The organism is Kluyvera genomosp. 3 (assembly GCF_011765685.1).
Taxonomy (GTDB): domain Bacteria; phylum Pseudomonadota; class Gammaproteobacteria; order Enterobacterales; family Enterobacteriaceae; genus Kluyvera; species Kluyvera georgiana_A.
In genome coordinates, this window is sequence record NZ_CP050321.1 from 2,431,320 (window position 1) to 2,546,662 (window position 115,343).

Annotated in this window: 105 protein-coding genes and 2 riboswitches (2 of these 107 cut by a window edge); of the genes, 52 read left to right on the forward strand and 53 right to left on the reverse strand. The window is 54.6% G+C overall.

Going from position 1 to position 115,343, the window contains the following annotated elements; all coding sequences use genetic code 11:
• Positions 1–273, reverse strand: partial view of an efflux MFS transporter YdeE gene (gene ydeE / locus GY169_RS11355; protein WP_167575793.1) — the 5' end (the start) only. It extends 918 nt beyond the left edge of the window; 273 of the gene's 1,191 nt are visible here — the first part of the coding sequence; the start codon lies at positions 271–273; the stop codon falls past the left edge of the window.
• A gap of 196 nt (positions 274–469) precedes the next feature.
• Here ydeE and eamA point away from each other — a divergent pair, with 196 nt between their 5' ends.
• Positions 470–1,372, forward strand: coding sequence for an O-acetylserine/cysteine exporter (eamA, locus tag GY169_RS11360; RefSeq protein ID WP_167575794.1), 903 nt, complete (start codon positions 470–472; stop codon positions 1,370–1,372).
• A 32-nt stretch (positions 1,373–1,404) separates the two neighbouring features.
• Here eamA and marB read toward each other — a convergent pair whose 3' ends face one another.
• From marB to marR, 3 genes are read right to left on the reverse strand one after another with little or no spacing between them, the layout of a single operon-like run.
• Entirely contained in the window at positions 1,405–1,617 is a 213-nt protein-coding gene (gene marB, locus GY169_RS11365; protein ID WP_163446403.1) for a multiple antibiotic resistance protein MarB, read from the reverse strand.
• Between the two features lie 30 nt (positions 1,618–1,647).
• Positions 1,648–2,031: an MDR efflux pump AcrAB transcriptional activator MarA gene (gene marA, locus GY169_RS11370; RefSeq protein WP_163446402.1), complete on the reverse strand. Its 384-nt coding sequence runs from the start codon at positions 2,029–2,031 to the stop codon at positions 1,648–1,650.
• A gap of 20 nt (positions 2,032–2,051) precedes the next feature.
• Complete coding sequence (gene marR, locus GY169_RS11375) at positions 2,052–2,486, reverse strand: multiple antibiotic resistance transcriptional regulator MarR (RefSeq protein ID WP_064545351.1); 435 nt, start codon at positions 2,484–2,486, stop codon at positions 2,052–2,054.
• Positions 2,487–2,715: 229 nt separating this feature from the next.
• On the opposite strand from marR, the gene GY169_RS11380 reads away from it, so the two are divergent.
• Positions 2,716–3,384: a MarC family NAAT transporter gene (locus tag GY169_RS11380; protein WP_065358073.1), complete on the forward strand. Its 669-nt coding sequence runs from the start codon at positions 2,716–2,718 to the stop codon at positions 3,382–3,384.
• 42 nt (positions 3,385–3,426) lie between these two features.
• Here GY169_RS11380 and GY169_RS11385 read toward each other — a convergent pair whose 3' ends face one another.
• Entirely contained in the window at positions 3,427–4,626 is a 1,200-nt protein-coding gene (locus tag GY169_RS11385; protein WP_167575795.1) for a sugar transporter, read from the reverse strand.
• Between the two features lie 200 nt (positions 4,627–4,826).
• Here GY169_RS11385 and GY169_RS11390 point away from each other — a divergent pair, with 200 nt between their 5' ends.
• Positions 4,827–5,615: a PhzF family phenazine biosynthesis protein gene (locus GY169_RS11390; RefSeq protein WP_167575796.1), complete on the forward strand. Its 789-nt coding sequence runs from the start codon at positions 4,827–4,829 to the stop codon at positions 5,613–5,615.
• A gap of 40 nt (positions 5,616–5,655) precedes the next feature.
• Here GY169_RS11390 and GY169_RS11395 read toward each other — a convergent pair whose 3' ends face one another.
• Positions 5,656–6,600, reverse strand: coding sequence for an L-lactate dehydrogenase (locus GY169_RS11395; RefSeq protein ID WP_163446399.1), 945 nt, complete (start codon positions 6,598–6,600; stop codon positions 5,656–5,658).
• 151 nt (positions 6,601–6,751) lie between these two features.
• Here GY169_RS11395 and GY169_RS11400 point away from each other — a divergent pair, with 151 nt between their 5' ends.
• Positions 6,752–7,231: a GNAT family N-acetyltransferase gene (locus GY169_RS11400; RefSeq protein WP_163446398.1), complete on the forward strand. Its 480-nt coding sequence runs from the start codon at positions 6,752–6,754 to the stop codon at positions 7,229–7,231.
• Here the strand turns inward: GY169_RS11400 and ptrR are convergent.
• Entirely contained in the window at positions 7,185–8,063 is an 879-nt protein-coding gene (gene ptrR, locus GY169_RS11405; protein WP_167575797.1) for a putrescine utilization regulator PtrR, read from the reverse strand. The two genes, GY169_RS11400 and ptrR, sit on opposite strands and share 47 nt — an antisense overlap.
• A 103-nt stretch (positions 8,064–8,166) precedes the next feature.
• On the opposite strand from ptrR, the gene sad reads away from it, so the two are divergent.
• The 8 genes from sad (at position 8,167) to GY169_RS11445 (ending at position 15,894) form a co-directional block, all read left to right on the forward strand.
• Positions 8,167–9,552: a succinate-semialdehyde dehydrogenase gene (sad, locus tag GY169_RS11410; protein WP_167577290.1), complete on the forward strand. Its 1,386-nt coding sequence runs from the start codon at positions 8,167–8,169 to the stop codon at positions 9,550–9,552.
• A gap of 71 nt (positions 9,553–9,623) precedes the next feature.
• A complete protein-coding gene (gene glsB, locus GY169_RS11415) occupies positions 9,624–10,550 on the forward strand; it encodes a glutaminase B (protein ID WP_167575798.1) in 927 nt (308 codons plus the stop codon).
• Positions 10,550–10,915: a DUF4186 domain-containing protein gene (locus GY169_RS11420; protein WP_163446395.1), complete on the forward strand. Its 366-nt coding sequence runs from the start codon at positions 10,550–10,552 to the stop codon at positions 10,913–10,915. Before glsB ends, GY169_RS11420 begins: the two co-directional genes overlap by 1 nt.
• Positions 10,916–11,080: 165 nt before the next feature.
• The gene (locus GY169_RS11425) at positions 11,081–12,073 is read left to right on the forward strand and encodes a sensor domain-containing diguanylate cyclase (RefSeq protein WP_167575799.1); all 993 of its coding nucleotides are present in this window, start codon (positions 11,081–11,083) and stop codon (positions 12,071–12,073) included.
• Positions 12,074–12,161: 88 nt separating this feature from the next.
• Positions 12,162–12,689: a GNAT family N-acetyltransferase gene (locus tag GY169_RS11430; protein WP_167575800.1), complete on the forward strand. Its 528-nt coding sequence runs from the start codon at positions 12,162–12,164 to the stop codon at positions 12,687–12,689.
• Between the two features lie 114 nt (positions 12,690–12,803).
• The gene (locus tag GY169_RS11435; protein WP_167575801.1) at positions 12,804–14,255 is read left to right on the forward strand and encodes a tagaturonate reductase; all 1,452 of its coding nucleotides are present in this window, start codon (positions 12,804–12,806) and stop codon (positions 14,253–14,255) included.
• 273 nt (positions 14,256–14,528) lie between these two features.
• Positions 14,529–15,443, forward strand: coding sequence for a bestrophin family protein (locus GY169_RS11440; RefSeq protein ID WP_167575802.1), 915 nt, complete (start codon positions 14,529–14,531; stop codon positions 15,441–15,443).
• Between the two features lie 10 nt (positions 15,444–15,453).
• A complete protein-coding gene (locus GY169_RS11445; protein ID WP_167575803.1) occupies positions 15,454–15,894 on the forward strand; it encodes a GNAT family N-acetyltransferase in 441 nt (146 codons plus the stop codon).
• Between the two features lie 314 nt (positions 15,895–16,208).
• Here GY169_RS11445 and GY169_RS11450 read toward each other — a convergent pair whose 3' ends face one another.
• Together GY169_RS11450 and GY169_RS11455 are read right to left on the reverse strand one after the other, a co-directional pair.
• Positions 16,209–17,156 carry a GlxA family transcriptional regulator gene (locus tag GY169_RS11450; RefSeq protein WP_167575804.1) on the reverse strand — a complete coding sequence of 316 codons (948 nt, stop codon included), beginning with the start codon at positions 17,154–17,156 and terminating at the stop codon, positions 16,209–16,211.
• A gap of 15 nt (positions 17,157–17,171) precedes the next feature.
• Positions 17,172–17,948, reverse strand: coding sequence for an MBL fold metallo-hydrolase (locus tag GY169_RS11455; RefSeq protein WP_167575805.1), 777 nt, complete (start codon positions 17,946–17,948; stop codon positions 17,172–17,174).
• A gap of 268 nt (positions 17,949–18,216) precedes the next feature.
• Here GY169_RS11455 and GY169_RS11460 point away from each other — a divergent pair, with 268 nt between their 5' ends.
• Positions 18,217–18,567, forward strand: a complete 351-nt coding sequence (locus tag GY169_RS11460) for a PerC family transcriptional regulator (RefSeq protein WP_163446387.1) — start codon at positions 18,217–18,219, stop codon at positions 18,565–18,567.
• On the opposite strand, the gene GY169_RS11465 is transcribed toward GY169_RS11460, so the two are convergent.
• The gene (locus GY169_RS11465; RefSeq protein ID WP_223882163.1) at positions 18,564–19,301 is read right to left on the reverse strand and encodes a helix-turn-helix transcriptional regulator; all 738 of its coding nucleotides are present in this window, start codon (positions 19,299–19,301) and stop codon (positions 18,564–18,566) included. The genes GY169_RS11460 and GY169_RS11465 overlap by 4 nt on opposite strands.
• A gap of 175 nt (positions 19,302–19,476) precedes the next feature.
• On the opposite strand from GY169_RS11465, the gene cfa reads away from it, so the two are divergent.
• Positions 19,477–20,631 carry a cyclopropane fatty acyl phospholipid synthase gene (gene cfa, locus GY169_RS11470; protein WP_167575807.1) on the forward strand — a complete coding sequence of 385 codons (1,155 nt, stop codon included), beginning with the start codon at positions 19,477–19,479 and terminating at the stop codon, positions 20,629–20,631.
• A 49-nt stretch (positions 20,632–20,680) separates the two neighbouring features.
• On the opposite strand, the gene GY169_RS11475 is transcribed toward cfa, so the two are convergent.
• Positions 20,681–21,892, reverse strand: coding sequence for an amino acid permease (locus GY169_RS11475; protein ID WP_167575808.1), 1,212 nt, complete (start codon positions 21,890–21,892; stop codon positions 20,681–20,683).
• Positions 21,893–22,219: 327 nt separating this feature from the next.
• Positions 22,220–23,533, reverse strand: coding sequence for a glycoside hydrolase family 10 protein (locus GY169_RS11480; RefSeq protein ID WP_411908116.1), 1,314 nt, complete (start codon positions 23,531–23,533; stop codon positions 22,220–22,222).
• A gap of 377 nt (positions 23,534–23,910) precedes the next feature.
• On the opposite strand from GY169_RS11480, the gene GY169_RS11485 reads away from it, so the two are divergent.
• Together GY169_RS11485 and GY169_RS11490 are read left to right on the forward strand one after the other, a co-directional pair.
• Entirely contained in the window at positions 23,911–27,117 is a 3,207-nt protein-coding gene (locus tag GY169_RS11485; RefSeq protein WP_167575809.1) for a molybdopterin cofactor-binding domain-containing protein, read from the forward strand.
• Positions 27,118–27,160: 43 nt separating this feature from the next.
• Positions 27,161–27,619: a (2Fe-2S)-binding protein gene (locus tag GY169_RS11490; protein WP_163446383.1), complete on the forward strand. Its 459-nt coding sequence runs from the start codon at positions 27,161–27,163 to the stop codon at positions 27,617–27,619.
• 45 nt (positions 27,620–27,664) lie between these two features.
• Here the strand turns inward: GY169_RS11490 and fdhF are convergent, their stop codons facing one another.
• Positions 27,665–29,818, reverse strand: a complete 2,154-nt coding sequence (fdhF, locus tag GY169_RS11495; protein WP_167577291.1) for a formate dehydrogenase subunit alpha — start codon at positions 29,816–29,818, stop codon at positions 27,665–27,667.
• Positions 29,819–29,961: 143 nt separating this feature from the next.
• Positions 29,962–31,434, reverse strand: a complete 1,473-nt coding sequence (locus GY169_RS11500; protein WP_167575810.1) for a nucleobase:cation symporter-2 family protein — start codon at positions 31,432–31,434, stop codon at positions 29,962–29,964.
• 477 nt (positions 31,435–31,911) lie between these two features.
• On the opposite strand from GY169_RS11500, the gene ygfT reads away from it, so the two are divergent.
• The gene (gene ygfT, locus GY169_RS11505) at positions 31,912–33,852 is read left to right on the forward strand and encodes a formate-dependent uric acid utilization protein YgfT (protein WP_163446381.1); all 1,941 of its coding nucleotides are present in this window, start codon (positions 31,912–31,914) and stop codon (positions 33,850–33,852) included.
• Positions 33,849–34,313, forward strand: a complete 465-nt coding sequence (locus GY169_RS11510; RefSeq protein WP_167575811.1) for a 4Fe-4S dicluster domain-containing protein — start codon at positions 33,849–33,851, stop codon at positions 34,311–34,313. Before ygfT ends, GY169_RS11510 begins: the two co-directional genes overlap by 4 nt.
• 154 nt (positions 34,314–34,467) lie before the next feature.
• On the opposite strand, the gene ssnA is transcribed toward GY169_RS11510, so the two are convergent.
• From ssnA to GY169_RS11525, 3 genes are all read right to left on the reverse strand, one after another.
• Positions 34,468–35,802 carry a putative aminohydrolase SsnA gene (gene ssnA, locus GY169_RS11515; RefSeq protein ID WP_167575812.1) on the reverse strand — a complete coding sequence of 445 codons (1,335 nt, stop codon included), beginning with the start codon at positions 35,800–35,802 and terminating at the stop codon, positions 34,468–34,470.
• On the reverse strand, positions 35,799–38,870 hold the full coding sequence (ygfK, locus tag GY169_RS11520) for a putative selenate reductase subunit YgfK (RefSeq protein WP_167575813.1): 3,072 nt from the start codon (positions 38,868–38,870) through the stop codon (positions 35,799–35,801). Before ygfK ends, ssnA begins: the two co-directional genes overlap by 4 nt.
• A gap of 255 nt (positions 38,871–39,125) precedes the next feature.
• Positions 39,126–39,710, reverse strand: coding sequence for an NTP transferase domain-containing protein (locus GY169_RS11525; RefSeq protein WP_167575814.1), 585 nt, complete (start codon positions 39,708–39,710; stop codon positions 39,126–39,128).
• A gap of 38 nt (positions 39,711–39,748) precedes the next feature.
• On the opposite strand from GY169_RS11525, the gene yqeC reads away from it, so the two are divergent.
• Both yqeC and yqeB read left to right on the forward strand, forming a co-directional pair.
• Positions 39,749–40,507, forward strand: a complete 759-nt coding sequence (yqeC, locus tag GY169_RS11530) for a selenium cofactor biosynthesis protein YqeC (RefSeq protein ID WP_167575815.1) — start codon at positions 39,749–39,751, stop codon at positions 40,505–40,507.
• Between the two features lie 42 nt (positions 40,508–40,549).
• Positions 40,550–42,175 (forward strand): selenium-dependent molybdenum cofactor biosynthesis protein YqeB, encoded by a 1,626-nt coding sequence (yqeB, locus tag GY169_RS11535; RefSeq protein ID WP_167575816.1) that lies wholly within the window; start codon positions 40,550–40,552, stop codon positions 42,173–42,175.
• 49 nt (positions 42,176–42,224) lie between these two features.
• On the opposite strand, the gene arcC is transcribed toward yqeB, so the two are convergent.
• The 5 genes from arcC to ygeW are packed head-to-tail and all read right to left on the reverse strand — an operon-like array spanning position 42,225 to position 48,317.
• Positions 42,225–43,157, reverse strand: a complete 933-nt coding sequence (arcC, locus tag GY169_RS11540; RefSeq protein WP_163446374.1) for a carbamate kinase — start codon at positions 43,155–43,157, stop codon at positions 42,225–42,227.
• A gap of 12 nt (positions 43,158–43,169) precedes the next feature.
• Positions 43,170–44,576, reverse strand: coding sequence for a dihydropyrimidinase (hydA, locus tag GY169_RS11545; RefSeq protein WP_167575817.1), 1,407 nt, complete (start codon positions 44,574–44,576; stop codon positions 43,170–43,172).
• 44 nt (positions 44,577–44,620) lie between these two features.
• A complete protein-coding gene (locus tag GY169_RS11550) occupies positions 44,621–45,838 on the reverse strand; it encodes a YgeY family selenium metabolism-linked hydrolase (RefSeq protein WP_064545433.1) in 1,218 nt (405 codons plus the stop codon).
• A gap of 32 nt (positions 45,839–45,870) precedes the next feature.
• Positions 45,871–47,070 (reverse strand): diaminopropionate ammonia-lyase, encoded by a 1,200-nt coding sequence (gene dpaL / locus GY169_RS11555; protein WP_167575818.1) that lies wholly within the window; start codon positions 47,068–47,070, stop codon positions 45,871–45,873.
• A 59-nt stretch (positions 47,071–47,129) separates the two neighbouring features.
• Entirely contained in the window at positions 47,130–48,317 is a 1,188-nt protein-coding gene (gene ygeW / locus GY169_RS11560; RefSeq protein WP_167575819.1) for a knotted carbamoyltransferase YgeW, read from the reverse strand.
• A 19-nt stretch (positions 48,318–48,336) separates the two neighbouring features.
• On the opposite strand from ygeW, the gene GY169_RS11565 reads away from it, so the two are divergent.
• From GY169_RS11565 to GY169_RS11575, 3 genes are all read left to right on the forward strand, one after another.
• A complete protein-coding gene (locus GY169_RS11565; RefSeq protein WP_167575820.1) occupies positions 48,337–48,630 on the forward strand; it encodes a hypothetical protein in 294 nt (97 codons plus the stop codon).
• Positions 48,631–48,772: 142 nt separating this feature from the next.
• Entirely contained in the window at positions 48,773–50,554 is a 1,782-nt protein-coding gene (locus GY169_RS11570; protein WP_167575821.1) for a sigma-54 interaction domain-containing protein, read from the forward strand.
• Between the two features lie 260 nt (positions 50,555–50,814).
• A complete protein-coding gene (locus GY169_RS11575; protein WP_167575822.1) occupies positions 50,815–52,464 on the forward strand; it encodes an OFA family MFS transporter in 1,650 nt (549 codons plus the stop codon).
• Between the two features lie 77 nt (positions 52,465–52,541).
• Here GY169_RS11575 and GY169_RS11580 read toward each other — a convergent pair whose 3' ends face one another.
• Positions 52,542–52,826: a VF530 family DNA-binding protein gene (locus GY169_RS11580; protein ID WP_163446368.1), complete on the reverse strand. Its 285-nt coding sequence runs from the start codon at positions 52,824–52,826 to the stop codon at positions 52,542–52,544.
• 314 nt (positions 52,827–53,140) lie between these two features.
• Positions 53,141–53,238: riboswitch (guanidine-I (ykkC/yxkD leader) on the forward strand.
• Positions 53,239–53,296: 58 nt separating this feature from the next.
• Between GY169_RS11580 and GY169_RS11585 the strand changes: the two genes are divergently transcribed.
• From GY169_RS11585 to uca, 6 genes are all read left to right on the forward strand, one after another.
• On the forward strand, positions 53,297–54,355 hold the full coding sequence (locus tag GY169_RS11585) for a putative urea ABC transporter substrate-binding protein (RefSeq protein ID WP_167575823.1): 1,059 nt from the start codon (positions 53,297–53,299) through the stop codon (positions 54,353–54,355).
• A 17-nt stretch (positions 54,356–54,372) separates the two neighbouring features.
• Positions 54,373–55,188 carry an ABC transporter permease gene (locus tag GY169_RS11590; protein WP_167575824.1) on the forward strand — a complete coding sequence of 272 codons (816 nt, stop codon included), beginning with the start codon at positions 54,373–54,375 and terminating at the stop codon, positions 55,186–55,188.
• Complete coding sequence (locus GY169_RS11595; protein WP_163446365.1) at positions 55,185–55,961, forward strand: ABC transporter ATP-binding protein; 777 nt, start codon at positions 55,185–55,187, stop codon at positions 55,959–55,961. The genes GY169_RS11590 and GY169_RS11595 overlap by 4 nt, the downstream gene beginning before the upstream one ends.
• A 4-nt stretch (positions 55,962–55,965) precedes the next feature.
• The gene (locus GY169_RS11600; RefSeq protein WP_167575825.1) at positions 55,966–56,682 is read left to right on the forward strand and encodes an urea amidolyase associated protein UAAP1; all 717 of its coding nucleotides are present in this window, start codon (positions 55,966–55,968) and stop codon (positions 56,680–56,682) included.
• An 11-nt stretch (positions 56,683–56,693) separates the two neighbouring features.
• Positions 56,694–57,326, forward strand: coding sequence for an urea amidolyase associated protein UAAP2 (locus GY169_RS11605; protein WP_163446363.1), 633 nt, complete (start codon positions 56,694–56,696; stop codon positions 57,324–57,326).
• Positions 57,327–57,477: 151 nt separating this feature from the next.
• Positions 57,478–61,080 carry an urea carboxylase gene (gene uca, locus GY169_RS11610; RefSeq protein WP_167575826.1) on the forward strand — a complete coding sequence of 1,201 codons (3,603 nt, stop codon included), beginning with the start codon at positions 57,478–57,480 and terminating at the stop codon, positions 61,078–61,080.
• A 97-nt stretch (positions 61,081–61,177) separates the two neighbouring features.
• Here uca and GY169_RS11615 read toward each other — a convergent pair whose 3' ends face one another.
• Genes GY169_RS11615 through galB form a run of 4 tightly spaced genes read right to left on the reverse strand, consistent with a single transcriptional unit; the run spans position 61,178 to position 64,588 of the window.
• Positions 61,178–62,053, reverse strand: coding sequence for an NAD(P)-dependent oxidoreductase (locus GY169_RS11615; RefSeq protein ID WP_167575827.1), 876 nt, complete (start codon positions 62,051–62,053; stop codon positions 61,178–61,180).
• On the reverse strand, positions 62,053–63,135 hold the full coding sequence (locus GY169_RS11620; RefSeq protein WP_167575828.1) for a 4-oxalomesaconate tautomerase: 1,083 nt from the start codon (positions 63,133–63,135) through the stop codon (positions 62,053–62,055). The genes GY169_RS11615 and GY169_RS11620 overlap by 1 nt, the downstream gene beginning before the upstream one ends.
• 2 nt (positions 63,136–63,137) lie before the next feature.
• A complete protein-coding gene (locus tag GY169_RS11625; protein WP_167575829.1) occupies positions 63,138–63,851 on the reverse strand; it encodes a 4-carboxy-4-hydroxy-2-oxoadipate aldolase/oxaloacetate decarboxylase in 714 nt (237 codons plus the stop codon).
• Complete coding sequence (gene galB, locus GY169_RS11630; protein ID WP_167575830.1) at positions 63,848–64,588, reverse strand: 4-oxalmesaconate hydratase; 741 nt, start codon at positions 64,586–64,588, stop codon at positions 63,848–63,850. The genes GY169_RS11625 and galB overlap by 4 nt, the downstream gene beginning before the upstream one ends.
• A 128-nt stretch (positions 64,589–64,716) precedes the next feature.
• Here galB and GY169_RS11635 point away from each other — a divergent pair, with 128 nt between their 5' ends.
• Positions 64,717–65,943: a LysR substrate-binding domain-containing protein gene (locus tag GY169_RS11635; protein WP_167577292.1), complete on the forward strand. Its 1,227-nt coding sequence runs from the start codon at positions 64,717–64,719 to the stop codon at positions 65,941–65,943.
• Here the strand turns inward: GY169_RS11635 and GY169_RS11640 are convergent.
• Together GY169_RS11640 and GY169_RS11645 are read right to left on the reverse strand one after the other, a co-directional pair.
• Positions 65,940–67,202 carry a gallate dioxygenase gene (locus GY169_RS11640; protein WP_163446357.1) on the reverse strand — a complete coding sequence of 421 codons (1,263 nt, stop codon included), beginning with the start codon at positions 67,200–67,202 and terminating at the stop codon, positions 65,940–65,942. The genes GY169_RS11635 and GY169_RS11640 overlap by 4 nt on opposite strands.
• A 13-nt stretch (positions 67,203–67,215) precedes the next feature.
• A complete protein-coding gene (locus tag GY169_RS11645; RefSeq protein ID WP_163446356.1) occupies positions 67,216–68,586 on the reverse strand; it encodes an MFS transporter in 1,371 nt (456 codons plus the stop codon).
• A gap of 482 nt (positions 68,587–69,068) precedes the next feature.
• On the opposite strand from GY169_RS11645, the gene GY169_RS11650 reads away from it, so the two are divergent.
• A complete protein-coding gene (locus GY169_RS11650; protein WP_163445617.1) occupies positions 69,069–69,512 on the forward strand; it encodes a VOC family protein in 444 nt (147 codons plus the stop codon).
• Positions 69,513–69,522: 10 nt separating this feature from the next.
• Here GY169_RS11650 and GY169_RS11655 read toward each other — a convergent pair whose 3' ends face one another.
• The 4 genes from GY169_RS11655 to GY169_RS11670 all read right to left on the reverse strand — a co-directional run bounded on the left by GY169_RS11655 (position 69,523) and on the right by GY169_RS11670 (position 71,181).
• Positions 69,523–69,669, reverse strand: coding sequence for a hypothetical protein (locus GY169_RS11655; RefSeq protein WP_223882164.1), 147 nt, complete (start codon positions 69,667–69,669; stop codon positions 69,523–69,525).
• 93 nt (positions 69,670–69,762) lie between these two features.
• Positions 69,763–70,473 carry an ArsR/SmtB family transcription factor gene (locus GY169_RS11660; protein ID WP_167575831.1) on the reverse strand — a complete coding sequence of 237 codons (711 nt, stop codon included), beginning with the start codon at positions 70,471–70,473 and terminating at the stop codon, positions 69,763–69,765.
• The gene (locus GY169_RS11665) at positions 70,470–70,862 is read right to left on the reverse strand and encodes an amino acid-binding protein (RefSeq protein ID WP_167575832.1); all 393 of its coding nucleotides are present in this window, start codon (positions 70,860–70,862) and stop codon (positions 70,470–70,472) included. The genes GY169_RS11660 and GY169_RS11665 overlap by 4 nt, the downstream gene beginning before the upstream one ends.
• The gene (locus GY169_RS11670; protein WP_167575833.1) at positions 70,855–71,181 is read right to left on the reverse strand and encodes an antibiotic biosynthesis monooxygenase family protein; all 327 of its coding nucleotides are present in this window, start codon (positions 71,179–71,181) and stop codon (positions 70,855–70,857) included. The genes GY169_RS11665 and GY169_RS11670 overlap by 8 nt, the downstream gene beginning before the upstream one ends.
• Positions 71,182–71,343: 162 nt before the next feature.
• Here GY169_RS11670 and GY169_RS11675 point away from each other — a divergent pair, with 162 nt between their 5' ends.
• The gene (locus tag GY169_RS11675; RefSeq protein ID WP_167575834.1) at positions 71,344–71,928 is read left to right on the forward strand and encodes a GDP-mannose pyrophosphatase; all 585 of its coding nucleotides are present in this window, start codon (positions 71,344–71,346) and stop codon (positions 71,926–71,928) included.
• A 4-nt stretch (positions 71,929–71,932) separates the two neighbouring features.
• Here GY169_RS11675 and GY169_RS11680 read toward each other — a convergent pair whose 3' ends face one another.
• Positions 71,933–72,823 (reverse strand): LysR family transcriptional regulator, encoded by an 891-nt coding sequence (locus tag GY169_RS11680; RefSeq protein ID WP_167577293.1) that lies wholly within the window; start codon positions 72,821–72,823, stop codon positions 71,933–71,935.
• Between the two features lie 149 nt (positions 72,824–72,972).
• Here GY169_RS11680 and GY169_RS11685 point away from each other — a divergent pair, with 149 nt between their 5' ends.
• Entirely contained in the window at positions 72,973–73,950 is a 978-nt protein-coding gene (locus GY169_RS11685; RefSeq protein WP_167575835.1) for an NAD(P)H-dependent flavin oxidoreductase, read from the forward strand.
• Between the two features lie 32 nt (positions 73,951–73,982).
• On the opposite strand, the gene GY169_RS11690 is transcribed toward GY169_RS11685, so the two are convergent.
• A complete protein-coding gene (locus tag GY169_RS11690) occupies positions 73,983–74,363 on the reverse strand; it encodes a tautomerase family protein (protein ID WP_167575836.1) in 381 nt (126 codons plus the stop codon).
• A complete protein-coding gene (locus GY169_RS11695; RefSeq protein WP_223804186.1) occupies positions 74,354–74,677 on the reverse strand; it encodes a carboxymuconolactone decarboxylase family protein in 324 nt (107 codons plus the stop codon). Before GY169_RS11695 ends, GY169_RS11690 begins: the two co-directional genes overlap by 10 nt.
• 96 nt (positions 74,678–74,773) lie before the next feature.
• Between GY169_RS11695 and GY169_RS11700 the strand changes: the two genes are divergently transcribed.
• Positions 74,774–75,658, forward strand: coding sequence for a LysR substrate-binding domain-containing protein (locus tag GY169_RS11700; RefSeq protein WP_167575837.1), 885 nt, complete (start codon positions 74,774–74,776; stop codon positions 75,656–75,658).
• A 19-nt stretch (positions 75,659–75,677) separates the two neighbouring features.
• On the opposite strand, the gene GY169_RS11705 is transcribed toward GY169_RS11700, so the two are convergent.
• The 5 genes from GY169_RS11705 to GY169_RS11725 all read right to left on the reverse strand — a co-directional run bounded on the left by GY169_RS11705 (position 75,678) and on the right by GY169_RS11725 (position 80,195).
• On the reverse strand, positions 75,678–76,748 hold the full coding sequence (locus GY169_RS11705) for a protein-tyrosine phosphatase family protein (RefSeq protein ID WP_167575838.1): 1,071 nt from the start codon (positions 76,746–76,748) through the stop codon (positions 75,678–75,680).
• 373 nt (positions 76,749–77,121) lie between these two features.
• Entirely contained in the window at positions 77,122–77,436 is a 315-nt protein-coding gene (locus tag GY169_RS11710; protein WP_163445599.1) for a non-heme iron oxygenase ferredoxin subunit, read from the reverse strand.
• A 10-nt stretch (positions 77,437–77,446) separates the two neighbouring features.
• Positions 77,447–77,923: an aromatic-ring-hydroxylating dioxygenase subunit beta gene (locus GY169_RS11715; protein ID WP_223882090.1), complete on the reverse strand. Its 477-nt coding sequence runs from the start codon at positions 77,921–77,923 to the stop codon at positions 77,447–77,449.
• 1 nt (position 77,924) lies between these two features.
• Entirely contained in the window at positions 77,925–79,184 is a 1,260-nt protein-coding gene (locus GY169_RS11720) for an aromatic ring-hydroxylating dioxygenase subunit alpha (protein ID WP_223882091.1), read from the reverse strand.
• Positions 79,185–79,217: 33 nt separating this feature from the next.
• Positions 79,218–80,195 carry a 2Fe-2S iron-sulfur cluster-binding protein gene (locus GY169_RS11725; RefSeq protein WP_167575839.1) on the reverse strand — a complete coding sequence of 326 codons (978 nt, stop codon included), beginning with the start codon at positions 80,193–80,195 and terminating at the stop codon, positions 79,218–79,220.
• A gap of 115 nt (positions 80,196–80,310) precedes the next feature.
• Here GY169_RS11725 and GY169_RS11730 point away from each other — a divergent pair, with 115 nt between their 5' ends.
• A complete protein-coding gene (locus GY169_RS11730) occupies positions 80,311–81,216 on the forward strand; it encodes a LysR family transcriptional regulator (protein ID WP_163445592.1) in 906 nt (301 codons plus the stop codon).
• Here the strand turns inward: GY169_RS11730 and GY169_RS11735 are convergent.
• Positions 81,206–82,012 (reverse strand): helix-turn-helix transcriptional regulator, encoded by an 807-nt coding sequence (locus GY169_RS11735; protein ID WP_167575840.1) that lies wholly within the window; start codon positions 82,010–82,012, stop codon positions 81,206–81,208. The two genes, GY169_RS11730 and GY169_RS11735, sit on opposite strands and share 11 nt — an antisense overlap.
• A gap of 102 nt (positions 82,013–82,114) precedes the next feature.
• Between GY169_RS11735 and GY169_RS11740 the strand changes: the two genes are divergently transcribed.
• The 3 genes from GY169_RS11740 (at position 82,115) to GY169_RS11750 (ending at position 86,920) form a co-directional block, all read left to right on the forward strand.
• Positions 82,115–82,873 carry a class I SAM-dependent methyltransferase gene (locus tag GY169_RS11740; protein WP_163445588.1) on the forward strand — a complete coding sequence of 253 codons (759 nt, stop codon included), beginning with the start codon at positions 82,115–82,117 and terminating at the stop codon, positions 82,871–82,873.
• Between the two features lie 235 nt (positions 82,874–83,108).
• On the forward strand, positions 83,109–84,803 hold the full coding sequence (locus GY169_RS11745) for an NAD-dependent malic enzyme (RefSeq protein ID WP_163445586.1): 1,695 nt from the start codon (positions 83,109–83,111) through the stop codon (positions 84,801–84,803).
• A 404-nt stretch (positions 84,804–85,207) separates the two neighbouring features.
• Positions 85,208–86,920, forward strand: a complete 1,713-nt coding sequence (locus tag GY169_RS11750) for an ABC-F family ATP-binding cassette domain-containing protein (protein ID WP_167575841.1) — start codon at positions 85,208–85,210, stop codon at positions 86,918–86,920.
• A gap of 64 nt (positions 86,921–86,984) precedes the next feature.
• Here GY169_RS11750 and GY169_RS11755 read toward each other — a convergent pair whose 3' ends face one another.
• Positions 86,985–87,584 (reverse strand): inorganic diphosphatase, encoded by a 600-nt coding sequence (locus GY169_RS11755; RefSeq protein ID WP_167575842.1) that lies wholly within the window; start codon positions 87,582–87,584, stop codon positions 86,985–86,987.
• Positions 87,585–87,801: 217 nt separating this feature from the next.
• On the opposite strand from GY169_RS11755, the gene adhP reads away from it, so the two are divergent.
• A complete protein-coding gene (gene adhP, locus GY169_RS11760; RefSeq protein WP_167575843.1) occupies positions 87,802–88,812 on the forward strand; it encodes an alcohol dehydrogenase AdhP in 1,011 nt (336 codons plus the stop codon).
• A 35-nt stretch (positions 88,813–88,847) separates the two neighbouring features.
• On the opposite strand, the gene araJ is transcribed toward adhP, so the two are convergent.
• Positions 88,848–90,005, reverse strand: a complete 1,158-nt coding sequence (gene araJ / locus GY169_RS11765; protein ID WP_167575844.1) for an MFS transporter AraJ — start codon at positions 90,003–90,005, stop codon at positions 88,848–88,850.
• Between the two features lie 258 nt (positions 90,006–90,263).
• Here araJ and GY169_RS11770 point away from each other — a divergent pair, with 258 nt between their 5' ends.
• Positions 90,264–90,455 carry a hypothetical protein gene (locus GY169_RS11770; RefSeq protein ID WP_167575845.1) on the forward strand — a complete coding sequence of 64 codons (192 nt, stop codon included), beginning with the start codon at positions 90,264–90,266 and terminating at the stop codon, positions 90,453–90,455.
• A complete protein-coding gene (locus GY169_RS11775; protein WP_167575846.1) occupies positions 90,455–90,778 on the forward strand; it encodes a CcdB family protein in 324 nt (107 codons plus the stop codon). The genes GY169_RS11770 and GY169_RS11775 overlap by 1 nt, the downstream gene beginning before the upstream one ends.
• Before the next feature lie 80 nt (positions 90,779–90,858).
• Here GY169_RS11775 and fdnI read toward each other — a convergent pair whose 3' ends face one another.
• The 3 genes from fdnI to fdnG are packed head-to-tail and all read right to left on the reverse strand — an operon-like array spanning position 90,859 to position 95,454.
• On the reverse strand, positions 90,859–91,515 hold the full coding sequence (gene fdnI / locus GY169_RS11780; RefSeq protein ID WP_167575847.1) for a formate dehydrogenase-N subunit gamma: 657 nt from the start codon (positions 91,513–91,515) through the stop codon (positions 90,859–90,861).
• Positions 91,508–92,395 carry a formate dehydrogenase subunit beta gene (gene fdxH / locus GY169_RS11785; RefSeq protein WP_167575848.1) on the reverse strand — a complete coding sequence of 296 codons (888 nt, stop codon included), beginning with the start codon at positions 92,393–92,395 and terminating at the stop codon, positions 91,508–91,510. Before fdxH ends, fdnI begins: the two co-directional genes overlap by 8 nt.
• A gap of 11 nt (positions 92,396–92,406) precedes the next feature.
• A complete protein-coding gene (fdnG, locus tag GY169_RS11790) occupies positions 92,407–95,454 on the reverse strand; it encodes a formate dehydrogenase-N subunit alpha (RefSeq protein ID WP_167575849.1) in 3,048 nt (1,015 codons plus the stop codon).
• Positions 95,455–95,674: 220 nt separating this feature from the next.
• Between fdnG and yddG the strand changes: the two genes are divergently transcribed.
• Positions 95,675–96,553: an aromatic amino acid DMT transporter YddG gene (gene yddG / locus GY169_RS11795; protein ID WP_163445572.1), complete on the forward strand. Its 879-nt coding sequence runs from the start codon at positions 95,675–95,677 to the stop codon at positions 96,551–96,553.
• 5 nt (positions 96,554–96,558) lie between these two features.
• Here the strand turns inward: yddG and GY169_RS11800 are convergent, their stop codons facing one another.
• The 3 genes from GY169_RS11800 to GY169_RS11810 all read right to left on the reverse strand — a co-directional run bounded on the left by GY169_RS11800 (position 96,559) and on the right by GY169_RS11810 (position 99,266).
• The gene (locus GY169_RS11800) at positions 96,559–97,254 is read right to left on the reverse strand and encodes an RES family NAD+ phosphorylase (protein WP_223802611.1); all 696 of its coding nucleotides are present in this window, start codon (positions 97,252–97,254) and stop codon (positions 96,559–96,561) included.
• Entirely contained in the window at positions 97,251–97,652 is a 402-nt protein-coding gene (locus tag GY169_RS11805; RefSeq protein ID WP_064545512.1) for an antitoxin Xre-like helix-turn-helix domain-containing protein, read from the reverse strand. Before GY169_RS11805 ends, GY169_RS11800 begins: the two co-directional genes overlap by 4 nt.
• Positions 97,653–97,775: 123 nt before the next feature.
• Positions 97,776–99,266: an MFS transporter gene (locus tag GY169_RS11810; protein ID WP_167575850.1), complete on the reverse strand. Its 1,491-nt coding sequence runs from the start codon at positions 99,264–99,266 to the stop codon at positions 97,776–97,778.
• Positions 99,267–99,390: 124 nt separating this feature from the next.
• Between GY169_RS11810 and GY169_RS11815 the strand changes: the two genes are divergently transcribed.
• The 7 genes from GY169_RS11815 to GY169_RS11845 all read left to right on the forward strand — a co-directional run bounded on the left by GY169_RS11815 (position 99,391) and on the right by GY169_RS11845 (position 109,679).
• Positions 99,391–99,972 carry a TetR family transcriptional regulator gene (locus tag GY169_RS11815; protein WP_163445568.1) on the forward strand — a complete coding sequence of 194 codons (582 nt, stop codon included), beginning with the start codon at positions 99,391–99,393 and terminating at the stop codon, positions 99,970–99,972.
• 180 nt (positions 99,973–100,152) lie between these two features.
• Positions 100,153–101,538: a NarK family nitrate/nitrite MFS transporter gene (locus GY169_RS11820; protein WP_411908087.1), complete on the forward strand. Its 1,386-nt coding sequence runs from the start codon at positions 100,153–100,155 to the stop codon at positions 101,536–101,538.
• Positions 101,539–101,597: 59 nt separating this feature from the next.
• Complete coding sequence (locus GY169_RS11825) at positions 101,598–105,338, forward strand: nitrate reductase subunit alpha (protein ID WP_167575851.1); 3,741 nt, start codon at positions 101,598–101,600, stop codon at positions 105,336–105,338.
• Entirely contained in the window at positions 105,335–106,861 is a 1,527-nt protein-coding gene (gene narH, locus GY169_RS11830) for a nitrate reductase subunit beta (RefSeq protein ID WP_065357006.1), read from the forward strand. Before GY169_RS11825 ends, narH begins: the two co-directional genes overlap by 4 nt.
• Complete coding sequence (narW, locus tag GY169_RS11835; RefSeq protein ID WP_065357005.1) at positions 106,861–107,556, forward strand: nitrate reductase molybdenum cofactor assembly chaperone; 696 nt, start codon at positions 106,861–106,863, stop codon at positions 107,554–107,556. Before narH ends, narW begins: the two co-directional genes overlap by 1 nt.
• Positions 107,553–108,233 (forward strand): respiratory nitrate reductase subunit gamma, encoded by a 681-nt coding sequence (narI, locus tag GY169_RS11840; protein ID WP_163445563.1) that lies wholly within the window; start codon positions 107,553–107,555, stop codon positions 108,231–108,233. The genes narW and narI overlap by 4 nt, the downstream gene beginning before the upstream one ends.
• Before the next feature lie 194 nt (positions 108,234–108,427).
• Positions 108,428–108,611: riboswitch (M-box (ykoK) riboswitch) on the forward strand.
• A 54-nt stretch (positions 108,612–108,665) separates the two neighbouring features.
• Entirely contained in the window at positions 108,666–109,679 is a 1,014-nt protein-coding gene (locus tag GY169_RS11845) for a magnesium transporter (RefSeq protein ID WP_167575852.1), read from the forward strand.
• 34 nt (positions 109,680–109,713) lie between these two features.
• Here GY169_RS11845 and GY169_RS11850 read toward each other — a convergent pair whose 3' ends face one another.
• From GY169_RS11850 to nhoA, 3 genes are read right to left on the reverse strand one after another with little or no spacing between them, the layout of a single operon-like run.
• Entirely contained in the window at positions 109,714–110,235 is a 522-nt protein-coding gene (locus tag GY169_RS11850) for a shikimate kinase (RefSeq protein ID WP_167575853.1), read from the reverse strand.
• 42 nt (positions 110,236–110,277) lie between these two features.
• Positions 110,278–111,069 (reverse strand): MBL fold metallo-hydrolase, encoded by a 792-nt coding sequence (locus GY169_RS11855; RefSeq protein WP_167575854.1) that lies wholly within the window; start codon positions 111,067–111,069, stop codon positions 110,278–110,280.
• Between the two features lie 58 nt (positions 111,070–111,127).
• Complete coding sequence (nhoA, locus tag GY169_RS11860; RefSeq protein ID WP_167575855.1) at positions 111,128–111,973, reverse strand: N-hydroxyarylamine O-acetyltransferase; 846 nt, start codon at positions 111,971–111,973, stop codon at positions 111,128–111,130.
• Positions 111,974–112,157: 184 nt separating this feature from the next.
• Between nhoA and GY169_RS11865 the strand changes: the two genes are divergently transcribed.
• From GY169_RS11865 to GY169_RS11875, 3 genes are all read left to right on the forward strand, one after another.
• The gene (locus GY169_RS11865) at positions 112,158–112,742 is read left to right on the forward strand and encodes a flavin reductase family protein (protein WP_167577297.1); all 585 of its coding nucleotides are present in this window, start codon (positions 112,158–112,160) and stop codon (positions 112,740–112,742) included.
• 252 nt (positions 112,743–112,994) lie between these two features.
• Positions 112,995–114,077 (forward strand): glycoside hydrolase family 105 protein, encoded by a 1,083-nt coding sequence (locus tag GY169_RS11870; protein ID WP_167575856.1) that lies wholly within the window; start codon positions 112,995–112,997, stop codon positions 114,075–114,077.
• 29 nt (positions 114,078–114,106) lie between these two features.
• Positions 114,107–115,343 carry the start of a hypothetical protein gene (locus GY169_RS11875; RefSeq protein ID WP_167575857.1) on the forward strand. The gene runs 1,247 nt beyond the window's last position, so the window shows 1,237 of its 2,484 coding nt (coding positions 1–1,237); the start codon lies at positions 114,107–114,109; its stop codon lies off the right edge, out of view.

The window sequence follows — 115,343 nt, forward strand, 5'->3', positions numbered from 1 at the left end:
CGGAATGGCGACAAAACCGCAGATAAAAAAGGTGACGGCAATCAGCATGTAGCGTTTTTTATCAAATTTATCGGCCAGAATCCCGAAGCCGAGGCTGAACATGACGCCAACCACCAGCGCAATGGACATGGCATAACCGATGGTATCTACCGTCATGGCGTACTGACGCGTGAGATAAATGGTCATAAAGGGAAGTGTGGCACCGCGTCCGATAGTTAACAGTAACGACGATGCCAGTAGCGCGATCGTAGATCGTCTGGTCGTTGGTTTCATTTTCCTGCCTGATAGATGTCGTTGTATTGTTTTTTGTTATCTCTTTCACAAATATCATGCCATAAGCAGCTTGTATAGCCGTGGTCGTGTTGGGGAGTGCGATTTTGAACTGCCAAAAATAATGATCTATTCCTCGTCTGAATTTTTCGTTACTTTGGTTAGGTTTACATAAATTTAAAAAACGTTGGGGCGAGGCATGACGCGTAAAGATGGGCTACTGGCGCTGTTGGTGGTTGTGGTTTGGGGGCTGAACTTTGTGGTGATCAAAGTCGGCCTGCACGGTATGCCGCCGCTGCTGTTAGCGGGGCTACGCTTTTTATTTGTCGCTTTCCCGGCGCTATTCTTCGTTCCACGTCCGCGGGTTCCGCTACCGCTGCTGCTTGGCTACGCGCTCACCATCAGTTTTGGCCAGTTTGCCTTTCTGTTTTGTGCCATCAACTTCGGCATGCCGGCTGGGCTGGCCTCGCTGGTGCTTCAGGCGCAGGCTTTCTTTACCATCATTCTTGGTGCCTTCGCCTTTGGTGAGCGACTGCAGCGTAAACAGCTGGTGGGGATTTCGCTGGCGGTGTTTGGCGTGCTGGTGCTGATTGAAACCAGTATGAGCGGGCAACACGTTAAGCTGCTGGGCTTTATGCTGACGCTGGCGGCGGCGCTGTGCTGGGCCTGCGGTAATATCTTTAATAAGAAAATCCTGCACCATGATTCGAAACCCGGGGTGATGTCGTTGGTGGTATGGAGTGCGTTGATTCCCATTCTGCCGTTTATGCTGAGCTCGTGGATTTTCGAGGGTCCGCAGTTGATGACCCAAAGCCTGATTCACATCGACCTGACGACCATACTGTCGCTGGCATATCTCTCGTTTATTGCCAGCATTGTGGGTTATGGCATCTGGGGTTCGCTGCTTGGCCGTTATGAAACCTGGCGCGTGGCGCCACTGTCACTGTTGGTGCCGGTGGTGGGGCTCGCCAGTGCAGCGTTGTTGCTGGATGAAACGTTGTCGGCAATGCAGTTGATTGGTGCGCTGTTGATTATGGCCGGACTGTTTATTAACGTCTTTGGTCTACGTTTGCCAGGGATGCGGCGGGCGGTGAAGGGCTAAAAAAAGCCCCGCGATAGCGGGGCAATGAATGTTTAGCGATTATTTTCATTGTAATAAGGTACACCCAGCTCATCAGATTTATCGCTACCGGCACCCATATGATTGAAATCAAACGGTGACTGGCTGCTGGCGGACGGCATCAGCATGGTGTCGTGCGCGGTTCTGTGGGCCGGAAGTTGCTCCGCGTAGCTCTGAGTTGAGGCCATCGCTAGCAGGGCGAAGGCAACGGAAGCGAACAGTTTCATTATTTCCTCGATACGTCTTATTGCAGGCGATTAACAAACACAGTGATTAATAGGGTGGAGATAGCGAGACTCTCCGTGCATATTGGTGACGCGGTACTTGTGCGGCGGCACGTCGAAATAGTTTTTAAACGTTCGCGTCAACGTCTGCTGAGATTCAAAACCGTAGCGTTCGGCCAGATACAGAATCGGCTCATTACCTTCTTTTAATTTCTGGGCGATTTCCGTCAGCTTACGGGTGCGAATATACTGACCTAATGAATGACCGGTCTCTTTTTTAAACATCCGCTGCAGGTGCCATTTGGAGTAACCAGAACGTTCTGACACTTTTTCAAGCGACAGCGGCGATTCCAGGTTCTCTTCGATCCAGTCCAAAATGCTATGAATAGTAATAGCGTCAGTGTTACGTCTGGACATCGTCTTACCTCTTCTTCTGTTTACGGCAATATTTTTTTAAGCAGAAGCTCGAGTGTTGCTACTTCATTTGCCGTTAAGTTTTTTGTTAATTCCTGGTGCAGGTTTTGCCCAACGAGCAGATGGCATTGTTCACAAATGGCTGCGCCTTCCGGCGTCAACTGAATCAATACACCCCGCTTGTCGCTTGGATTGGGTAACCGGGCTATCCAGCCCCGACACAGCAAACGGTCAAGCATGCGGGTGAGCGCGCCCAGATCCACCGACAAGGTTTTTTTCAATTCCACGGGGGTGATACTGCCTTTACAACGAATAGAGCACAGCACTCTAAACTGTGAGGCGGTAATGTCTTCTGGCGATAAATGCTCGTTGAGTAAGCGATCTTTCTTTTGGTTAACCAGGTGAATCAAATGCCCAAGTGGAATCATTTCATTGAAGAGATCGCTTGTGCTGTTCACAATGGTTGCCCTGGCAAGTACTTTAGTTGCGATGGATATTATTTCTCACGCAACCATAAGTCAACTGAATGGGTCGAGCGATGCCACGAATTGCTAAAACGCTTCAGGAAGGCCTAAATAGGATATCCTGTAAAGGAGCACCCCGTAGCAAGAGATGCTGTACAAAAGGGCGGCGACCTGGCGTACAGACCGATTTTTTCCGTAAAACAGACAGGATTTTTAAACGCTTATGAAGGAACTCTTTCAGGCAATTGGGCTGGGTCTGGTGGTGTTGCTACCGCTGGCTAACCCGCTAACCACCGTCGCGCTGTTCCTCGGCCTTTCGGGGAATATGAACAGCGCGGAGCGTAACCGACAGTCGCTGATGGCTTCCGTTTACGTTTTCGCCATCATGATGGTGGCCTACTATGCGGGCCAGGTGGTGATGAATACATTCGGGATATCAATACCTGGCCTTCGTATCGCCGGCGGGCTGATTGTCGCTTTTATTGGTTTTCGCATGCTGTTCCCGCAGCAGAAGGCGCATGACTCACCGGAAGCGCGCAGTAAGTCCGAAGAGCTTCAGGAAGAGCCGACCGCCAATATCGCCTTTGTGCCGCTGGCGATGCCCAGCACCGCGGGCCCAGGTACCATTGCGATGATCATCAGCTCGGCTTCAACGGTGAAGCATGGCGTCAACTTCCCGGAGTGGGTGGTACTGGTCGCGCCGCCGATTATCTTCGCGCTGGTGGGGGTGATTTTATGGGGCTGCCTGCGTAGTTCAGGCGCCATTATGCGTCTGGTGGGCAAGGGCGGCATCGAGGCGATTTCCCGTCTGATGGGCTTCCTGCTGGTGTGCATGGGGGTGCAGTTTATTATTAACGGCGTGCTGGAAATTATTAAAACCTATCCCGCGTAATAGCAGTCAGGCCGGGACTCACTCTCGGCCTGATCTCGCGTGTTAATGCTGATGAGCCTGTTCTTCTAACGATGCCGTTGGCCAACGGCGGAAAATGACCACCGCCCAGATAAACGCCGCCAGCGCAGGCACGGCGCCCACATAGCCGATAGATGACATCGATAAATGGGTGCTAATCTGGCTGCCCAGCAGGGCGCCAGCCCCAATCCCGATATTGAAAATACCAGAGAATAACGACATCGCCACGTCAGTGGCATCCGGTGCCAGCGCCAGAACCTTCACCTGCATACCCAGGCCAATCACCATAATGGCGATTCCCCAGAAGATGCTTAGTACGGCCAGATGTGTCGCATCCTGTGCCGCAGGTAACAGCAGCAGCAGACAAACGAGCAGCAAGCCAATCGCACTGCTGATGAGCCCGGATGCATGCAGGTTCCCCAATTTGCCAAACAGCACACTACCGATAATTCCCGCACCGCCAAGAATCAGCAGCAGCACAGTGGCAAAGTTGCCGCTCAGTCCGGCCACGGTCTGGACAAAGGGTTCAATATAGCTGTAAGCGGTGTAGTGGGCGGTGACCACCACGACGGTCAGCAGGTAGATGCTCATTAGCGCCGGACGGCGGAACAGCACCGGCAGGCTTTTCAGGGAACCGGAATGTTCGCTTGGTAACCGCGGCAGCAGCTTAATCAAGGCCAGCAGCGTTATCAGCGCCCCGACGCCGATGGCGAAGAAGGTGGTGCGCCAGCCGAAGTACTGGCCGACGATGCGGCCGATCGGGATGCCGAAAACCATCGCCAGCGCCGTGCCGGTGGCAATCAGGCTCAGCGCCTGAGCGCGTTTTCCTGCGGGCGCCATACGAATAGCCAGAGAGGCGGTAATCGACCAGAACACCGCGTGGGCGAAGGCGATGCCGATGCGGCTGGCGACCAGCACCGTGAAGTTCCACGCCAGGAACGAGAGCACATGGCTGGCAATAAACAGGACAAAGAGCCCGATCAGCAGCTTGCGGCGCTCCATCTGGCTGGTGAGCAGCATAAACGGCAACGACATGACCGCCACGACCCACGCGTAGATGGTCAACATAATGCCGACCTCGGCGGTTTGCATGCCAAAGCTGTCGGCGATATCTGACAGCAGGCCAACCGGAACGAACTCAGTAGTATTGAAAATAAAGGCCGCGACAGCCAGCGTGACTACCCGAAGCCACGCGATCCGACGAGAGACGGCGTTTGTTGTCATAGATAATGCACCGGGGGCGTTAGATAAATGAAGAGACGTGGGATCTTAAAGCTATTATTGCTGCAAACACAATCATTATGTGATTCAGATCTCATTTTAAGTTTGAGTGACAGTGTCACCGATTGCAGAAAAAAGGGTCTTGTCGTTGTTAAGATTTTGTGTCAGTTTGCGATAACGTGGAGATAATGCAGAGGAAAAATATGCACGAGATTGATTTTTTTATGGTTGATGCCTTTAGCGACCGAGCCTTTGGGGGCAATGCGGCGGCAGTCTGTCTGCTGGAATCATGGCCAGCAGATGACCTGCTGCTTAAAATGGCGCAACAACATAATCAGTCGGAAACCGCGTTTATTGTGAAACAGCCAGGTGGCTTTGCGTTGCGCTGGTTTACCACGCGTCATGAAGTTAACCTTTGCGGTCACGGCACGCTGGCCAGCGCCCATGTGGTGTTTAACTATCTCGACTATCCGGATGAGCGAGTTCATTTTGAGACGCTATCTGGTCGTTTAACCGTGACCCGTCGCGGTGAATGGTTGACGCTGGATTTCCCCATCAGTGTGACCGAAGAAGCGCTGCCGCCAGAAGAGATGCTGCGTGCGCTCGGGATCGGCGAGTATCGCCACGCGCGTAAAGGCCGCGCATGGGTGATTGAACTGGAGAATCGGCAACAGGTTGAAGCTCTGCAACCGGATATCGGCGCGATGATACCGGGCGAACATAAAGTCTCGGTGACGGCGAAAGGCGACGGCGAATACGATTTTGTCAGCCGATTCTTCTCGCCAGGCGAAGCGGTCTGGGAAGATCCGGTGACTGGCTCGGCGCACACGATGTTGATTCCTTACTGGGGTGAAAAGTTGGGGAAAACGCAGATGTTGGCGCGTCAGGTATCCGCCCGTGGCGGCGATGTACGCTGTGAGTGGCGGGGAGAACGGGTCTTCATGAGCGGGAAGGCGAGAACCTATTTGCAGGGTAAGGTGTTTCTGGATTAACCCGGCGTCGCTGTGCTCAGCCGGGTGGACTGACTCAGAACTAGGGTAATAGCGCAATATTCGCTTTAATCACCTCAACCGACCGGGCGAACTTTTCCTGTTCGTCCGCTTCCAGCTGAAGCTCAATAACTTGCTGAACGCCGCTTTGCGCCAGCACGGCAGGCACACCGATAGCGACGCCGTTCACGCCATATTCGCCATCAAGAATGCAGGAGATGGCCAGCGCACGATGGCTACCGGTGAAGACATTGCGACAGATCTCGGCAATGGTTCCCGCAATACCGTACTCGGTACAGCCTTTACCGGCGTAGATCTCAAAACCTAGCTTGCGCACGCTGTCGGCCATCGCCTGGCGGTCAAGTTCGCGGCCGGTACGGTGCCGATAAACCTGTTCGATTGGCGAGCCATAGACTGAAGAGTGCGACCAGACCGGAAACTGGCTGTCGCCGTGCTCGCCGAGAATAAAGGCGTCAATGCTTTGCGCACCGATATCCAGATCCTGCGCCAGCTTGCGGCGAAGACGCGTGGTATCGAGCCACACGCCGGTGCCGATGACCTGACTGCGAGGGAGGCCGGATAGCTGCCAGACTTGCCAGGTAATAATATCGCACGGGTTGGTGGCGATCAGAAAGATGCCGTTGAAGCCGCCTGCCATCATCTGCGGCACGATACTGTGGACGATTTTGGCCGTGCTTTTTAACTCATCCAGACGGGTTTGACCCGGCTTTAATGCGCCGCCGGACACCGTGATCACGGCGATATCCACATCGGCGCAGTCGCTGGCATCGCGACAGGTAATGGTCATCATGCCGGGCATATAGGCGGCGGCATCGCTAAGATCCTGAGCATGCGCTTCTGCGCGGGTCTTGTTCAGGTCGACCAGGATAAGTTCTTCGCAAATATTCTGATTCAGTAGCGCATAAGCAGCTGACGCGCCAACGTTACCGGCGCCGATGATCATGACTTTACGGGCTTTCGTGTTCATAGTTATTCCATTACATGGGCAAAAAACAGGGGATAAAGCTACTCGTTAACAAGTGGTTAGCGCAATACCCGGCCGACAATATAAGTTAATGCTATGAGACGACATGAGGGTGAATGATAGAGTGGGGTGATAGAATAAACAGGAGCCTGCCATGTACACGATCGCTATCACTTCCCCTGCCGACCCGGATGTCAGCGCGTTGATTCACGAGCTGGATAAATATCAGAGCACGCTCTATCCGGCAGAAAGTAACCACCTGATTGACCTTGCGGCGCTGCCGGAAAACCAGATTATCGTCATGCTGATTCGCCAGGGAGAAACCGCTGTCGGCTGCGGCGCCATCGTATTAGCAGACGACGGCTGCGGTGAAATGAAACGGGTATTTATCGACCCGACGCACCGAGGCCAGCGGCTCGGGGAAAAACTCCTGACAGCGCTGGAGACGGTGGCACTGCAACGCGGTTGCACCACGTTGCAGCTGGAAACCGGAATTCATCAGCATGCGGCAATTAACCTGTACACACGCAGTGGCTATCAAATTTGCGCGGCGTTTGCGCCGTATCAACCGGATCCGCTCAGCGTATTTATGACGAAGTCTCTGGTAACGCAGGTTCATCAAGCAGCGCAATAAACGCTTCCAATTGGCGGCTCATCGCGCCGCGCCGCCACACCAGCCAGGTCGTTAGCCAGCGCCATTTCTCGGCCAGCGGCCATGCGGAGACCTGCTGATGCCCGGGCATACTTTCCAGCATGCTACGCGGCATTAATGCCAACCCGGCGCCGGCGATCACGCAGGCCAGCATGCCGTGATAAGACTCCATTTCGTGAATACGCCCTGGCGTGGCCTGATCGCTATGAAACCAGCTCTCAAAATGACGACGATAGGAACAGTTAGCGCGAAACGCGTAAATGCTGGTGCCGTTGACCTCACTGGCGCGGGTAATGGGGGGATGGCCGTGGGCGGCGACAATCATCATCTCTTCCTGATAGACCGGCATGCCGTCGAGTCCAGGATGCATCACCGGACCATCGACAAAAGCGGCGCTCAGTGTACCTTCCAGTACGCCGTCGATCATGGTACCGGATGGGCCGGTGGCCAGATCAAACTGGATCCGCGGGTAGCGGCGGTTATAGGACGCCAGCGTCTGCGGAATGCGCACGGCGGCGGTGCTTTCCAGCGCACCGAGTGCAAACAGCCCTTGAGGCTCATCGCCAGCGACAACCATTCTGGCTTCATCGACCAGCGCGAGAATTTGCTGACTGTAGCGCAGAAAGCTGTGCCCCGCTGGCGACAGGCGCAGACGCTGGTTTTCACGAATGAATAAATCGACGCCAAGGTCGGCTTCCAGCTGGCGAATGCGAGTGGTCAGATTAGACGGCACGCGGTGCACCTTCTGCGCGGCCTGAGTAATGCTGCCGGTTTGGGCGACGGCATTAAACATCTCCAGTTGAGTTAAATCCATGGCTTTCTCATATCGTGAATGGTTCGGTTAATATTATTCAGTTTTCATAAACGGAAGAATAGGTGAGGATGTCACCATGACGCAATCAATCAGAGAGAAAAAGATGACTTCACCTGCAACCCATGCCGTCTCCGTTAACCCGGCCAACGGCGAAACACTCTCCGCGCTGCCGTGGGCGTCCTCTACTGACGTGGATGTGGCGATTAGCCTGGCCGATAACGCTTTCCGTCAGTGGCGCAAAACGTCCGTTGCGCAGCGTGCCGATGCCCTGCGCGCCATTGGCCGCGTGCTGCGCGAGCGGGCTGAAGAGATGGCGCACTGCATCACCCGCGAAATGGGTAAACCCATTAATCAGGCGCGCGGTGAAGTGGCAAAATCGGCCCATCTGTGCGATTGGTATGCCGAACATGGCCCGGCGATGCTGGCGACCGAAGCAACCCAGGTGGAAAACCATCAGGCGGTTATCGAGTACCGTCCGTTGGGACCGGTGCTGGCGGTGATGCCATGGAACTTCCCGCTGTGGCAGGTTCTGCGCGGCGCGGTGCCGATTATGCTGGCGGGTAACAGCTATCTACTCAAGCACGCGCCGAACGTCATGGGCTGTGCGGCGCTGATTGGAGATATTGTCGCGCAAGCGGGCGTTCCGGCAGGCGTCTTTAATTGGGTGAACGCCACTAATGACGGTGTTTCCCAAATCATTAACGATCCACGGATTGCCGCTGTCACTGTTACCGGCAGCGTGCGCGCGGGTAAGGCGATTGGTGCGCAGGCGGGTGCCGCGCTGAAAAAGTGCGTACTGGAACTGGGCGGTTCCGATCCGTTCATCGTACTGAACGATGCGGACATCGATACGGCGGTGCAAGCGGCGGTGATTGGCCGCTATCAGAATACCGGACAGGTCTGTGCGGCGGCTAAGCGTTTTATTCTGGAAGCGAGCATTGCCGAGCAGTTCACCGACAAGTTTGTTGCTGCCGTCGCGGCGCTGAAAATGGGCGACCCGCGGGATGAAGCAAATTATCTCGGCCCAATGGCCCGTTTCGATCTGCGTGATGAGCTGCATGGTCAGGTGATGGCGACGATTAACGAAGGGGCGACTCTCTTACTGGGCGGCGAACTGCCCAGCAGTGAAGGCAACTATTATCCGGCCACCGTGCTGGCCAATGTGGCTCCGACGATGACCGCCTTCCGTCAGGAGATGTTTGGCCCGGTGGCCGCGATCACCGTCGCACGCGATGCCGATCACGCGCTGGTGCTGGCGAACGACAGTGAGTTTGGTCTGTCGGCAACGGTCTTTACCGCGGACCCGATACAGGCGCAGCGTTTTGCCGACGAGCTGGAGTGCGGGGGCGTGTTTATCAACGGCTACAGTGCCAGCGATGCGCGCGTGGCCTTCGGCGGCGTGAAAAAGAGCGGCTTTGGTCGTGAGTTGTCGCATTTTGGCCTGCGCGAATTCTGTAACGTTCAAACGGTATGGAAAGATCGTCGATAAGCGAAACGACGTAGCCCTTACGCTCTGCTATACTCCCTGGCCGAAAATAGCCTGTGGGCAAGGAGTGGTAAGTGGCTACGGTTATCAATAATGCCATGCTGGCGTCGATCCTCGACGACGTCAGGCCGCTGATTGGGCAGGGGAAAGTGGCGGACTATATTCCGGCATTGGCCTGCGTGAGCGGCAAAAAACTGGGGATCGCTATCAGTACCGTCGATGGGCAGCACTTTAGCGCTGGCGACGCCAACGAGCGATTCTCCATTCAATCAATTTCCAAAGTCCTCAGTCTGGTCGTGGCGATGAATCACTATCAGGCCGAGGAGATCTGGTCGCGTGTGGGTAAAGATCCTTCCGGGCAGCCGTTTAACTCTCTTTTACAGCTGGAAATTGAACAGGGTATTCCACGTAACCCGTTTATTAACGCTGGCGCGCTGGTGGTCTGCGATATGCTGCAAGGGCGACTCAGCGCACCGCGCCAGCGGATGCTGGAGATCGTACGTAAGCTGAGCGGCGTGTCGAACATCGGTTATGACGCGCAGGTCGCGCGCTCGGAGTTTGAACATTCGGCGCGGAATGCGGCGATCGCCTGGCTGATGAAATCCTTCGGTAACTTCCATCACGACGTGGCGACCGTGCTGCAAAATTACTTCCATTACTGTGCGCTTGAGATGAACTGCGTAGAGCTGGCGAGGACTTTTCTGTTCCTTGCCAACCAGGGGCAGGCGCTGCATCTCGACACGCCGGTGATCACCCCCATGCAGACGCGGCAGGTTAATGCATTGATGGCAACCAGCGGCATGTACCAGAACGCCGGCGAATTCGCCTGGCGAGTAGGGCTGCCAGCGAAATCTGGCGTGGGCGGCGGCGTGGTTGCTATCGTACCGCACGAAATGGCGATAGCTGTCTGGAGCCCGGAACTGGATGACGCGGGTAACTCCCTGGCCGGCGTGGCAGCCCTGGAGGTGCTGACGCAGCAGATAGGACGTTCAGTTTACTGATGGATACTCTCGACAGTTTGTTTGCGCGGCTGCAGCGTTCAACCTTCCGCAGCCGCTTTCGCCTTGGCGCAAAAGAGCGGCAGTACTGTATTGATAAAGGCCCGGAGATTATCGATAGCCATGCGGCCGATTTTATCGCCGGGCGTCTGGCGCCCGCACAGCCGAAGAACGACGGTAAACAGACACCGATGCGTGGTCACCCGGTGTTTATTGCTCAGCACGCCACCGCTACCTGCTGTCGCGGCTGCCTGGAAAAATGGCACCATATCCCGCAGGGGCAGGCGCTGAGTGCGGATCAACAGCGCTATATTGTGGGTGTTATTCACCACTGGCTGGTCATCCAGATGAACCGTAACGAACGCTAGCACGCTTAAGTTTATTCTGAAAAGCTATCTATTTTGATAGCTTGTTTCGACATGCCGCCCTCAATATGATACGGCTGGCATCGCATCGGAATAAATTGTGTTATGAAGAGTTTTGACAAACTTATTGCGAACAATGGGGGAGCGGGAACCCGGTTTGTCAGACGGATGTTTCTGATGCGGATGCTCGGCACCTTCCTCTGTTTTCTGCCTATTTTCTCCGTTCTTGCCGAACTTCATCGACCTGAATACCTGAAGATCTTACTGGCGTTGAACGCCTTTGTCTGGCCCACCGTAGCTTATCTGCGTGCCATGCTCGCGCCAATACCCCGTGAGGTTGAACAACAGAACCTGATATGGGATGCCGGAGTGGGTGGCTTCTGGATAGCGATGATGGCGATGAATCCGCTGCCATCAGTCGCGATTGCCACGATCCTGCTGACTGATAGGCTCTCTGCGGGGGGACAAATGTTGATGCGTAAAGCCGCGCTGGCCATGCTGGCGGGATTTGCGATCAGCTGGGTAGTGATCGGTATGCCATTTTATGGCGTGGTAAGTCAACGCACGATGCTGGCGACGCTGCCACTGATTTCCTTATATGTTCTGGCACTGAGTCTGCTTACCGATAGCATTGCCGTCAAGCTGCGGCTGAAGAGCCAGGAACTGGAACGTATTGCGATGCTCGACCCGCTGCTGGATATCGCCAATCGTCGTCTGCTGGAGCAGCGTATTTCATGGGAATTGATCCGATTGCAACGGGACTGCGGCCATTCGCTGCTGATGTTTATCGACGTCGACAATTTCAAAGAGATTAACGATCGCTACGGCCATAAGGTGGGCGACGTAATGCTCAAAACCGTGTCGCAAATTTTGCAGATGGCGACCCGGCCAACGGATACTCCCGCACGTCTGGGCGGCGATGAATTTGTTATCCTGCTCCCGGATACCACGCTTGAAGAAGGGCGCTCAATCGCCCAGCGGATTATGGACGCGACGGCGGTGGTGACGGAGCGTCCGGATCATCGCCAGACGCTCACGCTAAGCATTGGGATTGCCGACGCCTTGCCGGAAATGCTGGAAGTCTCCGACTGGCTACAGGCGGCGGACAGCGCGCTGTATGAGGCAAAACGTCGTGGTAAGAACCAGATTTTTGCGCATTAGCGCATCATAAGAAACTGCGATGATAAGACCTATTGTGTTATCAATAAGTTAACGTAATAGTGATAACCTCATTTTCCAGGAGGCCATCATGAACGCATCATTTACGCTGCATACCTTTTCTGAAGCGGAGATTCTCTCCCATCTTGAGCCGCTGTCTGACGTCCTGACCAACTGCGTCAACGGCGGCGCATCGGTTAGCTTTATGCTGCCTTTTCATCACGATACCGCGCTGGCATTCTGGCGGCGAACTGCCGCCAGCGTTGGGCGCGACGAACGCGTGGTTCTCGTGGCCAAAGATGTCGACCAGACGATTGTCGGTACCGTTCAGCTGATTATCGATCAGCCAGAAAACCAACCGCATCGTGCCGACGTGGCAAAACTGTTAGTACACGAACGCGCCCGTCGCGGCGGCATTGCGCGAGCGCTGATGCAGCGACTGGAAGCGGTTGCGGTTGATGCGGGGAAAAACGTGCTGGTGCTGGATACTGCCACTGGCAGCGGGGCGGAAAACTTCTATCAGCGCTGCGGATGGCAGAAAGTAGGCGAAGTGCCGCGCTATGCCCTTATGCCAGACGGTACGCTGACGGCGACCTCGATTTTTTACAAATTTTTATAGACTCACTATTTATTCTCGCAGTTTTGATCAAAACAGGGTTTCATAAGCGGAAAATCTGATAAGTTATTAGACCAATTGAGCAGGCTGTATGACTAATCCAGAAAGGAACCCATTGTGAAAACACTTAACCGCCATGATTTCCCCGGTGCCCAATACCCTGAACGTATTATCCAGTTTGGCGAAGGAAACTTCCTGCGCGCGTTTGTTGACTGGCAGATTGACCTGCTGAACGAACATACCGACCTGAATTCAGGCGTGGTTATCGTTCGTCCGATCGCCAGCGACTTCCCGCCTTCATTGAGTACTCAGGATGGCCTGTACACCACGATTATTCGTGGTCTGAATGAGAAGGGTGAAGCGGTGAGCGATGCACGTCTGATCCGTTCCGTCAACCGTGAAATCAGCGCCTATAACGATTACGCAGAATTCCTCAAGCTGGCTCATAACCCGGACATGCGTTTTGTGTTTTCTAACACCACCGAAGCGGGTATTAGCTATCACGCAGGCGATAAGTTTGACGACGCACCGGCGGTTAGCTATCCGGCAAAACTGACGCGACTGCTGTTCGAGCGCTTCAGCCACTTCAACGGTGCGGCGGATAAAGGTTGGGTGATCATTCCTTGCGAACTGATTGATTATAACGGTGAAGCCCTGCACGAGCTGGTGGTTCGTTACGCGCAGGAGTGGGCGCTGCCGGCAGAATTCATGACCTGGCTGAATGAGTCTAACGCCTTCTGCTCAACCCTCGTTGACCGTATCGTGACCGGTTATCCGCGTGATGAAGCCGCTCAACTGGAAGCGGAACTGGGTTATAAAGACGGTTTCCTCGATACCGCTGAGCACTTCTACCTGTTCGTGATTCAGGGGCCAAAATCGCTGGCCAGCGAACTGCGTCTGGATAAACTGGCGCTGAACGTGCTGATTGTTGACGACATCAAGCCGTATAAAGAACGTAAAGTTGCGATTCTGAACGGTGCGCACACCGCGCTGGTGCCGGTAGCTTTCCAGGCAGGTATTGATACCGTGGGTGAAGCGATGAACGATGCGGAAATCTGCGCATTCGTTGAGAAAGCGATCCACCAGGAAATCATCCCGGTGCTGGACCTGCCGAAAGACGAGCTGGAGTCGTTTGCCAGTGCGGTTACCGGTCGTTTCCGTAACCCGTATATCAAGCACCAACTGCTGTCTATTGCGCTGAACGGTATGACGAAATTCCGTACCCGTATTCTGCCGCAGCTGCTGGCAGGGCAGAAGGCGAGCGGTAAATTGCCTGCGCGTCTGACTTTTGCGTTGGCTGCTCTGATTGCCTTCTATCGCGCAGAACGTAACGGTGAAGCCTATCCGGTGCAGGATGATGCGCACTGGATTGAACGTTACCAGCAGCTGTGGGCGCAACATCGCGACCAACAGATTAGCACCACCGATCTGGTCAGCGCGGTACTGTCTGTCAGCGAGCACTGGGAACAAGATCTTACACAGGTTTCCGGATTGGTCGAACAAGTCGCAGCTGACCTCGACGCTATTCTGACTCAGGGTATGCGTAAAGCGGTACAGCCGCTTTGCTAATCACGGCCTGATCGCAGCTTTAAACCCGGCACTGGCCGGGTTTTTTGTTTGTTGTGCGACCAAGCGCAAAGAGGGCGATGCATCGTTGCCAGTCTCCTTTATTAGTTACAACATACATTTTTTATTCGCTTATTATCCTCATGAAACATCGAGCAAAAGGGTCTGCCAGTAAGAAGGAGCGCCGCAAAGCATATCATTACCGCCTGATCATCGCTTGAATACATGATGAAGATCACGTTTAATACACAACTTATTAACCTGATTGATATAAAAATGATCGTTCGTCCTCACCAGCACTGGCTGGCTCGCATTTTCGTTTGGCACGGCTCGGTACTGCCAAAAATTTTCTCGCGTTTACTGCTCAACTTTCTGTTGTCGATTGTGGTGATCCTCATTTTGCCGTGGTATTCGTCGCTTGGCGTGAAATTGACCGTCGCGCCGTTCAGTATTCTCGGCGTGGCCATTGCAATCTTTCTGGGGTTTCGCAATAACGCCTGCTATTCACGCTACGTCGAGGCGAGACAACTGTGGGGCCAACTGATGATCGCCTCACGCTCTTTGCTTCGCGAGGTCAAAAATACGCTGCATGACGATCCGCATGTGAGTGAATTTGTAGGTTTGCAGATTGCCTTTGCCCATTGTCTTCGTCTGACTCTACGCCGTCAGCCGACACGTGCCGTGCTGGCAAAGTATCTTAGCGAGCAGCATCTTAACCAGGTGCTGGCCGCACAGTCTCCGGCGAACCGAATTCTGTTGATCATGGGTGAGTGGCTGGCGGAACGTCGTCGGGCGGGTGAGTTGTCGGATATTCTGTTCCACAGTCTGAATATCCGTCTTAACGATATGTCTATCGTGCTGGCGGGCTGCGAGCGTATTGCCAACACGCCGGTACCCTTCGCCTATTCGTTGATTCTTCACCGTACGGTGTATCTGTTCTGCATCATGCTGCCGTTTGCTCTGGTGGTTGATTTGCACTATATGACGCCGTTTGTCTCGGTGCTGATTTCGTATACCTTTATCTCGCTGGATACGTTAGCAGAAGAGCTTGAAGAACCCTTCGGTATGGAAAATAATGACTTACCGCTGGATGCCATCTGCAATGCCATTGAGATAGACCTGCTGCAAATGAACGATGCCACAGAGATACCTGCGCGCCTTACCGTCGATAAGTACTATCAGCTCAGCTAAGAGGTGACACGTGAACGTTGTGAACCGTCCCATTCAGGCAGAAGATAAAGCTCAGTGGTTAGCGCTGTGGAAAGGATATAACGACTTTTATGGCAGCAGCCTTGCTGATGAGATCACCGAGCATACCTGGCAGCGAATACTGAGTCCTGAATCGCCAATTTTTGGCCGGGTTGCCGTGGTGGATGGACGTGTGGCGGCATTCGCGCTCTGTGTTCTGCACGAAGGGACCTGGGTAAGTTCACCCATCTGCTATCTGGAAGACTTGTTCGTTGAGCCGGCGTACCGCGGCCAGGGAATTGCACGCCAGCTGATGCATTTCGTGCTAAATGAGGCCAAAGAGCAGGGGTGGTCACGTTTCTACTGGCATACTCGTATTCATAATCCTGCCCGTAAGCTTTATGATGAATTCATCGCTGCGGATGATTATGTACGATATTGTGTTAGGCTTTAAACCGAATACACAGAATAAATCATTAAGGTTTTCCGTGTTTAATGGTTGCAGTGACATAAGGAGAATCAAAATGGAAAGGCGTATCGAGACTGCCGTTAACATCATTCTGTTCATTTCACTGTTTGCGACTGCCTGGGACCTGTCGCTGGTTCGTTCCTTTAGCTGGTAAGCTAAAGCGAGTAGAGCGAAACCGTCCTTCCGGGCGCGATACCTGTTGCGCCCTTGTACAATGTATGAACATGCCAATAATCAACGGCTTTTAGGCTATTTACCCACAAGGTTGTGCACCGTTTCTGTGGATAACATCGGGCGCTTCATCCCTGAAACGTCTTACGCCACTCGCCGGGACTGACGCCCATTTTTTCACGAAAGGTCTGACGAAACGTGATAGATGACTGAAAGCCCGCACGTTCCGCAACCTGCTCAATGGACAGCTGGCTGCTCTCCAGCAGTCGTTGGCTTCGCCGCAGTCGCTCTGTCGTCACCCATTCCCCAATCGACATCCCCATGGCCTTCTGAAAATGGCGGGTCAAAGAGCGACGACTCATTGCCGCGCGTTCGGCCAGCAGATCAATACTGAGCGGTGTCTCGAGATTCTGCTGTAAGAAATCCAGCAGATTATTGATGCGTTTATCGTAGCTCCGTTGCGGCAGCGCTTGCTCAATGTACTGCGTCTGGCCGCCTTCCCGATGGGGCGGCGTGACCATCCGTCGGGCTATCTGGTTGGCTACTTTTGTGCCAAAACGCTGACGGATAACGTACAGACAGCAGTCCAGCGCCGCGGCGGTACCGGCGGAGGTGATAAGACCGTCATCGTCCGTATAAAGCACGTTGACGTCGAGCCGCACGTCGGGAAATAAGCGCAGAAACGCGTTTTCAAACTCCCAGTGGGTCACGGCGCGATGATGGTCCAGTAACCCCGCATAAGCCAATGCGAAGGTGCCGAGGCACAGACCGACCAGCGTAGCGCCATTTTGACGCGCGGCGACCAGTGCAGCGAGCAGCGCGGGTGAGGGTTTTTCATCCACATCCCGCCAGAAGGGAACAATGACAATCTCGCATTGAGCAAGGGTAGAAAAATCAGCATCAGCGATGACCGCCGTGCCCTCCTTAGACCAGACCATTCCAGGCGTTTCTGCGCAAATATAGCGTGTGAAACGCTTTTCGCTGCTGACGCTATCGCCAAACAGAATCAGCGGAACCGAAAAATGAAATGTGCTGAAGCCTTCGCTGGCGACGATAGCAACCGAGGTGGTGGTCATAGCGTTTTTCTCTTGTTAATAGGTGACAGTGTCACCATCGGCCGGGGCACTGACGAAGGTTTCAATCTGATTATCGCGCGCATATTCCAGCAAGGCGCTGCGCGTAACAAGACAGTGATTGAGTGCCTCCATATGGGTGGCGACGATCTGCGCTTGCGGTAACAGGCTGTGGGCTTTGAGGACATCTTCCATTCCGAAGATGATGGGGCCAAAACCCAGCAGGTGTGCCCAACCGGTATTCATGATAAGCACATCGGGCTGATACTGGCGCAGGTTCTCTTCGATACCTTTGGTCCAGATTGAATCTCCGAGCAGATAGAGCGTTTTTTCATCAGGATGCTGGAATACCACACCGCAGGCTTCCCCCAAACGCTGAGCCAGTTCAGGAATAGCATAGGCGGCGTCAGAACCATGTTGACCGTGGGTTTTGGTCAACATGATATCGCCATAGCGGCTGGTGTCGGAAAGCTGGCGTAATTGGGTAAACCCCTGAGCGCGGAGCATGGCCTCGTCGCTGGCATTCTGTACATAAATCAGCATAGATTTCGGAATCAAAGCCGCCGCAGCGTCGTCCCAATGGTCGGGATGGGTATGTGTCACGATGATGGCGTCCACATCCAGCAGGCGCTCGATGGGGACTGGCAATTCAACCATCGGGTTACGAAGGTGAGCGCGTGCGCTGCCTGCAAAGCCAGGATAGGCGCCTTTTGCCGCCAGCATTGGGTCAATAAGGAAACGTTTACCCGCATAAGCGATCAACTGAGTCGCATTGCGTATTTGCATGATGTCCATCGTCAAATCCTGTGTTGGGGTCACTGAAGACAGTATGCGGCAGCGGCAAAATCTCGCCATTGGCTGAAAGCCAGTTTTCGATGAAATTGGGCCAATTTTCTACTGTCTGGTACCGCAACGATGCCATTCAGGCATGGAAAGTATGAAAAATCAGTATGTAAAAAGAGCAGGTTGTCCGTAGACAGTACGGGGAATTTGTATTTATCATACAAATGAAGTCAGCCATAGCGCATACGCGTACTGTTCATTCATTACTGGGTCTTTGATTATGTCCGCAGAAGTTAATGCACTCATTGTGCTCGCCCAACTTAACGAAACGAAAGGTTTTTACCGCCGTGCTCTACGTATCTGGCGGGAAGTCTCTACACATTTTGACGCTGATAAAACCCAGTGCCGACTGGCAGCGGAAAAAATAGATCTCTGCAGTTTACATTTGCAAATAAAATCACCTGCTGTAGCGCTTACAGGAAACGAAAAGAAGCAAAACATTGAGCGGGATAAAATTAGAATTCAGCAGTTGCTACAGCAAGGATATAGCATTAAAGAAGTCCAGCTGCTCACCGGAAGATCGAGTGCGTTTATCTATAAATATAATCCCAGAAGCAAACCTATCCATTAATAACTGGAAGGAGGAACGCCCAAAGCCTGGCGGAAAGCATAACTAAATGCAGCCGTGCTCGAATAACCCACCTCTAACGCTACGGCGGTGACATTTTTGTTTTTCTTCAGCAGCATGACCGACTCCAGAATACGCATTTTCTGTTTCCACGCGCTAAAAGGTAGACCGGTCTCTTTTTTAAAATGACGGGAAAAAGTACGGGCCGACATGCCCAGATGATCGGCCCAATATTCCATTGAATGTTCCAGTCCTGGTGATTCCTGAATCGTTCTGCATACCTTTATCAGAGCATCATCATGCGGCCACGGTAACATCAACTCCACCTCCGGAAGCTGCAAAAGAACATCCAGCAGCACGCTCACCAGTTGACCCTCTTTACCGGAAATGTCATAGCGTTCTGGCGTATTTGTGGTGGCATAATGAATGAATTCGCGGGCAAAATCGCTGATTGCCACCATTTTGCACTCGTTAATCGGCACGGGTAAAAATGCCGGTTCAACATCCACGCTCTCCAGGTACACATCATCCAGCGCCCATACCGCATGCGTGATGTTGTGTGGGATCCAGATTCCATAATGCGCCGGTATCACCCAACATTTTCCCGCCACGTCGATGCGCATACTACCGGTACGGGCAAAATGGAATTGGGTGAAGACATGGCTGTGGTCGGCAACATGATTATTGGCTTCAAGCACATATGAGCGAAAATAAACCGACTGCGGCAGCTCTTTCATCGAATCATCCTGCGATGAAAACCACTTCTTAGGCTGTATGCTGGAAAAAGGGGGGCGCTTGTCGACCATAATGGCGTCTACTCGATAAATAATGTCCTGACATCATAATACATACCATCGTGTTATCAATGATAATCTCACGCAGAATAAAATGACTTGATGACGGATTAGGATTATGGCGACGGTTTGCTCTGACGTAATAAATGTTGAAGAATTGAATGATAATTGGTCGCGAATGGCTAAAGAACTGCTTCAGCAGGCGGATATTAAGATTAACGGTTCGCGCCCCTGGGATATTCAGGTTCATCATGCTGATTTTTTTAAGCGTGTTTTTCAGCAAGGTTCTCTCGGTTTTGGCGAAAGTTATATGGATGGTTGGTGGGATTGCGACCGACTGGATGTGTTGTTCTATAAAATTCTCAAAGGCAAACTGGATAAACAGATGCCGGGAAACCTGAAAGATATTCTGCGCATTGCCGGTGCACGATTATTTAATCTCCAGACGCGTCGACGTTCCTGGATTGTTGGCAAAGAACACTACGATATTGGCAACGATCTCTTCGCCCGCATGCTTGATCCCCACATGCAATACTCCTGCGCTTACTGGCGAGAAGCGGAGACGCTTGAGCAGGCGCAAAATGCCAAGCTGAAGATGATTTGTGAAAAATTACAGCTCAAGCCAGGTATGCGTCTGCTGGATATCGGCTGCGGCTGGGGAGGGCTGGCAGCCTACGCCGCGCAACACTATGGCGTTAGCGTTGATGGCGTGACCATCTCGCAAGAGCAGCAGAAAATGGCCCAGCAGCGCGGTGAAGGTTTAGACGTCACGATTCTGCTTCAGGATTATCGCGACCTGGATAGAACGTACGATCGCATTGTGTCTGTGGGGATGTTCGAGCATGTCGGGCCGAAAAACTATGACACCTACTTTAGCGTAGTTGACCGCTGCCTGAAGAAAGAGGGGCTGTTTTTGTTGCATACCATTGGCAGCAATGAAAGTGGTGTAAACGTCGACCCGTGGATTAACAAGTACATTTTCCCGAACGGCTGTTTGCCTTCGATTCGTCAGATCGCCAGCGTGAGCGAAAAACGGCTGATCATGGAGGACTGGCACAACTTTGGCAGTGATTACGACAAAACCTTGATGGCGTGGCATCAACGTTTTAACGACGCCTGGCCCGAACTGGCCCTACGTTATACGCCGCGTTTCCGTCGGATGTTTAATTACTACCTGTGTGCCTGTGCCGGCGCATTTCGCGCCCGCGATATTGAACTCTGGCAGGTGCTGTTTAGCCGGGGAAAGGAAGGCGGGATGTACGTTTATCGTTAATGCGTGAGGGTGGCATAGGCCACTATGCCACCCTTGAGTCAGCTTGTTTTCAGAACATCCCGTATAGCAGCGCGGATACTGTCAGAATGCCGCTGATCATCACCATGATTGAGACCACACCGCGCATCGGTTTCAGCGCAGCCCGGGTGAAGATTAACCAGGTTGGAATAATAAACAGGAAAATGGCAATTAACGGGCCACAAAGTGTTTCGATCATATTAATGACATCCGGGTTAATATAAACCACCACCGATGTGACGATAAACATTAAGACCGAAATCATTAATTTAATCTGCTTAATATGGCTGGTCCGTTTAATACCCAACAGGTCCGTTGCCAAGACGTTAAATGTCTCGGCCACCGGCATTGAAATACCTAAAAATGATTTGGTCATTCCCAGAATCGCAATCAGCGGCGCCAGATAGATCATCACATTCATACCGTCATTACCGCCGATAACCGACAGCACGTTGAGGTTTTGCGCTTTGGCCATTTCAAAGGTTTCGCGCGGGGTGCTCAAAATGCAGCTCAGTACGAAGAAAATAATGCTGAAGAATATCAGACCATAGGCGCGACGAATCACGCGAACGGATTGGGTTTCCCCACCGTTGCCCGGTTCGCGATACCAGGAGGCCAACGCGGGAATCAGCGGCGCGGAGCAGAGTGAAAAGGCGATCAGCGGCAGCGTCAGCCACAAATCTTTCAGTGAATTACCAACCGAGGTGGCGTGAGTCAACTGCCAGGCGTGGGTGATGTTGCTGATATCCCATGCCGGGATTTGCGAAGCGGCCACCACAATGATGGCGATGGCGAACGGTAACGCCAGTGCGCTCATAGTACTGACGACTTTATCGCGGCCTTTACTCAGCACGAGATGCAAAATCGCAAGCACGACCAGCGTCAGAGAGGCGCGGTTGAAGCCGGCGAAATGCAGACGTTCGTTAAGGAAATGGCTGAGGGCATTAATGAGCGAAACGGCGTACACCAACGTCACAGGATAGTGCGCGACGCAGAAAAACAGCTTCATTGCCTGGCGGCCTTTGGCGCCGAAGAAAGAGCCGAAGAGCGGCAGCGTGCGGTCGTTTTGCGTTTGCCCGGCATTATCGCGCATAAAAACGCGGCAAATCAGCACGTGCGGTACTAACGATAGCGGGAAACCGAGTAGAAGCAGGAGAATAAAGACGAGCGGACCGCGCGTGCCGATTTCTACCGGCAGGAAAAGCGTGCCTGCTCCGACGGTAGCGCCATACACACCCATCATCCAGATGGTGTCCTTTTTCGTCCATTGAGGACGAGATATTACGGTGTCTTTAGTCATAGTACTCATATATATCGAGAATAACGCGAACGTTAATGGGCGAATTATTGGGTATCCAAACGGGAAAGAAATGTAGAGGGATGAGGTCGTTTTTATTATTTATTCATTGTGCTTGTTTTCGATACTACGGGTACCGCCGCAGCGGCTGCAAGCTTTTTTTCTTATTATTGGTGAGATAAAAAGATATTACTGATTATAATTCACACCGATGTAACTTATCTCGATTTTTATTAAAGGAATCAGCCAGTAGTGGCTGATTCCTTGTGGTTATTATTTCCCCCAGCGGCTTCTTAAATAATCAACGGCCTGCTGTGTTTGCGGTTGTTCCAGATAAGCTTCGCGGAACAGAATCGTTCCATTGATGTTGGCGGCCGACTCATTCAGGTCAATCTGCTTTTTCAGCTCCGGCACACCGCCTTCGATGCTCCAGTCCGGCTCATTCTTCGAGGGTTCGCCCACTTTATATAGTGCGATACCAATATAAAGGCGCGTGTTGGTCGGTTTAACCACGTCAGCCCACCATTTGGCCAGCACGTCGTAACGCGCCGCATCACGGGCAAACGGCCAGTAAATCTGCGGGGCGATATAATCGAGCAAACCCTGCTGCACCCACTGACGGGTATCGGCATAGGATTCATCGTAGGCTGCTGCACCGCGAGTCTCCGACCCCGCCGGATCGTGCGAACGGTTACGCCATACGCCGGCAGGACTCACGCCAAACTCGACATTCGGCTTCAACTGCTTAATGGTGCGGGAGACCTGGGCGATCAATTCCTGCGTATTGTGTCGACGCCAGTCCGCTTTCGAGGCAAACCCCTGACCGTAGCGGCGGAAGGTGACTGTGTCGTTCAGCGAAGAACCGGCGGTTTCGGTATAGAAATAATCATCAAACTGCACGCCATCGATGTCATAGCGCGACACCACCTCGGCAACGATGCTGGTGATCCAATCACGCGCTTCCGGAATACCTGGGTCGAGGACAAAACGGTCACTGGCCGTGCGAATCCAGTCACGATGTAACACAAACACGCTCGGAGGCGTCATCGACAGGGTGTTATTGAGCGCGGTGACGGTTGAGGGTTTGGTATTGGTCGAAACCCGATACGGGTTAAACCAGGCATGGACTTTCATGCCGCGTTTGTGCGCTTCATCGAGCATAAACTGCAGCGGATCGTAGCCAGGATATTCGCCAATATTGCCGGTCATCACATCAGACCAGGGCAGAATGTCCGATTTCCATAGCGCCGTTGCGTCCGGTTTTACCTGGAAAAAAACGGTATTGATGCCGAGACTTTTCAGCTTATCGAGTTTTGCCCGCAGCGCGGCTTGCTGTTGTTCGACGCGCAGGGTGGCGTCAGGCGCATTGATGGAGCTTATCGGCGGCCAGTCAAGACGTGACACCGTGGTTAGCCAGACGCCGCGCATCGGTTCGTTGCTCTGCTGTGAACTGCCCGGTTTCACGGTAGAGGAGGGCGTCGTCGATTGTTTCGAATCGCAGCTAACCAGTAAAAATGCGGCAACGATCAGCGCGCTGGCCTTTTTCAGGGTGGAGAGGCGGGAAAAACGAAAAGAGCTGGAAGTCATAGGTGCCGTTATTCGGGTTGTCACGAGTGGGGAACATTTTCGTACTATTTGCGGCGAAGTCAATCGCTTAGCCAGCAGGGAGCGTGACCTTTACTGACCCTTGACAGTGAATGTTCGGTTAATACGCGCTAAGCCATTATTATTTTGATAAAAACTGATTATTACTTTGATAATTCACCGACAGCACGACACGAATTCTCTGCCCACTTCTCGTTCGACAGGCCGATTTCTCCCTGTGATTGACCATTAACGCGGGCGCAATCACAAAAACGAACCCTAACAGCCACCTCGTTGATCTCTGGCATAAATCTTGGATTTGTACGTAGCGATGGGCTTTTCCCGTAACTACTTACAGGATTGATAATAAGGGGAGCGTTATGTGTGCTTTGCGTTCAGCGTCGCCAGGACGCGTGGATGGATTGGCGAAAGTCAAAGGAACCGCCCTATACGGCGATGATATTACGTTGCCGGATATGCTCTACGGCGTCTGCCGCTATGCGGATATCCCGGCGGGCAAAATCGAAGAATTGGATCTCAGCGACGCGCTGGCGGTAGAGGGTGTGGTCAGGATTGCCACCTGGCAGGATATTCCCGGCACGCCGGTGGTCGGCGTTATCGTTAAAGATTACCTGCCAATCGTCAAAGATGAGGTGGTCTTTCACGGCGACGTGATCGCCGTCGTCGCCGCAACCACCTATGAGGCGGCATGCGAAGCGGCTGACAAAATTCACGTGCGCTACACGCCGTATGCGCCGCTAACCGACGTGGAATCCGCGCTGGCGCCGGATGCACGGCGAATTCACCCGGAGCGCGACGACAATATTGCCGCGCATCACCACACGTTGAAAGGCGATATCGAAAAGGGATTTGCCGATTCCCGGCATATCCTTGAACGCGAATATGAGGTGGGCTTCCAGGAACACGCCTACATTGAGCCGGAAGTGGTACTGACCTGGCTTGATCCTACCGATGGCAGCCTGATTATTTCCGGCTCCATTCAGAACCCGCACCGCGTGCGCGGCTTTGTGGCCAAATTTATGGGCTGCCCGCAGAGCCAGATTAACGTCAAGCGCGCGGTGATGGGCGGTTCGTTTGGCGGTAAAGATGATGTGATTGATCATCTTGCCTGCCGCTCCGCGCTGCTGACACGGTTGACCGGAAAACCAATCAAGTTCGCCTATACCCGTGAACAGTCCATTATTGAAAGCTGCAAGCGCCACCCGTACAAAATGAAATACAAAGTCGGCTTTAGCGACGCCGGACGTATCCAGGCGATGAAAGTCGATATTCTCGCCGACAGCGGGGGCTATGCCGCGTCATCACCGTTTGTGACCTGGCGTTCTTCCGTACAGGCGGCAGGTCCTTACGCCATTCCTAATGTGCATATTGATGTGAAAGCGATATACACCAACAACAGTTATACCTCGGCGATGCGCGGTTTTGGTTCCCCGCAGGTGGTTTATGCGAATGAATCGTTGATGGATGAAATTGCCGAGTATCTGAATATTTCCCCGGTTGAAATACGTGAAATCAACGCATTACGTCAAGGCGATACGTCCGTCACTGGCCAGGTTTTCGATCAGCATACGGTGTCGGCACTCGAGGTGCTGAAAAAGGCCGCCGCCTCGGCGGAGTTTATGGCCAAGCGTAAGCATTACCATGTGCTGAACGAACAGGGTGGCGTATATCGCTACGGCATTGGGTTAGCGCTCAGCTACCGCGGCTGCTCCATTGGTGCGGAAGGTGTCGATACCTCAACGGCGTTGATTCAGGTGAACGAGGACGGCAGCGTCAACCTCTCCACGTCGGTGTCGGAAAACGGTCAGGGGCTACAGACCACCATGTCGCTAATCGCCGCTGAAGCTTTCGGAATCGCGATGGCCGACATTCACTTCAGTGAACCGCCCACCTCGGTGATCGGCGACGGGGGCTCAACGGCGGCCACGCGCGGGACGATGGTTGGCGGCGGGGCGATTCTGGACGCGGCAGAGAAAATTAAGCGCCGTATTCTGAGCGTCGTGGGTGAGACCATCGGCGCGACGCGACTTGAAGATACCCGCTGGCAGGACGGTTTTATCATCAATAAACAAGATGATAGCCAACGTATCGCGTTTAAAGATGCGGTTAATAAAACTAAATGGGCCAGCGTCAGCCTGACGGAATACGGTTGGTTTGTGCCGCCGCCGATCCACTGGGATGAAGAAAAAGGCTGTGGCAGCCCGTACTTCACCTGGGTATATGGTTGCCAGGTGGCGGAAGTGCGGGTGAACATCAGCACGGGTAAGACCGACCTGCTGCACGTCACCGCCGCGCATGATGTCGGTCAGGTGCTCAATCCCGTCGGTTTTGAAGGGCAGGTATGCGGCGGCGTGGCGCAGGGCTTCGGCTACGCACTACTGGAAGATTTCAATATTGAGCACGGCCAGGTGAAGTCGGAGAACTTTGATAGCTACCTGCTGCCAACGATCAAGGACATTCCCGCCATTACGGTGATCGGGGTGGAAAACCCGGATAAAGCAGGCCCGCTTGGGGCAAAAGGTATCGGCGAACCGGCGACTGAACTGGCGGCCGCCGCCATCAATAACGCCGTAAGTTTTGCGCTAGGCACGCGTTTTAATAAGCTGCCGCTGACGCTGGAACAGGTGATTCTTGGCTATAACCTGAAAAAACCGGCACGGCAAAGTGAACTGATGATTGAACAGGAGAACAAAAAGCAGGTGCTGCGCCTGACAGACGTTACGGTGACGCGCCCGAAGACGCTGGATGAAGCCCTGGCGCTGCTTGAAAGTGACGGTGTCACGGTCATCGCAGGGGGGACCGATGTGATCGTTCAGGGGCGTCTGCAAACCAAATCGGTGAAGCTGGTTGATATCTCTCGTCTCAGCGAACTGACTCAGGTGACGGAAGATCCGCAAAGCCACGAAGTGTCGATTGGCGCCGCGGTCACCTTTAACCGTATTACCGACCACCCTCTGCTGCGCGAACGTTACCCGCTGCTGGTGCAGGCCTGTCATACCGTCGGCTCACACCAGATTCGTAACCGCGCCACCATCGGCGGCAATATCGTCAACGCGGCGCCATGTGGTGACTCCATCCCGCCGTCGATTCTCTACGACGCCAGCGTTGAACTGCGTTCCCATGCTGCCACACGGCGTATGTCACTGGCCGAGTTCCTGCTCTCTGGCTACAAAACGCAACGCCAGCCAGATGAACTGCTGACGCGCGTGATCCTTCCGCCGCCGGCGCACCCAAAAGCGAAGGGGTTCTACCATCAGCTTGGACGACGTAATGCACTGAACATTACCCGTCAGAGCTTAACCGCGCTGCTGGAAATCACCGCTGACGGTACCGTGAGCTACTGCCGTCTGGTCGACGGCGCGTTATTCAGCAAACCGCAGCGTCTGCTCGATGTCGAGCGCTGCCTGGTGGGGCAGCGTATCACGCCGCAAACCGTTGATAGCGCCTGCGAGGTGCTGGACAAGCTGATTTATGCCGCGATCGGCAAACGCTGGTCTGCCGCCTATAAGCAGCCGGTTTTTGTCAGCATGTTCCGCGACATGATGACGCAGGCATCCGCTCAATAATCAATGAAAGCAGGGCGCCCGGCGCCCTGTCGAGGACAACGAGATGAGTATCATTAAAGTGAAGGTCAACGGCAAACTGGTGGAAGCTAAGGTCGAAGGCAATATGCGTCTGCTGGATTTGGTTCGCAACACCCTGAAGCTAACCGCGACAAAAGAAGGCTGCTCTATTGGTGAATGCGGTGCCTGTACGGTGATGATGGACGGCAAAGCGGTCTGTTCCTGTCTGGTGCTGGCAGAACAGTGCGATGAGGCGGAAATCACCACCCTGGAAGGGTTAAACGACAACCCCATTACGCAAAAATTGCAGAATGCCTTTGTTGAGAAAGGCGGCGTTCAGTGCGGATTCTGTACGCCGGGCGTGCTGGTCAGCACGACCGCGCTGCTGCAAGAGGTGCCGCAGCCGAGTGATGAACAACTGAAGGATGTGCTGGAAGGTAATATCTGTCGCTGTACCGGCTACCAGCCGATTCTTGATTCAATTCATCACGCCTTAAAGTCATAACGCGGTGATGGCGCGCCGGGGAGGTTGAAACCTCCCCAACGCCGATTACGCATGACTCTCGCTGCATTCCAGTAGTTGTGCTTTGAGCTTCGCATACTCTTCTATGACATAGCGTTCCGCTGCCGCCTGATCGGCAATCGCCTCTACCCGCACCGCACAATACTTGTACTCCGGCGTTTTGGTGACTGGGCTAAGATTTTCCGTGACCAGCTCGTTACAGGCGCCGATCCACCACTGGTAGGTCATATAAATCGCCCCTTTATTGGGCCTTTCGCTGACTTTGGCCCGGGTAATAATTCGCCCTTTACGTGAGTTCACCCACACCAGCGATTCATCGGCAATACCTAAACGCGCTGCGTCGGCGGTATTGATCTGCGCATAACCCGGTTCGTCGGCCAGCGTCGAGAGCGCTGAACAGTTGCCGGTCATCGAACGGCAGGAGTAGTGGCCTACTTCGCGTACCGTCGAGAGCACCATCGGAAATTCTTCCGTTAATTTATCGATTGGCGCTACCCAATCACAGGTGAAGAATTTCGCCAGCCCGTTTGCCGTGGAGAAGCGATCGGCAAACAGCCATGAGGTTCCCTTATCCGCCGGTGATTCATCCCGACATGGCCACTGTACGTACCCGAGTTCACCCATTTTCTCATAGGTGGCGCCGAAGAAATCCGGACACAAGTGCCGCAATTCATCCCAGATTTCCTGAGTGTTACGGTAGTGCATCGGATAGCCCATGCGGGTGGCGATTTCGCTAATAATTTGCCAGTCGGTTTTCAAGTCCCACTGCGGCTCCACCGCTTTAAAGAAGCGCTGGAAACCCCGGTCTGCGGCGGTATAAACCCCTTCATGCTCGCCCCACGACGTCGAGGGGAGGATGACGTCGGCCGCCGCGGCGGTTTTGGTCATGAAAATATCCTGCACAATCACCAGCTCCAGCGTCGCAAACGCCTTACGCACCGCCGACAGCTCGGCGTCGGTTTGTAACGGATCTTCACCCATAATGTACGCTGCGCGGACTTCCCCGTTCGCTGCCCGATGCGGTAGCTCGCTAATACGATAGCCGGTATGAGCCGGCACGCTTTCGACGCCCCAGGCTTTGGCGAACTTCTCGCGGTTTTCGGCAACGTTAACGAACTGATAGCCCGGATAGGTATCCGGCAGGGCGCCCATATCACAGGCCCCCTGAACGTTATTTTGCCCGCGAACCGGGTTGACGCCGACGCTCGCTTTGCCAAGATTGCCGGTCAGAATTGCCAGGCTGGTCAGAGCGCGCACCGTTTCTACCCCCTGGTAGAACTGGGTGACGCCCATGCCCCAAAGAATCGTGGCCGTCGTGGCGCGGGCATACAGTCGGGCGCACGCGCGAATGTCCTGCGCGCTGACGCCGGTAATCTCTTCAACCGACTCCGGCGGATAGCCTTCGACGATTTTACGGTACTCTTCAAAGCCCTCAGAACGCTGGGCAACGAAAGATTTGTCGTAGAGATCCTCCGCAATAATGACGTGGCCGATAGCGTTTAACAGCGCGATATTCGAACCATTTTTTAGCGCCAGATGCATATCGGCAATCCGGGCGGTTTCTATACGCCGTGGATCACAGACAATAATTTTGGCGCCATTTCGCTTCGCATTAAGCACATGATTGGCGACGATAGGGTGAGAATCTGCCGGATTGTAGCCGAAGATAAACACCAGCTCACTGTTATCAATTTCGGTGATGGCATTGCTCATTGCGCCGTTACCGACCGATTGGTGCAGACCTGCAACCGAAGGGCCGTGTCAGACGCGCGCGCAGCAGTCAACGTTATTGGTGCCGATGACCGCGCGGGCGAACTTTTGCATCACATAGTTAGTTTCGTTGCCGGTACCCCGCGAAGAACCGGTGGTTTGAATGGCGTCGGGGCCATATTTTGCTTTGATCTCGCTAAGCCGCGCGGCGACGTAATCCAGCGCCTCGTTCCACGAAACGGCTTCCAGTTTGCCGCCACGCTGGCGACGGATCATTGGCGTTTGCAGCCGTGGCGTCAGAATGCGGGTATCGTGGACAAAATCCCAGCCGTAGTAGCCTTTCAGACACAGCGTCCCCTGGTTATTTTTGCCCATCGCCGCTTCTGCGCGCACGATCCGCCCGTCCTCAACCACCAGCTGCAGCTTGCAGCCAGCGGCACAGTAAGGGCAGACGGTGGTCACTTTCTTCATCATGACTCTCCAGATAATGGTAAAACGCTAAAACAGCAGCCCAAAATCAAAACGGCTGCTCACCCCAAAGGCAATGGCCTGCTGGACGGCGGGGATCGTCATTAACGCCAGCGCCAGCAGCGCCAGTATGAGTCGGTTGTGCATTATTCCCCCGCGCTGTGTTGTGGTTGTTGACCTTTCTGCACTTTGCGCAGCAGCAGCCACATACGGACGGTGCGCACCGCCATATTTCGCGCCGCAGCGCTCGGCGGCAGCGGATCGGGTTCCGGTACATCGTGAGAAATACGCAACGGCACGCTGCCGTTGAGCGTCAGGTTGGCAACGATGGCCGTGAGCGTCCCGATGGTGATACCGCTGTGCAGGAAAAGCTGCATCATGGGGGGGAACTGGGTGAACAGGTTGGGCACCAGCACCGGCATCATGCCGAGACCGAGGGTCAGTGCGACCACCATCCCATTGTTATTGTTACGGTAGTTGACCTGGCCCAGGGTACGAATACCCGACACGGCGACCATGCCAAACATGACGATCCCGGCACCGCCGAGGATCGGTTTTGGGATCAACACCACCAGCGCGGCCATTTTCGAGAACACGCCCATCAAAATGAGAATCGCCCCTGAGGCCGACACCACAAAACGGCTGCGTACCCCGGTGAGGCCGATTAATCCGACGTTCTGCGCAAAGGCGGCGTAGGGGAAGAGGTTGAAGAAACCGCAAATGGTGGTGGCCAACCCGCAGGTGTTCAGACCGTTGCGCAGCATGGTGGCATCCACTTTCTTACCGACAATATCGCCGGTGGCCATAATCGAGGACATGGTCTCCACCATCACCACCACCATTACCATAGAAAGCAGGGCGACGGGCACGATATGAAACTCCGGGCGAGCAAACTGCATCACCGACGGCAGGTGCAGCCACGGGGTAGCGTTCACGAGGTGAAAGTCGAGCGGCTTGAAGAAGCTCCAGAGAATAGTGCCAATAATCAGCCCAATGAGTACGGCGGTGTTTTTGACTACGCCGGTAGCAAAGGTATACAGATTAAGGATAATAACCAGCGTGATCGCGGCCATCAGCAGCGAAAACAGGTCGCCAAATCCTTCCATTTCACTGCTTCCGCCGCCGATCCACCCGCCGGCCACCGGCATGATCGACAGACCAATCAACGTCACGATACCGCCCATCACCACCTTGGGAAAGAAGCGAATCAGGCGGCTAATCCACGGCGCGCAGCAGAGGATAAATATCCCCGAAACAATCACCGAACCCGAAATGGCGCCGATGCCGTATTCTTTGCCGATCAGCACCATCGGGATAAGCGCGGCGAAGGTACAGCCCTGAATCAGCGGCAAACGGCAGCCGAGCCAGGGGCGAATCCCCATCGACTGAACAATGGTGGCCGCGCCGCAGATAAATAGATCGGCGCTGATCAGTAAAATAATGTGCTCGGCGGGCAAGCCAACCGCGCTGCCCACCACCAGGGGAACGGCTACCGCACCTGCGTACATCACCAGCACGTGCTGCAGTCCGTAGAGAATCATTTGCATAATCGGCAAAACCTCATCGACCGGCGCGGTTGATGCCGTCGGGCGTGAGGCAGGAATGGCTGAATCTTTCATGAAGTGGTTATCTCCTGTACGACTTTCGCCCCAGCGAGAGCGGAAGTTACGATTCGAAGGCAGTTATCGCCTCCCTGAACTGATGTTGTCATCAGCATGTTGCGCGCACGGCGATATCTATGCGTAAGCTGTGCCAGAATTAACCGTTATCGGAAGCAAATAATATTTTTGTGAATGGAATCACGACTTGCCGGATATTATTCCGGGGTGACAAGGCGGAATGAAAGGGCGGTAAAATACCGGCTATCACTATGAGAGTATTTATCTCTCATTTTGGTAGGGGCGAAGAGAAAGACGTCTGGAATGGCTAAATGAGATTAATTATTAATGCCATGATTTTATAAGCATTATTTTATTTATGACCGGTTTATTTGACCTGTATCGCAAAAAATCACCTCGACAGACGCGAAACCAAAAATGCGCCTGAATATTGCATCGCGACCCTTGATGAATATCTGAATAATAAAAGGGAAGCTAATGAACCGATTTATTGTTGCTGATGCCGCCAGCTGTATTGGTTGTCATGCCTGCGAGGTTGCCTGCGTTACCGCCCATCATCAGGATAACTGGCCGTTACATCGGCAGGATTTCATGCCGCGTATTCATGTTGTTTTCCACCGTAAAGAGAGTCGTACCGCCACCTGTCACCACTGTAACGACGCACCCTGTGTGGCTTCCTGCCCAACCGACGCCCTTTATTTCGCCGATAACAGCATTCAACTGAAGCAGGAAAAATGCATAGGCTGCAAGAACTGCGTCATCAGTTGCCCATTCGGGGCCATCGAAATGGTGGCCGCCAATGAAGATGCGCCACAGCTGGCGCAGAAATGCGACCTGTGTAGCGAACATCCCGGCGGACAACCGGCCTGTGTGGCAACTTGCCCAACGCAGGCGCTGCGCTTGATGGACGAACAGCAGCTTGAAAAATTACGCCGTGAGCGCCAGACGCGGACTGTGCTCGGACAGCCGGTGCAGCCCCGTCAGCCAGGCCGTCGCGAAATGTTTCTGGCAAAACCGCCTCGCGTCGGCGCCGGGAAGGTGGACGCCGCGCTGCGCAAAACGCATTTCGAGGAGATTTACTACGGTTTGTCCTGCTCAGCCGCAGAATATGAGAGCGAACGCTGCCTGAGCTGCGCGCAGAAAGCGTGGTGCAACTGGACCTGTCCGCTGCATAACCATATTCCCGATTTTATTCGCCTGGTTAATGAAGGAAAAATCATTGAAGCGGCGGAGCTGTGCCACCAGAGCAGTTCGCTGCCGGAAATCTGTGGCCGCGTTTGTCCGCAGGATCGTTTATGTGAAGGGGCATGCACGCTGAAAAACGAAGGCGGCTCGGTCGCGATTGGCAATCTCGAACGCTACATCACCGACACCGCGCTGGCGATGGGCTGGCGTCCGCAGGTGGTTGGCGTGACGCCGCGTAAGGAGCGGGTCGCCATTATTGGCGCCGGGCCTGCCGGGTTGGGCTGCGCCGATATTCTGGCGCGCGCAGGCGTGCAGGTGGATGTTTTTGATAAGCATCCGGAAATTGGCGGGCTGCTGACGTTCGGTATCCCGCCATTCAAGCTGGATAAAGGGATCCTCGGTATGCGCCGGACAATCTTCAGCGAAATGGGCATTCAATTCCATCTGAACCAGGAAGTAGGGCGTGATGTCGACTTTAACGATTTAGTCGCCAATTACGACGCGGTGTTCCTTGGCGTTGGTACCTATGGCCTGATGGCGGCGGGGCTCGAAGGTGAAGACGCGCCGGGTGTGATCCAGGCGCTGCCGTTCCTGATTGCCAGCACCCGCGAGGTGATGGGGCTGGAAGAGAGTCCGGAGTACCCGCTTATCGATATCCAGGGCAAGCACGTCGTGGTGCTGGGCGGCGGCGATACTGCGATGGACTGCCTGCGTACGGCGGTACGACGCGGGGCCGCGAGCGTGACCTGCGCCTATCGTCGTGACGAGCTGAGTATGCCGGGGTCGAAAAAAGAGGTGGTCAACGCGCGGGAGGAAGGCGTGGAATTCCAGTTCAACGTCCAGCCGCAGTATATCCAGCGCAACCGTAAGGGACAGGTCAGCGCGGTCGGCATGATCCGCACCGACATGGGGGAACCCGGCCCGGACGGACGTCGTCGTCCGAGACCGATTGTCGGCTCCGGCTTTGAGCTCCAGGCGGATGTGCTGATCATGGCATTTGGCTTCCAGGCCCATGATATGCCGTGGCTACGCGGCCATGGCGTGCAGCTGGACCGTTGGGGCCAAATTCGCACCGGTGGCAGCGGTCGCGGCACCACGCAAACCAGCAATGACAAGATTTTTGCCGGCGGTGACGCGGTACATGGCGCTGACCTGGTGGTCACGGCGATGGTGGCGGGGCGTCAGGCCGCCAGTGAAATGCTGACGCTGTTTAAGAGTAAGGAGGGGGCATGACCAGCTTTATCATGGCTAATCCGGCGTCCTGTATCGGCTGTCGCACCTGCGAGATAGCCTGCGCGCTGGAACATGCCACAGAGTCTGCGGCGTTCGCGCCGCGCTTAACGGTGCGGCGTCTGGATACGCTTAGCGTGCCGGTGATGTGTCATCAATGTGAAAATGCCCCCTGCGTGGGGGCGTGCCCGGTAGGTGCATTAAGTATGGGGGACGAGCGGGTTGAAGCCGATGATTCCCGCTGTATCGGCTGTCAGAGCTGCGTGGTGGCCTGTCCATTTGGCGTGATTAACATTGCGTCAGCTAAAAATCAGCCGGCAACGATTGTGAAGTGCGATCTCTGCCACGGGCGCGAGCGCGGCCCGGCCTGTATTGACGTCTGTCCAACCTCTGCGTTAAGCAAAATCACCGGTGAGACGCTGGCGGAAATGCAAAAGCAGCGCAAGATAACCACCGCGTTCTGACGTGATTGCCGGGGATGCGTGGCTTCCCCGGCGACAACTGCGTCACGATCTGTATTTTGGCTTTGTGCCGTCGCCCATTGCCCCCAATACACTGTTTTATAAAATTTAGTTTGTTGACCCGGCCAGCACGCGCGACCGGGCCATTGGTTGTGGATCAGTCTAGCCCATCCATCCGTTTCCACATCTTCGCCGCCACGTTGCGCGCCTCGGCAAAAATCGGCTCGCAGTCGAAGGTAAACTCACGGTTTTCATAGACCATCACGCCGTTGACCATCACGCTGTGCACGCTGCTCGAACCCATGCCAAAAGCAATATGTCCGGCGATGTTCTCCGCCACCAACGGGGTGGGCGGCAGATAGTCGCAGACGGTGAGATCCGCTTTATATCCCGCGGCAATACGACCAAATTGCGCATTGAAGTTGCGGCTGAGCAAGGTATTACCGTTACTGAGCGCACGAGCAAAGCTGTCTGGCCAGAGCGGGCCACCGGCGTCGCGATGTTTAAAGAAGGCGAACTTCAGCTCTTCGAACATATCGGAGCCGATTCCGTCGGTACCCAGCGCCAGATTGCGATAGGCGACGAGCTTGCGGTTATAGCCCACGTGGTTATTCATGTTCGAACGCGCGTTATGCACCAGGAACCCGTCACGCTCGTTGAGCAAGGCGATATCGGCGTCGGAGAGATACAGGCCGTGAGCGATCAGCGTCTTACGGTCGATCAGGTCAAATTCCGCGAGGCGAACCAGTAAATCCTTACCGTAGTGATGGTGGCTATGCGAGACGTCGTAGCTGTCCTCCGCCGCGTGGATATGCAGCCCGCGCCCGGTCGCTTTCACCGCTTCGCTGAGCATGGATAAACCCGCATCGGTCACGGTGAACGGCGCGTGCGCGCCGATATGCGCCTCGACCAGATAGGGTTCTTTCCCGGCTTCCCGCGCGCGATCTATTTCGCGCGCAAAACGGATATTTTCTTCGACGCTGGCCTGCAGTTCCTGCTGGCCGCCGTTACGGTCGGTGGTTTCAAAACAGGTCATGCCGCGCAGGCCGACCTTCAGGAAAGCGTTACGCAGTTGGCTGAGCGACCCGGCAATGTAGTTCGGCGAGGCATGATGGTCGATGACGGCCGTACAACCGCTGCGAATCGCTTCCATCGCGCAGATAAGCCCGCTGTAGTACAGCGATTCCTCGTCCAGCGCGCGGTCCAGCCGCCACCACAGGTTTTTCAGCGTGGAGATAAAGTCCGGGCTCGGGGCGATATTGGCCTGGATACCGCGCGATAATCCCGAATAGAAGTGGTTATGTGAGCAGACCATCCCCGGCATCACCAGCTTGCCGTGCATCTCTTTGATTTTTGCCTGCGGGTAGTGATGGCAAAGATCGTGCCCGACCGCGATGATGTCCGTATTTTCAATCACGATATCGACATTTTCCTGCACCATTGCCGGATAGAGTTGGGCGATGGTGGCATTTTTCAGCAGTAACTGGCTCATACTTCAACGGCCCCCAGAAGATAGTGATGATGACGATGGACATGGCTGATGATGCGGCACATGGCGTCTAACTGCGGTGGTATCTGATTGAACTCCCCATGGTCGTCGAGGGTCAGCAGCCAGGTTTGTTCATTCTGACGAATATGGACGCGATTCCCCTCGACCAGGAAGCCTGGATTGCTGCTGTTGCTGAAATCCTGCGGCAGGCTAAAGACGGTAATTTTGTCTTTGTACGGTTTGCCCTGCCATGGGCAGAACTGGGCGCAGTTGCCGCATTCGTTGCAGTAGGCGTCCAGGTGCAGCGTCTGATAGCGATTTTCGAAGCCGGGGACGGCAATCGACACGTTGGCGCGGTTCGGGCAAACGTCCACGCATTTACTGCACACATAATTGCATTCCAGACAGCGTGCGGCTTCCTGGGCGACGAAAGCGTCGCGATCGTCTTTGCCAACGTTGGCAACCACAATGGCGCCTTTACGCCGGTAAACTTCAGCGGGATCCACGTTGTTCCAGTGTTTATCGCCATGGTGGCTGCGGATATTTTCTCGCGCCAGAATGGTATCCGTTGCCCGGCGGGCGTTACCGATGGCGGAGACAATTGAAGACGGGCCGCGCTGAACGTCGCCAATCAGGAAAACGCCCGCTTTACGGGTTTCACCGTCAGCGTTCACTTCCGGCCAGCCGTTTGCATCCAGCGGAATGCCCATCGCCGCGAGCGCGTCACCGTCCTGCTGCTCGCCGATGGCGGTAATCAGCGTGTCGACCTGCAGCGTACAGGTTTCTGCTGTCTCTACCGGGCGGCGGCGGCCTTTTTCATCCACATCACCGAGCGCCATGACGCGTACGGTCAGTGTACCGTCGGCATCGAATCGCTCCGGATTATTCAGGAAGCGGAAGGTGACGCCATCGTGTACTGCTTCTTCATACTCTTCGCGCCAGGCGGGCATCTCCTGCTGCGAACGGCGGTAGATGACGGTTGCCTGCTCTACACCCGGCACGCGCAGGGCGGCACGGGCACAGTCCATCGCGGTATTGCCCGCGCCAATGATGGCCACGTGCTTACCTAACTGCAGGTTATCGCCGCGGTTATATTCACGCAGAAAGGACAACGATTTACGCACGTTCGGGTTATCGCCCTGCAGCTTCACGCCGCTGTTTTTATCGGTACCGGTGCCGATCAGAACGTAGCGGTATCCCTGTTGCTGAAGTTTTTCCACCGTCAGGTGCGGGTCGCAGCCGTAGACGATGTTGACGCCGTGGCTCACCACAAAGTCGATATCCTGTTGGATAAGTTCGCCGGGAATACGGAACTGCGGAATGATATTCCGCACCACGCCGCCCGCGTTAGCTTCGCGTTCAAATAACGTGACACTGTAACCTGCACGTGCGAGGAAATAACCCGCGGCCAGCCCTGCGGGACCGGCGCCAATCACTGCCACCGGGTGCTGGGTGCCGGAACCGGCGGGTTTATGCCAGCGACGCTGATATTCATCCCAGCCTTTTTCGAGGGCGATTTTCTTCAGTTCACGAATATTCAGCGCGCTATCGTAGTCGAGGCGTGTGCAGTTGTACTGGCACTGATGGTCACAGATATGACCGGTAATGGCCGGCAGCGCGTTGCGCTGATAGATAAGTTCCAGCGCGTCAACGTAGCGCTGTTCGCCCATCAGTCGAATGTACTCCGGGATATCTTGCTTGATGGCGCAGGCGCTCACGCAAGGGGCAACGTAGCAGTCGGTCAGCGGCAATTTTTCGCCGACATCAATACGATCGTCCGGCTTCCAGTGCTTCTGGGTATACTCCATGCTGACCGCTTTTTCCGCCAGCGCGTTCAGGCGCTTCACGTCGACCTGAGTCATCTGCCAGCCGTCGGCCTGTTCCAGTTCGCGCATACATTCGCTTAAGCGCAGATAGCCGCCGGGCTTCAGCAGATCGGTGGCCATGGTGATCGGGCGGATGCCGGTCTCGAAAATATCGCGGATGTTCAGTTGGCTGGCGCCGCCGGAGTAAGAAATAGGCAGCTTGCCGTCAAACTCGCGCGACAGCAGGGCGGCGACGTTGATTGACAGCGGGAACAGCGCGCGTCCGGACATATACATTTCGTCGCCCGGCAGCGCGCCTTTGTTGTTTACCGTACCGAGGGTATTGGTCAGCTTCACGCCGAAGCCGAGATTTTTACTTTTGGCCAGCGTCATCAAGCGCTTAAGCATTTCCAGCGCCTGGTCAATTTTCAGATCGTGGTCGAAAGAAGCTTCGTTCAGGCCAATATAGCCAAAGCCGCAGGTATCGAGAATTTCACGTACTCGCTTGAAGCCCAGCAGCGTCGGATTGAGTTTCACGAAGGTATTCAGCTGCTTTTCTTCCAGCATATAGCGACAGATGGCTTCAATTTCGTCCGGCGGGCAGCCGTGCATCGTGGAGAGCGTCACCCCCTGAACCAATTTTGCCGGAATGCGGTTCACCAGCGCGGCGTTTTCTGGCCGATGTTGTCGCAGCCAGCGAGTTAGCGTGTCGCGATACTGGGCAAATTTAGGCTGCGATCCGGCGTTCATCATGTTGTCGATAAACTGCTGCATCGGAGGCTGTTTGATACCTTCGAGGTTATAGCCGACGCTCATATTGAAGATAAACGACTTGCCGTCTTTAACCGGCGTCAGCGGCAGGATCTCCTCCAGCAGGTGCAGAATAAACCACGCCTTCAGATACTCATCCCACGCCTTAAGCAGGGTAAACTCGGTGGACCATTCGGTATTGAAACATTCATCTTCGGCGTCGATACAGGGTTTTTCCAGCTCCAGCCGATCGAGGATTTGTACCGTTTTCAGTTCGATAAACCGTCCACCGGTCAGCCAGGACGTAATAATATTTTGCGCCAGCTGGGTATGCGGCCCCGCCGCCGGGCCAATCGGCGTCGCGCAGGTTTCACCAAACACGCTCACCTTATGCGGGCTGCTTTGTGAGTAAAACTGCTGTTCCGGAATACCAAAGATGGAACGATGATTCTGATATTCATCAACAATACGCGTTAAGAGTTCCTCAAACGGAACGGGACGCATGATATCGCCCATAATCCTCTCCTTAGACTTACCTGTTAAATCATAGTGGCCGGTATTGCGATAATTCCGACGGATAAGGGGAGGTCAGCAACAATCACACCAGATATTGAGGTAATAGAGAGAATTAGTCAGGAAATGTGAGAGAGATCTAAAGTTAAAACGGCGTAATGCAGCGTGATTCGATTTGTTGATGAGAATTAAAATCACTCAGGCAAAGACGCTTTGCTTATTTATCAATAATGATAGCGGGCTATCAAATTGATAATATCATTTGGGCATTGATGTATTGTGGTTCTTATTTAAGCGAGTAAAGTCTTCCGGGGTATCAATATCGAGGATAATTGCGGGATTATTGAGCGTTAGCTTACGATAGGGGCCTGTGAGTAGACATTGACGTACCGAGGTCTGGTGAGTGTCGCTTAAACACTGCTGCAAATTACCGGTAGACGTGAGAATGGGATGCCCCGGCACGCCCGCGTAATATGGCTGCAGCGTACCTTCGAAGCGCTGTTGCCAGAGTTCATCAAAAACGCCATCGTCGAGGCATGGCAAATCGCCGTGGGTGATAAAACAATAATCATGGCGTAATGCCTGAATACCCGCCTTTACCGAAGAATAGAGCCCCTGGCGGAAGTCAGGATTATAAATCAGGGTCATGTTGGGCATGCCAGAATATCGTGTTATTAGCTCCTTATGGCGAAATCCGGTCACTAAAATAATATGCGAGCAGCAGCGGCGCGCATTTTTAATACTTGCATCAAGTATTGTGCCATCCTGCCAGGGTAACATCATTTTCCATTGTCCCATTCGAGAGGACAGCCCCGCGGCGGTAATAATGCAATCGACCTCCATTTTTATCTTTGCTCCTGAATATAGGGATATCGCGCAACATGGAAAATATACCGCACGTTGACGATCTATTATGTGATTTGAACGCCACTGCCAGTCCTTTACTGATTGCCGCCGTGGGGGCGGGTGGGAAAACCAGCACGTTGTTCTGGCTGGCAGAGCTTTTTCAGCAGGCAGGGCGACGCGTGCTGCTGACCACCACGACCCATATGTTTGTCCCCCACGGCTTGCCGGTCACCCTGTGCCGCGATCCGCAGACACTGCCCGCCACATTCTGGCTGCAGCCGCTACAGGCGTGTTTTTCTGCCTGGCTGCCGGCATCAGGAAAGGTCAGAGGCTTTACGCCTGCCCAACTGGACGCGCTCATGGCGAGTGGCCTGGTGGACGTCGTGCTGGTAGAAGCTGACGGCGCTCACGGTTTTGCACTTAAAGCGCCGGATGAGCATGAACCTTGCATCCCTCATTCCTGTTGTTGCGTAGTTGCCATTACAGGAGCAGGGATGCTCGGAAAACCGATTGGGCCAGCCACTGTCCACCGCTGGCCACTTTTTTCCCGCATCACCGGCGCCACGGCGCATGACACGCTCATGTGGCCGATGTTGCATCGCCTGGTTCAGCATCCGCAAGGCGCGTTTAAAGGCGCGCCAACGGGCTGCCGGCGTATCTGGCTGCTCAACCAACTTTCTCAAAATGAGAATTTGCAGCCTGGCAATTTGATAATGAGAAAGGATGTCGACGTCATCTGGGCCGGTTCGGTCCAGTCGCGTCCGGCGATTACGCGCAGACGAGTGAGAAAGTGACTCCATTCTGGGGTGATCAAGGAATATCCATTTGAGGTTGTTATGAATATTTTCTCAGAAGCGGCAAGACTCGAAGCACAAAACCGTCCGTTCGCGCTGGCGCAAATCGTCGACAGTCGCGGTTCTACTCCCCGACATTCCGCACAGATGCTGGTCCGTGATGACGGCAGTATTGTCGGAACGATCGGCGGCGGTATGGTTGAACGCCGGGTCATTGATGAAGCCCTCGATGCCCTGCGTGAAAAAGCCTCGCGCATGTTTCATGGCCGGATGGCGCGTACCGGGGCCGATGCGGTGGGCTCGGACTGCGGTGGCGCGATGTCGGTGTACATCAGCGTTCATGGCCTGCGCCCCAGGCTGGTGTTGATTGGTGCCGGTCATGTGAATCGTGCGGTGGCTCATAGCGCAGTATTGCTGGGTTTTGAACTCGCGGTGGCGGATATTTACCCGGAAAGCCTCAATCCTGAACGTTTCCCGCCGTTCACCCAATTGGTACACGCACAGAGCTTTGGCGATGCCGTGGAAAAACTGGCCGTTCAGCCGGATAACTATGTGCTGATCGCCACCAATAATCAGGATCGCGAAGCGCTGGATAAGCTGGTCGTACTGCCCACCGCCTGGCTGGGCCTGCTCGCCAGCCGTCGTAAGGTGCAGGTTTTTTTACGCCAGCTGCGCGAGAATGGCGTTGCCGAGGAACATATCGCCCGGCTGCACGCGCCGGTGGGCTATAACATTGGCGCCGAGACGCCGCATGAAATCGCCATCAGCGTGCTGGCGGAGATCTTACAGGTGAAAAATCGCGCGCCGGGCGGGCTGATGATGGCCAGCGACTCGCCAACGCAGCCGCTGCGGGTGGTGATTCGCGGGGCGGGCGATATTGCGACGGGCGTGGCGCTGCGATTGTGGCACGCCGGTTTTAAAGTGGTGATGCTGGAGGTGGAGAAACCGACGGTGATTCGCCGTACTGTGGCTTTTGCCCAGGCGGTGTTTGACGGTGAAATGACGGTAGAAGGTGTGACCGCGCGTCATGTTGCCTCTGCCCAGGAAGCTATGCGGGTGGCGGAGAGCGGTACCATTCCGGTGCTGGTTGATCCGCTGTGCGAGTCGCTGCGCGAGCTGAAGCCCGACTGCGTGGTGGATGCGATCCTGGCGAAAGAGAATCTGGGGACTCACTGCGGGCTGGCCCCGTCGGTGATTGCGCTTGGGCCGGGTTTTTGCGCGGGAACCGACTGTCATGCGGTGATTGAAACCAATCGTGGCCACTGGCTGGGGCAGGTCATCTATCAAGGTCGCGCGCAGGAGAACACCGGCGTACCGGGAAATATTATGGGGCATACCGCCAAACGCGTGATCCGCGCGCCAGGCGCGGGCGTGATGCGCGCTCGCGTGAAGTTGGGCGATATCGTCAACGAGGGCGATGTGATTGCCACCGTTGGTGAGGCTGAAATTCGGGCTCCGCTCAGCGGTATGGTGCGCGGGCTGCTCAACGATGGTCTGGTGGTCGATATTGGTTTTAAAATCAGCGATATCGACCCGCGCGGTGATAAGGCTGACTATACCAGCGTATCGGACAAGGCGAGGGCGATTGGTGGTGGTGTGCTGGAAGCATTGATGATGCTGACAAATCAACGCATTAAACAGCAGAATCGTAGCCCAATTGCCGTATAAGCCAACGCCGGGGCGGCGCTGAGCCTGGCCCCGGCGTTATTGGGTGGTTTTATCCTTCGATAATGGTGCCGGTTTTACCTTCAATACCTTCCTTCGCTTTGCTCAACACTGTGATCAACGCTTTACGCCCAGGACGGGAACGGGCAAAGGAGGCTGCAGCTTCCACCTTCGGCAACATGGAACCTTTTGCGAAATGTCCTTCAGCAATAAAACGGTCGGCGTCGCCTAAAGTGAGTTTATCCAGCCACTGCTCGTTGGGTTTACCAAAGTTGATGGCCACTTTCTCCACCGCGGTCAAAATGATAAGCATATCGGCATCAATCATGGCTGCCAGCTTCGCGCTGGCCCAATCTTTATCAATGACCGCGCTGGCACCGCGCAGATGATTCCCCTCGCGGATCACCGGGATCCCGCCGCCGCCGGCGGTGATCACCACGTGGCAGGCATCCATCAGCGCTTTTACCGTTTCTTTTTCAACAATATCAATCGGCTGCGGTGAGGCGACCACGCGGCGATATCCGCGCCCGGCGTCTTCTTTCAGGATGTATCCCTTTTGGGCCAGCTGTTCCGCCTCTTCTTTGCTGAAGAAGGAGCCGATCGGCTTGGTAGGGTTACTGAATGCTGGATCGTTGGCGTCAACCTCCACCTGGGTAATCAGCGTGGCGACCGGAATATCCATATTGCGCGACAGTAGTTCTTCGCGTAGCGCATTTTGCAGGTCATAACCGATATACCCCTGGCTCAGCGCCACACAAACAGACATCGGCAGCATCGGCGTATGGGCATCGGTTTTTGCCGCGGCTTCAAACGCCAGATTGATCATCCCCACCTGCGGGCCATTGCCGTGGGTTACTACCACCTGATGGCCCTGTGCAATCAGGTCGACGATGGCCTGTGAGGTTTGTTTAACGGCCTGCATTTGCCCGGCCAGATCGTCCCCCAGTGCGTTTCCGCCCAGGGCGAGTACGATTTTTTTACTCATGAAATCCTCTCTTTAAGATGGCATGCCGCTTACAGGAAGGGCTGCGGAAGAAAAGGGGGCACGCCGCAGGAAACGGCCCTGACCGGCGACGCCGCAGAAGGTGCCGTTACTGAAGATGACCCGGCCACGCGACAGCGTCTGGCGGATGGAGCCCTGACAGATAAAACCTTCCCACGGCGAATAGTCGGCGTTGTCGTGCAGCATTTCGTGACGAATGGTGGTCGTCCGGCGCGGATCGATAATCACCACGTCGCCGTCGGCACCTGCTGCCAGCACGCCTTTATGTGGCCACAGGCCGAACAGCTTCGCCGGATTAGCGCTGGTGAGGGCGACGAAATGTTCGGGCGTAATTCGTCCGGTCATCACACCGTGAGAGAACAGCAGCAGTAGACGGTTTTCCGCCCCCGGCAGACCGTTCGGGCAGCGGCTAAAATCGCCGTTTGACAGATGCTGACGCTGGGCCATCGAAAAGGCACAATGATCGGTGGCTATCACATCGATGGAGCCGTCGCTCACCCCGCACCACAGCGCGTCATTGTTGCTGGCATTACGCAGCGGCGGGCTGAGCAGATATTTCAGCGCATCCTCGCGTTCATAGCAGCGGTCATCGAGCAACAGATACTGCGGGCAGGTTTCCACCCACACCGGTTGATGACGCGAACGCGCCAGCTTCAGGTATTCCAGCCCCAGTCCGTTCGACAGATGCACGATATACAGCGGCGCATTACCGGCGAGTTGCGCCAGGTTAATCATGCGCGCGATAGCTTCCGCTTCGCATTCCAGTGGCCGGCTCAGGGCGTGATAGCGCGGCGCGGTTTTCCCCTGTGCCAGAAATTCAGCGCGTTTACGGGCAATGGCGGCGTCGTTTTCCGGGTGCACGGTGGTGAGTGCGCCCGCTCTGTGCAGATGGCGCATCACCTGAAGTACGTCGTCATCGCTCAGCTTGTACTGGTAGGTTAAATAGAGTTTGAAACTGCTGATCCCCGCATCGACCATCATGGGAATTTCATCGAGGATCGCAGCGTTGATGTGCTGAATGACGCCGTGAAAGCTGTAGTCAATGACGGCTTTGTAGGCGGCGTAACCGTGATAGGTCTCCAGCTGATGGCGCAACCGACAGCCTGCCGGACCAAATCCCATATGATCGACGACAGTGGTTGTACCGCCACAGGCCGCGGCGCGGGTGCCGGTAAAGAAATCGTCGCAGCTGCGGGCCAGACCGGTATCAATGTTGAAATGGGTATGAACATCCACGCCGCCGGGCATCACGTAGCAGCCGCTGGCGTCAATCACTTCGCAGGGTTGTTCGACGGTTATCTCTTCGGCCAGTCGGCTAATCAGGCCGTTTTCAATAAGCAGGTCCTGTCTGGCCCGTCCGTCGGCGTTGACGACGGTGCCGTTTTTAATCAGTACGCGCATATAAACTCCAGACTCCCGCCGCGAACGGCGGGAGGAAAAGCGGACTACAGTGACTCGGTGGCCAGCCAGCTCAGCGGAATTGCGGCATACATTGCGGCGCAGGTGACCAGGTGTGACTTCCAGGTTTTTTCGTTTGGCGCGTGGGCTTCCGGCTCTTTACCCGGACCAAAACCAATCACCGGAATGCCGTGACGGCCCATGATCGAGACGCCGTTGGTGGAGAAGGTCCACTTATCGACCACCGGGGCTTTGCCAAAGAGACCTTCATAGGCATTGCTCAGCGCACGCACGGTGAAGTGATTCTCTTCCACTTTCCAGGTCGGGAAGTAGCATTCGGTCGGATACACCAGCCCGGTCCAGGATGGACGGTCATAGTTGTACATAGAGACCACCGCACCGGCTTTTTGTACCGCAGGCAGGGCGCGAATTTCCTCCAGCGCGCCTTCCCAGGTTTCACCCCAGGTCAGACGACGGTCGATGGAAACGGCACAGCTGTCGGCGACCGCGCAGCGGCTTGGTGAGGTAAAGAAGATTTCCGATACGGTGAGGGTGCCTTTACCGAGGAATTCATCGTTGCCCAGCTTGTGGGAAAGATCCTGCAGTTCGTTGAGAATCGGCCCCATTTTAAAGATGGCGTTGTCGCCGCGTTCTGGCGCGGAGCCGTGGCAGCTGACGCCAGAGACATCGATACGAATCTCCATGCGGCCGCGCTGACCACGGTAGATCTGGCAGTCGGTGGGTTCGGTGCTGACCACGAACTCCGGACGAATGCCGGACTGTTCGATAATATACTGCCAGCAAAGCCCATCGCAGTCCTCTTCCTGCACCGTACCGGTCACCAGCAGGGTATATTCGTCTTCCAGCCCCAGATCTTTAATAATCTTGCCGGCGTAGACCATCGACGCCATCCCGCCTTCCTGGTCAGACGCGCCGCGCCCGCCGATGAGTTCGTCGGTTTCCATGCCCTGATAGGGGTCGAAGCTCCAGTTCTTGATATTACCAATACCCACGGTATCAATATGCGCGTCCATCGCCACCAGACGCGGGCCGTGGCCGATATAACCCAGCACGTTACCCATAGGGTCGATTTCCACTTTATCGAAACCGACCTTTTCCATCTCTTCTTTGATGCGGTGCACCACGCGTTTTTCGTCGCAGCTTTCGCTTGGGATAGCAATCATATCGCGCAGAAAGCGGGTCATGTCCTGTTGGTAGTGGTTGGCTTTTTCAACAATCAGTTTAAAAGGAATATGCTTAGCCATGAGGATGTTCTCCAGTTCTGAATTTGTAGGATTTATTGTGCTGCCGGATGCTTACCTTCCCAGACGATTTCCCGATAATGCTTCACGTCGGTGTCGCCTTCGGTGCTGATGATCAGCACGACGGAGTGGCTATCCAGCTGCAGTTTGTTCATGAGCGCGTCGCGCTGTGGGTGATAGTGAACGGCGGCGAGTACGCCAAGGCCGACCGCGCCGGACTCCCCGGAAATGACGCGCGGGTCGTGGCCTGGCGGGTTACCCAGCACCCGCATACCCAGTGCGGAAACCGCGTCCTGGCAGGAGATAAACTGGCTGGCGCAGTTGCGCAGAACTTCCCAGCCGAGCGGGTTGGGTTCACCGCAGGCCAGACCCGCCATGATGGTGGCCATATCGCCGCCGACGTTGACGATTTGCCCCTTCACCCCGGAGCGGTAGAGGCAGTCGGCCAGCTCGGGCTCAACGATGACGGAGCGCAGATTCTCCGCGCCGTAGACGTCTACCAGGTAGCCAAGCACGCCGCCTGCCAGCGCGCCAACGCCGCCCTGCAGGAAAACGTGCGTTGGGCGAGCGATGCCCAGCGCCGACATTTGTTCAACGGCTTCATCGGCCAGCGTGGCGTAGCCCTGCATAATCCAGGTGGGGATTTTGGTGTAGCCATCCCATGCGGTATCCTGTACCACCTCCCAGCCGTTTTTCTGCGCCGTCTGCATGGTAAAGCGGACGGTATCGTCATAGTTCATGTCGGTGACGATACACTCTGCGCCCAGACGCAGAATGGCGTCCACGCGTTCCTGAGCCGAACCTTTCGGCATGTAAATCACCGCGTTTTGCCCCAACTGCTGCGCCGCCCACGCCACGCCGCGTCCGTGGTTACCATCGGTGGTGGTGGCGAAGGTCATTTTTTCTTTAATGCGCGATTTCAGGCCATCGAGTGACAGCGTGTTGATATCCAACTGGTACTTTTCACACAGTAATTGTGCAATCGCGTAAGAACCGCCCAGCATCTTGAAAGCGTTAAGGCCAAATCGCTGCGATTCGTCCTTCACCAGAATTTTGTTTACGCCAAACAGGGCGGCCAGTTCATTCAGCGCGTACAGCGGTGTGGGTTGGTAGCCGGCAATTTTCTGATGGAAACGGCGCGCCTGTTGCGCAGGCTGGCGCGCAAACAGCGGCGAGGTTTCACCGGTATAAAAACGGTTATCGGCAATATCCATTTTCAGTGAGAAAGCAGACATACACTGTCCTTATTCATCATTACGGGGAGTGATGCTGGCCCGCAGGCCAGCGAAGGTGGCTATTTGATGCGTTTCTGCGCCTCGGCCAGCAGTTGCTCCAGCAACTTGCCCGGCTTCGCGTATTTGCGGCAGAGGATCATGGCGGCGATGATGTACGGCTTCCAGCTGGCCTCTTTGTAGGTGGCAATACGGTATTTTTCGAATACCGCTTCGGTGACTTCACCTTCATTACAGGACACGCCGGTAATATCGGCTGGCAGGCAGTGCATATACAGCGCGTCGCCGTCGCGGGTTTTCGCCATCATCTCTTCGGTGCAGTGCCAGTCTTTATGCTGGGCGTTTTGCGCCAGACAGGCTTTCTCCAGCGCCTTCAGACCGTCGTGATCGTTAGCGCGCAGCAGCTCGGTACGCTGCTCCATGACCTGATACGGCGCCCAGGACTTCGGATAGACGATATCGGCATCTTTAAAGGCTTCTGCCATGTCCGTCACCTGACGGAAGCTGCCGCCGGAGGCCTTGGCGTTATTTTTCGCGACCTCAATCACATCAGGAATCAGGTCGTAGCCTTCCGGGTTGGCGAGGGTGACGTCCATACCAAAACGGGTCATCAGGCCGATAATGCCCTGCGGCACAGAGAGCGGCTTGCCGTAGCTTGGAGAATAGGCCCAGGTCATGGCGATTTTCTTGCCTTTAAGATTCTCCAGCGAACCAAAGTGTTCACGTAGCCAGGCCAGATCGGCCATCGCTTGCGTTGGGTGGTCAATATCACACTGCAGGTTAATCAGCGCCGGGCGCTGCGGCAGCACCCCCTGTTTGTAGCCATCATCCAGCGCTTCGCCCACTTCACGCATATAGGCATTACCCGCGCCAAGATACATATCGTCGCGAATGCCGATAGCATCGGCGCAGAACGAGATCATATTGGCGGTTTCACGTACCGTTTCGCCGTGGGCAATCTGCGATTTTCCTTCGTCGAGATCCTGCTGCGCCAGCCCAAGCAGATTCAACGCCGAAGCATAGGAGAAGCGGGTACGGGTTGAGTTATCGCGGAATACGGAAATCCCCAGCCCGCTGTTAAACACTTTGGTGGCAATATTTTCCGCACGCAGCGTTTTTAACGCTTCCGCGACGTCCAGCACCTGCTTGAGTTCGTCCGGCGACTGTTCCCAGGTCAGCAGAAAATCCTTCTCATGCAGATTGGAGTTCAGCGTGTTGATATCCTTAATCAGTTCGTTAACAGTTTTCATATTTCAATCCTGGTCGTGAATGACGGGCTTATTGATTGCTGGTTACCGCTGCGGCGAATGCCAGCGCTGGTATTTCACTAACAATAAGCGTGCCAATTTCCAAAGGGCCCAATTTACAACGGTCAATATGCCGAAGTTATGCGATGGATATCACGAAAAGAATGCGTTGATGCCGGGTGGGAATAACATGATGGCGCTGTGGTCAGGTGATGTGTTTATTTATACATGGGTTTTTTCAGGCGTTATATTACCCGTCGGCAGAGAAACGCACCATATTGATAAAATCATCATCGAAATTATCATATTGATATGAAAATGTGATACCACTTCCATATTTGATTCAAGAATTGAAAAAGAGAAAGTGCTCAGGTCAATTATTGCCAGGGGCTGCGGTAGTATCATCGTAAAGAAATAAGCGTTGACGTTCACCCCGTTAGCTTTCAGTGAGTGATATTATGATACCTTCCAGTTCATCATCTATCTTGATGCAGATTCAGCCTACAATTCAACGTTTTGCCCGCATGCTCTCCAGCGTTCTTCAGCTTGAAGTTGAAATTGTCGACAATACGCTATGCCGCGTGGCCGGGACAGGAAGTTATGGGAAATTCCTTGGCCGTAAATTAAATACAGACTCGAGACTTCTTCGTTACATAATTGAAACAAAAAAGGAGAAGGTTGTTACCCATTCTCGTTTTGATCCCCTCTGTAAAGGTTGTGAAAGTAAGGAAACCTGCAAAGAAAAGGCCTTCCTCGGAACGCCGGTGATTTATCAGGAGCAGTGCGTCGGCGTTATTAGCCTGATTGCCCTGACGCGCGACCAGCAGGAGCGAATAAATGATAATATCACCGAGTTTTCCGATTATGTTCGTCACGTCTCCTCCATATTTGTCTCCCGTTTACTGGAGGATCAGAGCGGTGGCGACAATATCCAGAAAATGTTTTTAACGATGCTTGACAATATGGACCAGGGCGTGCTCGTTGTCAGTCAGGAACAGAAAGTCAAATTTGTTAATCAGGCAGCGTTAAAAATCCTTGGAGTGTCCCAGGGGAATATGGTGGGTAAAGAGATTCATTTCCGGCCTCTGACGTTCGCGCAAAATTTTATTCGCGGACACGTTCAGCATGTCATTTCTATTGATGATAAGAAAGAGCTCATCATTGGTCAGCTGCACGCCATTCAGGATCAATGGCTGTTTCTGATGGCGTTTCATCAGTCACACTCTTCGGCGGATATTACCGCGCCGCAGGAAGGGCCGCAGATTGAACAAATGGTCGGAGAATGTCGGCCAATGCGACAGCTGAAAAAGCTGATAACTCGCGTTGCCCCCAGCCCATCAAGCGTGATGATTGCCGGAGAAAGCGGAACCGGTAAAGAGGTTGTCGCCCGTGCGGTGCACAAGCTGAGCGACCGCAAAGATAAGCCGTTTATTGCCATTAACTGCGCGGCCATTCCTGAACAACTGCTGGAAAGCGAGCTGTTTGGTTACGTGAAAGGGGCCTTTACTGGCGCATCGGCCAACGGCAAAACGGGGCTCATTCAGGCCGCTAACCACGGGACACTGTTTCTGGATGAAATTGGCGATATGCCGCTCACGCTGCAAGCCAAGCTGTTGCGCGCCATTGAATCACGGGAGATCCAGCCGGTAGGGGCCAGTCATCCGGTGCCGGTGGATATTCGAATTATTTCCGCCACCAATCAAAACCTCGATCAATTTATCGCCGAAGGTAAGTTCCGGGAGGATCTCTACTATCGTCTCAATGTGATTCCGTTACGTCTGCCGCCGTTACGTGAACGTCAGGATGACATCGAACTGCTGATTCACTATTTCCTGCATCTGCATACCCGTCGGCTGGAGCTGGTCTATCCCGGTGTCGCGCCGGAGGTGATTGCACTGCTGAAAAGCTATCGCTGGCCGGGCAATATTCGTGAGTTGAGCAACCTGATGGAATATCTGGTCAACGTGGTGCCTTCCGGCGAAGTGATTGATGTTTCGCTGCTGCCGCCAAACCTGGTGAGCAGTGGAAAAATCGGCGAACGCGCGGATGCCCGAGGGACAACGGTGCTGAAAACCGCGAAAGAAGAGGAGGGGGTTACCGGGCTTGAAGAGATGGAACGTCAGATGATTCGCGATGCCTTGAGCCGCTATAGCAATAAAAAGCAGGCAGCAGACGAGTTAGGTATCGGGATTGCTACGTTGTATCGCAAGATCAAAAAATACGATCTGATCGTTATCTAGATCCGCCTGCGGAAACCAACGTCGCTGTCGTATCACTCTGAGAGCGACGTTTATCAAAATCGACATTATCCTCTCGTTTGTATACCCGTTCATAATTTAACCGACTATAGCTGGTTTTTTTGTTCTGTTAGTCAGGTGCTGCTTGCTCGCTTCAGTCGTCATTTCTGTACGTATTTTGAGCGAATGGCACCTTTCTTGCCTTTTACCTCCTGTCTCCGACGGCGCGTTCGTCGGCCATTACACATGAAAAGGACAGGAATATGGCGCAAATGAATGAAAACATCGCCACCGCACCGGTTTCACCGCTGCGCGAGTTTTTTGCCAAACCGCGGATTATCGCCAGACCGGGTTTTAACCGCTGGCTGGTGCCGCCAGCTGCGTTGGCCGTCCATCTTTGCATCGGTATGGCCTATGGGTTTTCCGTTTACTGGCTACCGATGTCCCAGCTTATTGGTGTTAGCGAGCACTTACAATGCCCAGTTAACCTCTCCTTCTGGCAGCAGCTGGTGACCCGCGACTGCGACTGGAAGATCTCCATGCTCGGGTGGACTTATACGCTGTTTTTTGTGTTTCTCGGCTGTTCGGCAGCATTATGGGGAAGCTGGCTGGAGAAGGTAGGGCCACGGCTGGTGGGCTTTGTAGCGACGCTGTGCTGGTGCGGAGGGCTGCTGCTATCCAGCGTGGCGATCTATTTTCATCAGCTCTGGCTGCTGTGGCTGGGGGCCGGGGTGATCGGCGGGATCGGCCTGGGGCTTGGCTATATTTCCCCGGTTTCTACGTTGCTGCGCTGGTTTCCTGATAAACGCGGTATGGCGGCCGGGATGGCGATTATGGGCTTTGGCGGTGGGGCGCTGGTGGGCGCACCGTTAGCTAACGCGCTGATGAATTTCTTTGCCGGGCCGGAAGGTAACGGCGTGTGGCAAAGTATCCTGGCGCTGGCGGCGATCTACGCGTTATTTATGCTCTGCGGTACCTTTGGCTACCGCTTACCGCCGATGGGCTGGCACCCGTCGGGAGAAAAAGCGCAGAACACGATCCGCAATCACTCAACTATTCAGGTTCACGTGAGCGTGGCTTGCCGTACGCCGCAGTTCTGGCTGCTATGGCTGGTACTGTGGCTGAACGTTACCGCAGGTATTGGCATCCTCGGCATAGCGTCGCCGATGCTGCAGGAGATCTTTGCCGGCAAGCTGCTGTCGCTCGACCTGAACTGGTATGCGCTGAATAGCGAACAGCTGAAGCGCATTGCCACCATGGCGGCGGGATTCACCGGTTTACTGAGCCTGTTTAATATTCTGGGGCGTTTCTTCTGGGCATCGGTCTCTGATTTATGCGGACGCAAAATGACTTTTGCGATCATTTTCTGCCTGGGCGCGGTGCTGTACGGCACGCTGCCGCTGGTCAACCATGGAGGTTACGTGGCGCTCTACGTCTGCGCGCTGTGCGTTATTATCTCGATGTACGGCGGGGGTTTTGCCAGCATTCCGGCCTATCTTGCCGATGTTTTTGGTTCACAAATGGTAGGGGCCATTCATGGGCGGCTGCTGACGGCCTGGTCGGCGGCGGGGATTAGCGGCCCGGTGCTGGTGAACTATCTGCGTGAATATCAGCTGGCGCATGGTGTGACGCCCGAGCGGGTTTATGACATTACGCTGATAGTGCTGACCGGCCTGCTGATCATCGGTTTTATCTGCAACCAACTGGTGCGACCGCTGCCGGAGAAATACGCGATGACTGCCGAACAGCAGCAGCAGGCGAAGGGGTTGTATACCATCAATAAAAATGCTCAGCTGACCTGGGAGGCTCAGCCGTCGACGCTGTTAATGACGGCAAGCTGGCTGGCCGTTAGCGTGCCGCTGCTGTGGGGTATAGCAACCACGCTGCAGCAGGCGGTGAAATTCTTCCTGTAAAGACAATGACCGACGCGAGCGTGCGTCGGTCGTGGTCTGATATCACAACGGTTTATAGGGCAAACCGTTAGTACGCATCAGCGCTTAGCGCGGCTATTTGCCCACGGATCGAACGCCGGTTCTGCCGGCGTCACATCAACTTCGTCATGTAAGGCATCGAGATATAAGGCTTCAACTTCCGCACGCGCCCAAGGCGTACGGCGCAAAAATTTGAGGCTGGACTTCACGCTGGGGTCATTCTTAAAACAGTTGATTTTGATCAGTTGGCTCAACCGATCCCAGCCGTAGCGGGCGACCAGCGCGTTAACCTGCATTTCAAGGGTTACGCCGTGTAGAGGGTCTTTAGAGGTATGCGCAGTCATGAGCGTCCATCGTTGATGAAATTTAGCGGAGGAAGAGTACAAGAAAGGCGCGGATCCGGCAACGCGGATTGATCTTCTGATGGCGCAACAGGAGATATACGACTTTATTATCAGAAACCTCTGCGCATATTCATCGTAGGGTGGACTTTAATATATTTCCCCAGGCACCACCGCAGTGCACCAGCTCCACAAACCCTCCCCAAAATAGTGATTTCTCGGATAAAGCAATCTTTAATTAACTGATAATAAATAGAATTAAATCATGGCATGTCCCTTGCTTAGATAAACCGGAAAGGGCAGCACACACAATCTAATCAATAGCTGGCTAGGGTTCCGGTTCACTGAGTGAATGACTGGTCCAAGAGCTGGCGACCTCTGAGAGGTTACACGGCGGGACAAAAGCCCGGGAGACAGCAGCACCCATTGGTGTCGCGCTGCCCCCCTAATTTTGTGCCACTCAGAGGTCAAGCATGAAGAAAACGTCATTACTCCGCTCTGTTGTACTGTCGCTGGCAATGCTGGTCAGTCTCCCCACTTTTGCTGCTGTGAAAAAAGAGTTCAACGTCTGCTGGACCATCTACGCCGGGTGGATGCCCTGGGGGACCATTAGCAGCAGCAAAATTATCGATAAATGGGCCGATAAGTACGGCATCAAAATCAAAGTAGTACAGCTCAACGACTATATCGAATCCATCAACCAGTACACGGCGGGCCAGTTTGATGGCTGCACCATGACCAATATGGATGCGCTGACCATTCCGGCCGCAGGTGGGGTAGACAGCACCGCACTGATCCTCGGCAGCTACTCGGAAGGCAATGACGGCGTGGTGATGAAGGGCGAGGGCAAGACCCTTAACGACCTGAAGGGGATGAAGGTCTACCTGCCAGAACTGTCCGTTTCCCACTATTTACTAGTTCGCGGTCTGGAAAAAGCGGGACTGGCGGAAAAAGACATTACCGTCGTGAATACCTCAGATGCGGATATCGTCTCGGCGTTTGGTACCTCCGGCGTACAGGCGGCAGTGGCCTGGAACCCGCAGCTTTCTGTTATCAAAGGTACGCCGAAAACCACCGAAGTGTTCAGCTCCTCGCAGGTACCGGGGGAGCTTATCGACATGATGGTCGTCAACAGCGAAACCCTGAAAGATAACCCTGCACTCGGCAAAGCCTTAACCGGCGCGTGGTACGAAATGATGGGGATGATGAAAGCCCAGGATACGAACGCGCTGAATGCAATGGCGGCCGCCTCCGGCACAGATTTGGCTGGATATCAGGCGCAGCTGAAGACCACCCATTTGTTCTACACCCCACAGGACAACATTGCCTTTATTAGCTCCCCGGATCTGGCGAAAACCATGCAGCGCGTGGCTGCGTTCTCCTTTGATAAAGGGCTACTGGGCGATGGAGCGCAGAGTGCCGATTTTATTGGTATGCGCTTCCCTGGCAACGTGACTCAGGGTGATGCCCATAACGTCAAACTGCGATTTGACGATAGCTTCGTGAAAATGGCCGCTGCCGGCACGCTGTGATAACGGACGGAGTTCCCATGCGACAAATTAATCGTCATCCCACTTCTGGTATGCGGCTGATGCTGGTCATGATGCCTTTCATCCTGCTGCTGGCTGCCTACTTCTTTGGCTCGGCGGTACGGCTGGAGGCTAATCCGCAGGACAAGCTGCTGCCGGGTCTCCAGCAGATGCTGGATGCGCTATCACGGATGGCGTTTACCCCGGATAAACGCAGCGGTGAATATCTGTTCTGGGTCGATACCCTGGTCAGTCTGGCGCGTCTGCTGGTTGGGCTAACCATTGCCTCACTGCTGGGCCTGTGTATCGGCGTGACGTCCGGCGTGTTCCCGCTGTGGCGCGCGTCGCTGTCACCGCTGATGACGGTGTTGTCGATGATCCCGCCGCTGGCGATTTTACCGGTGCTGTTTATCGTTTTTGGCCTCGACGAACTGTCGAAAGTGATGCTGATTGTTATCGGCATCACGCCGATGCTGGCACGCGATCTGGAGCATCGCGCCTGTGAAATCCCGCCGGAGATCCTGATTAAAGCCCAGACTCTGGGCGCGAACAGCTGGACGCTGGTGCTGCGCGTGGTGCTGCCGCAACTGCTGTCGCGTCTGCTGACTTCGCTGCGTCTGCTGCTGGGTTCGGCATGGCTGTTCCTGATTTCGGCTGAAGCCATTTCATCCACCGCCGGATTGGGCTACCGCATTTTCCTCGTGCGCCGCTATATGGCCATGGACGTGATTATCCCTTACGTCCTGTGGATCACGCTGCTGGCCTGGCTGATGGATCTGGCGCTGCGCAAACTACATCAAACCTGTTTTCCCTGGGCGGAAGGAGGGAAGGCATGAGCTTTATCACTATCAACAATATCTGGCAGGAATACGGCGACCACGTCGTACTGGAGCGTCTTAACCTGCAGGTGAAAGAGGGCGAGTTCTGCTCGATGGTTGGCGCGTCCGGCTGCGGAAAATCGACGTTTTTGCGCCTGCTGCTCGGTCAGGAAACGCCGAGCCGGGGTTCTATCACTCTGGATGGTCAACAGCTCCATGCCGAACCGGATAGCAGCCGGGGCGTGGTGTTCCAGCGTTATTCAGTTTTTCCACACCTGAACGTGCTGGATAACGTCGCTATTGGTCTCGAACTGCCGCAATCACCACTGTTCGGGCGACTGTTCGGCGCAAAAAAACGCGCGGTACGCGAGCGGGCGACGGAGATGCTGGAAAAAGTCGGCCTTGGCCATGCGCTGGACAAATACCCGGCGCAGCTTTCCGGCGGTATGCAGCAGCGTTTAGCCATTGCGCAGGCGTTCATTATGCAACCGCGCGTACTTCTGCTCGATGAGCCTTTTGGCGCACTCGACCCAGGCATTCGTAAAGACATGCATGCGCTGCTGCTGCAGCTGTGGGGTGAAACTCGCATGACCGTGTTTATGGTTACCCACGATCTATCCGAAGGTTTCAACCTCGGCACCCGTTTACTGGTGTTCGACAAAGTGCGCATCGACCCTCAGGCGCCCAATGCCTTTGGCGCGCGCATTACCTATGACATTCCGCTCAACGAAACGCGGCTCTCTGCGCTGAGCGGTACGGCTCCCGACAACGTTTATGCCTTAAGGGGTTAATCATATGAAGACCGAAACATTCCTGCGTGAAGAGATCTTGCCGGGCGGCGGGCACCTTTCGTTTGTCCTCAAACGCGGGCAGATCCTGCGCATGACGGATATCGACGGCGGGGCAAACGTCAGCCTGCTGATGCTTAACCCGCACCATAAGAGCGAGCGTCTGAACCTGCCCGATACGCTGAAAGGTCAGCATACGGCGCGGCTCACCGCCGGGCACTGTTTTTACTCCGATATGGGCCGCGTACTGGCAGGCATTATTGCCGATACCAGCGGCTGGCACGATCCGTTTGGCGGCGTATTGAACGCGCAGGAAGTGGCGGAAAAATACGGGCAGGGGCGCTATCAGGAACGGCGGAACGGTTTCTACCGTAACGGTACCGACAACCTGCTGGTCGAGATGGGAAAGTGGGATCTTAACCTTGAAGATCTGCTGATGGTGGTCAATTTCTTCAGCAAGGTCACGGTGGATGACAACGGACAGTTCAGCTTCCACAGCGGGCATTCGCAGCCGGGGAGTTACATCGAACTGTTCGCGCCCATGGACACGCTGGTTGTGATGACCGCATTGCAGCATCCGATGGACCCATCCCGTGAGTATGCGCCACGCCCGGTGCAACTGAGCTGGAGGCAGGCTGAGGATCAAGACGCCGCCATTAACGCATTGCGGACACGGCCGGAAAACGAACGCGCCCTTATCAACACTCAACTTTTTGCCCTGTAAGGAGCCATAAGATGACCGTAGCCAGCGAGAAACAAGCCCAGCACGCCAGCTTTCGCCACGTAATCCCGGCAGGTGAACCCTACCTGTTTGAAGTGAAGAAGGGGCAAACTTTGCGCCTGCTCGACCTCGAAGGGAATCAAGCGGTAGACACGCTGTTTTATAACGCGGATAAACCGCGCGAACGCTACGACGCCCAGCGCACGCTGCGTCGTCAGAACAACGCGTATCTGACCAGCGGCAGCGTGCTGTATTCGAACCTCGGTAACCCGCTGCTGACCATTGTCGCCGATACCTGTGGGCGCCACGATACCCTCGGCGGCGCCTGCGCACAGGAGAGCAATACCGTTCGTTATGCCCTCGACAAACGGCATATGCATAGCTGTCGGGATAATTTTCTCTGCGCCTGCCTGCATGATGGCCGGCTGCAAAAGCGCGACATCGGCGCGAACATCAACTTCTTCATGAACGTGCCGGTGACGCCGCAGGGCGGACTGACCTTTGAGGACGGCATCTCTGCGCCGGGTAAGTATGTAGAGCTACGCGCCGAGTGTAACGTCATCGTGCTCATTTCTAACTGTCCGCAGTTGAATAATCCCTGCAACGGCTGGAATCCAACGCCTGCTGAGGTGCTGATATGGAACTAACACCAAACCGCTGGCAACGCCTGCGTCGGGCGATTTACCGCCTGTTTGAAGTCCGTGCCGGACGCCTCCTGCCATAAACGCTTTTTCCCCATGGACGACCATGGGTGAGCCAATATTCGGCGGGACGACCCGCCATGATTGAGTCTGACCTATGCTGACGACACTCCTGATTGCAAACCGCGGGGCGATTGCCTGCCGCATTTTACGTACCCTGCACGCAATGAACCTGCGCGGCGTGGCGGTCTATTCTGAGGCTGACATCAGCAGCCTGCATATTCGCGAAGCCGATGAAGCCCTGAGTCTGGGCGAAGGCCCGGCGGCCAATACCTATCTGGTGACGGAAAAAATCATTGCGGCCGCGCAAGCCAGCGGCGCACAAGCCATTCATCCAGGTTATGGTTTTCTGTCTGAAAACGCCGCTTTTGCGGAAGCCTGCGAAGCCGCAGGTATTGCCTTTGTTGGCCCGACACCGGAACAGCTGCGTCTGTTTGGCCTGAAACATACGGCCCGGGCGCTGGCTAAATCCCATGGAGTACCGATGCTGGAAGGCACTGAACTTCTGGCCGATGTGACTGAAGCGCTGCAGGCCGCTGATCGCGTTGGTTACCCGGTAATGCTGAAAAGCACCGCGGGCGGCGGCGGTATCGGGATGCGCGTCTGCTATACCCCAGAAGAACTCAACGACGCGTTCGATGCCGTGGTACGCCTGGGGAAAAACAACTTCAGCGATGCGGGGGTATTTATTGAGAAATACATCGAGCGGGCGCGGCATCTTGAAGTACAGCTATTTGGCGATGGCAGAGGCGAGGTGATTTCCCTCGGCGTGCGCGACTGCTCAATACAGCGCCGTAATCAGAAAGTGCTGGAAGAAACCCCTGCGCCGAATCTGCCTGAAGGCATGGAAAATGCCTTGTGTGAGGCGGCAATCAGGCTGGGTAAAGCGGTCAACTATCGTAGTGCGGGCACCGTCGAGTTTGTCTACGACAGTCACGCTGAACGGTTTTATTTCCTGGAGGTGAATACCCGTCTGCAGGTTGAGCACGGCGTGACCGAGCAGGTGTGGGGCGTGGACCTGGTGCGCTGGATGATTGAGCTGGCGGCAGGAACCTTACCGCCGCTGGCGGCGCTGCGAGAAAACCTCAAGCCTGATGGCCATGCGATTCAGGCACGCGTTTACGCCGAAGATCCGGGGCGTCAGTTCCAGCCGTCTCCGGGGCTGCTCACCGAAGTCGTCTTCCCGGCAAATGACCGCCGGACGCTACGTATCGACAGTTGGGTGGAATCCGGCTGCGAGGTCCCCCCGTTTTTTGATCCGATGCTGGCGAAAATCATCGCCTGGCAGCCGACGCGCGAACAGGCGGTTCGCACATTGCACACTGCTCTCGGCGAAACGCGCCTTTATGGCGTAGAAACCAACCGTAGCTATCTGCAGCAGATTTTAACCTTTGCCCCGTTTGCGAGCGGTGAACCCTGGACTCGCTGCCTGGAAGGGCTGAAATACGAGGCGTTCACGCTGGAAGTTCTCAACGCCGGAACACAAACCACGGTGCAGGATTACCCCGGAAGAACCGGTTACTGGGCGGTAGGCGTTCCACCATCCGGCCCAATGGACAGTCGGGCGCTGCGTCTGGGTAACCGGCTGTTGGGCAATGATGCCAACGCCGCCGCGCTGGAAATTACCCTCAGTGGCCCGACGCTCAAATTTAACTGTGACGCGCAACTGGTGGTCACCGGGGCAGAGATTGCGCTCACGTTGGATGGCGAACCGCTGGAGAATAATCGTATTGTCACCGTGCAGGCGGGCATGACGCTACGGATGGGCGACATCCGCAACCAGGGCGTACGCAGCTATCTGTGCCTGCGTGGCGGCTTCAACGTGCCGGATTATCTGGGCAGTAAAAGTACCTTCACGCTGGGGCAATTTGGCGGCCATGCCGGACGAGCGCTGCGAACCGGCGACGTGCTGCATCTGGCGCCTTTATCAGAGCGCGTTCAGGAAAGCGAACTGCCGCAAGCGCTGCGGACCACGCTGGGAACGGTGCGCGAGCTGCGTGTTGTCTATGGCCCGCACGGCGCGCCGGAGTATTTCACGCCTGATTATATAGAGACTTTTTTTGCCACCGAATGGGAAGTCCATTTTAACTCCAGCCGGACGGGCGTTCGCCTGATCGGGCCGAAACCGGAGTGGGTACGTGAGAGCGGCGGTGAAGCCGGCCTGCATCCGTCGAACATTCACGATAACCCGTACGCCATTGGCGCGGTGGATTTTACCGGTGACATGCCGGTGATCCTCGGACCGGATGGCCCGAGCCTGGGCGGATTTGTTTGCCCTGTAACGATTATCGAGGCCGATTTACCGGCGGTCGGGCAGGTGAAAGCCGGTGATAAAATCCGCTTTGTTCCTGTCGATATCGCGACGGCGCGCCGACTGGCACAGGCTCAGGAAACCGAAATTGCCAGCCTGACGCCACAGCACCCTGCCTGGCAACCCACGACTTTGGCCTCGCCAGCGGTGCTCAGTCTTGGTACCGCCGATAAGCGACTGGTGGCAAGGCTCTCTGGCGATACCCATCTGTTGCTGGAGATTGGCGAACCAGAGCTGGATCTGGTGCTGCGTTTTCGCGGTCATGCGTTGATGCAAGCGCTGGAGGAAAAAGCGCTGAGTGGGATCGTCGACCTCACGCCGGGGATCCGCTCGTTGCAAATTCACTACCAGCCGGAAACGCTAAGTCTGGCAACGCTTCTGGAGATAGTCTCCGGAGTATGGAATGGCGTGTGCGAGCAGGATTCGCTGGCAGTGCCGTCGCGCATCGTCTGGCTGCCGCTCTCCTGGGACGATCCGGCGTGCCAGAAGGCTATCGACAAATACATGACCACCGTGCGCCGCGATGCGCCCTGGTGTCCGAGCAATCTGGAATTTATTCGCCGCATTAACGATCTGGCGAACGTCGATGAAGTGTATAAAACGGTGTTCGACGCCAGCTATCTGGTGATGGGGCTTGGAGATGTCTATCTCGGTGCGCCGGTCGCGACACCGCTTGATCCGCGCCATCGACTGGTCACCACCAAGTACAATCCGGCGCGCACCTGGACGGCGGAAAACTCGGTGGGCATTGGCGGGGCATATCTCTGCGTTTATGGCATGGAGGGGCCGGGCGGGTATCAGTTCGTTGGCCGTACGCTGCAAATGTGGAATCGCTATCACGCGGTTGACGATTTTGGCGGTAAACCGTGGCTGCTGCGCTTCTTCGACCAGATTCGTTTCTACCCGGTTTCTGCCGACGAGTTATTGACGATCCGCCGCGATTTTCCGCTGGGGCGTTATCCGCTGCGTATTGAACATACCACGCTGAACCTCGCCGACTACCAGCAGTTTCTGGCGGATGAAGCCACGGAAATTGAGGCTTTCCGTGCCCATCAGCAGGGGGCGTTTGATGCAGAGCGCGAGCGCTGGATTGCCAACGGCCAGGCACATTTTGATAGTAGCGATACGCTGGTAGAAGAGGGCGAAGATGCACCATTAAGGGCCGGTCAGGCAAGCATCGACAGTCCGATATCTGGCAACCTGTGGCAGGTGAACGTTGAAATCGGCAACACCGTACGCGAAGGCGACGTTCTGGTGATCCTCGAGTCGATGAAGATGGAAATTCCGTTAGTGGCCTCACAGGATGGTGTGGTCAGCCAGGTGCGAGTTCAACCAGGTTCATCGGTGAGAGCGGGTCAGTGCGTGGTGGTGTTGGAAACTGCGGTCTGATGTATTGCATGATCTGACGGCTGAGGAGCAGAGAGTCTATTCAGTCGTCAGGTCTTCACGATATTTTGTCTACTTTCCTGACATGTTGTTCGCTGCGTTAAATGTGTTCTTTAAGCAACGCTGTCAGCGCTTTCCAGTTAAACGGCTCAAGCTGCGCATAGGTAATTCCTAGCGCGGCCATACGTTCTGGCAGGTGGCGTTGGGCTATCGCCGTCGCCTGACTCATCACGCTCTCTCCCGCGGCATCGCGAAGGGTTTTGACCACTTCTTCCATCTCTTCGCTGCGTCGGATGCCATGCTCGGCAACGCGGCTTATCAGGTAGCCAGGGAAGGCATCATTCCAGCCCAATGAGGGAAAGCTGGCGTGGAGCGATGCCAGCACCGATTCCTCAACGCCGTACTGGTGAGCGGCGAACAGGCATTCGGCGGTAAGTGCCTCCAGTCCTTTGATCATGACGCTGCGGCACATCTTGATTGCCGACACGCTGCCAATATCGTTCCCGCCGTAGCGCGCATGACATCCGAGCACGGTCAGTAATTCGGCGATGGCTTGCGCCTGTGGGCCCCCGATCAGCAAAGGCGTTCTGAGTGCGCCGGGTGGAACTGGCGCCATCACCGCGACATCGACGTAAGTACCGGGCTTAAAGCGTTCGGCAGCCTGCCGCTTGGTCTGCGGGGCGACGGAGTTAAGGTCAAGAAAATACTGCTTATCCGTCATCAGCAGGGCTGCTTGTGACGCGACATCCAGCGCGGATCCTGCGGTGACGGTGGAAAAGATGAGTTCGGCGCCTGTCAACGCGTCGGCCAGGGAAATTGCTGCCCGCACGCCTCCCTGGCGCGCCTTCATGATCATCGCATCGCGTTCGGGACCATTAAACTTGCAATCCCAGACGGTGACCGGGTTCTCTTTTGCCAGTGCATCCGCAAGAATGCCTCCTGCTTCACCATAGCCAATAAATGTTATTGTCGTCATCACAGCTCCTCACGCGGCCATACACTGGCCGGAATACAAACGTCGCCGGTGAACAGCAGCCGCGCTGTGCGCAGCAGGCCGCAGCCTGTCAGTTGGCTGTTATCGGCGAGCTGGAGCGCCACGCTGAATTCACCGGTTGGGTGCTCGACGCTCAGTTCTGGGATACGCTCAAGACTCGCCAACTCTTGCGCCACTGAACCTTCAATAAGACAGGCGCTGGCGACGCTCACCGCGCCGAAAACGCCAATCGAGGTATGGCAGCGGTGCGGAATAAAGGTACGACTGCTGATGGCTCCGCCGGCGCGCGGTCTGGCAATTAGCGTCATTTTGGGAACCGTGCGTTGCGACACATCGCCCAGATTCATGCGCGGTCCGGCCTGCAGGCGAATAGACTCCAGCCGCTGCTTCAGCTCATCGTCGGCGTCGAGCTGTTCACGGGTCTCATAACCTGTGCGCCCGAGGTCGCTGGCACGGACAAGGATCACCGGCATACCATTATCGATACAGGTGACATCGATGCCGTCGAAGCGATCGCGAGCTCGTCCGGTCGGGAGCAGCGCGCCGCAGCTTGATCCCGCCACGTCGAGAAAATTGAGCACAATTTTACTGGCCGTACCGGGTACGCCATCAATGCGGGTGTCGCCCGCATACTCCACGCCTTCGTTGTCACAGGGCACTTCTGCAACCGCAAGCTGGCCGGTGTTCTCCATATAGATGCGCACCCGGGTCAGGGGAGCGACGCAGTCCACCAGGCCGCGTTCAATGGCAAAAGGTCCAACCGCAGCAAGAATGTTGCCGCAGTTTTGACCGTAATCGACCACGGCACGATCGACGTTGACCTGGGCAAAAAGATAATCGACATCGGCATCTGGCCGCGCCGAGCGACGAATAATCGCCACCTTACTGGTCAACGGGTCGGCACCGCCAATACCGTCGATTTGACGTGTATCGGGCGATCCCATCGCCGCTAGCAGCACCGCGTCGCGAATGGCGGGCTCCACCGGTAAATCGTCCGCGAGAAAGCAGGCCGCCTTCGAGGTGCCTCCGCGCATCAGTAGGCAGGGAATTCTGCGTTGAGCCATGTTTAACTCTCCACGTCTTCGGCGCTATCGTAATAACGCAGCCCTTTCTCGGCGAGGCGCGGGCGCATTGCGTAGATATCCAGCCCCAGTTCGCCGCTCCCCATCCGCTCTCGTTTCGCTTCTTCGTTTGCTATTCGGGTTTCGGCTTTTACCAGCACCTCGCGGGCAAGCCCGTGCGGAATGACCACCACGCCGTCGTCGTCGGCGACAATCACATCCCCCGGCGTCACCAACTGGCCTGCACAGATAATCGGGACGTTAACCGAGCCCAGCGTCTCTTTCACCGTACCCTGGGCGTAAACCTGCCGGGACCAGACGGCAAAGCCCATCTCGCGGAGGGTATGCGAATCACGGATGCCGATATCACCCACCAGGCCCACGACGCCGCGCGACTGTAACGACGTGGCCAGCAGATCGCCAAAAAAACCATCCCCGCAGGGCGAAGTAGGGGCTACCACGAGGATATCGCCCGGCCGGCACTGCTCGACGGCAACGTGGAACATCCAGTTGTCGCCGGGCGTGACCAGCACGGTGACCGCATTTCCGGCACGGCATATGCCCTGTTGTATTGGCCTGATGTGCGGGGCCATAAGCCCCTGTCGGTCATAAGCTTCGTGAAGCGTAGCTACACCCGCCGCGCTGAACTGACGCAGGGCGGTGTTGTCGTGGCGGGGAAGGGAGCGGATGACAATGCCTTTACGGTTAAGCAGGTTCATGCAAGGTTCTCCGTCACACGAGGGAAGATGCTCTGGAAAGCTTCGGCATGAACGATGTCACGTGCGGCGGTGATGCCGATATTACGTTTAGCCTGCACGCCCCGCTGGAGCGCCACGCGAGTATAGTATTCCCACAGGTGCTCCTGGCCCTGCATGCACTGGATTGCCTGATACTTTTTGTCCCAGACGCGGGTGATATCCAGCAGAACGTCCGGCTTCCAACTGCACTGCTCAGGCTGATGCGGCTCAAAGCAATAGACTGGCGGCGCCTGCACGACAGGTTCACCAGGACGGTATCCTTCGGCCTGGGCGATAATGCGGGCTTCCTGCGCCAGGTTTGACGCCATCGGATGATCGTAGTTATAAGGATCCTGCATGGAGTGGGTCAGAACAAAGTGTGGCTGCACCCGACGATAAACATCCGCCAGGCGGAACAGTGTCTCTTTGTCGGCACGCAGCGGATAGTCACCAATATCAAAAAACTCCACGCTGGCCCCGAGAATGTTAGCAGCAGCCTGCGCTTCTTCCTGACGATGATGTTTTACCGTTTCTTCAGTCATATTGCCTTTGCGCCACAGTTTAGCGGACTCCCCGCGCTCACCGAACGACAGGCAGACGATATGCACCTGATAGCCCTGCTCGACGTGCAGGGCTATCGCGCCGCCTGCACGCCAGACGAAATCAGCGGAGTGGGCGCTAACGACAAGGGCACTTTTTTCACGAATCGGTTGGGACATGATGACTTCCTCTGTTGTTTTTTGTCAGCTTGTCATGCTCCGTCGCAGGAAGGTAATTCGTTAACTTGTGAACGCTATGATTTTTATTTATGTTGTTATTAAGTTCATTGAGTGGCGCTGGGCCGATCATGCAGAGAAAAATACGAAGCAAATCGATAAATATTATGCAGCTACGCTTTTTCTGTCAGGTCGCGTTAAGGGGCAGTGTTTCCCGTGCCGCCGATGATTTATTCCGTACACAGTCTGCCATTACACGTGCAATACGCGACCTGGAAGCCTCACTGAACGTCATTCTTTTCGAGCGTCACTACAGCGGTATGGTGCTTACGGAGTACGGGAAATGCATATTACCGCGCGCCAGGCGGGCGGTAGAGGATTTACAGGCAGTTCCGGCCCTGATGCAAAAATTGAGGGTGCGCACCAGCGCGTCTAACGCGCTGCCGGATGCAGGCTGGCTCTTTCATACCCGTCGACTGGAAATTTTTATTCAACTGTATCATGTCAATCATACCCAGACCGTCGCGACGCAGCTCGGGGTGACGCAGCCGGCCATCAGCGCAGCGCTTAAAATTCTGGAGAAAGGGGCCGATGCGCCGCTGTTTCGCCGTACTCCGGAAGGGGTTCGTCCGACAGCGGCGGCAGACGTACTTTATCCTCACATCAGTCGGTCGCTGAACGAACTGGATAATATCTGGAGCGATCTCGCCGCCCGGCGTGGCGTGCTGCAGGGAAGCGTGCGTATCGGTGCGCTGCCACTTAGCCGGACACAACTGCTACCCGGCGCGATCGCCAGTTTCCTGGCGTGCCATCCCAACATCACAATAATGACCAACGAGAGCCCGTATGAGTCTCTGGTGTCGGACATGCGCGCGGGCAATATTGATTTTATTATTGGCGCCCTGCGCCAGGATGAGGATCTCCCCGACCTGGCAAGCGAGGCGCTCTTTGAAGAAGATATGCTGATCCTGGCGCGCAATGACCATCCATTGCTGCACGATCCTGATCCCCGGAGCAAGCTGGGGCAGGCGCAGTGGGTGCTGCCTCGCTCAAACGCTCCGGCGCGGCATCTGCTGGACAATGCGTTTCTCATCTCAGGGCTGCCTCTACCACAGCCCTGTGTTGAAACCGGCGATGCGGCAATGGTGCGTGGCCTGCTGCTTCACTCCGATATGTTGGCTGCGGTCTCTACAAGCCAAATGCGCTATGAAATTGACAACGGGCTGCTCACCGTTTTGCCTGTCCGCCTGCCCGATACTACACGCCGTATCGGGCTGACCTTCCGGGAAGGGAGCCTACCGTCACCCGCTACACAAGCCTTGCTCACTTTTATTCATAACCACGTGGCGAAAGGTTAACGGCTGCCAGCGACAGAATAGGTGACCTGCTGGTTTCGCGTCTTCTGAAATTCCTCCAGCGTTTGACCGCGCATGGCGGCGTAAATATGCAGATTCGATACGCCGACTACTGCGCCCATTTTCTCCAGCAGGAAAAAACTCGCGCCGTACTGGATCAAACCACGCCAGTCGCGTTCGGTCAGCAGACGTTGTTCCTCCTCGCTCAGCCCGGCCTCCTCATACAGTGCCTGCGGCGCACTCAGGAAACGCTGGCGCCAGGTGGGCTGCGTCAGCTTATGCAGGAAGTTGTTCAGCCGCAGGCCGTTCAGACTGCGCTCATGCGTAAAAGGATACGTTCCCGGCAGGTTATCAACACCAGCCAGTTGCAGCGCCATATGCTGGCGGTGGCGGGCCAGGGTGTCCACAGGCGGCGTGCGGGCGTTATTTTCCAGAATCAGCGTGGCAATGCCGGTCATTGAGGGCAGGTAGTAATCACGCCAGGTCTCAGTGACATTGGCCGAAAGGGCGCCACGCATCACCAGCCACATAATAACCTCTGAGCCTTCCATGCCGCCCAGCGTCGCATATTCACTGATGGTCATTTCGGTGAGTTTTTCCGGGTCGTTAACGAGCATGTCGACAAACTGCGCGTCCCAGTCGGTATTGTTGAATCCGCAGCGTTCCCCGTGAACCTGGTGCGACAGCCCGCCGGTGGCGACAATCGCCACGTCAATATCCTCCGGATAGCTTTCGATGGCACGACGTAATGCCTGGCCCAGCTTATAGCAACGTTTTGCGCTCGGCACAGGGAATTGCAGTACGCCGATTTGCAGCGGGATCACGCGGGTTGGCCATCCCTCTTCTTGCTGCCAGGGCAGAAGCGCCGACAGGGGGGAAAACAATCCGTGGTCCAGTTTTTTGTTCATAAAGAACGACATATCAAACTCGTCGGCCATCAAGCTTGCACCAATATGCCGCGAGAGTGCCGCATCGCCTTTTACCGGCGGCAGATTGCGCGGGCCGCCGCCTTCGTCCGCTACGCCATACTCTTTGTCAATTCCGAGGGTAAACGTGGAATAGTGGTCAAAGAAAAATGCGGTCACATGATCGTTAAAGATATAGACCAGCGCATCGGGCTTTTTCTCATCAAGCCAGCGCTGGAGGGGCTCGAAGCTTTGGAAAATAGGGGACCACGCCGGATCCTGCTGTTTGTGGTGATCAACCGCGAAACCAATCGTCGGCGTGTGTGAGACGGCAATACCGCCAAGTATTCGGGCCATAATGAAACTCCAGTTATCGGTTACGCAGGGTTTGCGCCAGGGCGCTCATTTCTGCCTCTGTTGCTCGAGGTTCTTTTCGGTTCATACGGTGCAACAAAATAGCAATGCCCGCCAGACATGCTGGCAAAGCGAGCACCAGGAAAATGGATGAGTGCCCCGGAACAGCCAGCATGATGACGCCGCCGAGCGTAGAGCTCAGAATCGCCCCTGTGCGGCCGATGCCGTGCATCCAGCTTACGCCCGTGGCGCGAATTTCCGTTTGGTAATAAGCGGGGGAATAAGCCTGAAGACCATTTTGCGCCCCATTAATGCACATCCCGCTGATGAAAATCAGCACCGCCAGCGCCGCTGAACCGAAATCCATCAGTCCTTGCGTTAACAGACACAGGCAACCAAGGAAATAGGTAAGGGCAATGACTTTTTTGGCGGCGGTGCGGTCCATCATATAGCCAACGATAATACCGCCGAGTGGACCACCAAGCTGGAACAAGCCGGTGATGATTGCAGCCTGCTGCAGTGAGAGCCCGCCGGAACGCAGAATAGTAGGTAGCCAGCCATTAAGCAGGTAAATGACAAACAGTCCCATAAAATAGGTCAGCCATAATGCCACTGTCCCTCTGGCGTATCCGTGACGAAACAGTTGAATCACCTTACTGCTGCGCGATATCTGCGGGGTATTCAATGTGAAGATATTATTTTTATTGAAGTTTCCACCCAGACGATTCAGCACGTTAGCAATTTTTTCTGTTGGCACCCGGCGGGCAACCATGCTCATAGCCGACTCTGGCAGCAGGGCGATCATAATGGGCAGCAGAACCAGCGGTAGCACACCTCCGAAAATCAGGGCCGAGTGCCAGCTGTAGTGTGAAAGCAGAGCCGCGGCAATAAATCCACCCAGTCCGGAGCCGACATTAAATCCACTGTACATCAGGGTAATCATTAAGCCTTTACGGCGTTCAGGCATGTATTCCGCAACTAGCGTGACGCAGTTTGGCATGACAGCCCCTAAACCTAACCCGGTGAGAAAGCGCATCAGCGCCATTTGTAGCGGACTCTGCGCAGCTGCAGCAGCCAGGCTGAAAAGGGCGAACAAAGCAACTGACCAGAGCAGGATCCGCTTGCGGCCATAACGATCCGACAACGGCCCAGCGACCAAAGCACCGATAGCGACGCCGAACATGGCAGCGCCCAGTATCGGGCCTAGCTGAGCGCGACTGATGCCCCAGTCTTCAATTAACGCAGGAGCAATAAAGCCCATAACTGCGGCGTCATAACCATCAAGCATAATGATAAGAAAGCAAAGGAGCAGGACATGCCATTGAAAACGTGATATTGGCCGGGCATCGATCCACGCCTTTACATCAACGATGTTTGTTTGATTCATAGAGTGACTTCCTTAAGCAGGCGGTATGAATGTTCTGTTTGTGTTATGTGATGAACGTTCGCATACAACTTAAGGCAGGCGACGAATTGTGTCTGGTTCGAAAAACCAGCCACAGGTATGAGTTCTATTTATAATGTGATGGATCTGGCGAAAACCAGGGGGGCTTCACGCGCTTAATCGCCGCAGCGAGCGAAACGCCGGAGAGGACACAAAACAATAGAATGTGGGGACAGGTGATAGGGATGAAAAACGACTGGCCGTGCATTATATCCAATTTAACATAATATACATTATGCGCACTAACATGAAGTCAGGCAGAATCCAGCATTTTGTGGTTATGATTATCTTGCTCACTGCGCCGCTCAAATCCTCGCCATACTGCGTTGACCATCACCAAATCTGAAACCGCAATTGCCTCGTTACCCCCTGACGTATAAATTAACGTTATGTCCGCATTGTTCACGGTATCTTCAGGAGGAAGTATGGTTCCCGGTTTACCCGCTCTGAATGTTTTGTTTGTCGCCGGCTTTGGTCCTGTCACCCGCGATACACAAAGCAGCAAATCTTTTTACGCCGACGCGCTTAACCTGCCTTTAAAACATATGGACGGCAATGACGATTATCTGCTGACGGATGTTGATGAACTAAACGGCGTGAAACATTTCGCACTGTGGCCCTTATCCCAGGCGGCTCAATCTTGCTTCGGCTCAGCAATATGGCCAGATGATATTCCTGTACCTCAAGGCTGGATTGAATTTGAAGTCGAGAATATCGATATCGCGACTGATGTTTTACAACGTCAGGGTTATCGCCTGTTAGTCGCAAATCGTAAAGAGCCCTGGGGCCAGACGGTAACCCGAATGCTCAGCCCTGAGGGCTTATTGGCCGGTGTAACAATTACTCCATGGCTACGCGAGAACCGCTGAACGCTGCGGATCACAACTGCTGCGTAATTGAGCCACCGTGCTTTTCAAATACCACGGTGGCCTGGACTCCGTTGACCAGCGTCATTTGCGGTGGAATATGCCCGATATCGACATCGTAGATCACGGGGATATGTAAATCCCCAAGCGCTGATTGCAATGCATCAGTTTAGGGGGAATGCGAATATTCATCGGCGATGTCCGTAAAATAAAGTCCAAACATAGCTTATTAATATTCGACAGCGCAATGGCGTTATTTCAGCTTCACATTAAAGAAATGGAACAGCGCCTGTTCTCCGGGGCTAGTAAAACGCACCTCCCGATAACCCGGTACACGTTCAATCCAGCCATTTTGTTCGAAGGCCTTCAGCATCGCTGCCCCGGCGTTACCGCCAAGATGCATCCGTCGTTCGCTCCAGTCCAGACAGCCACAGGCTTCTTTTCGTTTGGATCTAGGCGCCAGCACCGCGCCTATCTCGGCAAATCGAGTGATTCCGGTCGCGGATAATGACTCCTTTTCGGGGATAAACCAGCCCGCTTCCGTCATAAACGCATACAGCTCGACCGCGATTTCTCCCGCCAAATGATCGTAGCATGTCCGCGCTTTACGCAGATGAACAGGAGCACTGGTTTTGACCTGCGGCGTCCTTGCCATCGACACGCCCATCAACGTTTCCAGCAGCGAGGCGATTCCTCGCCCTGCTAACCGGTAATAACGATGTCGCCCCTGAGACAGGCAACTAATAAGCTGACCGCTCAATAGTTTATTCAGATGTGCGCTGGCGGTTGATGGCGCAATATCCGCCACCGCGCTCAGCTCCGTTGCTGTCCACGCCCGCCCATCCATCAACGCGCAAAGCATGCTAACCCGTGAGGGATCCGCGATGGCGGCTGCCACCTCCGCCATCGCATGTTGCAGAACTTCGCCATCATCGAGTTCCTGCTTTGCTTCAAGCAACTTCATGACAAATTCACACTCCAGGGTTTCGTGATACTGTCTGCCAGTTGGTTATTATCGGTCAGTAGAATCAAGTGGTTATCATGGTCGCTGTACTGTACGAGGATGTTAATACCCTGCTCAGCCAACACGCGAGCGATTTCACCTAATTCACCGGGTCGTTCTTGTTTAAGTTGACGAATCAATGGCTCGGTAACGCTAACACCCTGAATCCCGGCATCGCACAGAACCTGTTGCGCCCGTTCGCCCTCTGAGACCAGAAAATGAGCATGCGCTACCTCGCCTGCGGTAAAAACACCGCCGCCTTCCAGGCCTATACCGTGCTGCCCCAGAGTCGTACCTAATTTTGCCAGTTCTCCCGGGCAAGCACGCAAAATAACATGAATATCATACATGATGCGCGTGCCCTCGTTGATCGGATGAATATTCCCGAATGACCTGTGCGACACGAATACGATAGTCACTGAAGAGGGTCTGCTTTCCTTCTTGTTGCGCGGCCGCATGTAATGCATTTTGCTTCCATTCCCGTACAGATTCTTCATCTTTCCACCAGGATAACGACAAAATTTTGCCTTCTGTCGACAAACTTTGAAATCTCTCAAGGGCAATAAATCCGGGGGTCTTTTCCAGTTCTGACCGCAGCTCGGCGGCCAGCGCCAGGTATCGGCTCTGGTGGGCGGCTACGGCTTGTGCTTCAAACAGTACGGCAATCATCACAACCTCCTACATATATATTGAGGTGGCCACTGTAGCGTTTGAAAACGTTGAATACTTCGATAGCCAACGAAATGTGTCCGCCGTGTTGAATGCATGAATTATCTTGATAATGCACGAATGTGCCGTATATGATGTTTTTTCAACAATGGAGAAACCCCTGTGCACGAAAAAAACGCAAAAATACGCATTATCAAGACAGACACCCTCTCAGATGACTGGTATGTGCTAAAAAAATATACTTTTGAGCTACAGCGGCAGAACGGCGAATGGCAGCGGCAAAGTCGCGAAGTCTATGACCGTGGTAACGGCGCGACGATCCTGCTCTACAACCGCGAACGTCGGACGGTAATTCTCACCCGCCAGTTCCGTTTTCCAACCTACATGAACGGCTATCCAGGGTATTTAATCGAGACGGCAGCGGGATTGCTGGACAATATGGATGCGGAAAGCCGCATTAAGGCAGAAGCTGAAGAAGAAACCGGTTTTCGCCTTGCCAACGTGCAGAAGGTTTTAGAGGCCTTTATGAGCCCGGGCTCCGTGACTGAAAAGCTGCATTTTTTTATTGCGGAGTATACCGCTCGGGATAAAGTGAGCACCGGCGGCGGCCTGGCAGCGGAGGGCGAAGATATTGAAGTACTGGAGATGGCCTTTGACGAAGCATTGGCCGCCATTGATAGCGGCGCGATTGTTGATGGCAAAACGATTATGCTGCTCTATTACATGGCGCACAAAGGCATTCTCTAAGCCATTAACGCAGGCAGCCCAGCAACCCTTCCAGCCATTGGGCAAACCCCCTCACCTTATGCGATAAATGGCGATGAGGGTAAAGCAGCGACAGTTTGCGCGACGGGCACGGGAAGTCTGGCAGCACCTCCACCAATTGGCCGCTGTCGATATACGGCTGTAAGAAGAAATTCATCCCCTGAAGCAGGCCAAGCCCGGCGAGGCCTGCCGCAATATACACTTCCGAGTTATCGAGGATCAGCTTGCCCGGCAAGGTGATCTCTTCGATGCCAGCGGGTGTCACAAAGTGCCAGGGAATGACTTCGCGGTCGTTGCTGATAATCCAGTTCACGGCATGGTGATGCTGAAGGTCGGCAAGGGTTTCTGGCGTGCCGTATTGCGCAAGGTAGTGTGGGCTGGCGCAGGTCATTCTTTTCACGGTTCCCAATGGGCGAGCCACATAGTCTCCGTCGTCTAGCTCTCCTACACGTAGCACACAGTCAAGACCGTCACGTAGCATGTCGCGACGCACGTCGCTACTGCTCAGGATAATCTCGAGATCCGGGTGAGCTTGATAGAACTCCTGCAGTTTAGGTACGACGACCAGGCGAGCAAAGGCAATGGGCATATCAACGCGCAACTGACCATGTAGCGGCCGGTCCGGTGAAAAGGATTCCAGTAAATCATCGGCCTGGGACAGCAGTGGCTTACTGCGCCGATAAAACTCTTCGCCTTCCGGCGTCAGATAGATGCGGCGCGTGGTACGTTGCAGCAGCCGCACCCCGCTATGTTGTTCCAGTTGTTGTACCGCCCTGGTCACAGCGGGACGATGAATTTGCAGGTTTTCCGCGGCCTGAGTGAAACTGCCGGAATCGATGATTTCGATAAATATTTTAATATTTTCAAATAGATTCATCTGCATAGTACACGCCCCTTTTCTGTCATCACCCCATTGTTACTAATTTAATAACAGTGATGAACATTTTTCACTATTTTTCTGAATAATAAACCACTCTACACTGCCCTTATTCCAGCGAATTCGCGCTGTAACAAGGAAATAACATCATGAAAAATAACCGTATATGTCAGATTTTAGGTATCGAAAAGCCGGTCATTCAGGGGCCTCTTTCCTGGTTGACCGATGCGCGACTGGTCGCTGCTGTCAGTAATGCCGGAGGCCTTGGTGTGCTGGGGCCAAATGCCGGGTTGACCGCTGAGACCGCCGTCTCAACGCCGGAAGAAACCGCAGAGAAAATGCGCGAAGAGATTCGCAAAACCAAAAAACTGACCGAAAAACCGTTCGCCGTAAACCTGATCCCTTCAGCGGAGAATGATATCTGGACACCGGGAATCCTACAGGTGATCAAAGAAGAAGCGGTAAAAGCCGTGGTTTATACTGGCTACAGCGACGGTGCGATTATTCCTGAATTGTTTGATGAGCTGAAAGCGGCCGGTATCGTCATTATCTATCGCGACATTAACCCGACGCCCGCCAACAGCCGTGCAGCGGAACATGCCGGCGCCGATATGATTGTCGCCACCGGTTTTGATGAAGGTGGCACTCTGCCAGGTACCGCACTGGGGACGTTCTCTATTGTCCCGTTGATTGTCGATGCCGTAGAAAACGTTCCGGTTCTTGCCGCCGGCGGTATCGTTGATAAGCGTACGGCCAAAGCCGCCTATGCGCTGGGCGCTGAAGGGATATTCGCGGGTTCCGTGTTCATCAGCACCGTGGAAAACCGTGTGCCGCAGTCAGTTAAAGAGAAAATTGTCGCGGCGAACGGCCTTGATTTACGTTTGTTCCGCACCCTGCCCGACTACTATCGCTCGCTGCCTGGGAAGTTGGCAGAGAAACTGGTCGCACTCGATAAAGCAGGCGCCAGTAAAGAAGAGTTAGCCAGCGTGATGGGCGGCCTGCGTGGTTTACGCCTTGGTATGCTGGAAGGCAACACCGATGAAGGCTATATCTCACTGGGTACCGGTATTGGCGGTATTAAACAGATTCTCAGCGTCGCTGAAGTGGTCGAACAATTATCGGCATAACATAACAAGGGCAGCCTGCGCTGCCCTTTGACTTAGGGACAAAACATTTCACCGCGGCTAAAACTCCAGTCCTCAGCCTGGTTGAACTGGATAATTATCATCACATCATCCGGTGAGATAGCCAGTTCACGTTCAAGACGTTCGTTCAGCATGCGATAAAAGCTTTGCTTTTGTTCCCACGTTCGCGGCCGGCCTGCGGTGATCTGTATCAGGACAAATCCTTCACTACGTCCACCGCTGAGGTAGTGAGTATTGAATATGCGCTGATTGGCCGGCAATTTATCGATCAACTGAAAACAGTCTTCAACGGGAACAGCAAAGCTATCGACCAGGCTTTGATGAAGAATCGTCGACACCTTTGCTATCTGTGTATCGCTATAGATATCACCCAGCGTTATGCGCGTTAAGGGCATGATCGTTCCTCCTTTTCACTGATGCAGCCCAGCGCCGTGACGGCTGCGGGCCAGCCGATATAAAAAGCCAGATGCGTAAAGGCCTCTATGATCTCTTCCTGCTGCAGACCGTTTTGACGTGCAAAGTCCAGGTGCCAGGGTATCTGTTGTGTGCGCCCCATCGCCGCTAGCGCGGACAGGGTTATCAGGCTACGGTCGCGTGGAGAGAGGTCTTCCCTCTGCCAGATATCATTGAAAAGGAGTTGGCTGCTCACTTCGGCAAGTTTTGGGGCTATTTTTGCCAGGGTATGACGATCCAGTGATGACGACATAATGGTTCTCCGTATTGACAGTCCCCTCATACTGGCGCAACAGTAGTGTCCTGAATATCGAATAGTTCAGGACCAACCGTCCTGATAAAAAGGATGAATATGCAAAAGAGGCTTCCTGCACTGGATCTGGACGCGTTACGTAGTTTTATAACCGGTATTGAGTGCGGTAGTTTCGCCCAGGCGGCCACGCTGCTTTGCCGGTCAACATCTGCCGTCAGCGCTCAGCTCAAAAAGCTCGAACATCAGTGCGGTGCCGCGCTGGTGACGAAAAAAGGTCGTCACCTCCAGCTTACTTCTCAGGGAGAAATCTTGCTGGCTTACGGACGTCGCCTGTTGGCCTTGAGCGATGAAGCACAACAAGCCATCAAGGGTGCCCAGTTGCAAGGTGAAATACGTATTGGCATGCAGGAGGACTTTGGCGAGTCGTTGATGCCTGGCATTCTGGGACAATTTCATTATCAACATCCTGACGTCAGGATCATGGCGAAAGTTGACCGTAATGACCCCTTACAGCAGGCTCTTGCTGAACAGGCTCTGGATATGGCCCTGTTCTGGCAGCCGGACCTCAACGCAAGCGATGGCAAACTGTTAGACGTACGGCCGCTGGAGTGGATTGGCTCAGAAAATGGGGTTCTTGATCAATTACTTGCCGACGGAGAGCCCATTCCCCTGGTGATGTTTGAACACCCCTGCCTGATGCGCGCTCGTGCCACGGCAGCCCTGGATAACGCGGGAATTCCCTGGCGTGTGGTATTCGTTAGCCATAGTCTGGGCGGTATTTGGGCCGCGGTTCAGGCGGGCTTGGGGCTTACCGTCCGTACGCGGGTCGGCATGCCAGCGAATCTAAGAACGGTAAACGCCCGACTGCCTTCGCCGGGCGTTATGGGAATCACGTTAAAACATAATCCCGCCAGTTTATCGGCACAACACCCGGCACATTTGCTACTGGAGCAACTGATTGTCCAGGCGCTAGCGGCTGCTTAACGCTAATCCTATGAAGCGCTTACGGCTGCCCTGTCCTTAACATCTCATTAAATTCGCATAGCGTTTGGTATTGTTCCAAAGTTTGCACCATCTTTCCAGAGCCCGTTTTCCGCATATTCAGAACAATATTTTCAACGCTATGTTGATTGGCGTTATCAGCTAATGCCATTGCCCCGATTAACGTACCGGTGCGGCCAACCCCGGCATTGCAATGAATCAGTGGCATTTCACTAATATTATTATTTTCCGCGCATTTATCGCTTATTTTATTCTTGACATAACGAGTCAATTCATTTAATTCCATCACGTTAATTGAGGTTTTATCGGGCCAATTTGTAACATGGGTAACTGAATGCGTACTTTCCTTCTGCCCATCATTAATCTTCATGTTATAATGATTTAATATTAAACTTCCAATTTGCGTATTTACTTTCACTCTTGTATTTTTGTTAATTTTTGGCGCGATGGCAACCTGTATGCCATCATAATTCCCACTTTCACAAAAATACATAGGAAGTCCTTTATCGGCAATATCATTTGATGAGGATAACACAACGACCACTGCTGGCTTTTGCTCCAGCAACATCCGGCAATGCTCGGCCATATGATCAGCTTTGGGATACTGGCAGCGCATTGCAATTTCTTGACCGTTAATCGAAATCTTATTTGCTGGCATAGCCGTGCCGTTTGATGTTCGAATCTGTGAACATACAGCTGTACCTATATCGTTGTAACGCTGAAGATTCGGAACGGTGATATACTGAAAAGACTGCGTAAGCTCATTTATTTTATTATACTCGGCCTCCACATTATTATTTTGAGCATAATCTTTGGCGGGCAGCGCTGGAAATAAAGCATTCGTACGGGAAAGAAGATGTGCATACTTCTCTGAGCGCAGCATTTTCATACCATTATAAATAACTGGTTTATCTTTCCCCAAGTTTTCAGGGCTATTTTTCACCTCAAGTAATCTTTTGGCAAAGCAAATGTTGTTAGGGGTCTTATTCTTTTCAGCCAAACTAACTGCGGCCACAGTGCTCTTGAATAGATGAGCTTTAATGTAAAGTATGGGTGGATTCATTTTAATCATGTTATTACCATTTTTCACGCGTTGAGCTAATGCTCTGATTAAGAGGTGTGCTAGCGTTTTCCAATGCTGTAATTAACTTAGAGCCTATCTCAATCTGATGAGTCTCGATTATAGTTCTGCGTTGTGTTGCTGGCATGGTCAAACATCCTTTTCCGGGAAAAGGAATATCTTAAGTTCCCCTTCTTTGAAAAAGATATCATTTAACGATTATTCAGCCATGAGTTAATTGATTAGCGTGAGTACCTGTGCGGCAAGAGAAAAAGCAAGAAGAGAGTCTGCAACAGACATTTTCGTTCTCCGAAAGCGAGGAGACCATTTCGGAATTTACTTTTTGGCAACATTTTTGGCCCGGCGAGTACCGGGCCAATGGGTATCAGGAAAACTTGAGATACACCTTTTCTTCCTCAACCTGCACCGGGTAAATCGTCACCCCCTCGGTCAATGGGCTACACATCGCTTTTCCGGTTTTGATGCAAAAACGTCCCTGATGCAACGGGCACTCAATTTCACCGTCTTCCAGAAAACCATCGCTAAGGCGAGCATTGCCGTGTGAGCAACGGTTATCGCTGGCGAAAATGCCTTCATCGGTGCGATACAGCGCAATATCGCGGCCATTAACCTCCACGCCAATCACATCATCTTCTGGCAGTTCGGCCAGCGAGGCGGCTAAGATCCAGCTATCAGACATCGTTATCCCCTTAAATTGGATAGATCAGCGAGTTGGGCACCAGTTCGCTATCAAAAATACACAGACGGCTGGCAAATCGTAGCCCTTCCGCGGTTTGGACCACCGTGTCGAGGTAGTAGCCGACATTAAACACTTCGCTATGCCCATCTGATTTGGTGCGAAAAACCGCATAGTGAGTACGCGCGGTAATGCCCTTCTCGTCCATCGCCAGAATATGCGGCAGCCCCACGACGTGACGTTGGTAGTACGGATCGTGGAACAGCGTCTCGGCGATACCATAGATGCGATCCTTCAGCATCCCTTTGCTTTCCAGGTTGATGGTCGATAGCGGCAGTTGGCGATCGTAATTCTCGCGTGGAATCACCTTGTAGCAACAGTCGTCGGTAAACAGTTCTGTCCATCTCGCCCATTCTGCGCGGTCGACAATGTCGCTGTACGTCGTTTGCAGCGCGACCAGCTGCTGCCAGATTTCAGGGTTAATCATCATGTTAAATCTCCAGTACGCCGCGCCAGTAGTGATACATCCCACGAATTAAGCTTTCCGAAACCATATGATCGGTATTTTCGTAGCCGGTGCCGTTCATTTCTGCGAGCGTGCGACGATGGTCATTGTGATGGAAGCCTTGCTGCGAGAACTCCACCACTTCGCCATCATCCGCAGACACAAAACCCGCTGGGCCGAACAGATTGGCTTGTTTAAGGCGACGTTGCGTCATTTCGTCGTCGTCATCGGCAAAGCCAAAATGGGTCCAGACGAAATCGAATTCGTTTGGCCCTCGCGGTTGGATATGGCGCACCGACATGGAGTTGACGTTCTGCTGGACCACCAGACTCGGAAACAGCGTCATCATTACTACCGTTGGGCCATTCCACCAGAGCTCCTCTACCACGTCGAGGAAGCTGGCGTCGTTAAGTTGCATCTGCTCCTTAAAGCTGCTCACGCCTTGAGTGACCGCACTTTTACCGCCGTTGCCTTTACGGCTGATCATCGCTGCGTGGCGATATTGATCATCCATAATCAACTGGGAGCGATTATCGGCGCGCCATAGCCCAAAAGTAACAAACCAGGTATGTAGCAGGCCTGCGTGGTACGGATCTTTAATATTCTCCTGCATCAGCTTCCAGTTGCCAGGAATACGCTGACGGTTATAACCCAGTAACTTCAACTGACGACCACTGAAGACACGTTCAAAATAGGCCAGAATTTCCGGGCCCAGATACTGCTCTAACGGCTCGACATCGTACGAAAATGAGGCGAATACCACGCCGTTATGGCAGGCGACGTTGAGTTTTTTCAGCCCGTGTTCCGCGGGGTTAAAATCTTTAGGCATCCCGCCGTTCACTTTGCCATCCTGCTTGACACCGCGGCGGAATGGCACGCCCTGCAGGTTACCGTCGAGGTCGTAATTCCATTGATGATAGGGACAGACAAAATCCGTGCGGTTGCCGGATTTTTCCCGACAGAAGCGCATTCCACGGTGGGCACAGACATTTTCAACCACGTTGATCTCGCCCTGCGGGTTGCGTACGGCAATCACCGAGCGTTCGCCCACCACGCTGCGGACAAAATCGCCCGGTTCCGGGATCTCCGCTTCCAGCGCCACGTAGCACCAGTGTTTGCCGTAGAAAATTTTCTCCAGTTCGCGCTGGTAGATATCGTCGCGGGTATAGGCCCAGTAAGGAATGCGGCTGGTGCCGTCGTCAGGCCAGAGTAAATTGCTATTGGGTGCAGAGGTGAAGCTCATCATGACTCCTTTTCGTTATCTATCCGGGAAACGACATTACGGTTGGTAATAAAACGCGTCGGCATGAATATCGTCAGCCCGCGCGCCCAGGGCGCGAGCCTGAAGGCTCATGGCTTCGACCATTGCCGGTGGTCCGGCGGGGTAAACTTTCCAGCCGGTTAAGGCGGGAAGATCCAGGGCGACAGCTGCGGGCAGTCGGCCTGTGCGGTACGCTGCGGATGGGGTTTCCTGACTCAGAACGAGGTGGTAACGGAAATTGCGATAGGTTTGGGCGAGCGACTCCAACTGATCCACACCGTAGAGATCGCTAGCCCATCGGCAGCCGTAGTAAAGATGAATGGGGTTAGCCATCCCGGCTGCCAGCGCCGCACGAATAATAGAGAGTTGCGGCGCCAGGCCAGTGCCGCCGGCGACGCACAGCATTGGGCCGTCATGTTTTTGTCGCAGCCAGCTGCCGCCCATCGGACCGTTGAGTTTGATCATCGTCCCCGGTGTCAGGCTCTCGACCAGGCCCGGTGTGACACGCCCATCAGAGACGATGCGAATATGAAACTCCAGCTCATCGTCCTGCGGGAGCCCTGCCATTGAGTAGCTGCGCTGACCGCCGCCGGGAAACGTCAGTCTGACAAACTGTCCGGCTGACCAGGTAAAGGGTTTGGCGGGCTTCAGGCGAAGCTGCCATACGTCGTGGCACAGCGGTGAAAATGCCGTCACCGTGGTTTTTAACGTTCGCGCCGGATGCACCACGATCTCATCGGCGGGCGGCAGCTCAATGGTGCACGCCGAGTGCAGCGTGGTACAACAGGCCAGCACCTCACCCGCCGCCATTTCTGGCACATCATCCGGCAGAATTTGTTCGACGTTACCGCTAACCACCTTACAGCGACAGGTCTGACAGCGCCCCGCCATGCAGCTGTATGAGATAGGAATTTGTTGCTCGCGTAAGACGTCCAGCAGATTGCTGCCGGGGGTAACGGTGACCTGGCGGTTAACCGGAGTGAAATCCACTTGCATCACAGTTCCTTACCTTTAATGTTGTTATTTTGTTAACAAAGCGTATAAAAAAACGGAGCGGTGAGATATGCCGTACGGTTTATAGCGGTTATTAATCGGATTGATAACGATATCTATGTCACGTTTAAACGAAGTGGATCTCAATCTTCTGGTGGTCTTTCGCCATATGTACAGCGAGCGTCATACCGGGCGTGTTGCGGAAATTATGGGGCTCACGCAGCCTTCGGTAAGCCATGCGCTAAAGCGCCTGCGTATTATGCTGGGCGATGAATTGTTTGAAAAAGCGTCGCGCGGGATGCGCCCGACGCCCTATGCCGAGGCGATAGCGGCAGATGTCGATGAGGTATTGAGCACACTAGAAAAAACGCTGAACTACCGTAATACGTTTAATCCCTGTGACAGTCAGCGAGAATTTCGCGTGGCGATGACCGACCTTGGTGAAATTTATCTGCTGCCGCGGCTGATGAATTTGCTCAGCAAAGAAGCGCCTGGGGTACGAATTACCACCGTGCGCGACACGGCGGTACCGTTAAAAATCGAGATGGAGAATGGCGGTGTCGATTTGGCCATTGGGCTGCTGCCACAGCTTGAGGCGGGGTTTTATCAGCGCCGACTGTTCGATCAACGCTATGTGTGTTTAATGCGAAAGGATCATCCTTTGAGCACCGTTCCCTTTGATGAAGAGGCCTTCCGGGCTGCGCAGCACATCAAAGTGATGGCCCAGGATTCCGGGCATAAACGGATTTTTGAGCTATTTGCCAAAGCAGGCGTGACCGATCTTAGCCCGCTCTGCGTGCCGCATTTTATGGCAATCCCCTATATTCTCAGTGAGACCGACTTTATCGTCACCGTGACGGAGAAGCTGGCGCTGCAAACCGCGCAGCGCTTCGGGCTGATTATTCGTCCGTTGCCCTATGAGTTACCCCGTATTCAGATTAACCTGTTCTGGCACAGTCACGTCCATCAGGACGCCGCCAACACCTGGCTACGTCGTTGTTTTATGAGGCTATTTACCGAGTAACAGAATGCTGCGAATCACTCTCCGGGACCAGCATGATCATTTTTAACGCCCGGTTGCTTGCCAGTTGCCAACTCAGTTGCCGATAGGTGACGTCACCTTTTACCGCATGATGAAAAACGCGTTCGCCCCCTTCCCGTACAATGACCTGCTGTTGAGACCAGAACTCACGAAAATCGCGGCTGTTATCGTTCATTTGCTGCACAAACGCGTTAAGCGTGCTGTCCTTCGGATAATGAATCGCATCTGAACGGAGTTCAGCGACGATACGCCGCGCACGCGCTTCCCAGTTATCGACCAGCGTGCGCGCCAGCGGATGCTGGAACATAAAAGTCATCATATTGGGTGCGGGTTCGGTGCCCAGCCAGCCGCTAAACAGCGTCTCAGCGCCTTTATTCCACGCCAGCACCTGCCAGGTGAGATCCAGCAGATAGCAAGGTTCCGAGACGTGATGCACGGTAGACAGAATCGTCTGTTCTACCGCAGGTACCTGTTCGCTGAGTGGGTCGCTCTTATGCGCCAACAAAAAGAGATATTCACGCTCTGCGGGTTTGAGCTGCAGCGCAATGGCAATACCAGAGAGCGTTTGTGCGGAAACGGTGATATCACGCCCCTGCTCCAGCCAGGTATACCAGGTGGTACTGATACCGCTCATTTGTGCGACCTCTTCACGCCGTAGCCCCTTCGTTCTCCGGCGTGAAAGAACGGGAATGCCCAACATTTCCGGCGAGGTGCTTTCTCGCTTCACGCGTAAAAATGCCCCCAACGCTTCTGGCCCTGTCAGCCCGCTTTTGTCCATGGTAGTAACTCGATATACCAGTATAAGTGCCAATATTGTACCCGTATTTATCCCGGCGTATAGTCCGTTTTAACAAGAACATAACAACAGAGGAAGACGGGTATGAACAACCATCATGAAGCATTGGTGAAGTCACAGTTTGGCGGTCAGGCGGCGGCCTATTTACAGAGCAATGTCCACGCCCAGGGAGCCGATTTGCGACGCCTGAGCGAATGGTTATCCGAAGATAGCGAGGCCACGGTACTGGATGTTGGCTGTGGTGCCGGGCACGCCAGTTTTACCGCCGCGACGCAGGTTGCGCAGGTGACAGCATACGATCTCTCTGAAGGGATGCTGGCAGTGGTTGCCGAGGAGGCGCAAAAACGTGGGCTCAACAACATTACCTGTGCGCAAGGCCCGGCAGAAATATTGCCATTTGGCGATAACAGCTTTGATATCGTTATCAGCCGCTATTCCGCCCACCACTGGCACGATATGCAGGCGGCGCTGATGGAGATTCGCCGCGTCCTGAAACCAGGTGGCCGCTTTATCATGATGGATATTGCATCACCGGGAAAAGCGATTCTGGATGTGTGGCTGCAAACCATTGAAATGCTGCGCGATCCATCGCACATTCGCAATTATTCGCAAGGCGAATGGCTGGCGATGGTCAATAACCGGGGAATGGTCGTCGATAAACTGGTTGGCGATACGCTGCACCTGGAGTTCTCCTCCTGGGTTGCGCGGATGAAAACGCCGGACAATATCATTGAGGCCATTCGTTACCTGCAAGAAAAAGTCTCTCATGAGGTACGCGAGCATTTCGCTATTGCCGCGGATGGCAGCTTCACTTCCGACACCATTATGTTCCAGGCACGCTAAAAGTGCAGGTTGTCGCCAGAATTGGCGGCAACCTCTTTTCTTACTTCAGTTTAAAAGTGACACTGTCACAATGAAAGACCATCAAACAAACCTGAAATTGCCGAGCTTTTAGGCAGTCACCCGCTTTTTTGTGCCCTTTCTATCGATTTGCCACCATCATGTTAAGCGTTGCTCTATAATCTTGCGCGCTGCACCCGCCGCTGGGTCTGGAGTGAAGATAACGGAGTTAAGTCAGATGTTACCAGGCAAGAAAAATCGTTCCCTGTATATCCCTTATGCGGGGCCGGTTCTGTTGGAATTTCCGCTGCTGAATAAAGGCAGCGCGTTCAGTATGGAAGAACGCAGCAACTTCAACCTGCTGGGGCTACTGCCCGAGGTTGTCGAGAGTATTGAAGAACAGGCCGAGCGCGCCTGGATTCAATATCAGGGTTTCAAAACTGAAATCGATAAGCATATCTACCTACGCAACATTCAGGATACCAACGAAACGCTGTTCTACCGTCTGGTTGAAAACCATCTCGATGAGATGATGCCGGTTATCTACACGCCGACTGTCGGTGCGGCCTGCGAACGTTTCTCTGAGATTTATCGTCGTGCGCGTGGCGTCTTCATCTCTTATCAGAATCGTCACAACATGGACGATATCCTGCAAAATGTGCCAAACCACAACATCAAAGTCATTGTGGTTACCGACGGAGAACGTATTCTCGGCCTGGGCGACCAGGGTATCGGCGGTATGGGGATCCCTATCGGTAAGCTTTCGCTGTACACCGCCTGCGGCGGCATCAGCCCTGCCTACACCCTTCCGGTGGTACTGGACGTCGGCACCAACAATCAACAGTTGTTGAACGACCCGCTGTATATGGGCTGTCGTAACCCGCGTATCAGCGACGAAGAGTACTACCAGTTTGTTGATGACTTTATCCAGGCCGTGAAACAGCGCTGGCCAAACGTGCTGCTGCAGTTCGAAGATTTTGCGCAGAAAAACGCGATGCCGCTGTTAAACCGCTATCGTGATGAAATCTGCTGCTTTAACGACGATATTCAGGGCACTGCGGCGGTCACCGTCGGTACGCTGATTGCGGCAAGCCGCGCGGCGGGTAGCCAGTTGAATGAGCAGAAAATTGTCTTCCTCGGGGCCGGTTCTGCGGGCTGCGGCATCGCCGAGCAGATCATTTCGCAGATGCAGCGTGAAGGTCTGAGCGAAGAACAGGCTCGCAGCCGCGTGTTTATGGTCGACCGTTTCGGTCTGCTGACCGACCAGATGCCTAACCTGCTGCCGTTCCAGAGTAAACTGGTGCAAAAACAGGAAAAAATTCACGACTGGCAGCATGACAATGAGCAGATTTCACTGCTCGATGTGGTGCGTAACGTGAAGCCGAATATCCTGATTGGCGTATCTGGTCAGACGGGCCTGTTCACGGAAGAGATTATTCGTGAAATGCACAAACACTGCCCGCGTCCGATTGTGATGCCATTATCGAACCCGACGTCACGTGTAGAAGCCACGCCGCAGGATATCATCAGTTGGACTGATGGTCAGGCGCTGGTTGCTACCGGCAGCCCGTTCGCGCCGGTGACCTGGAAAGATAAGGTGTACCCGATCGCCCAGTGTAATAACTCTTATATTTTCCCGGGTATTGGTCTGGGCGTGATCGCTTCCGGCGCTTCGCGTATCACCGACGAAATGCTGATGTCGGCGAGCGAAACCCTGGCGAAACACTCTCCGCTCGCTAACCACGGCGAAGGACTGGTGCTTCCGGAGCTGAAGGATATTCACATCGTCTCACGTGCCATCGCCTTTGCGGTGGGTAAGATGGCGCAGCAACAGGGGGTCGCGACGAATACCTCTGCTGACGCGCTGCAAGAAGCGATTGATGAGAACTTCTGGCTGCCGGAATATCGCAGCTATCGTCGTACCTCGATTTAACCTGTCCCATTAGCCCGGCTGAGCAAGCGTGACGCCGGGTTTTTTACTCACTCTTCTGGCTGAAAACGATGTTATGCACAATGCCGAATGTGTCTTATCTTTAACACTTCACATGTATGTTGTAACTAATATCTTTGGTGGCAAAGACATTACACACCCGCTACACTGCATTCACCGAATCATCTGACATCATGAAAAGGAGGCTAATTATGCTGTACTGTGAAATTTTCAATGTTTCACATACATTTGGTGATCGCACCAGCTCAAGCGTTATCGGTATCGTGCTGCGATAACTTCTGCTTGAGCGAAGACACCAACCTTTAAACCCTTCCCTCGGGCTTATCAAGTTATCGTCAGCGTTGTATGACGAGGCATTCTCATGCCTGTAACACTTGAGTAAGCAAATGAGCACATTACTAACTGCACAATCTCTTCACGTTGAGACGGCGTTCGGCCCTCTTTTCAACGCACTCTCCTTCACCCTGAAGAAAGGCGATCGTATCGGTCTGATTGGCTATAACGGTTGCGGGAAAAGTACCTTATTACAGGTACTTGACGGAACCATTACCCCTTCGTCCGGTAGCGTGTCCATCGCAAACCATTGCCTGATGGCGCGTGTCGAACAGCATCTTCCTGATGAGCTGCTGGCACAATCGCTCATACAGGCGGTACTGGCGCAGTTGCCTTTCACCGCGCGTGAAAGCCAGTGCTGGCAGGCTGAGCGGCTGCTGATGGAAATGGGGTTTCACGCTGATGAGCTTGAACAGGCTGCCGCCACCTTAAGCGGCGGACAACATACGCGGCTACTGCTAGCGCGCGCGCTGATTCTTAATCCCGATCTGTTGCTGTTGGATGAACCGGGTAACCATCTCGATCTGCCAACGCTGCTTTGGCTTGAAACGTTCCTGAATAACTGGAACGGCAGCTTTGTGCTGGTTTCACACGATAATCCGCTACTGGATGCCGTGACCAATACCAGTTGGATATTACGTGATAATACCCAGCACGCGTTCTCACTCCCCTGCACCGCCGCTCGTCAAGCGCTGGCTGAACAGGATGAGAGCGATGCGTTACGGCATAAAGCGGAACAAAAGGAGATCGACCGGGTCACCGCCAGCGCCAAACGGTTGGCCACCTGGGGACAGGTCTATGACAACGAAGATCTCTCCCGCAAGGCCAAACAGATGGAGAGGCAGGTTGCCCGGTTGAAAGCAGCGCAAACCGACCTGACCGCCGGCACGCCATGGCAACTGGAACTCAATGGCGATGCCGTACGGGCCGACCGGTTACTGGAAATGGAGCACCTTGCCGTCCCCCCAGCGCCGGGTCTTGCGCCACTGTTTACCACCGGCACCGCCCGGCTGCAAAGCGGTGACCGCGTGGCCATTATGGGACGCAACGGCGGCGGCAAATCTTCGCTTCTGCGACTGCTTTGGCGACAAATGCAGCAGGAAGCACCAGACGCCGGGCTTAAGTTGCATCCGCGTCTGCATCCGGGCTATTACGATCAGACGTTACACCAGTTAGCGGATAACGCCACGCTGCTGGAGGCGCTGGAAATGTTCGAGCCGTCGGGTGAAACCCGCAAGCGCGCGCTGATTTCAGCCGGTTTCGGCTGGACGCGTCATGGGCAAAAAGTCAGTACGTTGAGCGGCGGCGAACGTTCGCGCCTACTGTTTGTCGGCCTGTCCCTTGCCCGCTATAGCCTGCTGTTGCTGGATGAACCCACCAACCATCTGGACATCGACGGTAAAGAAGCGCTGGCAGAAACACTCTGTCACTACCCCGGAGGCCTGCTGCTGGTCAGCCACGACCGCCAGCTCATCAACCAAAGCTGTAACCGCTTCTGGCTGATTGACGAGTGCGGGTTGAGCGAATGGCCAGACGCCGACGCGGTATATGAGCAGTTACGCCAGCGTACCCGCGCAGAAACTCCGGAGGCGGCAACGGTTTCATCCCCTGTAACCAAGCCGGAAGGCGATGACCTGCTTGAGCGCTTAATTACGCTTGAACAGCGGTTAGCAGAGGATCTGGCGCGCAAGCCGAAACATCAGAAGCCGCTGATGCAGCAGCGTTGGCGAGAGGAGATTGACTTAATCAATAATCAGTTAAGCTAAACGGTACCCCGGCTGAGCATTGCGACGCCGGGGTTTCCTTTTTAAGCCGCTTTAGCGCGACAATTTATTGCGGGTTTTTCTGCAGCCACGCATTCCACGCTTGCTTAATCTCCTGCTTGGCGGCGGCGGCATCGTTAAAACCGTTCAGTTCTACCTTTTTGCGCCCTTCCGGCAGCTGTTTGTAGACGCGGAAAAACGCCTGCAACCGCTCCTGCTCGACTTTTGGCAGATCGCTGATGTTTTTAATATCGTCATAAGTTGGGTCAATTTTGCTGGCGGGAACGGCAATGATTTTGTCATCTTTCTCACCGCCGTCGATCATCTTCAGCACGCCAATCGCGCGTAACTTAATTAGCGTACCCGGAGCCATGGGCGCGCGGGTATAAAATACCACATCCAGCGGGTCGCCATCTCCCGCCAGCGACTGGGTCAGCGAGCCGTAGTTGGCCGGATAAGCCACCGGCATCGACTGGAAACGATCGGCGATCAGAAAACCAGTTTTGGCGTCGGTTTCATATTTGATAATTCCCCCTGCCGGAATCTCGGTCACCGCATAAAACTCTTCCGGGTTATTCTCGGGCTGCGGAAACTCAAGGATATTGTGCGCCTGAGCGGCAGCGGAAAGAAACAGGCTTGCGGCAAGGATAGTTTTGACCAGATGCATTGTGTGTTCACTCTATTGTTATAGGGAAAGTAAAAAGCACACCGTAGAGTTTGCGAGTGAACAAAGGATGACCATTTGATGACAATACGGTTAACCTATAATGCTATCAATATGAAAACCCACCAGATTCTTCTCCCCGAGTGCCTTGCGTTTTACGCCCCTATGGCTAATCATTAATGAGTATTATTTTCGAATACAACATAACCAGGAGTAGGATATGAAGGCTGCAGTTGTCACTCATGACCATCAGGTAAACGTCACCGATAAAAAGCTGCGTCCGTTGCAGCACGGTGAAGCGCTGCTTTCCATGGAGTGCTGTGGGGTCTGTCACACCGATCTGCACGTAAAAAACGGCGATTTCGGTGACAAGACCGGGGTGATCCTCGGCCATGAAGGGATTGGTGTTGTTAAAGAGATTGGCCCGGGTGTGACCTCGCTGAAAGTGGGCGACCGCGCGAGCGTGGCATGGTTCTTCGAAGGCTGCGGGCACTGCGAATACTGTAATAGCGGTAACGAAACCCTTTGCCGCTCGGTAAAAAATGCCGGTTACAGCGTCGATGGCGGCATGGCTGAAGAGTGCATTGTTACCGCCGATTATTCGGTAAAAGTACCGGACGGCCTCGACTCCGCCGCGGCAAGCAGCATCACCTGCGCGGGCGTCACCACCTATAAGGCGGTGAAAGTATCGCACATCAAACCTGGCCAGTGGATTGCCATTTACGGTCTTGGCGGCCTGGGTAACCTGGCGCTGCAGTATGCGAAAAACGTCTTTAATGCCAAAGTGATCGCGCTGGACGTTAACGATGAACAGCTGAAGCTGGCCGCAGAAATGGGCGCGGATCTGACCATCAACTCCCGCAGCGAAGACGCAGCGAAAATCGTACAGGAAAAAACCGGTGGCGCGCATGCCGCCGTGGTCACCGCGGTGGCGAAAGCCGCATTTAACTCAGCGGTTGACGCGGTTCGCGCCGGTGGCCGCGTGGTCGCAGTCGGCCTGCCGCCGGAGTCGATGAGTCTCGACATTCCGCGTCTGGTGCTGGACGGCATTGAAGTCGTTGGCTCGCTGGTTGGCACCCGTCAGGATCTGACCGAAGCCTTCCAGTTCGCCGCCGAAGGAAAAGTGGTACCGAAAGTCGCGCTCCGTCCATTAACCGACATTAACGCGATCTTTAAAGAGATGGAACAGGGCCAGATCCGTGGCCGTATGGTGATTGATTTACGCCATTAATGTTCTCAGCCTCTCCCTGATGGGAGAGGCTTATTTCAGACAAGCGCCCTGCGCTGCTGATAACGCGCGTAAAGCAACAACGACGACATCGCGAGAAATGACAGTGCCGCCGCCGGTAATGCCACGCTGTTCCAGCCGAAATTCAGGGTAATCATCAGCCCACCGAAAAACGCGCCAATCGCGCTCCCCAGATTAAAAGCAATTTGCCCACCAGCCGCTCCCAACATTTCTCCACCCTTCGCATTTTGCAGCAGCAATATTTGCAGCGGTGCGGAAAGCGCAAACAGCCCGGCACAGCAGATAAAAGCCAGCGTCAGTGACGCAACCTTAATGCCGCCCAGCGCGAAGATCATCAGCAGTGCCACCACGATAACGAAATCGGTGGCGGCGGCAATGCGCAGCGGGCTGTAGCGCCCGGAAAGCTTGCCGCTCAGAATGTTGCCCAGCACCATACCGAGGCCCACCAGCATCATGATGAAGATCATCGCCCCCTCGGAAAACCCGGAGACGTTCATCATAAACGGCTTGATATAGCTGAACCACGCAAATACCCCGGCGTTGCCAAACATTGTGGCCGCGAAAATGAGCCACGGCGCGGGGCTTTTGAGAAAATGAAACTGCTCGCGTAAACGTGCATCTGACTTATCAAATAGCGTGGGCACCCAGGCGATGATCGCCAGCAGCACCGCCACGTCAAACAGAGCAATGGCCAGAAAGGTATAGCGCCAGCTGAATTGATGTCCCAGCCATGTCCCTGCCGGCACGCCAACCAGATTCGCCACCGTCATCCCGGCAATCATCCCCGCCACCGCCGCGGTAACCCTTCCAGGGGGCGCAATTTTTGACAGAATAATGGCCCCTACGCCAAAGAAAGCCCCGTGCGGAAAACCTGACACCAGTCGCCCGAATGCCAGCATCACATAGCTGGAGGAGAAGGTAAAAATGACGTTGCCAGCAATACAGAGCGCGGCCAGCAGCAACATGATGGACTTGAGGGAAAAGCGCGTAGAGAACAACGCGATGATCGGCGCGCCAATGACCACCCCAAAGGCGTACCACGAGATCATATTTCCCGCGACCGGGATTGAGATCCCCACATCGTGCGCCAGCTCGGGCAGTACGCCCATAATGCCAAATTCGGCCATTCCCAGGCCAAACGTGCCCAGCGCCAGCGCGAAGATTGTTTTTTTCATCCCTCTAATCACTTGTTTATGTTGAGTTTGCGGGTCGGCATTATCGACCATTCGCAGAATGCAAACCAGACAAAAACGCGTGACGGCAGGTTTATCCATAAAAACAGCGCGAATAACGCATATTCATAACAGTGGGAATGTCGAATGATGCAACACCTGTGTTTTTCTGGATACCGCCTCGCAAAGATAAATTATGAGGAATTGCGTTTTAACCACTTAGCGAGATAATCACGGACATTCATTACAGGGAGGGAGTGTATGATGAAATCTAAGAACATCGTAAAAGAGTGTATTGCAGACCAGAGCAAGAGGGTTTCAACTGATACCATAGCACCACAGGCAACGGGTTGTAGAATACGCGCGGAAGATCGAGAATTTATTCGCAAAATGAATGAGTTCACGCAAGAAGCGGGCCTGTTATCCGATGACCCATTTTATGAGGTGCTCTAATGACAATGCAATTTGATGTTTATCGAAATGCATCGGAACGGAGCCGTTTGCAGCATCCCTATATTATGGTGATTCAACACGATTACTACGCGGATCTTGCAACACGTCTGGTTCTCCCATTAAGCGGACACCCATTATTAAAAACCTACTATCATCAGGTAACGCCGCTGGTTAATATCGATTTCCAGACCCTCGCCATTAACGCCCCTGCGATGACCAGCATCGATAAAGCAAAGCTCAACAACCGATTATTTGTCTGTAATTTACGCAGCGCCCGCCCGGGTGTGATCGCCGCTCTGGATGCCTTAGTGACTAATACCTGAAAACGTATATATAAAAAAAGCGGCCTGACACGCCCATTCGGAAACATCAGACCGCTCGTTATCGCTTCGATGACGCGTTGTTACTTCAGCCCTTCCTGACTCTCTTTCCTCGCTTCTTCGCGTTCCACTTCGCGATACCAGCGCGGATGGTGCTTCTGCGCCCAGCGACGGCTCACTTTACCTTCAATCATCCCCTTAATGGATCCTTTAACCCAGAAGGCCATATACATATGGATAAGGATCGCGTGGATCAGAATGATGGCCGACGTCGCGTGAATCAGCAGCGCGTAGCGCACAACCTGAATCGGGAAATACGGCGCGAAGTACGGACGCCAGATAATGACCCCGGTCACCAGCAGCACAAAAATCATGCTCATGATGCTCCAGAACATCATCTTCTGCCCGACGTTATATTTGCCAACCTTCGCGACCTTATGTTCATTGCCTTTCAGCACTTCGACAATCCCCAACACCCACGGAATATCCTGCTTATCCGGGATGTTATGGTGCACAAAGCGCACGAACATAAACATCAGCACCACGAAAATCAGCACGCCGAAGAACGGATGCAGAATGCGCCCCATCTGGGGGGTACCGAAGGTTTCAGTCAGCCATTGCAGCGTCGGGAAGAAGAAGGAAATCCCCGAGACCGCCACCAGGAAGAAACAGATAACCACCGTCCAGTGACAGGCGCGATCGACAAACTTCGTGCGCACAATCATTTTCGACTTACTCATGGCCATCCTCCTCTTCGTCATCGTCCACTTCCTTATTCGGGCCAATACCAATGTAGTGATAGATAAGCCCGGCAAAGGTGGCGATAAAACCTGCGGCGGATAACGGTTTCAGCGCCCCTTTCCACAGATTAATGCTGGTATCAATGGCAGGTTCCTTCGGCAGCTTATGATAGAGCTCGGGCTGATCCGCATGATGCAGTACATACATCACGTGCGTTCCACCCACACCCTCCGGGTCATAGATGCCGGCATTGGCATAGCCGCGTTTCTTCAGCTTATCCACGCGCTCCTGCGCCACATCCAGCATCTCTTTCTTGGTACCGAAATGAATAGCGCCGGTCGGACAGGTTTTCACACAGGCGGGCTCCATCCCGACGCTAACGCGATCCACACACAGAGTGCATTTATAGACGCGGTTATCCTCTTTATTGAGGCGCGGAATATTGAACGGACACCCGGCAATGCAGTAACCGCAACCGATACAGTTGTCCTGCTGGAAGTCGACGATGCCGTTGGCATACTGAATAATCGCCCCGGCGGACGGGCACGCCTTCAGGCAGCCCGGATCTTCGCAGTGCATACAGCCGTCTTTACGAATCAGCCATTCCAGCTTGCCGTTCTGCTCGGTTTCGCTAAAGCGCATCACCGTCCAGGACTTGGCGCTCAGATCCGCCGGATTATCGTAAACCCCCACGCAATGCCCTACCTCGTCGCGAATATCGTTCCACTCGGAGCAGGCCACCTGGCAGGCTTTGCAGCCCACACAGGAAGAGACATCAATCAGCTTGGCAACTTCTGCCTTATAATCCCGCGCACGAGGCGCAGGAGTGATCGGGTTGGTCGCAGAGCGTTTAATAATGTCTTGTGTTTCCATCGCCATTTAAACGCTCCTTACGCTTTCTCGATGTTAACCAGAAACGCCTTATACTCCGGCGTCTGCGAGTTGGAATCGCCCACGTTCGGCGTCAGGGTGTTGGCGATGTAGCCTTTACGCGCCACGCCTTCATAACCCCAGTGCAACGGGATACCAATGGTTTCCACCTGCTGGCCGTTCACGTTCAGCGTTTGCAGACGGCGAGTGACCACCGCGACGGCGCGAATAAAACCACGCTGGCTGCTGACGGTCACACGATCGCCGTTGGCAATCCCCTTGGCTTTCGCCAGCCCTTCGCTGATTTCCACAAACTGTTCCGGTTGGGCAATAGCGTTCAGGCGCGCATGCTTGGTCCAGGTATGGAAATGCTCGGTCAAACGATAGGTGGTCCCCACGTACGGGAACTTGTCCTTCTTGCCGAGACGCACGGCATCTTCTTCGTACAGACGAACCACCGGGCTTGAGATCACGTTCGGATGCAGCGGGTTGGTACCCAGCGGCGTTTCCATCGGCTCGTAGTGCTCCGGGAACGGCCCTTCTGCCAGCTTATCGAGCGCAAACAAACGGCCCAGACCTTCAGGCTGCATGATAAATGGATTGGTTTTGCTTCCCGGCGGCGCGGTATTGAAGTCCGGAATATCGTTACCGGCCCATTTCGTGCCATTCCACTGGATCAGCATGCGTTTCGGATCCCACGGTTTGCCGTTAACATCCGCCGAGGCACGGTTATACAGTACGCGACGGTTCAGCGGCCACGCCCACGCCCAGCCCAGCGTATTGCCAAGGCCTGACGGATCGGCGTTATCGCGGTTGGCCATCTGGTTGCCCTGCTCGGTCCAGCTACCGGTATAAATCCAGCAGGAGGACGACGTCGTACCGTCATCGCGCAGCAGCGCAAAGCTATTGAGCAGTTGGCCTTTTTTCGCCACCAGCGTGCCGTTGGCATCATAGAGATCCGCCAGCGCATAGCCGTTGTTCTCTTTCGCCACTTCTTCTGATTCCGGATGGTCCGGCTGTTTGTAGTGCCAGCCCATCTTCAGCAGCGGCTCAACGCCTTTACCGCCTTCGTTGCGATACATCTCGCGCAGACGATGGTAAATACCGGCCAGAATCTCGCCATCGTTACGGGCTTCACCCGGTGCTTCCTGGCCTTTCCAGTGCCACTGCAGCCAGCGGCCGGAGTTGGCGATAGAACCGTCTTCTTCAGCGAAACAGGTGGACGGCAGGCGGAACACTTCCGTCTGGATCGTCGATGGGTCAACATCATTCGATTCGCCGTGGTTCTGCCAGAAGGTGGAGGTTTCGGTCACTAACGGATCGATAACCACCATGTACTTCAGCTTGCTTAAACTGCGCACCACTTTGTTTTTATCCGGGAATGACGCCACCGGGTTAAAGCCCTGACAGATGTAACCGGTGACCTTGCCGTTATCCATCATGTTGAAATATTTGATAACGTCGTAGGCCTGGTCCCATTTTGGCAGCCAGTCGAATCCCCAATCGTTCTCTTTTGTCGCCGCGTCGCCGTAGAAGGCTTTCATCAGGCTGACGTAGAACTTCGGATAGTTGCCCCAGTAGTTAACCTGATCCGCCAGTGTCGCTTTCGGCGTATTGGCGGACAGATAGCTTTGCAGATCGGTCTGTTTTTCCGACGGCAGCGTCAGATAGCCTGGCAGACTGGTCGACAGCAGACCCAAATCGGTTAAGCCCTGAATGTTGGAGTGACCGCGCAGCGCGTTCACGCCGCCGCCTGCCATCCCCATATTGCCAAGCAGCAGTTGGATCATCGCCATCGTGCGGATGTTCTGGGCGCCAACGGTGTGCTGAGTCCAGCCCAGCGCATACAGGAAGGTGGTGGTACGGTCTGCCGCGCTGGTCGAGGCCAGTACTTCACACACTTTCAGGAAGTCCGCTTTCGGCGTACCGCAGATATTTTCCACCACATCCGGCGTATAGCGGGAAACGTGCGTTTTCAGCAGGTTCCACACGCAGCGCGGGTCGGTCAGCGTGTCATCGCGTTTGGCGTAGCCGTTCTCATCAAACTGGTAGTTCCACGAAGATTTATCGTACTGGCGTTTTTCGGCATCGTAACCGCTGAACAGACCGTCTTCGAAGGTAAAGTCTTCCCGCACCAGCAGGCTGGCGTTGGTATAGTGCTTCACATATTCGGCGTTGATCTTGTTATTTTCGATCAGGTACAGCAGCACCCCCGACAGGAAGGTAATGTCGGTGCCGGAACGAATCGGCGCGTAGATATCGGCCACCGACGCGGTACGCGTAAAGCGCGGGTCGACGACGATTAGCGTCGCATCGTTATTGTTTTTGGCTTCCATCGCCCAGCGGAATCCCACTGGATGGGCCTCTGCGGCGTTACCGCCCATCACCACCACGACGTTAGCGTTTTTGATATCAACCCAGTGGTTGGTCATCGCACCGCGACCAAATGTTGGAGCAAGACTTGCTACCGTTGGTCCGTGTCAGACGCGCGCCTGGTTATCTACCGCCAGCATGCCGAGCGAGCGCACAAATTTTTGCGTCAGCATACCGGTTTCATTACTGGCCGCCGAAGCGCACAGCATCCCCGTGGACAGCCAGCGGTTGACCGTCACGCCCTGCTCGTTCTTCTCAATAAAGTTGGCGTCGCGGTCGGCCTTCATCAGTTTTGCGATGCGATCGAAGGCTTCATTCCACGAAATACGCTGCCATTTATCCGAGCCAGGCGCACGGTATTGCGGATAGCGCAGGCGGTTTTCACTGTGCACATAGTCCAGCAGCCCTGCGCCTTTCGGGCACAACGCACCCCGGCTCACCGGATGATCCGGGTCACCTTCAATGTGATAAATTGATTCCCGGGTATTTTTAGCCCCATCGCCCAGGCTATACATTAAAAGCCCACAACCCACGGAGCAGTATGTGCAGGTATTACGAACTTCTTTGGCGCGCAGCAATTTGAAATTACGCGCCTGAGCCAGCGCCATTTTAGGAGCAAATCCTAATGCCGCTGCCGTCGTCCCGGCCATACCGCCCGCGCAGATTTTAAAAAACTTTCTGCGGCTGACGTCCATTGTTTTCCTCATTGTATGGATGTACTTCGCCGGAAAAACTAACAGCAATACTCTTGATTTATTTGCGTCAAATCAATGTCGAAAACCGATCCCCCCTTAATAGTCAAGGGTAACGAATTTTATTAATCCTTTAGGGTTAATCGTTATGGAAAAATATCCCAGTTAGCCGAAAAAAAATGCTATAAACGCAGACTTCGTTTGTAAAATCATCGGGTCAGAGATGGATAAAAAAAGAGCGACGCTCATCGGCCTCACCGCCATTGTATTATGGAGCACTATGGTGGGGTTAATTCGCGGCGTCAGCGAAGGGCTTGGCCCGGTGGGCGGTGCGGCGATGATCTATTCCCTTAGCGGCCTGCTACTCATTTTCACCGTCGGTTTCCCGCAGTTACGCCAGTTCCCACCGCGTTATTTGCTTGCCGGCAGCGTGCTGTTTGTCTGTTATGAAATCTGTCTGGCGCTCTCACTTGGCTACGCCGGCACGCGTCAACAAGCAATTGAAGTTGGCATGGTCAATTATCTCTGGCCAAGCCTGACGATTCTGTTTGCTATTCTGTTCAACGGTCAAAAAAGCAGCTGGTTAGTCATCCCGGGATTATTGCTCTCCCTGTTCGGCGTCACCTGGGTATTAGGCGGCGAACAAGGACTGGATATCAATGAAATAACCCGCAACGTCATCTCAAGTCCACTCAGCTATATTCTGGCCTTCGTCGGCGCGTTTATCTGGGCAGCCTACTGCACCGTCACCGCCAAATATGCCAAAGGCAAAAATGGTATTACCCTGTTTGTTTTGCTGACGGCCTTAAGCCTGTGGGTGAAATTCTTGCTAAGCGATCAACCGCCGATGATCTTCAGCTGGCCGGTGATCGTTAAGCTTGTGATGTGCGCGCTGGCGTTAGGATTAGCCTATGCCGCGTGGAACGTAGGGATACTGCACGGTAACGTCAGCCTGCTAGCCGTCGCCTCTTACTTTACGCCAGTGCTCTCTTCAGCGCTGGCGGCGGTATTGCTTAGCGCCGCGCTCTCCTGGTCGTTCTGGCAAGGCGCGGCGATGGTCTGCGTGGGCTCACTGCTCTGCTGGCAGGCCACCCGGCGATAACCGGGCTAGTCTCCGTAGAGCTTAATACTCAGGATATTGGTAATTGAACGGCCATTCCAGTGGTACTCCAGGTGCTCTGCCTGCGTCACCTTCGTGACCAGACAGGGCCGATACAGCACGTAGCAGGTGTGCCCGATATGGCGCACCGAACAATAATGAATACCATCCCTGCCCTGCATTTTTTGGCCCTGCGCAAAGACCTTCGACTGGCTATAATCCGTCGCGTGATAAAGGGGCGATGAGATAAACGGCTCGTGGGTGATATCCGCTAAGGTCGCATTAAATTCGGTAAACAGCACCCGCATTTGTACTTTTTGCGCCGGCTCGTTGGTATAACCAAAGATACGTTCCTGATGGTAGACCGTCTCTTTAATGGCGGTGTCGAGCTGAGGCGCGCAGTAGTAGCCGCCAAAATCGCCGGTGCTAAACCGCGCGCCTTCCGGATTAATATGGGTGAAGGCCGCCATCACGTAACTGCTGCCGTTAAGCCCAACCAGCCAGTCCGCTTTCGGCACCCGCATCAGCTCACCGGCCTGCTCCAGCAAGCGTTCATTGGTAAGCGCTTCAACGGCCCACACCGCTTCAAGCTCATCGCTGCTGGCGACATCCTCGAACAAATCAATGGTGGGATAGCGGCTGGGAATGATCCGGTACGCCGCTGCCCCTGTTACATCAATGAGTGGTGGCGTTTCAGTGCTCAAGCCATGCCCCCTCGCCAGGACTGAAGTCGGGTCGCGACCTCGTAGAGATCGGCAACACGTCCACCGTTCATCACATCCATCGCTGAACGTCCCGCAAAGAAAGGATGGGAATTTGGTTTGCGCACCCAGCCATAGATGCTGTCATCAGCGGTGAACAGCAAACGCAGGCATTTATGGATATTCAGGATGTAGCTCATCCGTTCCTGAATATCCAGACTTAAACGAATGCCGCCCTTCGACTCTTTGTATTTGTTCAATGTTGAACGTGAACTAATACCCAGAAGCCGAAGCTGTTCATCTGTGTTGCACTGCCATTTTTCCAGGATGCGGAACACAACCGGCAGCGCTTTGCTGGTATCAACGTTACCGTTTACATGGCTTTCTTGTACTGTAGCCATATGTCCTCCCATGCTTCATTTCGCGACACGCCAAAAAACTGGCCTGTACATTTAATCACAATTGTAGTCTAACTGTTCAACAATGTACATTGTCGGATAAAAAGCCACAAGGGTCTACCCGGATTAAACCGGGTCCGGAATCTTAGCCAGGCTACGCCAGATCCCGGCAGCCAGCAGCAGAAGCAGTACGCCTGCGGTCGCCAGCACGATGCTATGCGAATTGATAAACGCTATTTTTGCCGCCTCCATCAGGCTTTGCGCCGGAATGGCGGGCATCGACTGCGCCAGCTTGATCGCTTCGCTGATTGAGGAAGCTGCCTGCTCCGCGGCCATACCGTCGATCCCCGCAGGCAGCACGATTGACGAGGTATAGCTGCGGGTCAGGATCAGACCAAACAGCGCAATGCCCAGCCCCGCTCCCAGCTCGTAGGCCATCGTTTCGATGGCGCCTGCCGCTGACGCTTTCTCTTTAGGCGCCGCCGCCATAATCGCCGCACTGGAGGCGAGCAGCGCGCTGGCAACGCTAAAGCCCAGCAGGGTCATCATCCCCCATGCCAGCCACGGGTGGGCGCTGAAATCGGTCATAGACAGGCCAAGGAAGCTCAGCGCGCTTAACAGCATTCCGCCGGTCGCCACCTCACGCAGTCCAAGTTTCGACACCAGTATGCCGGCAATTGGCCCGCTAAAGCCGCTCGCCACCATCAGCGGCAGCATAAAGAGCCCGGCTTCAAATGGCGTTTTACCGTGTACAAACTGCAGCTCCTGCGCCATCAGCAGCTCAAAGCCCACCAGGGTAATCAGCGCCGTCATTGCCATCATCACCCCGCTTAAAATAACGCGATGGGTAAAGAGACGCATGTCCACCATTGGACGCGCAGACGAGAGCTGTTTACGCACAAACCAGTACAGCATTCCGGCACCGGCGATCGCCACCATGGACACCAGCCACAGCGCAAGCTGCCCTTTCAGCGCCGACTTGGCACTAAACACCAGCATCAGAATGGCAGCAATCAGTACCAGCGCCTGGAGCAGATTCAGCGGCTGTTCCCGTCGCGCGGGCTGACGCGGAACCACTCTGGCATTAATGGCAATAACCACCAGCACAATCGGCACGTTGATCAGGAATACCGAGCCCCAATAAAAGTGTTCAAGCAGCATCCCGCCCACCAGTGGGCCAAACGCCGCGCCACCAGAGCCCACGGCCGCCCACAGCCCTAGCGCCATATTACGGTGACGGGCCTGCGCAAAGGTGGTGCGGATCCCTGCAAGCGTCGCGGGGACAATCATCGCCGCGCCAATGGCCAGCAGCGCGCGGGAGGCAATCAGCGTCAGCGCGGTTGGCGAAAACGCCGCCGCCAGCGATGCCAGACCAAAGATCCCGCTACCCAGCAGCAGCAGGCGTTTAAAACCAATCTTATCGCCGAGCGCGCCCATCGGCAGCACCATCCCGGCCATCACCAGTGAATAGATATCAATGATCCATAGCAGCTCATTGCCGCTGGTACCCAGCGCGACGCTCAGCGTCGGCGCGGCCACGTGCAGCACGGTGGCATCAATCGCCACCGGGATATAGACCATCAAAATAGCCATGAGCGTTAACCATTGGCGTGACATTTTTTTGTTCCTCAAATCATTATTTATTGTTGGACATGCGTCCAGGAACGAGATCCTGCCGGATTGTTGAACGCATGTCCAATTTTTTGTTATTCTGTTCGAAACCCTACGTAAACGAAGAAAAATGAATTATTTAACCCGAGAAGAACGGCGGGAAGAGATCCTCAAAACCGCCATGAAGGTCGCGCTGAGCGGCGGCTTTAGCGCCATGACCGTTCGCCATATCGCCAGCGTCGCCGGGGTCTCCAGCGGCCAGGTGCACCACCACTTCACCTCGATTGGCGAACTAAAATCCCTCGCCTTTGTCCGGCTGATTCGTGAAATGCTCGATATGCCGCTGGTGGCCGATGACGCCAGCTGGCACGACCGCCTGTTTTCGATGCTCGGCAGCGACGATGGCCGCCTTGAACCCTATGTGCGTCTGTGCCGGGAAGCGCAACTGCTGGCGGACAGCGACAGTGATATTAAAGGCGCCTATCTACTGACGATGGATATGTGGCATAAGGAAACCGTTTCACTGATTGTGCAGGGCACAGAAGCAAATGAATTCAGACCAATAGATAGCGCGGAAAATATTGCCTGGCGATTAATTGCTCTGGTGTGTGGACTGGATGGAATTTATGCGCTAGGGATGACGGAAATAAGCGACGAGATCTTTGCTCGTTATATACAGCATTATATTACACTAGAGCTCCACCCCGCATAATTTACATTTAGTAACAATTAACAACGTTTTATTCACAGCGCGTTTTCTTACAACGCGCTTTTTTTATCTATTCTTCAACGATAAAGAGATAAAACGGCCAGACGATAATAATCCTCTTCCTACCTACTTCGCTGTTTTTCCTTTGTTTCTTTTTTATGACGTGTGTCTATCGAGGGTATTATGCCAAGCAATGAGAAAGATAATCATTACCTTTTAAAAGAATGGAAACCGGAAAATCCTGCCTTCTGGGAAAATAAAGGTAAATCAATCGCAAGGCGAAATCTGTGGATTTCCGTGGCCTGCTTATTACTCGCGTTCTGCGTCTGGATGTTATTTAGCGCAGTGGCGGTCAATCTCAATAAAGTCGGTTTTAATTTTACAACTGACCAACTCTTTTTATTAACCGCACTGCCTTCTCTCTCTGGTGCTATTTTGCGCGTGCCCTACTCCTTTATGGTACCTATATTTGGAGGGCGCTATTGGACGGTATTAAGCACGGTTATCCTTGTTATTCCGTGTATTTGGTTAGGTATCGCCATTCAGGACACCGCTACTCCGTTCTGGGTATTTATCATCATCGCTCTACTGTGCGGTTTTGCAGGCGCTAACTTTGCCTCGAGCATGGGTAACATCAGTTTCTTCTTCCCCAAAGCCAAACAGGGTAGCGCGCTGGGTGTCAACGGTGGCCTTGGCAACCTTGGCGTTAGCGTGATGCAGATGGTTGCCCCGGCGGTCATTTTTCTGCCCATGTTCGCGTTTATCGGCATTCACGGCGTCACGCAGGAAGACGGTTCGACGCTGGCGCTCAGCAACGCCGCGTTAATCTGGGTGCCGCTCCTCGCGATTGCCACGCTCGCCGCCTGGTTTGGTATGAACGATATTGCCAGTTCCAAAGCCTCGGTGCGCGAACAGCTGCCGGTGCTCAAACGTCCACATATGTGGCTACTGAGCCTGCTTTATCTCGCCACCTTCGGCTCGTTTATCGGTTTCTCGGCAGGGTTTGCCATGCTGGCAAAAACCCAGTTCCCCGACGTTAACATCCTCAAACTCGCCTTCTTCGGGCCGTTTATCGGCGCGCTGGCGCGTTCGTTTGGCGGGGTGATCTCCGACCGACTCGGCGGCGTCAAGGTCACGCTGGTGAACTTCATTCTGATGGCGCTGTTCTCCGGCCTGCTGTTCCTGACCTTACCGGGCAGCGGTTCCGGCAGCTTCCTGGCCTTCTACGTGGTGTTTATGGGGCTGTTCCTCACCGCCGGTCTGGGCAGCGGTTCAACTTTCCAGATGATCGCCGTCATCTTCCGTCAAATCACCATCGACAGCGTAAAAAAGCGCGGCGGCACCGACGAGCAGGCCCAGCATGAAGCGGTGACCGACACCGCCGCCGCCCTGGGGTTTATCTCCGCCATTGGCGCGATCGGCGGCTTTTTCATTCCGAAAGCGTTCGGCACCTCGCTCGCCATGACCGGTTCGCCGGTTGGCGCCATGAAAGTGTTCTTTGTCTTTTACGTCGTCTGCGTACTGGTGACCTGGTTGGTCTATGGCCGCCGCAAACCGACGTCCAAATAAACATAAAAATGTGAGCAGTGTAACCACGGGGGCGCAATCCCCCGTCAGGAGAAAATGTCATGAGCAAACTACTGGATCGCTTTCGCTACTTTAAGCAGAAAGGCGAGACCTTTGCCAATGGTCACGGACAGGTCTATGACAATAACCGTGATTGGGAGGATAGCTACCGTCAGCGCTGGCAGTTCGACAAAATCGTCCGCTCGACGCACGGTGTGAACTGTACAGGCTCATGCAGTTGGAAGATTTATGTCAAAAATGGCCTGGTGACCTGGGAAACCCAGCAAACCGACTACCCGCGAACCCGCCCCGACATTCCCAACCATGAGCCCCGCGGCTGCCCCCGCGGCGCAAGCTACTCCTGGTATCTCTACAGCGCTAACCGCCTGAAATATCCGCTGGCGCGCAAGAAGCTGATTGAACTGTGGCGCGAGGCGCTGGCGCAGCAAACCGATCCGGTGCTGGCCTGGGACAGCATCATGCAAAGCCCGGAGAAAACCCGTCGCTACAAAGAGGCGCGCGGAAAAGGCGGATTCGTCCGTTCGTCGTGGAAAGAGCTGAACCAGCTGATCGCTGCCGCTAACGTCTGGACTATCAAAAACTACGGCCCCGACCGCGTGGCGGGCTTCTCGCCCATTCCGGCGATGTCGATGGTCTCTTATGCCGCAGGGACTCGCTACCTGTCGCTGATCGGCGGAACCTGCCTGAGCTTCTACGACTGGTACTGCGACCTGCCGCCGGCTTCGCCGATGACCTGGGGCGAGCAGACCGACGTGCCGGAGTCTGCCGACTGGTACAACTCCAGCTATATCATCGCCTGGGGCTCTAACGTCCCACAAACTCGCACCCCGGACGCCCACTTCTTCACCGAAGTACGCTACAAGGGAACCAAAACCATCGCCATTACCCCTGACTTCTCGGAAGTGGCCAAACTCAGCGATCAGTGGCTGGCGCCGAAACAGGGTACCGACAGCGCGCTGGCGATGGCGATGGGGCACGTGATCCTCAAAGCATTCCACCTGGATAATCCGAGCGATTATTTTATCAACTACTGCCGCCGCTATACCGACATGCCGATGCTGGTGATGCTCGATAGCCGGGAAGATGGTTCATACGTCGCGGGCCGAATGCTGCGCGCCGCCGACCTGGTCGATGGCCTTGGCGAGAGCAATAACCCGGAGTGGAAAACCGTTGCCTACAACAGCGATGGCGAACTGGTGGTACCAAACGGGTCCATCGGCTTCCGCTGGGGTGAAAAAGGGAAATGGAACCTCGAATCACAGGCATCCGGTAAAGAGACCGAGCTGACGCTTTCTCTGCTCGATAGTCACGACACGGTGGCGGGCGTGGCCTTCCCCTACTTTGGCGGCAACGAAAACCCGCACTTCCGCAGCGTGAAACAGGATCCCATCCTGGTGCGCAAACTGCCAGCAAAAGAGCTCACCCTCGCCGACGGCAGCCGTCGCCTGGTGGTCAGCGTGTATGACCTGACGCTGGCCAACTACGGGCTCGATCGCGGCCTGGACGACAATCTGGCGGCCAAAAGCTTTGACGAACTGAAAGCCTATACCCCTGCCTGGGCCGAACAGATCACCGGCGTGTCGCGGCAGAACATCGAAAAAATCGCCCTCGAATTCGCCGATACGGCGCATAAAACGCATGGCCGTTCGATGATTATTCTCGGTGCCGGGGTGAACCACTGGTACCACATGGACATGAACTACCGCGGCATGATCAACATGCTGGTATTCTGCGGCTGTATTGGCAAAAGCGGCGGCGGCTGGGCGCACTACGTCGGCCAGGAGAAACTGCGGCCACAAACCGGCTGGCTGCCGCTGGCCTTCGCGCTGGACTGGAACCGTCCACCGCGCCAGATGAACAGCACCTCTTATTTCTACAATCACGCCAGCCAGTGGCGCTACGAGAAGCTGACCGCGAAGGAGCTACTCTCACCGCTGGCCGACCCGACGAAATATAGCGGTCACCTGATCGACTTTAACGTGCGCGCCGAGCGCATGGGCTGGCTGCCCTCCGCCCCGCAGCTCAATCTCAATCCGCTGTCACTGAAAGCGAAAGCCGACGCGGCCGGGATGACGCCGCAGGACTATACCGTACAAGGACTGAAGTCCGGAGAGATCCGCATGGCCTGCGAGCAGCCGGACAGCGGGAAGAACCACCCGCGCAATATGTTTATCTGGCGCTCAAACCTGCTGGGCTCCTCCGGTAAAGGTCATGAATATATGCTGAAGTACCTGCTGGGGGCAGATAGCGGTATTCAGAGTGAGGAATTTGGCTCCGCAGAGGACGTGAAACCGGAAGAAGTGGAATGGCAGACCGCCGCGATTGAAGGCAAGCTCGATCTGCTGGTGACCCTCGATTTCCGCATGTCCAGCACCTGTTTGTTCTCCGATATCGTCCTGCCAACCGCCACCTGGTACGAAAAAGACGATATGAACACCTCGGATATGCACCCGTTTATCCACCCGCTCTCTGCCGCCGTCGATCCGGCGTGGGAATCGAAAAGCGACTGGGAAATCTACAAAGGCATCGCCAAATCGTTCTCCGAAATCTGCCAGGGACATCTGGGTACGGAAACCGACGTAGTACTGCAACCCCTACAACACGACTCCCCCGCCGAACTGGCGCAGCCGTTCGCGATTCAGGACTGGCGCAAAGGCGAATGTGATCTCATTCCGGGTAAGACCGCGCCAAATATTGTCGCCGTGGAGCGCGATTATCCGGCCACCTACGAACGCTTTACCTCGCTCGGCCCGTTGATGGACAAGCTAGGTAACGGCGGCAAAGGCATCGGCTGGAAAACGCAAACCGAGGTCGACTTCCTCGGCAAGCTCAACTACGTCAAACAGCAGGGTCCGGCGAAAGGTCGCCCCTGTATCGAGACGGCAATTGACGCTTCAGAAGTGATCCTCGCCCTCGCCCCGGAAACCAACGGGCAGGTTGCGGTGAAGGCCTGGCAGGCGCTGAGTGAATTTACCGGCCGCGACCACACCCACCTGGCAACCAACAAAGAGGACGAAAAAATCCGCTTCCGCGATATTCAGGCGCAACCGCGCAAGATTATCTCCAGCCCCACCTGGTCTGGTCTGGAAGACGAGCACGTCTCTTACAATGCGGGCTATACCAACGTTCACGAACTGATCCCGTGGCGCACCGTCTCCGGGCGTCAGTCGCTGTATCAGGATCACCCGTGGATGCGCGACTTCGGTGAAAGTCTGGTGGCCTATCGACCGCCGATTGACACCCGCAGCGTGAGCCAGATGAACGCTATTCCGCCGAATGGGTTCCCGGAAAAAGCGCTCAACTTCCTGACGCCACACCAAAAATGGGGCATCCACTCCACCTACAGCGAAAACCTGCTGATGCTGACGCTCTCGCGCGGCGGGCCAATCGTCTGGCTAAGTGAAACCGATGCTAAAGATCTGGGGATCGCTGACAACGACTGGATTGAGGCATTTAACGCCAACGGCGCGCTCACCGCCCGTGCGGTGGTCAGCCAGCGCGTGCCGCCGGGCATGACCATGATGTACCACGCCCAGGAGCGCCTGATGAATATTCCCGGCTCGGAAGTGACCGGGCGGCGCGGCGGGATCCACAACTCGGTAACCCGTATTTGCCCGAAACCTACCCATATGATCGGCGGCTATGCGCAACTGGCCTGGGGCTTTAACTACTACGGAACGGTCGGTTCGAACCGTGATGAGTTCATTATGATTCGCAAAATGAAAAACATTAATTGGCTGGATGATGAAGGCAATGATCAGGTACAGGAGGCGGCAAAATGAAGATTCGCTCACAGGTTGGGATGGTGTTAAACCTCGATAAATGCATTGGCTGCCACACCTGCTCAGTGACCTGTAAGAACGTCTGGAGCAGCCGCGAAGGCATGGAGTATGCGTGGTTCAACAACGTCGAAACCAAGCCTGGCATCGGTTTCCCGAAAGACTGGGAAAACCAAGAAAAATGGCAAGGCGGCTGGGTACGCGGCATCAGCGGTAAACTGACGCCGCGCATGGGCGGACGCGTCGGCGTGCTGGCAAAAATCTTCGCTAACCCGCTGATCCCGGGCATCGACGACTACTATGAGCCGTTCACCTACGATTATCAGCATCTGCATAACGCGCCGGAAGGCAAAAACCTGCCGACCGCCCGCCCACGATCGCTGATCAGCGGCCAGCGGATGAACAAGATTGAATGGGGGCCAAACTGGGAGGAACTGCTCGGCGGTGAATTCGAAAAACGCGCTCACGACCACAACTTCCAGGAAATGCAAAAGGAGATGTACGGCCAGTTCGAAAATACCTTCATGATGTACCTGCCGCGCCTGTGCGAACACTGCCTCAACCCAAGCTGTGTCGCCACCTGCCCGAGCGGCGCTATCTACAAGCGTGAAGAAGACGGCATTGTCCTGATTGATCAGGACAAGTGCCGCGGCTGGCGCATGTGCATCAGCGGTTGCCCGTACAAAAAAATCTACTTCAACTGGAAAAGTGGTAAATCAGAAAAATGCATCTTCTGCTATCCGCGTATTGAGTCCGGCCAGCCGACCGTGTGCTCTGAAACCTGCGTCGGCCGTATCCGCTACCTCGGCGTGCTGTTGTACGACGCAGACCGCATTGAAGAAGCGGCCAGCACCGAGAAAGAGACCGATCTTTACGAGCGCCAGTGCGACGTGTTCCTCGACCCGAATGACCCGGCCGTCATTGAGGAAGCCTTGAAACAGGGGATCACTCAGAACACGATTGATGCCGCCCAGCGTTCGCCGGTCTACAAAATGGCGATGGACTGGAAGCTGGCGCTGCCGCTGCATCCGGAGTATCGCACGCTGCCGATGGTCTGGTACGTCCCGCCGTTGTCACCGATTCAGTCGGTCGCCGACGCGGGCGGCCTGCCGAAAACCGATAGCATCCTGCCCGCGGTGGAAAGCCTGCGCATTCCGGTGCAGTACCTGGCGAATATGCTCAGCGCCGGCGATACCGGCCCGGTACTACGCGCCCTGAAACGTATGATGGCGATGCGCCACTATAAGCGTTCGCAGACCGTAGAAGGCGTGACCGACACCCGCGCCATTGAGGAAGTGGGCCTCAGCGTGGAACAGGTCGAAGAGATGTATCGCTACCTGGCGATCGCCAACTACGAAGATCGCTTCGTAATCCCCACCAGCCACCGTGAAATGGCGGAAGACGCCTTCCCGGAACGCAACGGCTGCGGCTTCACCTTCGGCGACGGCTGCCACGGGTCAGACACCAAGTTCAACCTGTTTAACAGCCACCGTATCGACGCCATTAACATCGGGGAGAAAGACTAATGCGGATCCTGAAAATCATCGGGCTGCTGCTGGAGTACCCCGATGAACTCAGTTGGGACAACAAGGACGAGCTTTTTGCCCTGATTGACAGCGATGCCCCGGCGCTGCGCCCGTTCCTGGAACAGCACCTGGCGGTCTCGCTGCTCGATAAGCAGGCCGAATGGTGTGAGATTTTCGAGCGCGGGCGTGCGACCTCGCTGCTGCTGTTCGAACATGTTCATGCCGAATCGCGTGACCGCGGCCAGGCGATGGTTGAGCTGATGGCGCAGTATGAACAGGTGGGTCTACAGCTCAACTGCCGCGAGCTGCCTGACTATCTGCCGCTCTATCTGGAGTACCTCAGCATTCTGCCGCAGGCTCAGGCACAGGAAGGCCTGCAAAACGTGGCGCCGATTCTGGCGCTGATTGGCGGTCGGCTGAAACAGCGTCAGGCGCCGTGGTATCAGCTGTTCGATACCCTGCTGACGCTGGCCAATACCTCACTATCAAGTGACAGTGTCACAAAACAGGTGGCGGGCGAAGCGCGAGACGATACCCGCCAGGCGCTGGATGCGGTCTGGGAAGAGGAACAGGTGAAGTTTATCGAAGATAACGCCACCGCCTGCGACAGTTCTCCGCTGCAGAGCTATCAACGACGCTTTAGCCAGGACGTGGCGCCACAGTATGTGGACGTCCGTATGGGAGGCCCGAAATGATACAGTACCTTAACGTCTTTTTTTACGACATCTACCCTTACCTCTGCGGCACGGTGTTCCTGCTGGGCAGTTGGCTGCGCTACGACTATGGTCAGTACACCTGGCGCGCCTCCTCCAGCCAGATGCTCGACAAACGCGGAATGGTGATTTGGTCAAACCTGTTCCATGTCGGCATCCTCGGCATCTTCTTCGGCCACTTCTTCGGCATGCTGACCCCGCACTGGGTGTATGAATCCTGGCTGCCGCTGTCGCAAAAACAGCTGATGGCGATGATTCTCGGCGGTGCCTGTGGGGTGATGACGCTGGTCGGCGGCGCTGGCTTGCTGATTCGCCGTCTGTTTAACCCACGCATTCGCGCCACCTCGTCGACCGCGGATATTCTGATCCTCAGCATTCTGCTAATCCAGTGCTGCCTCGGCCTGACCACCATTCCGTTCTCCGCGCAGCATCCGGACGGCAGCGAAATGCTGAAACTGGTCGACTGGGCGCAGGCGGTGGTCACCTTCCACGGCGGCGCATCAGTGCACCTGGACGGCGTAGCCTGGGTTTACCGCGTGCATCTGGTACTCGGCATGACCATCTTCCTGCTGTTCCCGTTCACCCGCCTGGTGCACGTCTGGAGCGCGCCGGTGGAATATCTGACCCGTCGTTATCAGGTGGTGCGTTCACGCCGATAGTCTTTTCGAACCCTGTAACCCGGCCGAGCATCGCGACGCCGGGTTTTTTATGCCACAAATAAAATATTAAACCTATTCTCAACCACTTTATCTTTCACCGCCACAATGCGTAATAACGCGCTATATTACGCTCGTTGAATTTATCGTAGTGTCTGACAGCACGCGGGAAATATAAATTCACCCAGCATCGTAATTAATAATCTTGTTATGGCGAGGCTCCTGAATAAACATAAGTTATCGCCCTGGTGGTATCGAGAGAGACCATCACAGGGAAATACAGGCATCCATCGAATCAAGGTGTTGCCAAGATAACTTCTGACGGCTCAAGGCCGTACAGATACGTTGTTCAGTGCTAAAACCGGGACGTAGGGATTTTTCTCAGCTTTTCCTGTTTTGTTCGCCCTATATAGAATTTCTATAGGGAACATTTTAATGTCTTACATTCATGCCACTGCACCGCACTACGCAACCGTCCCTGTAACGGGCGATCTTATTGCAAGCTACATGTCGAAAACGTTTATTTCGCTGCCGGAACCACTGAGCGTAAAAGAAGCGCGCGAGATGTTCCTGCGACAATTAAATGACGACCATTTCCCCTGCGCCGTATTCGTGGTTTCCGGCGACAACCTGCGCGGAATATTATCGACGCGCACGCTGCTCCAGGCGTCCGATGATAATCAGCCGGTCGCGCAGTTGATGACCACCACCCTATACCACGTCGGCCCGGACGATACCCGCGACGTGGCAGCGGAACTGATCGAAAAGCACCGTCTGACCCTGCTGCCGGTGATTAAAAACGGCAAGCTTATAGGCTGCCTGAATGAAAAAGAGATCGACCAGCTGCTAGCGGATGAAATCACCGAAGACGCGCAGCTTCAGGGGGCGACGCTGCCGCTGGAAAAACCGTATCTGGAGATTAGCCCGGTTACGCTGTGGAAAAAACGCGCTGTCTGGCTGCTGCTGCTGTTTATCGCTGAGGCTTACACCAGCACCGTTATCCAACACTTTGAAGAGGCGCTGGAATCCGCCATCGCACTGGCGTTCTTTATCCCACTGCTGATTGGCACCGGAGGCAACAGCGGCACGCAGATAACGTCCACCCTGGTGCGCGCGATGGCGCTTGGCGAAGTGGGCCTTCGGGATCTGGGGCGGATCCTGCGTAAAGAGATGTCGACGGCGATGCTGGTCGCCATCACCCTCGGTGCGGCAGGCTGCCTGCGGGCGTGGATAATGGGTATTGGCCCGGAAATCACCTTTATTGTCAGCCTGACGCTGGTGTGCGTCACCCTCTGGAGCGCGGTGGTCTCGTCGGTGATCCCGCTGGTCATCAAACGCGTCGGCATTGACCCGGCGGTGGTCTCCGCGCCGTTTATCGCCACGCTGATTGACGGCACCGGGCTGATTATCTACTTCAAAATCGCCCAGCACTTCTTAGGCTTAAACTAAGCGAACACCCGGCCGAGGGATAGCCAACGCCGGGCTACAGGGCGGCGATGATTTTGTTAATGATGATTTCCGGTGAGCCCATTGTGAAAATCTGGATATCGCCCAGCGCCATATAGTCGGGAAATCGCTGGCGGAACTTGGCCTCTTCTTTATCCCGTTCGAGCCCAAATCCGCGTTTAAGCTGACGCGTAACGATGCAGCCACACGCGACATCGACATCTTTTGACGGCATAAGCAAAATAGAACGCCCGGACTCCCGCACGCGCTGGCGGTTGCGTTGAACGATATCCGGGCGAATATCGGTTGCAAGAAAACCGGAAGACAGCGCAAAAACCACATTATGATGGCGCAGCTCAACCGATAGCGCTTCAAACAGCGCGGAGTTTTGTTCAAGATAAGCTTCATAGCCGTCAGTCTTGAGGTAATCACGAATGTTTGCCAGACGTTCGCAAAATTGCGTATCAAGATCGACAAACGTGTAGCCCAGCCGTTCGGCCAGTCTTTCCCCGACGGTGCTTTTCCCCACCCCGCCAGGGCCAATCATATAAAGATGCACGCTCCCCTCCATCACTCGACCAGAACAATGTCGCGAACATAGCTATTCAAACACAAACGTATCTCCGGTCGCCGGGGAGATAACCTCCGGTAACCACAGTTTTCCCCACGCGCCAGTGCAGTGGCAACCCATGATTTTATCGGGCTTTAACTGCTGGAGAAACTGCCTGCTCTGCCAAAGCGTACGCGGAGAGGCGCAGCGCAAATGAAAGCCGCCAATCAGCGCATGAACGCGGTTTATCCCGGTAATTTTCTGACAGTGCTGGACAATGTTAATGATTCCACGATGTCCGCAGCCGGTAATAATCACCAGCCCGCGTTCCGACAAGTAGATCAGTACCCCTTCATCAATCACATAATCCGTTTTACCCGCGGCCACGCCATAGGCTCGGGGGTGATCGACAGCAATCTCACCGGACCAGAAAAAACGTTCGCTAATCGGCAACGGTGTGCGGGTGTACTCCATGTGATGACGGGTGTAATCAATATCCAGCGAGAGTTTTTTGATTTTATGGCTGCGCCCCGCAACGTTCACCGCGGCAAAGCGCTCCTGCCCAATTGTCGGGTGGCAGATGATGCGACTATTGTCCGGCAGCCAGGGAACGCCGCCGCAATGATCGTAGTGACCGTGCGAAAGCACCGTCGCCGTGAGGTTATCAAGAGAAACGCCCATCAGAGCAGCATTGTGAAGGAAACTGTCATCCGGGCCAGTGTCGAATAAAACAGAGGTGGTTTCATCCTGCAACAACAGGCTTAATCCGGCTCGGTTCCGTAACCGACTGTCGGCATCGCTGGCGAGATGATTTTCCAGTAAAACACAAAGCGTTAATGCCATGATCATTCATCCCTGAGGGTTTACCCCGGCGTCGGCTATCCCTCGGCCGGGCCACCTGTTATTTACCGGCTTCCGGATGGGTGTCGAATGCCGCCATTACCGCCGCCAGTTCGCTGACGCTAAAACCATATTTCGGATCGGTGACGCCAAGTCCAAAGCGGGTTTGTAGCGCTTCATACAGCGCGGGCACGTCCGGAAAATCCACCTTCTCGACCACGTGGTTTTTATCCCAATGGGTAAAGTGAAAGTTGGTCAACGTCATCTTGCCGCCGTCCGGCAGATGGCGGCACATCAGCAGGTGATGACGGAAATGCGACTGCGGCCAGTGCGCCGACCAGAAGTTGCCCATCACATAGTCAGAAGCGTACTGACGACCCAAATCAAAATGATACATCGACTGCCAGTGATCGTGATGGCTGTATTGCAGGATCCACTCCTGATTTTCATACAGCAAACGGTAATCACCGTGCGGGGTTGATTGCACAATATCCGCCAGTAGCTTGATCGGCGCGGTCAGCGTCTGGCCGCCAAAACCAACGTCGGCAATCCAGCGCTCGCCGTCGACCTCGACCAGCAGCAGGCGATGGGTACGCGGCGGCATCTGCGGCGGGTGCGCCAGCACAACCCGCCCCAGCAGGCTACGCACGTGAAAGCCAATCTCCCGCAGCACGCGTTCAAACAGGCCATTCTGTTCAAAGCAGTAGCCGCCACGATGGGCGTTAACCAGTTTGTCTTCCAGCGCCTGGTCGTCAAGATGCATCTCGCGTGGCAGGAGTACGTCGAGATTCTCAAAGGGAATTGCGCTGTTGTGATGGATATGCAAACTACGCAGCGTTTCCACCGAGACGTCGGGAGTGCCCGTCCAACCCAGACGAGCAAAATAGGCGTTTAAAAAAGGGGTCATCAATGGCTCCAGCATGAGGTTTCCGTCTTTTATAGCTTATTTTGCGCTTAAGAATGATTGTTTTGTGCGATCGGTTGAGGCGGCGTGTACAACGTCAAGCGCCCCACTTTATTCTGTATATTGCTTACGCTTTTCACACCAATTAGTGTGAAAGCTGCATCCCTTCATTCTCAGAGGAACAATGATGAGCCGTTTTCGTTCTGTCGAGCTTCACCACGCCAGCCGTTTGCTTAACCATGGCCCCACCATTCTGATAACCAGCTATGACGATGAAACGAAGCGCCGCAACGTGATGGCCGCGGCCTGGTCTATGCCGGTTGAATTCGAACCGCCGCGTATCGCCATTGTGGTGGATAAAAATGCCTGGTCACGGGAAATTATTGAACGTAATGGCACCTTTGGCATTGTGGTGCCGAGCGTTGCCGCCGCCAACTGGACCTATGCGGTTGGCAGCATCAGCGGGCGCGAAGAGGATAAATTCAATGCCTACGGTATTCCGACAATCAACGGACCGGTGCTTGGATTGCCGGTGATAGAAGAAAAATGCCTGGCATGGATGGAGTGCCGACTGCTGCCCGCCACCGCAGCGGCATCACACTATGACACCCTGTTTGGCGAGGTGGTGTCCGCTGCTGCTGATGAACGGGCGTTCGTCGCCGGACGTTGGCAGTTCGACGATGATAAGCGCAATACGCTACATCATCTTGGCGCAGGCACCTTTGTCGCCAGCGGTAAACAGATCCGCGTGCCGCTCATTGACGCGCAATAAGGCCTTTTTTGAAGACTGCGCAAAAAATTTGTGCAGTCTCCTTAGCAGGAATGAAACACTGTTCCAACAACTCTTTGTTTTATCAACAATTCCCTCCTCTATTTCGCGCAAAAAAACCTCTGCGTAGACCAATAAAATATCGGCAATGCTCACAGAATATGAACGCAAAATTTTTTCGTATTGCGCATATGAAATGCGTAGTGATTTAATCCTTATTGCCAAATCTTCTTTACACGTAGACTGAGAATAAAAATGGAAAAGCGTTCACTGAATAAAAATATTGATTTACTCCTGCGCGGCTTTACTGAATTAAAAGATAATGGGCGTTTTAATGAACCCAATCTTGACGGTAGCGCCGGAGATTATATTTCATTCTCCAGTTGGGAATGGCCGCAGGGCGTTGGGCTATTTGGACTGGTACGTTTATGGGAAAACACAAAGTCTGATGATCTATATCAAATTATCGACCAGTGGTTTCAGGGAAATATCGAAAAAGGTCTGCCGAGCCTCAACGTAAATACCACCGCGCCGATGCTGCCTCTCTCACTGTTCTGGTCCCATCACCGTCAGCCGCACTATCAGCAGGTGCTGGATAACTGGGCAAACCGCGTGATGACTGAGCTTCCGCGCACCCCGGAGCAAGGCTTCCAGCATGTGGTTTCCGACGGTATTAACGAAATGGAGATCTGGGACGATACGCTGTTTATGGTGGTGCTGTTCCTCGCGCACTACGGTACGGTTTCCGGGCGTCAGGAGTTGGTTGATGAGGTGGTGCGTCAGTTCCTGCTGCATGCGCGCTATCTTAACGATCCGCAAACCGGTTTGTGGTACCACGGCTGGAGCTTTGTTGAGAACAGCAACTTTGCCAAAGCCCGCTGGGCGCGCGGTAACGCGTGGATTACCGTTGGCATCCTTGAGCTGCTGGAACTGGCAGACGTGGGCGCAGGCGTGCGCGAATACCTGATCGAGTGTCTGAAAAAACAGGTGAATACGTTAATAGACCTGCAGGCGGATAACGGCGCCTGGCATACCCTGCTGGATCATCCCGATTCTTACATCGAAATTTCCGCAACCGCCGGTTTTGGCTACGGCTTATTAAAAGGCGCACGCCTGGGAATTGGCGACGAACGCTGGTTAGAGGCAGGAATGAAAGCGCTGGCGATTGTTCAGGATAATATTGATGTAGAAGGAACTGTTCATAATGTTTCTTATGGCACGCGAATGGGGCGAACCCTGCAATTTTATAAAGACATTCCATTACAACCAACCGGCTATGGGCAAGCGTTGGCAATATTATGCCTGAGTGAAGGTTTGCGCCTGGCGGATAACAAATAAAATACGACTCTTCTCTTTGGGAGAAAAAAATGGCTATTGAATATAGTAATTTTAATTTAACGGCGGGAAACGCCGTGCGCTACTGGCAGCTATCTGATATTACAAGTTTGCGCTATGACACGGTGGATTCACCGATGGCAGGCGAAATGGATCCGTTTTTCTTTTTAAGCAAACATAAAAACTTTATTCCTCACACCTATCCGTGCCGCGATGATTTTCGCCAGCACTTTGCCGAGAAAAAGCCGCAGCCGTTCGCCAGTGCAAGCTACACGCGCTGGTGGTTCCCGTTTGCCTCTGACAGAGTCGATCTCTCGGGCTTTTGGTTCCGGCCAACCCGCGTTGGCGCCTGGGCCAGAACGCAGCTCGACTGCCCACAGGCGGGCGAGTATCGTTTCCGTCTGGCGACCTGCGGCGGCGCATTGCTCAAGCTGAACGGCGAAGAAGTGCTCTGGATGGCGGATTATCAGCGCAACCTGGAAAACCAGCGCGAATTCACCCTTTCGCTGAAAGCGGGGAAAAATGAGCTGGAGCTGTGGTTTGATGACTTAGCCGAACGCGATATTCGCTTCTTTTTCCAGCTCGACTACCTTGCCGGCGAACCGCTGCAGGTAGCACTGGAAACCCCGCTGGTCGACGCGCAGGTCAAGGAGATGGAGCAGCTGCTTGACGGCGCATCCTTTGAGCATCCGGTGTATAACCGCGGCACCATTCGTCTGGTATTTCCTCAGCCGGCATCGACGGACTATGACCTGCACGTCAATGTGCTGGGCGATTTTATCTCTCTCGATGAACCGGTCGCGCTGGACAGCCGTCTGCCCGCCGGCGAGTCGCTGGTCGCCATTGCGGAAAGTGAAGACATCCCGGCTGACTTCCGTAATTTCCACATTACGCTGCAACGCGAAGGTTTCAGGATAAGCCGCACCCTCGGCGTCGAAATCTGCCACGCCGACCGCCAGACGGCGATCCCGCAAACCCAGGAAGCGCGCATTGCAGAAGCGTTGAACGTCGTCGCTCAGGAAGGTGAATACAGCAGCGTTAAAGCGCTGGCGCGCCTGGCCTGCGGTCTCAACGATGAGCAAACTCAGCAGATGCTGGATGGCGTTCTGCCGTCGGTACTCGACTGTCATGATTGCGCTGACTTTACGCTGGTGCCGTTGCTGTGGTGTCGCACCGTGTGGGGCGACAAGATCGATCCCGCGGTTCGCGGGCGCATCGATGATACCATTCTGCGCTTCCGTTACTGGATGGACGAACCGGGCAACGATG

Coding starts and splice junctions, on each gene's coding strand:
- eamA (WP_167575794.1), top strand. CDS start 470: ATGACGCGTAAAGATGGGCTACTGGCGCTGTTGGTGGTTGTGGTTTGG.
- marB (WP_163446403.1), bottom strand. CDS start 1,617: ATGAAACTGTTCGCTTCCGTTGCCTTCGCCCTGCTAGCGATGGCCTCA.
- marA (WP_163446402.1), bottom strand. CDS start 2,031: ATGTCCAGACGTAACACTGACGCTATTACTATTCATAGCATTTTGGAC.
- GY169_RS11380 (WP_065358073.1), top strand. CDS start 2,716: ATGAAGGAACTCTTTCAGGCAATTGGGCTGGGTCTGGTGGTGTTGCTA.
- GY169_RS11385 (WP_167575795.1), bottom strand. CDS start 4,626: ATGACAACAAACGCCGTCTCTCGTCGGATCGCGTGGCTTCGGGTAGTC.
- GY169_RS11390 (WP_167575796.1), top strand. CDS start 4,827: ATGCACGAGATTGATTTTTTTATGGTTGATGCCTTTAGCGACCGAGCC.
- GY169_RS11395 (WP_163446399.1), bottom strand. CDS start 6,600: ATGAACACGAAAGCCCGTAAAGTCATGATCATCGGCGCCGGTAACGTT.
- GY169_RS11400 (WP_163446398.1), top strand. CDS start 6,752: ATGTACACGATCGCTATCACTTCCCCTGCCGACCCGGATGTCAGCGCG.
- ptrR (WP_167575797.1), bottom strand. CDS start 8,063: ATGGATTTAACTCAACTGGAGATGTTTAATGCCGTCGCCCAAACCGGC.
- sad (WP_167577290.1), top strand. CDS start 8,167: ATGACTTCACCTGCAACCCATGCCGTCTCCGTTAACCCGGCCAACGGC.
- GY169_RS11420 (WP_163446395.1), top strand. CDS start 10,550: ATGGATACTCTCGACAGTTTGTTTGCGCGGCTGCAGCGTTCAACCTTC.
- GY169_RS11425 (WP_167575799.1), top strand. CDS start 11,081: ATGTTTCTGATGCGGATGCTCGGCACCTTCCTCTGTTTTCTGCCTATT.
- GY169_RS11430 (WP_167575800.1), top strand. CDS start 12,162: ATGAACGCATCATTTACGCTGCATACCTTTTCTGAAGCGGAGATTCTC.
- GY169_RS11440 (WP_167575802.1), top strand. CDS start 14,529: ATGATCGTTCGTCCTCACCAGCACTGGCTGGCTCGCATTTTCGTTTGG.
- GY169_RS11450 (WP_167575804.1), bottom strand. CDS start 17,156: ATGACCACCACCTCGGTTGCTATCGTCGCCAGCGAAGGCTTCAGCACA.
- GY169_RS11455 (WP_167575805.1), bottom strand. CDS start 17,948: ATGGACATCATGCAAATACGCAATGCGACTCAGTTGATCGCTTATGCG.
- GY169_RS11460 (WP_163446387.1), top strand. CDS start 18,217: ATGTCCGCAGAAGTTAATGCACTCATTGTGCTCGCCCAACTTAACGAA.
- GY169_RS11465 (WP_223882163.1), bottom strand. CDS start 19,301: ATGAAAGAGCTGCCGCAGTCGGTTTATTTTCGCTCATATGTGCTTGAA.
- cfa (WP_167575807.1), top strand. CDS start 19,477: ATGGCGACGGTTTGCTCTGACGTAATAAATGTTGAAGAATTGAATGAT.
- GY169_RS11475 (WP_167575808.1), bottom strand. CDS start 21,892: ATGATGGGTGTGTATGGCGCTACCGTCGGAGCAGGCACGCTTTTCCTG.
- GY169_RS11480 (WP_411908116.1), bottom strand. CDS start 23,533: ATGACTTCCAGCTCTTTTCGTTTTTCCCGCCTCTCCACCCTGAAAAAG.
- GY169_RS11485 (WP_167575809.1), top strand. CDS start 23,911: ATGTGTGCTTTGCGTTCAGCGTCGCCAGGACGCGTGGATGGATTGGCG.
- GY169_RS11490 (WP_163446383.1), top strand. CDS start 27,161: ATGAGTATCATTAAAGTGAAGGTCAACGGCAAACTGGTGGAAGCTAAG.
- GY169_RS11500 (WP_167575810.1), bottom strand. CDS start 31,434: ATGAAAGATTCAGCCATTCCTGCCTCACGCCCGACGGCATCAACCGCG.
- ygfT (WP_163446381.1), top strand. CDS start 31,912: ATGAACCGATTTATTGTTGCTGATGCCGCCAGCTGTATTGGTTGTCAT.
- GY169_RS11510 (WP_167575811.1), top strand. CDS start 33,849: ATGACCAGCTTTATCATGGCTAATCCGGCGTCCTGTATCGGCTGTCGC.
- ssnA (WP_167575812.1), bottom strand. CDS start 35,802: ATGAGCCAGTTACTGCTGAAAAATGCCACCATCGCCCAACTCTATCCG.
- ygfK (WP_167575813.1), bottom strand. CDS start 38,870: ATGGGCGATATCATGCGTCCCGTTCCGTTTGAGGAACTCTTAACGCGT.
- GY169_RS11525 (WP_167575814.1), bottom strand. CDS start 39,710: ATGGAGGTCGATTGCATTATTACCGCCGCGGGGCTGTCCTCTCGAATG.
- yqeC (WP_167575815.1), top strand. CDS start 39,749: ATGGAAAATATACCGCACGTTGACGATCTATTATGTGATTTGAACGCC.
- yqeB (WP_167575816.1), top strand. CDS start 40,550: ATGAATATTTTCTCAGAAGCGGCAAGACTCGAAGCACAAAACCGTCCG.
- arcC (WP_163446374.1), bottom strand. CDS start 43,157: ATGAGTAAAAAAATCGTACTCGCCCTGGGCGGAAACGCACTGGGGGAC.
- hydA (WP_167575817.1), bottom strand. CDS start 44,576: ATGCGCGTACTGATTAAAAACGGCACCGTCGTCAACGCCGACGGACGG.
- GY169_RS11550 (WP_064545433.1), bottom strand. CDS start 45,838: ATGGCTAAGCATATTCCTTTTAAACTGATTGTTGAAAAAGCCAACCAC.
- dpaL (WP_167575818.1), bottom strand. CDS start 47,070: ATGTCTGCTTTCTCACTGAAAATGGATATTGCCGATAACCGTTTTTAT.
- ygeW (WP_167575819.1), bottom strand. CDS start 48,317: ATGAAAACTGTTAACGAACTGATTAAGGATATCAACACGCTGAACTCC.
- GY169_RS11565 (WP_167575820.1), top strand. CDS start 48,337: ATGACGGGCTTATTGATTGCTGGTTACCGCTGCGGCGAATGCCAGCGC.
- GY169_RS11570 (WP_167575821.1), top strand. CDS start 48,773: ATGATACCTTCCAGTTCATCATCTATCTTGATGCAGATTCAGCCTACA.
- GY169_RS11575 (WP_167575822.1), top strand. CDS start 50,815: ATGGCGCAAATGAATGAAAACATCGCCACCGCACCGGTTTCACCGCTG.
- GY169_RS11580 (WP_163446368.1), bottom strand. CDS start 52,826: ATGACTGCGCATACCTCTAAAGACCCTCTACACGGCGTAACCCTTGAA.
- GY169_RS11585 (WP_167575823.1), top strand. CDS start 53,297: ATGAAGAAAACGTCATTACTCCGCTCTGTTGTACTGTCGCTGGCAATG.
- GY169_RS11590 (WP_167575824.1), top strand. CDS start 54,373: ATGCGACAAATTAATCGTCATCCCACTTCTGGTATGCGGCTGATGCTG.
- GY169_RS11595 (WP_163446365.1), top strand. CDS start 55,185: ATGAGCTTTATCACTATCAACAATATCTGGCAGGAATACGGCGACCAC.
- GY169_RS11600 (WP_167575825.1), top strand. CDS start 55,966: ATGAAGACCGAAACATTCCTGCGTGAAGAGATCTTGCCGGGCGGCGGG.
- GY169_RS11605 (WP_163446363.1), top strand. CDS start 56,694: ATGACCGTAGCCAGCGAGAAACAAGCCCAGCACGCCAGCTTTCGCCAC.
- uca (WP_167575826.1), top strand. CDS start 57,478: ATGCTGACGACACTCCTGATTGCAAACCGCGGGGCGATTGCCTGCCGC.
- GY169_RS11615 (WP_167575827.1), bottom strand. CDS start 62,053: ATGACGACAATAACATTTATTGGCTATGGTGAAGCAGGAGGCATTCTT.
- GY169_RS11620 (WP_167575828.1), bottom strand. CDS start 63,135: ATGGCTCAACGCAGAATTCCCTGCCTACTGATGCGCGGAGGCACCTCG.
- GY169_RS11625 (WP_167575829.1), bottom strand. CDS start 63,851: ATGAACCTGCTTAACCGTAAAGGCATTGTCATCCGCTCCCTTCCCCGC.
- galB (WP_167575830.1), bottom strand. CDS start 64,588: ATGTCCCAACCGATTCGTGAAAAAAGTGCCCTTGTCGTTAGCGCCCAC.
- GY169_RS11635 (WP_167577292.1), top strand. CDS start 64,717: ATGCAGAGAAAAATACGAAGCAAATCGATAAATATTATGCAGCTACGC.
- GY169_RS11640 (WP_163446357.1), bottom strand. CDS start 67,202: ATGGCCCGAATACTTGGCGGTATTGCCGTCTCACACACGCCGACGATT.
- GY169_RS11645 (WP_163446356.1), bottom strand. CDS start 68,586: ATGAATCAAACAAACATCGTTGATGTAAAGGCGTGGATCGATGCCCGG.
- GY169_RS11650 (WP_163445617.1), top strand. CDS start 69,069: ATGGTTCCCGGTTTACCCGCTCTGAATGTTTTGTTTGTCGCCGGCTTT.
- GY169_RS11660 (WP_167575831.1), bottom strand. CDS start 70,473: ATGAAGTTGCTTGAAGCAAAGCAGGAACTCGATGATGGCGAAGTTCTG.
- GY169_RS11665 (WP_167575832.1), bottom strand. CDS start 70,862: ATGTATGATATTCATGTTATTTTGCGTGCTTGCCCGGGAGAACTGGCA.
- GY169_RS11670 (WP_167575833.1), bottom strand. CDS start 71,181: ATGATTGCCGTACTGTTTGAAGCACAAGCCGTAGCCGCCCACCAGAGC.
- GY169_RS11680 (WP_167577293.1), bottom strand. CDS start 72,823: ATGAATCTATTTGAAAATATTAAAATATTTATCGAAATCATCGATTCC.
- GY169_RS11685 (WP_167575835.1), top strand. CDS start 72,973: ATGAAAAATAACCGTATATGTCAGATTTTAGGTATCGAAAAGCCGGTC.
- GY169_RS11690 (WP_167575836.1), bottom strand. CDS start 74,363: ATGCCCTTAACGCGCATAACGCTGGGTGATATCTATAGCGATACACAG.
- GY169_RS11700 (WP_167575837.1), top strand. CDS start 74,774: ATGCAAAAGAGGCTTCCTGCACTGGATCTGGACGCGTTACGTAGTTTT.
- GY169_RS11705 (WP_167575838.1), bottom strand. CDS start 76,748: ATGATTAAAATGAATCCACCCATACTTTACATTAAAGCTCATCTATTC.
- GY169_RS11710 (WP_163445599.1), bottom strand. CDS start 77,436: ATGTCTGATAGCTGGATCTTAGCCGCCTCGCTGGCCGAACTGCCAGAA.
- GY169_RS11715 (WP_223882090.1), bottom strand. CDS start 77,923: ATGATGATTAACCCTGAAATCTGGCAGCAGCTGGTCGCGCTGCAAACG.
- GY169_RS11720 (WP_223882091.1), bottom strand. CDS start 79,184: ATGATGAGCTTCACCTCTGCACCCAATAGCAATTTACTCTGGCCTGAC.
- GY169_RS11725 (WP_167575839.1), bottom strand. CDS start 80,195: ATGCAAGTGGATTTCACTCCGGTTAACCGCCAGGTCACCGTTACCCCC.
- GY169_RS11730 (WP_163445592.1), top strand. CDS start 80,311: ATGTCACGTTTAAACGAAGTGGATCTCAATCTTCTGGTGGTCTTTCGC.
- GY169_RS11735 (WP_167575840.1), bottom strand. CDS start 82,012: ATGGACAAAAGCGGGCTGACAGGGCCAGAAGCGTTGGGGGCATTTTTA.
- GY169_RS11740 (WP_163445588.1), top strand. CDS start 82,115: ATGAACAACCATCATGAAGCATTGGTGAAGTCACAGTTTGGCGGTCAG.
- GY169_RS11745 (WP_163445586.1), top strand. CDS start 83,109: ATGTTACCAGGCAAGAAAAATCGTTCCCTGTATATCCCTTATGCGGGG.
- GY169_RS11750 (WP_167575841.1), top strand. CDS start 85,208: ATGAGCACATTACTAACTGCACAATCTCTTCACGTTGAGACGGCGTTC.
- GY169_RS11755 (WP_167575842.1), bottom strand. CDS start 87,584: ATGCATCTGGTCAAAACTATCCTTGCCGCAAGCCTGTTTCTTTCCGCT.
- adhP (WP_167575843.1), top strand. CDS start 87,802: ATGAAGGCTGCAGTTGTCACTCATGACCATCAGGTAAACGTCACCGAT.
- araJ (WP_167575844.1), bottom strand. CDS start 90,005: ATGAAAAAAACAATCTTCGCGCTGGCGCTGGGCACGTTTGGCCTGGGA.
- GY169_RS11770 (WP_167575845.1), top strand. CDS start 90,264: ATGATGAAATCTAAGAACATCGTAAAAGAGTGTATTGCAGACCAGAGC.
- GY169_RS11775 (WP_167575846.1), top strand. CDS start 90,455: ATGACAATGCAATTTGATGTTTATCGAAATGCATCGGAACGGAGCCGT.
- fdnI (WP_167575847.1), bottom strand. CDS start 91,515: ATGAGTAAGTCGAAAATGATTGTGCGCACGAAGTTTGTCGATCGCGCC.
- fdxH (WP_167575848.1), bottom strand. CDS start 92,395: ATGGCGATGGAAACACAAGACATTATTAAACGCTCTGCGACCAACCCG.
- yddG (WP_163445572.1), top strand. CDS start 95,675: ATGGATAAAAAAAGAGCGACGCTCATCGGCCTCACCGCCATTGTATTA.
- GY169_RS11805 (WP_064545512.1), bottom strand. CDS start 97,652: ATGGCTACAGTACAAGAAAGCCATGTAAACGGTAACGTTGATACCAGC.
- GY169_RS11810 (WP_167575850.1), bottom strand. CDS start 99,266: ATGTCACGCCAATGGTTAACGCTCATGGCTATTTTGATGGTCTATATC.
- GY169_RS11815 (WP_163445568.1), top strand. CDS start 99,391: ATGAATTATTTAACCCGAGAAGAACGGCGGGAAGAGATCCTCAAAACC.
- GY169_RS11820 (WP_411908087.1), top strand. CDS start 100,153: ATGCCAAGCAATGAGAAAGATAATCATTACCTTTTAAAAGAATGGAAA.
- GY169_RS11825 (WP_167575851.1), top strand. CDS start 101,598: ATGAGCAAACTACTGGATCGCTTTCGCTACTTTAAGCAGAAAGGCGAG.
- narH (WP_065357006.1), top strand. CDS start 105,335: ATGAAGATTCGCTCACAGGTTGGGATGGTGTTAAACCTCGATAAATGC.
- narW (WP_065357005.1), top strand. CDS start 106,861: ATGCGGATCCTGAAAATCATCGGGCTGCTGCTGGAGTACCCCGATGAA.
- narI (WP_163445563.1), top strand. CDS start 107,553: ATGATACAGTACCTTAACGTCTTTTTTTACGACATCTACCCTTACCTC.
- GY169_RS11845 (WP_167575852.1), top strand. CDS start 108,666: ATGTCTTACATTCATGCCACTGCACCGCACTACGCAACCGTCCCTGTA.
- GY169_RS11855 (WP_167575854.1), bottom strand. CDS start 111,069: ATGGCATTAACGCTTTGTGTTTTACTGGAAAATCATCTCGCCAGCGAT.
- nhoA (WP_167575855.1), bottom strand. CDS start 111,973: ATGACCCCTTTTTTAAACGCCTATTTTGCTCGTCTGGGTTGGACGGGC.
- GY169_RS11865 (WP_167577297.1), top strand. CDS start 112,158: ATGAGCCGTTTTCGTTCTGTCGAGCTTCACCACGCCAGCCGTTTGCTT.
- GY169_RS11870 (WP_167575856.1), top strand. CDS start 112,995: ATGGAAAAGCGTTCACTGAATAAAAATATTGATTTACTCCTGCGCGGC.